Origin of the sequence: Neoakkermansia glycaniphila, assembly GCF_001683795.1 — a bacterium.
In the GTDB taxonomy this organism is placed as follows: Bacteria; Verrucomicrobiota; Verrucomicrobiia; order Verrucomicrobiales; family Akkermansiaceae; genus Akkermansia; species Akkermansia glycaniphila.
On sequence record NZ_LIGX01000014.1, the window covers coordinates 1 to 82,973 of the forward strand.

59 protein-coding genes, 2 tRNA genes and 1 pseudogene are annotated in these 82,973 nt (G+C 57.2%); 36 read left to right on the forward strand and 26 right to left on the reverse strand.

Going from position 1 to position 82,973, the window contains the following annotated elements:
* The first annotated feature begins 29 nt into the window (after nucleotides 1–29).
* Both AC781_RS03740 and AC781_RS03745 read left to right on the forward strand, forming a co-directional pair.
* On the forward strand, nucleotides 30–2,714 hold the full coding sequence (locus AC781_RS03740; protein ID WP_067773728.1) for a hypothetical protein: 2,685 nt from the start codon (nucleotides 30–32) through the stop codon (nucleotides 2,712–2,714).
* 474 nt (nucleotides 2,715–3,188) lie between these two features.
* The gene (locus AC781_RS03745) at nucleotides 3,189–4,139 is read left to right on the forward strand and encodes a hypothetical protein (protein ID WP_067773731.1); all 951 of its coding nucleotides are present in this window, start codon (nucleotides 3,189–3,191) and stop codon (nucleotides 4,137–4,139) included.
* A gap of 439 nt (nucleotides 4,140–4,578) precedes the next feature.
* On the opposite strand, the gene AC781_RS14185 is transcribed toward AC781_RS03745, so the two are convergent.
* On the reverse strand, nucleotides 4,579–4,815 hold the full coding sequence (locus AC781_RS14185; RefSeq protein WP_172801743.1) for a hypothetical protein: 237 nt from the start codon (nucleotides 4,813–4,815) through the stop codon (nucleotides 4,579–4,581).
* Between the two features lie 146 nt (nucleotides 4,816–4,961).
* Here AC781_RS14185 and AC781_RS03750 point away from each other — a divergent pair, with 146 nt between their 5' ends.
* The 4 genes from AC781_RS03750 to AC781_RS03765 all read left to right on the forward strand — a co-directional run bounded on the left by AC781_RS03750 (nucleotide 4,962) and on the right by AC781_RS03765 (nucleotide 9,698).
* On the forward strand, nucleotides 4,962–5,669 hold the full coding sequence (locus tag AC781_RS03750; RefSeq protein ID WP_067773734.1) for a hypothetical protein: 708 nt from the start codon (nucleotides 4,962–4,964) through the stop codon (nucleotides 5,667–5,669).
* A 191-nt stretch (nucleotides 5,670–5,860) separates the two neighbouring features.
* Entirely contained in the window at nucleotides 5,861–7,153 is a 1,293-nt protein-coding gene (locus AC781_RS03755; RefSeq protein WP_067773737.1) for an APC family permease, read from the forward strand.
* 45 nt (nucleotides 7,154–7,198) lie between these two features.
* Complete coding sequence (gene lipA / locus AC781_RS03760; protein WP_067773740.1) at nucleotides 7,199–8,137, forward strand: lipoyl synthase; 939 nt, start codon at nucleotides 7,199–7,201, stop codon at nucleotides 8,135–8,137.
* Nucleotides 8,138–8,240: 103 nt separating this feature from the next.
* Entirely contained in the window at nucleotides 8,241–9,698 is a 1,458-nt protein-coding gene (locus AC781_RS03765) for a cytochrome c peroxidase (RefSeq protein ID WP_067773743.1), read from the forward strand.
* Between the two features lie 159 nt (nucleotides 9,699–9,857).
* On the opposite strand, the gene AC781_RS03770 is transcribed toward AC781_RS03765, so the two are convergent.
* Nucleotides 9,858–10,130 carry a type B 50S ribosomal protein L31 gene (locus AC781_RS03770; protein ID WP_067773746.1) on the reverse strand — a complete coding sequence of 91 codons (273 nt, stop codon included), beginning with the start codon at nucleotides 10,128–10,130 and terminating at the stop codon, nucleotides 9,858–9,860.
* An 824-nt stretch (nucleotides 10,131–10,954) separates the two neighbouring features.
* On the opposite strand from AC781_RS03770, the pseudogene AC781_RS13250 reads away from it, so the two are divergent.
* Nucleotides 10,955–11,679 (forward strand): annotated as a pseudogene (locus tag AC781_RS13250) (IS5 family transposase).
* Nucleotides 11,680–11,799: 120 nt separating this feature from the next.
* Nucleotides 11,800–13,113, forward strand: coding sequence for a glycosyltransferase family 61 protein (locus AC781_RS13255; protein ID WP_141675735.1), 1,314 nt, complete (start codon nucleotides 11,800–11,802; stop codon nucleotides 13,111–13,113).
* A gap of 1 nt (nucleotide 13,114) precedes the next feature.
* Here the strand turns inward: AC781_RS13255 and menA are convergent, their stop codons facing one another.
* From menA to AC781_RS03805, 4 genes are all read right to left on the reverse strand, one after another.
* Nucleotides 13,115–14,005 (reverse strand): 1,4-dihydroxy-2-naphthoate octaprenyltransferase, encoded by an 891-nt coding sequence (gene menA / locus AC781_RS03790; protein ID WP_067773751.1) that lies wholly within the window; start codon nucleotides 14,003–14,005, stop codon nucleotides 13,115–13,117.
* Nucleotides 14,002–14,322: a DUF3820 family protein gene (locus tag AC781_RS03795; protein ID WP_067773755.1), complete on the reverse strand. Its 321-nt coding sequence runs from the start codon at nucleotides 14,320–14,322 to the stop codon at nucleotides 14,002–14,004. Before AC781_RS03795 ends, menA begins: the two co-directional genes overlap by 4 nt.
* A gap of 75 nt (nucleotides 14,323–14,397) precedes the next feature.
* Nucleotides 14,398–15,792 carry a YncE family protein gene (locus tag AC781_RS03800; RefSeq protein ID WP_067773758.1) on the reverse strand — a complete coding sequence of 465 codons (1,395 nt, stop codon included), beginning with the start codon at nucleotides 15,790–15,792 and terminating at the stop codon, nucleotides 14,398–14,400.
* A gap of 6 nt (nucleotides 15,793–15,798) precedes the next feature.
* Nucleotides 15,799–16,548: a DUF305 domain-containing protein gene (locus tag AC781_RS03805; protein WP_083076529.1), complete on the reverse strand. Its 750-nt coding sequence runs from the start codon at nucleotides 16,546–16,548 to the stop codon at nucleotides 15,799–15,801.
* Nucleotides 16,549–16,894: 346 nt separating this feature from the next.
* Between AC781_RS03805 and AC781_RS03815 the strand changes: the two genes are divergently transcribed.
* The 8 genes from AC781_RS03815 (at nucleotide 16,895) to AC781_RS03850 (ending at nucleotide 27,307) form a co-directional block, all read left to right on the forward strand.
* Complete coding sequence (locus AC781_RS03815) at nucleotides 16,895–17,941, forward strand: glycosyltransferase (protein ID WP_083076543.1); 1,047 nt, start codon at nucleotides 16,895–16,897, stop codon at nucleotides 17,939–17,941.
* Nucleotides 17,942–17,949: 8 nt separating this feature from the next.
* The gene (locus tag AC781_RS03820; protein WP_067773773.1) at nucleotides 17,950–21,069 is read left to right on the forward strand and encodes a methyltransferase domain-containing protein; all 3,120 of its coding nucleotides are present in this window, start codon (nucleotides 17,950–17,952) and stop codon (nucleotides 21,067–21,069) included.
* A 127-nt stretch (nucleotides 21,070–21,196) separates the two neighbouring features.
* Nucleotides 21,197–22,387 carry a transglutaminase-like domain-containing protein gene (locus AC781_RS03825; RefSeq protein WP_083076532.1) on the forward strand — a complete coding sequence of 397 codons (1,191 nt, stop codon included), beginning with the start codon at nucleotides 21,197–21,199 and terminating at the stop codon, nucleotides 22,385–22,387.
* Complete coding sequence (locus AC781_RS03830) at nucleotides 22,384–23,274, forward strand: diacylglycerol/lipid kinase family protein (protein WP_067773779.1); 891 nt, start codon at nucleotides 22,384–22,386, stop codon at nucleotides 23,272–23,274. Before AC781_RS03825 ends, AC781_RS03830 begins: the two co-directional genes overlap by 4 nt.
* 97 nt (nucleotides 23,275–23,371) lie before the next feature.
* Entirely contained in the window at nucleotides 23,372–24,019 is a 648-nt protein-coding gene (coaBC, locus tag AC781_RS03835; RefSeq protein ID WP_067773782.1) for a bifunctional phosphopantothenoylcysteine decarboxylase/phosphopantothenate--cysteine ligase CoaBC, read from the forward strand.
* Complete coding sequence (locus AC781_RS03840; RefSeq protein WP_067773785.1) at nucleotides 24,016–24,951, forward strand: aspartyl protease family protein; 936 nt, start codon at nucleotides 24,016–24,018, stop codon at nucleotides 24,949–24,951. The genes coaBC and AC781_RS03840 overlap by 4 nt, the downstream gene beginning before the upstream one ends.
* On the forward strand, nucleotides 24,948–26,063 hold the full coding sequence (gene rsgA, locus AC781_RS03845; protein WP_067773788.1) for a ribosome small subunit-dependent GTPase A: 1,116 nt from the start codon (nucleotides 24,948–24,950) through the stop codon (nucleotides 26,061–26,063). The genes AC781_RS03840 and rsgA overlap by 4 nt, the downstream gene beginning before the upstream one ends.
* Nucleotides 26,063–27,307 (forward strand): RsmB/NOP family class I SAM-dependent RNA methyltransferase, encoded by a 1,245-nt coding sequence (locus tag AC781_RS03850; RefSeq protein ID WP_067773791.1) that lies wholly within the window; start codon nucleotides 26,063–26,065, stop codon nucleotides 27,305–27,307. The genes rsgA and AC781_RS03850 overlap by 1 nt, the downstream gene beginning before the upstream one ends.
* A 31-nt stretch (nucleotides 27,308–27,338) precedes the next feature.
* On the opposite strand, the gene AC781_RS03855 is transcribed toward AC781_RS03850, so the two are convergent.
* The 3 genes from AC781_RS03855 to AC781_RS13645 form a co-directional block, all read right to left on the reverse strand.
* Nucleotides 27,339–28,058, reverse strand: coding sequence for a SanA/YdcF family protein (locus tag AC781_RS03855; RefSeq protein ID WP_197677909.1), 720 nt, complete (start codon nucleotides 28,056–28,058; stop codon nucleotides 27,339–27,341).
* 13 nt (nucleotides 28,059–28,071) lie between these two features.
* Entirely contained in the window at nucleotides 28,072–28,941 is an 870-nt protein-coding gene (locus AC781_RS03860) for a D-hexose-6-phosphate mutarotase (protein ID WP_067773797.1), read from the reverse strand.
* Between the two features lie 293 nt (nucleotides 28,942–29,234).
* A complete protein-coding gene (locus AC781_RS13645) occupies nucleotides 29,235–29,792 on the reverse strand; it encodes a phage connector family protein (RefSeq protein ID WP_141675736.1) in 558 nt (185 codons plus the stop codon).
* A 227-nt stretch (nucleotides 29,793–30,019) separates the two neighbouring features.
* Between AC781_RS13645 and AC781_RS03870 the strand changes: the two genes are divergently transcribed.
* Nucleotides 30,020–30,096: transfer RNA gene (locus AC781_RS03870), tRNA-Met, on the forward strand.
* A gap of 158 nt (nucleotides 30,097–30,254) precedes the next feature.
* On the opposite strand, the gene AC781_RS03875 is transcribed toward AC781_RS03870, so the two are convergent.
* From AC781_RS03875 to AC781_RS03885, 3 genes are all read right to left on the reverse strand, one after another.
* On the reverse strand, nucleotides 30,255–30,596 hold the full coding sequence (locus AC781_RS03875; protein WP_067773804.1) for a hypothetical protein: 342 nt from the start codon (nucleotides 30,594–30,596) through the stop codon (nucleotides 30,255–30,257).
* 241 nt (nucleotides 30,597–30,837) lie between these two features.
* Nucleotides 30,838–42,651, reverse strand: a complete 11,814-nt coding sequence (locus AC781_RS03880) for an autotransporter-associated beta strand repeat-containing protein (protein WP_071133247.1) — start codon at nucleotides 42,649–42,651, stop codon at nucleotides 30,838–30,840.
* 300 nt (nucleotides 42,652–42,951) lie between these two features.
* A tRNA-Pro gene (locus AC781_RS03885) sits at nucleotides 42,952–43,028 on the reverse strand.
* Between the two features lie 88 nt (nucleotides 43,029–43,116).
* On the opposite strand from AC781_RS03885, the gene argC reads away from it, so the two are divergent.
* The 8 genes from argC (at nucleotide 43,117) to AC781_RS03925 (ending at nucleotide 51,395) form a co-directional block, all read left to right on the forward strand.
* Nucleotides 43,117–44,160 carry an N-acetyl-gamma-glutamyl-phosphate reductase gene (argC, locus tag AC781_RS03890; RefSeq protein WP_067773810.1) on the forward strand — a complete coding sequence of 348 codons (1,044 nt, stop codon included), beginning with the start codon at nucleotides 43,117–43,119 and terminating at the stop codon, nucleotides 44,158–44,160.
* A 23-nt stretch (nucleotides 44,161–44,183) separates the two neighbouring features.
* A complete protein-coding gene (locus AC781_RS03895; RefSeq protein ID WP_067773813.1) occupies nucleotides 44,184–45,608 on the forward strand; it encodes a sigma-54-dependent transcriptional regulator in 1,425 nt (474 codons plus the stop codon).
* Entirely contained in the window at nucleotides 45,605–47,425 is a 1,821-nt protein-coding gene (locus AC781_RS03900; protein ID WP_067773816.1) for a hypothetical protein, read from the forward strand. Before AC781_RS03895 ends, AC781_RS03900 begins: the two co-directional genes overlap by 4 nt.
* Before the next feature lie 5 nt (nucleotides 47,426–47,430).
* Entirely contained in the window at nucleotides 47,431–47,721 is a 291-nt protein-coding gene (gene xseB / locus AC781_RS03905; RefSeq protein WP_067773819.1) for an exodeoxyribonuclease VII small subunit, read from the forward strand.
* A complete protein-coding gene (gene dxs / locus AC781_RS03910) occupies nucleotides 47,699–49,591 on the forward strand; it encodes a 1-deoxy-D-xylulose-5-phosphate synthase (RefSeq protein WP_245741056.1) in 1,893 nt (630 codons plus the stop codon). The genes xseB and dxs overlap by 23 nt, the downstream gene beginning before the upstream one ends.
* Complete coding sequence (locus AC781_RS03915; RefSeq protein WP_067773822.1) at nucleotides 49,588–50,352, forward strand: tetratricopeptide repeat protein; 765 nt, start codon at nucleotides 49,588–49,590, stop codon at nucleotides 50,350–50,352. Before dxs ends, AC781_RS03915 begins: the two co-directional genes overlap by 4 nt.
* A 14-nt stretch (nucleotides 50,353–50,366) precedes the next feature.
* Entirely contained in the window at nucleotides 50,367–50,903 is a 537-nt protein-coding gene (gene recO / locus AC781_RS03920; protein WP_067773825.1) for a DNA repair protein RecO, read from the forward strand.
* A 255-nt stretch (nucleotides 50,904–51,158) separates the two neighbouring features.
* The gene (locus AC781_RS03925) at nucleotides 51,159–51,395 is read left to right on the forward strand and encodes a hypothetical protein (protein WP_067773828.1); all 237 of its coding nucleotides are present in this window, start codon (nucleotides 51,159–51,161) and stop codon (nucleotides 51,393–51,395) included.
* 320 nt (nucleotides 51,396–51,715) lie between these two features.
* On the opposite strand, the gene rplQ is transcribed toward AC781_RS03925, so the two are convergent.
* From rplQ to AC781_RS03955, 7 genes are all read right to left on the reverse strand, one after another.
* On the reverse strand, nucleotides 51,716–52,120 hold the full coding sequence (gene rplQ / locus AC781_RS03930; protein ID WP_067773831.1) for a 50S ribosomal protein L17: 405 nt from the start codon (nucleotides 52,118–52,120) through the stop codon (nucleotides 51,716–51,718).
* Nucleotides 52,121–52,156: 36 nt separating this feature from the next.
* The gene (locus AC781_RS03935) at nucleotides 52,157–53,284 is read right to left on the reverse strand and encodes a DNA-directed RNA polymerase subunit alpha (protein WP_067773834.1); all 1,128 of its coding nucleotides are present in this window, start codon (nucleotides 53,282–53,284) and stop codon (nucleotides 52,157–52,159) included.
* A 237-nt stretch (nucleotides 53,285–53,521) separates the two neighbouring features.
* Nucleotides 53,522–55,420: a sulfatase-like hydrolase/transferase gene (locus AC781_RS03940; RefSeq protein WP_245741108.1), complete on the reverse strand. Its 1,899-nt coding sequence runs from the start codon at nucleotides 55,418–55,420 to the stop codon at nucleotides 53,522–53,524.
* Entirely contained in the window at nucleotides 55,413–55,559 is a 147-nt protein-coding gene (locus AC781_RS14190) for a hypothetical protein (RefSeq protein ID WP_218107250.1), read from the reverse strand. The genes AC781_RS03940 and AC781_RS14190 overlap by 8 nt, the downstream gene beginning before the upstream one ends.
* 76 nt (nucleotides 55,560–55,635) lie before the next feature.
* Complete coding sequence (locus AC781_RS03945) at nucleotides 55,636–57,840, reverse strand: carboxy terminal-processing peptidase (RefSeq protein ID WP_215712936.1); 2,205 nt, start codon at nucleotides 57,838–57,840, stop codon at nucleotides 55,636–55,638.
* A gap of 172 nt (nucleotides 57,841–58,012) precedes the next feature.
* Nucleotides 58,013–61,570 carry an ATP-binding cassette domain-containing protein gene (locus AC781_RS03950; RefSeq protein ID WP_067773842.1) on the reverse strand — a complete coding sequence of 1,186 codons (3,558 nt, stop codon included), beginning with the start codon at nucleotides 61,568–61,570 and terminating at the stop codon, nucleotides 58,013–58,015.
* Nucleotides 61,567–61,914, reverse strand: coding sequence for a YkgJ family cysteine cluster protein (locus tag AC781_RS03955; protein WP_067773845.1), 348 nt, complete (start codon nucleotides 61,912–61,914; stop codon nucleotides 61,567–61,569). The genes AC781_RS03950 and AC781_RS03955 overlap by 4 nt, the downstream gene beginning before the upstream one ends.
* A 205-nt stretch (nucleotides 61,915–62,119) precedes the next feature.
* On the opposite strand from AC781_RS03955, the gene AC781_RS03960 reads away from it, so the two are divergent.
* From AC781_RS03960 to AC781_RS14355, 4 genes are all read left to right on the forward strand, one after another.
* Nucleotides 62,120–63,778, forward strand: a complete 1,659-nt coding sequence (locus AC781_RS03960) for a SpoIIE family protein phosphatase (RefSeq protein WP_067773848.1) — start codon at nucleotides 62,120–62,122, stop codon at nucleotides 63,776–63,778.
* Between the two features lie 118 nt (nucleotides 63,779–63,896).
* Nucleotides 63,897–65,180, forward strand: a complete 1,284-nt coding sequence (locus AC781_RS03965; RefSeq protein ID WP_067773851.1) for an argininosuccinate synthase — start codon at nucleotides 63,897–63,899, stop codon at nucleotides 65,178–65,180.
* 58 nt (nucleotides 65,181–65,238) lie between these two features.
* Nucleotides 65,239–66,420 carry a glycosyltransferase family 4 protein gene (locus AC781_RS03970; RefSeq protein WP_067773854.1) on the forward strand — a complete coding sequence of 394 codons (1,182 nt, stop codon included), beginning with the start codon at nucleotides 65,239–65,241 and terminating at the stop codon, nucleotides 66,418–66,420.
* Nucleotides 66,417–67,019, forward strand: a complete 603-nt coding sequence (locus AC781_RS14355; RefSeq protein ID WP_067773857.1) for an acyltransferase — start codon at nucleotides 66,417–66,419, stop codon at nucleotides 67,017–67,019. The genes AC781_RS03970 and AC781_RS14355 overlap by 4 nt, the downstream gene beginning before the upstream one ends.
* Here the strand turns inward: AC781_RS14355 and AC781_RS03980 are convergent.
* Nucleotides 67,014–69,152: an acyltransferase family protein gene (locus AC781_RS03980; RefSeq protein ID WP_067773860.1), complete on the reverse strand. Its 2,139-nt coding sequence runs from the start codon at nucleotides 69,150–69,152 to the stop codon at nucleotides 67,014–67,016. The two genes, AC781_RS14355 and AC781_RS03980, sit on opposite strands and share 6 nt — an antisense overlap.
* A gap of 60 nt (nucleotides 69,153–69,212) precedes the next feature.
* Nucleotides 69,213–70,919: a 4-alpha-glucanotransferase gene (locus AC781_RS03985; RefSeq protein WP_218107251.1), complete on the reverse strand. Its 1,707-nt coding sequence runs from the start codon at nucleotides 70,917–70,919 to the stop codon at nucleotides 69,213–69,215.
* A gap of 188 nt (nucleotides 70,920–71,107) precedes the next feature.
* Between AC781_RS03985 and AC781_RS03990 the strand changes: the two genes are divergently transcribed.
* Together AC781_RS03990 and AC781_RS03995 are read left to right on the forward strand one after the other, a co-directional pair.
* Nucleotides 71,108–71,809, forward strand: a complete 702-nt coding sequence (locus AC781_RS03990) for a response regulator transcription factor (protein WP_067773866.1) — start codon at nucleotides 71,108–71,110, stop codon at nucleotides 71,807–71,809.
* A 2-nt stretch (nucleotides 71,810–71,811) separates the two neighbouring features.
* Nucleotides 71,812–73,428: a sensor histidine kinase gene (locus AC781_RS03995; protein WP_067773870.1), complete on the forward strand. Its 1,617-nt coding sequence runs from the start codon at nucleotides 71,812–71,814 to the stop codon at nucleotides 73,426–73,428.
* A gap of 18 nt (nucleotides 73,429–73,446) precedes the next feature.
* Here the strand turns inward: AC781_RS03995 and AC781_RS04000 are convergent, their stop codons facing one another.
* From AC781_RS04000 to AC781_RS04020, 5 genes are all read right to left on the reverse strand, one after another.
* Nucleotides 73,447–74,400 carry an ABC transporter permease gene (locus AC781_RS04000; protein ID WP_172801841.1) on the reverse strand — a complete coding sequence of 318 codons (954 nt, stop codon included), beginning with the start codon at nucleotides 74,398–74,400 and terminating at the stop codon, nucleotides 73,447–73,449.
* Between the two features lie 10 nt (nucleotides 74,401–74,410).
* On the reverse strand, nucleotides 74,411–75,334 hold the full coding sequence (locus AC781_RS04005) for an ABC transporter permease (protein ID WP_067773876.1): 924 nt from the start codon (nucleotides 75,332–75,334) through the stop codon (nucleotides 74,411–74,413).
* Nucleotides 75,327–77,000, reverse strand: a complete 1,674-nt coding sequence (locus tag AC781_RS04010; RefSeq protein WP_172801746.1) for a peptide ABC transporter substrate-binding protein — start codon at nucleotides 76,998–77,000, stop codon at nucleotides 75,327–75,329. The genes AC781_RS04005 and AC781_RS04010 overlap by 8 nt, the downstream gene beginning before the upstream one ends.
* 173 nt (nucleotides 77,001–77,173) lie before the next feature.
* Nucleotides 77,174–78,142, reverse strand: a complete 969-nt coding sequence (locus tag AC781_RS04015) for a hypothetical protein (RefSeq protein ID WP_141675737.1) — start codon at nucleotides 78,140–78,142, stop codon at nucleotides 77,174–77,176.
* Between the two features lie 20 nt (nucleotides 78,143–78,162).
* Nucleotides 78,163–79,089, reverse strand: coding sequence for a GYF domain-containing protein (locus AC781_RS04020; protein WP_067773885.1), 927 nt, complete (start codon nucleotides 79,087–79,089; stop codon nucleotides 78,163–78,165).
* Between the two features lie 187 nt (nucleotides 79,090–79,276).
* Between AC781_RS04020 and AC781_RS04025 the strand changes: the two genes are divergently transcribed.
* The 5 genes from AC781_RS04025 to AC781_RS04045 all read left to right on the forward strand — a co-directional run.
* Nucleotides 79,277–79,687, forward strand: coding sequence for an AIR carboxylase family protein (locus AC781_RS04025; protein WP_067773887.1), 411 nt, complete (start codon nucleotides 79,277–79,279; stop codon nucleotides 79,685–79,687).
* Between the two features lie 22 nt (nucleotides 79,688–79,709).
* Nucleotides 79,710–80,234, forward strand: a complete 525-nt coding sequence (pyrR, locus tag AC781_RS04030; protein WP_067773890.1) for a bifunctional pyr operon transcriptional regulator/uracil phosphoribosyltransferase PyrR — start codon at nucleotides 79,710–79,712, stop codon at nucleotides 80,232–80,234.
* Nucleotides 80,235–80,249: 15 nt separating this feature from the next.
* Nucleotides 80,250–81,185 carry an aspartate carbamoyltransferase catalytic subunit gene (locus tag AC781_RS04035; protein ID WP_067773893.1) on the forward strand — a complete coding sequence of 312 codons (936 nt, stop codon included), beginning with the start codon at nucleotides 80,250–80,252 and terminating at the stop codon, nucleotides 81,183–81,185.
* A complete protein-coding gene (locus AC781_RS04040; RefSeq protein ID WP_067773897.1) occupies nucleotides 81,175–82,437 on the forward strand; it encodes a dihydroorotase in 1,263 nt (420 codons plus the stop codon). Before AC781_RS04035 ends, AC781_RS04040 begins: the two co-directional genes overlap by 11 nt.
* A partial coding sequence (locus AC781_RS04045; RefSeq protein WP_176712491.1) for an ELM1/GtrOC1 family putative glycosyltransferase occupies nucleotides 82,434–82,973 on the forward strand: 540 nt, incomplete at its 3' end. The genes AC781_RS04040 and AC781_RS04045, both read left to right, overlap by 4 nt.

The window sequence follows — 82,973 nt, forward strand, 5'->3', positions numbered from 1 at the left end:
AAACAACAAGCCGCCCGCCGCACACAACCATGAAACCCGCACTCCGCCCCCTCACCGCCACACTCCTGACCTCCCTCGCGGCAGCCCTTCCGCTGCAGGCGCAAAGCCCTCCGCCCGCGCATCCGGACACATGGCCGCCGCACTTCGTCTCCCTCACCCCCGACCTCCTCTATGAAGTCGAACCCTCCGACTACCTCGCCGACCCCGCCACGCTCGACGGAGCCCAGCTCTTCTACGCCCCCGTACAGGGAGACGACCCCGTCGCCACCCTGCAGGGCGCGGCCGTCCTCCTCGTCCGCCCCTACAACATCGTCGAACGGCAGGAGGCGCCCTTGCGCGAGTGGGAATGCGTCTGGGGAACCCTCGACCACTTGTACCACAACGCAGTGCCGCAATTCTGGCGGCGTCCCTCCACCGCCTTCTACTCCTGCACCCACCCCACCCTGCCGCCGGAAAAGGCAGGAGACCGCCCCAAAGTCCAAATCGACTTCACCCAGTGGTGGAGCAGCATGCCCGTATGGGTACAGCGCACATGCACCGGCTTCACAGGTGAAAAAACCCTCACCCTGTCTCCAGAACAAAAAATCCGGGAAACCCACGCACACATCAAAACCCTCCTGGAGTCTCATCCTGACGACACGACACTCAAAAACCTCGCTGCGCAGCGCACCAACCTGCTCATCTACTCCTACCTTCTCGACAAATGGGCTCCGGATGCCTACCCCGCCCAGCGCTCGCCCATCATGAAGGAAATGAAGGCAGGCGCCACCCGGGACTTCCGGAACCTCACCGAAAACGACCTATGGAACGCCATGCTCAACCACTACCTCGCAGGGTGCGGCCCGGAACCCGGCACACTCTCCGACACCGTCCGCAGCACATGGGTCAGTCAGGAATGGGCGGCTCATGCCAACCTCGAACGCACCGCCCCCCTCCTCTTCTGGTGGCTGGCGGACTGGAGCCTCTTCCAACAGCGGCAGGAACAGTTCACGCAACTGACCGGCCAAATCGCATGGGAACAGGAATTCGCCAAAACCCTCAACGAAACCGCAGGCCAATACGACGGCCTCCTCTACCTGAAAGATGCGGAGAGAATAGTCAAAGACTTCCCGAAAACCTATATCGTCCCGCAGGAAATCCGGAACATGAAAGTCCCCCTCAGCATCGACACGCCGGGAGCAACCGGAACCGTCGAATTCTCATCGACGGCATTCTACCGGGCAATCCTGAAAGATGCCGGCGTCATAACCGACCCTCCACGCCCTGAGCCTCCCACCCCTCCGGAAGTCCACCTCGTCCCCTTCGTCGCCAAAGTACACCAGAAAGGCACGGAAGAAACGGATCAAACCACGGCTCTGGCCAAAGCCGTCATCCTCTCGGATGGCCTCGCCACCCGGCAGGACGGAGACTTCGTCATCCTCGCCATCGCATGCGACTGGAAAGACAAATCCTCCGCCTCCGATGGCATCACCGTCACCAAAACCTACCAGTCCAACTCCACCCTGGAGCAAGACCTCCAGCAGCGCGTCGACCGTGCCGAATACAGCCGCATCGCCCGCAGCAACTACACCTTCCGCACCGACCCGCAAACGCAGGAAGCTTCCTACGCATGGCAGGGACCCGACTCCGGCGTGCGGCTGGAAGCAGCTGCCCTGCAATCCCCCGCCGCCTTCCGCGCGGGAGCCTCCGGCCTCAAGTATCGCCTCCTCGTCGCCGTCCGGGAAGACATCGACGGACAATGGACCCTCATGGCCGAACCGGAACCCATGAACCCCATCACCTCCGATGAAGGAACCTACTACGCCTACACCAGGGAAAACCTCGCGCAAACCGTCAGGCAGACCGGCTGCCGCTCGCTGACGAAATCCATCACCTTCGCCTCCCCGGAAAAACCGGGCCGCTACTTCCTTTACGAAGTGGACGTACAGCAGGATTACTCCTTGACACCGTGCATCCGCTACGGGAACATGAAGCACCTCTGGGTCTTGCGCAAGGGAGCCTACCGCAAATACATCGACCATACGGACATGACGGAAATCTACACCATCTTCGGAGACTCCACATGGCCGAAAAGCGGAGTCATCGCCGATATGGCGACTCCCTACAACAATGCCGTACTCGTATGGAGGGATGCCTTGGATGTATTGACAACGCAGGTTGTCGGAACCACAGTCAGGCACCGCATGAAATTGACTGGTTATCATATAGATAATGGAAACGTCAACGCTCGAGACATCATGGCATGCCTGACTTTCGGGCAATGGTTTTTCACATCGTTCAAACCGGATGCAAAAGTTGTAGACGAAAAGGATAAAAATATGATCAAATGGATCGGAAATTATATCGAATGGGGACAGCCCAACAGAATCTACTTATCAAAATTGATCGCCGATATGAGCGCCAATCATGATGCTGATGTGATCTGTGCCGAAGCCGCCTACTGTTTGGCATCCCTTCCACGCATTTGCGGATATAGCAATATCATTACATGCCGGGCGCATCGCCCTGACCCAAAATCGAATATCAATGATCATGAATACAACATGCTAGGAAATAGAATTTATGATGCAACCCCTCATCGACGAGACGACCCAAACAAACCAGAATTAAAACAACGCACATATGATAGCCCAACGGCAAATCATTCGGGCAGAGAAACAGAACCAGATCCACCAACGAACCGTTCAACTACACTCAAATTTCTTATCCATTAAAAATCCATGAAAATGCCATTTCTTACTGTTAGTTGTATCATTTTTACAACAATCTTTTCATCATTTGCCGATCAAGCATCCAAATCGGAAAAACAAGATCAGCTTATTTATAAGGATATTATCTGGAATCCAGAATATCATAACATAGCGCCACCTCTACAAGATACGTCCCTTCCGAATTCTTTTCTTCTGGATGATCTGGCATGGGTTCGAGGAAAGGTAGATCCTGCATATACATGGCACTCGCAAACTTACAACATTTATAATAAAAACGGTGAATTCTTATACTCCATTTCTGTCTACAGACACCACGATACAGACTATCTGAAAGCATACATGATAAAAAATTATATGGACGGCGGCGGAAATCCAAGTATTGCACAGACTCGACGCACTCATATGCAAGCAGCCACCTACAGCAATAATCAAGATGGTCTCGTACTCAGTGGATTTATGCCTGGAGAATTTGAAATAATGCCTCAGTTCCAAAAATATCCTAAAAAGAAATCTCTGCTCCTCTACATCCATGACGGTTATGGCATCGAGAACTACACGGCCTATGACCGCACCACTCCCGCGACACCGGAAGAAGAACTGGCCTTGTTCAAACGTTTCATCGCCGTATGCAAGGGCGAAATTCCCGTGCAACATGATGATGCCGAAATCGAACGTCGACAGAAACTTTATTCCCAACTGAGTGAAAACCGATGGCACGAACTGGAAAAAAATACGACGGAATACGCCCAAAAAGAATGGAATCGCATCGCTCATGAAGAACCGCGCCAATTCACACGCATCTTCTGGGACAACGCCAACTACGGCAGGGGCATCGAAAGAATCCTCAAACTCGAAGACATCCCCGAACGCAACACCATACCCAACGTCAACACGGGCGTCGGCTGCGAACCCTTCCTCGCAGAACTCATCCAAAAAGGTTTCCAGCTCACCGCACGCAAAGGCGGCAACTACCTGATGACCGCCACACTCAAGGACAAGAAAACATCCATCCGCTACTGCATCTACCACGCTTTCAACCCCGTCGACACGCGGCAAACACTCTTCGCCTGGAACATGTACGCCGACGAACGAGGAACGCCCCGCATCGTCGAGAACCCCGGCGACTTCACCATGCAGGCAGCCATCGACAACATGAACGTCCGCCCCGGATGGGTCGGAGACTTCGACATCTGCACCAAACCCCGCTTCAACTGGGAAGGAGCCCTTGTAGAAGGCAGCGAAAAATCAGCCGTCTACTTCATGCGGGGCAACACGGCAGCCTACTTCATCGCCGACAACCCGTCCTACGATGTCCGCCCCCTCGCCCGCATGCTCGACGAAAAACTGAAAAAGGGACTCGAAAAAACATCCAGCGCACAAGAAAAAATACCCGTCAAGGCAGACGAATGCGGCATCACTCCTCCTTGACACCGTGCTCGTCGAGGAAGATACCTTAAAAGTTTTGACTTCCCGTTTTATGGGAGATGTAGCTAGAGCAAGGACTAGTATGTTAAAAAAGGAATTCCATATCAATTCGATACAAATTTATATAAAAAAGAAATTAATATTCCTTATATTCATATTAAATAACTCTAAATGAATCTACATATGCTCAATTACATTAATGCCTTTGTCTTCACATTATTCTTTTTACCTGCAGTTGGTATATCTTCACAACCAAATATATACGACACTAAATACTTATATAAAAATCAAGATAGTATTACATCAGTCAACGAAGAAGAACATTATGTAAATTACAATTCAGTTATAATAAATGATTTATGCATAGATAGAGTTGAAAAAAATGGTAAATATACTCATGTATTCCGAATACTGAATTCTCAAGGATGGCAGATATGCCAATTCAATCTGCAATATCACCCATCACACGATACATTGAAAATAAAAACAATTGATAAACTACGCAATAATCGTAGCGGCATTCAGGAAGAAGGGTGGTTTGAATCTTTAGAAATTCAAACAAACCACAATCAAACGATCGGTTATGGTTCACCCATTGCGTTCCAATCTTCACAATCAGGTCAATATATAAAACCGTCGCACAATGCTTTGGCGTTTGCCATTCTGAACAATTATTCATTCATTATCTATCTTGATGAATCCGATCTACCGCCCACTGACATGCTGCATATATTACATCAATGGATTGATACACAGGAAGGACGAATTCCTGCAAATATTGATCTTAGAGAAGCAGATAGACGAAAAACCCTGCATACACAACTCATGGATCAGATCATACGTACCCAAGCACGAAATACTCCGCTCCACACACTTAAAACATGGGGAGAACTCAGCAAACAGGAACCGCACCAATTCACACGCATCTTCTGGGACAACGCCAACTATGGTTCAGGTATCGAGCAACTGTTGAAACTGGAACCATTGCCTTACATCAACACCATCCCCAACGTCAACACAGGCGTCGGCTGTGAACCCTTCCTCGCCGAACTCATCCAAAAAGGTTTCCAGCTCACCACTCGCAAAGGCGGCAACTATCAGATGACCGCCACACTCAAGGACAAGAAAACATCCATCCGATACTGCATCTACCACGCTTTCAACCCCGTCGACACGCGGCAAACACTCTTCGCCTGGAACATGTACGCCGACGAACGAGGAACGCCCCGCATCGTCGAGAAACCCGGCGACTTCACCATGCAGGCAGCCATCGACAACATGAACGTCCGCCCCGGATGGGTCGGAGACTTCGACCTCTGCACCAAGCCCCGCTTCAACTGGGAAGGAGCCCTCGTGGAAGGCAGCGAGAAATCGGCGGTGTATTTCATGAGAGGCAACACGGCAGCCTACTTCATTGCGGACAATCCGTCCTACGACGTCCGCCCCCTCGCCCGCATGCTCGACGAGCAGTTGAAGAAGGGGATGACACGTTCTACCCGCCCCTCCAAAACGACTGAAGGAAACCATGACTGACGACCTCAACCCATACAGAACGGTTCGACATCCTCCTGCATTTCGCATCAAAAGGCAACTTCCCGAAAAACCGTTGATGCGGGTTGCCTGCATCGCCTTTCTGCAGCCAACAGGCCGAACAGTTATGGTTCCGGACGCCGAAGCCGCATTAAAAGCTTGCCCAAAACCCTGTTAGAGAGCAAGAAAAAGCCATGGATTCCCCGAGGCCTGTCAAAAACATGCGGATATGGAGCGTTGCCGCGCTGGGCATCGGCTCCATGGTAGGAGCCGGTATTTTTTCCCTCATGGGACAGGCGGCCATCGAAGCCGGCAACGCCGTTTACATATCCTTCCTCATCGGCGGGATCATCGCCTTCCTCTCAGGACTCACCTATGCGCACCTCGGCGTTCGCTACCCATCCTCCGGCGGCATCATCGACTACTTCAACACCGCCTTCGGCATCGGCACCCTCTCGGGCGGGCTCTCACTCGTCTACTGCGCCACCCTCGTCATCACCATTGCCATGGTCGCGCAGGCCTTCGGCGCATACGGCGCATCCCTCTGTGCCATCCTCGGCATGCCCGGCATTCCTCCCGCCATCCTTTCCTCCCTCGCCATCGTCGTCCTCGGAGTCCTCAACATGCTCAACGCAGGACTTGTCGGCAGGGCGGAAGTCACCCTCGTCTGCATCAAGCTCGGCATCCTCGTCATCCTCATCATGGCGGGCATACCTTCCATCCATTCCTCGCACTTCTCCGCCGGCATCGGAGACACGCCCCTGCTCGGCCTCTTCGGAAGCGTCGGCCTCACCTTCTTCGCCTACTCCGGCTACGGAATGATGGCCAATGCCTCGGCCAACCTCATCAATGCCAAAAAAGAACTGCCCCGCGCCATCTTCCTCGCCATCGGCATCGTCATGGCCCTGTACGTCGTCCTCTCCATCGTCATCATGCACCAAGTCAGCCCGCAGGAACTGGCCGAGCACGCCGACACAGCCGTCGCACAAGCGGCAGCCCCCATCCTCGGCAAGGCCGGATACATCGCCGTATCCTTCGCCGCACTCATCGCCACCAGCTCCGCCATCAACGCCACCTTCTTCAGCACCATCCGCATCGCCCAGGGGTTGGCAGCCCAGAAGGAACTCGGCAAACTCTTCACCATCCGCGCCTGGAAAAACGGCTCGTGGGGCTACGTTCTCAGCATCGTCCTCATCCTCCTCATCGCCTACATCTTCAACCTCGGAGAAACGGCCAAAATCGCAGGCGCCACCTTCCTCATCAGCTATCTGGCCGTCTACATCGCCCACTGGAAACTCAGGAAAAACACGCATGCCCACCCGCTGTGGATCATCCTCGGATTCTTCTCCATGCTCGCCATGTTCATCGGCTACCTCGTCAGCCTGTATGTCGAAACACCTCTGCTCGTCGCCATCCTGATCGGCATCATGGCCCTGTGCTTCCTGTTCGAATGGTTCCTCCAATGGAGATTCCGCCGCTCCGGGTGAATTTGATTGACCAACAGGCGATGAACAGGCAGACTAGCCCGCGTTATGGGATGCAAGCAACAAGACGACGGCAACGAACCCCGTGAAGCCAAACCCTCGTGGCTGAAAGTCCGCCTCCCTCACGGGCGCGAATTCTGGGATGTCAAACACATGGTCGAGGGCAAAAAGCTCTACACCGTCTGCGAAGAAGCCCACTGCCCCAACCGGTACGAATGCTGGAGCCACGGCACCGCCACCTTCATGGCCTGTGGAGACGTCTGCACCCGTGCCTGCGGATTCTGCGCCGTCAAAACCGCCAAGCCCCTGCCCCTCGACCCCGAAGAGCCCCAGCGCATCGCCGAAGCGGTCGCCCACATGAAGCTCACGCATGCCGTCATCACCATGGTCACCCGGGACGACCAGCCGGACGGCGCGGCAGGCCACATCGCCTCCGTCATCCGAGCCATCCGCAAAACCAGCCCGTCCACCATCATTGAAGTACTCACTTCCGACTTCAACGGCAAGGAAGACTCCCTGCGCTCCGTCATGGAAGCCATTCCGCACATCTTCAACCACAACCTCGAAACCGTCGAACGACTCTCCCCGCTCGTCCGCTTCCGCGCCCAGTACCGCCGCTCCCTTCAGGTCCTGCAAAATGCGCTGGACCTCGCTCAAGGCAAAGTCGCCACCAAAAGCGGCCTGATGCTCGGACTCGGCGAAACGAAAGAAGAAATCCTGCAGTCCATGGATGACCTGCGCGCCCACGGCGTCACCGTCCTCACCATCGGCCAGTATCTTCGCCCCACCCGGAAGCACCTCCCCGTCATCGACTACATCCGCCCCGAGCAGTTCGACGAATACCGCGACATCGCCCTCTCCAAAGGCTTCCGCCACGTCGCCTCCGCACCGCTTATCCGCAGCTCCTACCATGCGGCCAACTTCCGCCCGGAGGAAGACGTACTCGACGCCATCAACGAAGAACTCGCCAAACGCGGAGAGGCATAACCACCGCCCGCCTCCGGAACCGGTACCTTCTATACATTTTATTCTTGAAAAGTTCTAAAAAACTGTTACCGTAACAGCGGATTCCAGCACGAACCTCCATACCATGCAACCGATCAAAAACCTCTTCTTCGCTACCGCCATCGCGGGCACCGTCATCATCGTCGCGGGAGGAATCTCCACCCTCGCCCTGATGAAAATCGGCAATTCCGACAACATCGACATCCCCACGGGAAAACTGCTGGCGCGCAACGTCACCAACCTGCTGGAGACCAAATGTGCCGCCTGCCACGGAGACAACCCCGAATTCAACCCCTTGCTGAACGCCCTCTCCGGCGGCCTCATGCAGCGCGACGTCGAACAGGGGCAGCGCGACTTCCGCCTGAGCGAACTCTACGGCGACACCAATCCCGATGCACGCCGCATGCAGGGCATCGCCACCCTCAAGCTCGATAAAGTCCTGCGAGCCAACTCCATGCCCCCCGTCGCCTACACGGCCATGCACTGGGGCAGCACCCTCAACGCCTACGATAGGAAACTCCTCTCCTCCTACTTCGACCTTCCCTTCATCAACGACCTGCGCTTCATGCCCATTGAGCCTGTCGACATGAGCAAGCTCAATCCCGACCGCGTCCTGCTCGGGCAAAAACTCTTCAACAGCGGCGCCCTCTCCACGGACGGCACCATCTCCTGCGCCTCCTGCCACGACCTCACCAAGGGCGGCACGGACAACAAGCAATACTCCGAAGGCGTCCGGAAACAGCTCGGCGGCGTCAATGCTCCCTCCGTCTACAACTCCTCCCACAACTTCATTCAGTTTTGGGACGGCCGCGCAAAAGACCTCAAGGCACAGGCGGGAGGCCCGCCCCTCAACCCCGTCGAAATGGGCTTCGAGAACAAACCCGAAAGCTGGAACACCATCGTCGCGAACATCAAGCAGGATCCCGAACTCGTCGCACTCTTCGCCAAAGCCTACCCGAAGGCCGGCATCAATGCAGACACCATCACCGATGCAATCGCCACTTACGAACACACCCTCGTCACCCCCGACAGCGACTTCGACCTCTACCTGAAAGGCGATAAAAACGCCCTCACGGCCGAACAGAAAAAAGGCATGCACCTCTTCATCGAATACGGTTGCGCCACCTGCCATGCCGGAGCCGGACTCGGCGGCCAGAGTTACGAATACATCAGCAAACATGCCGACTTCTTCAACGGCAAGACCCTGGCGCAAAACGCCCCCATGGGCCGCCACGACGCCACCAAGAAGAACATCGACCAGCTTTGCTTCAAGGTGCCGAACCTCCGCAACGTCGAACTCACCCATCCGTACCTGCACGACGGCTCGGCTAAAACTCTTGACGAAGCAGTCGTTAAAATGTTGCAGACGCAATCCGGCATCCCGCACCCGACCCGCAGCGATGTCTCCGCCATCGTCTCCTTCCTGAAAGCGCAGACGGGCAAACTCAACGGCATCCCCGTCAACAAACTGACGAAAGAACAGGCTCTGGCACCCGCAGTCACGGTCGCCGCACCGGCCCCCGTTCAGCAGAACATCCAGTAACCGGTCAGGCTAACACCTCATTTCCCCTTCACGGGCAAGCTCCTATCGGGCTTGCCCGTTTTCCTTGGCACATACACACGTTTCCGGCTCAACCGGGACACAAAAAACACCCTGCCTTCATCAGGCAGGGTGCGGAAAATCGAGAGAACAAACTCCGAATTACTTGCCGAGCTTCGGCTTCGACGTACGGCGAACGGCGCCGAAACGCTTCTGGAACTTGTCGATACGGCCTTCCGTGTCCACGAACTGGTTCTTGCCCGTGAAGAACGGGTGGGAATCGGAAGTAATACCGCAGGAAATCACATAGTGTTCCACACCGTCGATCACTTCAGTCTTGGCAGACGTAGCAGTGGAACGGGTAATGAAACGGCGGCCGGTGGTAATGTCGAGGAAAACGACCGGATTGTACTTGGGATGGATATCTTTCTTCATAGCTCTAACCTGCGTTACCGACGCAGTGCGGCGCAAATTGTACGCCATCCCTCAGCAAAGTCAAGCGGAGAAACGCATCGCATGATAAAAACAAAGAATTAATACAACTGTATCTGGAATTTTCTAAAATAAGAAAGCAAAAAGTGATAGATGTTGGAATGACGATCATTGATCTGAATGCACATTCTTTTCAATGTAGACCAAAATTGTTTATTTTAAACGCCTTGCATTTTATCACACTAATCTTGCCAATCCCTCAGAAGTTTTCAATGACATTGATATATACATCGCGCCTTGCAAATTCGTTACGCCCATGTTCAACGGTTTCATGGTGCAGATATCCGTTCTTTTTCAACGGAATGTAAGATCAAAACCATCCGTGTAAATCGTTGAAAAGCATGTGGCGACAGGATAAATAACAACCATAATCGTTTATCATCAAATCATTTAATTACTCTTGTATATACATTTTCGCGCATTCGATCATAGATACCAAAGACAATGGTTTTCCCTTTGCCTCGTCGCCTACGCACTCCACGAACCCTTCTTGCTCCGAAATAGCTTTTCATCGCATTCGAATATACTCTTATGGCAATGAACCGCCTGTTCACAAATCATAAAGAGGAGAAGCCTACCTGCTGTAAGCATTTTACTCAAAGAGTTTGTACTGATACCAATCAATAAAACAATTTTCGAAGCTTCCACATCTATCAAAAAGCAGCTAGGCTCAGGACTCATTAATTGACAAACGGCCCCAAAAAGGTGATAAAGTGGGCATACCTCGAGCAAAAAGGACAGACCTTTATTATTTGACACGAAGCCAGATGGAACGTATTCAACCATCTTTTCCCCTTTCCCATGGGGTTAGCCGGGTTGATGACAGAAAGGTAGTCAGTGGAATCATTTATGTCATCAAAAACGGGCTTCAATGGAAAGATGCCCCTCGGGAATACGGTCCGTATAAAACACTCTACAACCGCTTCATCCGATGGAGCCGCCTGGGTGTTTCAATAAAATCTTCAGGGAGTTATCCCGGCAAAACGGCCCTGCGGACAAGTTGATGATTGACGCCACCCACCTCAAGGCACACAGAACAGCTGCAAGACTGCTTAAAAAGGGGCTCTATCCCGGTGTATAGGAAGAACAAAGGGTGGACTCAACACGAAACTGCATGCCGTTTGTAACCAACACGGCAAACACGTAGCCATTGGCATTGACTGCCAGTCAAGTGAGTGACTACAAGGGGGCGTCCCTGCTGTTGAACGATCTTCCTCAAAGTCCGTTTCTGCTGGCCGATCGCGGCTATGATGCCGACTGGTTTCGGCTGTCATTGATTGCCAGAGGAATGACTCCGTGCATTCCTTCCGGAAGAAACCGTACAATCACTGTTTCCTATGACAAGGAGCTTTACAAACAAAGACACAAGGAGGAAATCATGTTTGGGAGATGAAAGGATTGGCGGCGTATTGCGATGAGATATGACCGATGTGCCCATGCCTTCTTTTCAGCTATCTGCCTTGCTTGCTCGGTGATCTTTTATCTTAATTAATGAGTCCTGATCCTAATAACGTCTCGAAATTGACGCGCTGAAATGAGCGAATGAAATATGTACATGTTTTTTCATTCATAAATAGTAGCCCATATTTTATATGCACACTCTAAAGTTGTATTGAACCAAAACCATAGCCTATCAGAAAACACTTTCATCAATCCTTCCCAACTCCAAAACGCCTGCCATCAAGCATGTTCAACCAGTAATCAACAATTGCTTTACCTTCTTCTCCTCTCCCTTGACAAAGAAGTCGCAGATTTCTATACTACGGACATTCACACTATTTCTACAATGCCTTTCAATCATCGTCAATATATCAAACAAACACTAATTCCGCGCCTTTTCAAATGTTGTGGAGGCAAAGATCTTTGGGTTGAAGACGATTTACAAAAATACGGTATTGAAGTATTTTCTATACACGCCAAAGAAACCGTCTCCATACCGAGCACACAGGATTTAAATACACCAGACAAACAGATACTCGAAGGTTTTGAGGCCAATTTCGATCCTGCTTTTGTCTTGAAATTAGACTATGCTACTCACAAGGATTGTGTAAGAAAATTCGGAACGATTGTCCTGCCCCGAGGCAAAGCTCTACATACGGGAATCAATAACCATGTAGCACGTTTGGGAGCTCTCATACCCAAAAAACCATGGAATATACGCAGAGAAGATTTAATTGTAGCTCCATGGCCTCATACATTCATGAGCTATGGCGACTGGTGCATGTGTGTCATGCCGCGCGTTTGCCGTGCCCTCTCCATCCTTACACCTCAAGAAAAATCCATGACATGTGTCGCATTGCCGTATTCTTGCGGAAACTGGTCACGGGAATACATGGAACTCCTCGGCATTTCCAGAGACAGACAAATCGATACCTTGACGGAAAATTTCGGACTCAGTAAAAATGGCACAGCTGTCACAGTCAACGCTCATTCGGCATTCTGGCTTGGCCCGAGTGACATAAATCGCATGCGCCATGCATTAATCGGCAAGAGGCCCGGGCCCGCCATGGGAAAACGCGCTCTATTCATCAGCCGCAAAGGCAGCCGCCGTTTAAACGACGAACACAAACTGTATGAACGCATTCGCCCATATGGTATCGAATTTATTGACGATATTCCACGCAGCGTTCAAGAACAACTCCAACTATTTCGGGAAGCCTCCTTGATCATTGGTCCCCATGGAGCAGGATTAGCCAATGCGCTCTGGAGCACCATGTCGCCACATATCCTTGAAATACAAAGCAGCGCATGGTTCTTCCCCAGTTTTCGCATCATGAGTGCTGCGAATCAGTCTCATTACAATGTCCTCATCGACAGAAGCTATGGCGAAAAATTGCGTGTTGAAGAAAACAACAATACGGGCAATCTGACAGTCAATCCGGAAAGATTTGAAAACGCAGTCTTGCAAGTACTCGGTCAACACTGATTCAGGAACACGCCAGCGTCGCCACAAAGGCTACCAAATGCAGAGCCGCCAAGGCAAGCACCCCGTTCATCCGCTTATCGGCGGGCGTGCGGAGAATCTTCAGCATCAGCACCCCGGCCAGCAGAATCAGCGGCAGCCAATACCATGACAACTGAATCCCGCCCAAAGCCTTGCTCACATGCGGCATCGTCACATACGTCGCCACGATAAACGAACAGGCCAGACGCCGGGACTTCGCATCGCCCAGCCGCACAGCCAAAGTCCTCTTGCCGGATGAAGCATCTTCGGCCCTGTCACGGATATTGTTCACACTCACCATCACGGCGGAAAGCAGTCCGCATTGCACCCCCACCATCCCGGCAGCCGCATACAACATCGCATCTCCGCTCGACCAACCCACCTGCACAAACACTGTACCCATCACCGCTACCAGCCCGAAAAACAGCACCACGAACACCTCGGCCAGCCCCTTGTACGCCAGCGGCCAAGGCCCCCCCGTATAACCGTAGGCAAAAAACAGGGAAGGAATACCGATTGCCAGCATCGGCCAGCCGCGCAACTCGATCAAAGGCCATGCCGCTACGCAGGCGCCCAGCAAAAAAAGCGCACCGACCACCTGCACCGTCCGGGCGGACAACTGCCCCGACGCCGTCATGCGCTTCGGCCCCTGCCGCTTCGCCGTATCGGCCGACTTGCGAAAATCGATCGCATCGTTGAAAAAATTGCAGGCAATCTGAATACACAGCGCACTCGCAAGCGTCAGCGCCGCCAAACGCATATCCCAAAAGCCACGCATCTTCCAAACGATCATACAACCGGCCCACACCGGAACGATCCCGGCAGGAAGAGTCTTCGGACGAGCGGCAAGCAAAAAAGAAACAAACGTATTCATGATTCAGGAAAATCGTAACTGCGGCGGCGGCCCCTCGAAGAAGTCCGCCCGCCCCGTGCCGCGCGGAACGGCTGGAACAAATGGTCCATGCCATTGGAACGAAGCTCCCAGCACTGCTCCATCAACTGCCCCAGCTTCCCCTTGGGGAAACCGCGCTGCTGGAACCAGCCGAGATACTCCTCGGGCAAATCCATGATCGGGCAGCCCTTCGGCGGATACTTCGCCGGGCCATACATGCCGAACGGCATATGCATCCCGGCGATCTCCGCCAGCAAAGCGCGCAACTGTTCAGCATCGGGCAAGCTCCCTTCATTCATGCCCGAATCTTACCACACCTCCGACCACTCTGCAAGCGAGACAAAACCATGTAGACGATAAACAAGGCTATTGTTTCATTGGACACTTTCACCCACCATCACGATTTGCCCAGTAGTATCATCACGAAGAACCACACATTCGTAGTCCACGCCGCCAGCGTTTTGCAATAATGCATCGGACTGTGCAGCATATTTTCCGTTAGACTCGGTTTGAAATGCATTGATTTCATAATCCGCTTGCAACTTGGAAAGGCTTTTGGAGAAAGCAAGCGTATAAGACGTGTCCGGTTTCAGTTTCAGAAAAAGCTGCTCGATTAATTTCGTACGCCCAATTTGGCGAACCGACAACTGACCGAACGCAGCATCTTCGGCATTTATTGGCTTCAACACAATAACTTGCGCTGTTAATGGATCACGCGGGTTGGACAAATTGTTCGAATCTCGTGGACTATTCACAGCATTTTGCGCATAAACCAAGGCTTGAGGGCTTTGTCCGATTTTGATTGATGCCGACACCGTCATATTCTCCAAATTAATCACCTGAACCATATCACTATATTCCAGTCCGACATAGAGACGTCTACCATCTGGAGACGGCCACAAACCGTGCGGCAACACATCAACCGGAATAGTGGCAATTTGTTTGTAATCATCAGCAACATCAAAAAATTTTACGCAATTTTCACCGCCTACCGTCACTGCCAGCAACAATCTTTCGCCCGTCTGAGCAAAAGAGACATGATTGGTAATGGCTCCCGTTGAAAACACCTTGATCACTTCATTTCTTGAAGTATCAATAACGGTGACTTTACCAACATCTTTGTGAGTTAATGCAACCAATTTACCATCAGGACTGGTGTAAATATTGGGCGAAAATGGACTAATAACCGGAATTTTTTTGATAACTCGGTAAGTAGTTTTGTCCACCACATCTACCTCGGGGGTAAAGCTCGAGCAGACATAGGCATATTTGCCATCTTGTGAAAACGCAATCATACCGGGTCCATCAGCCACCGGAACTCTTGTGGTTTCTGTTAATGTGTCCATATTAATCACACTCAAATACGCTTCACCGCGAACCGTCACCCAGATTTCTTTGCCGTCCGGTGTAAAGGTCGGTTCGTGCGGGGCTCGTCCTACATAAACCGTTTTCAACACTTTGTTGTCCAACGTCGATATGAAAGTGACCGAATTGGAACCAATGGAAACAACCGCAAGAATCTTGCGACCTTCGTCATAACGCAGGCCATGCACCAAAGAGGCCCCTTTGTAAAGAGGGGAAAGAACATTCGGATAGGGTTTGCCTAGAATAATTTCACCCAACAGAACATTGGTAGCTGGGGCAATCACGGAAACCGTATTGGAAACTTGATTGCCGGTATAAACCCGATCAAGCGCATACTGTTCGGATGCTTTTACATCACAAAAAACCGTTAATACAAATACAATCAAAAAAAGTATTTTATTCATAGTCTGTTACTTTCCTTTATTTAGCTTGAGAAACATCTGCATCTGTTCAATTTCCACTTGTTGTTCAGCGATGATTTGAGCAGCAACATTGGCAATTCTTGGATCTTTACCGTATTTGAGCAGCACCATGGCCATATCAACCGCTGCTTGGTGATGCGGCAACATAATCGCTGCAAAAGCATGATCGACAGAATCGTATTGCACATTATCCCCAGGTGTGACGTCCATCATATCAGTCATAGTTTGAGTCATGGCAGCTCCATAACCAACGGGTATCTGCATTTTTTCACAATGGGCGAGTAAAAACAGCATTTTTTCGATTTCAATTTGCTGTTCAGCAACAATGCTTTTCGCCAGCTGAATCATCTCAAAATTTTTACCGTTCGCGATTTCATACTGAGCCATATCAATCGCACCTTGATGATGAGCAACCATCTGGCTCAAAAAATCCGCTTCTACCGAAACATTTGACCGAGCTTGATCCATCGCAACCATCATGGAATCCATCATAGAGAGTAACGCATTACCTCCATATTTACCATGTACATTGGCATCATGATCTCTGTCTTTGTTTTTGTTTTTGTCTTCTGCTGCGGAACAACCGTCATGTTCAATATCTCCTGTTTTATTTTTTGATAAAATCGAGACTGGAACAGCAGCTTTAAAAGCGAAATGACACGCCTGTATTTTTCCATCCGTCGAAACCGCAACACAAAGAGAAGTAAGACAAAATCCAAAAAATAATGCTTTCATCATTCAATTTTAATAGGTTTGATTATTAATTCGACAAACATCGACAATAGATAATTGTTGTTCCAGATATACTATTGACATGAATCTCCCAAGCTCATGTCGCACCCGCTATCATTCTTTTAAGAATGATATCACCAATGATAGTAAATGCAAATATAAAAAGATGTAAAAAGTTAAAATACAACATATTTAATCGCTTCTATACCTTCCGAAACAGAATCCGGCAATGGCAGGAAATGAAAAACATGAACCTTGTTTCGCGCCGCAACCCATGGAAGATAGAAGCCACGCATCCCTCGCGGCACAAGCCGTCCCGGATACATGCGCACCCGCAACCCTCATCACAGCCATGCCATCATCGCTCAAAAAACTCTACGTCCACGGATTCCCCGGATTCTACGGTGGAGCCGGAACGGAACTCCACCATCAGATCATCCTCTGGCTCCACATGGGAATGGAAGTCCATCTCATCCCCTCCCGCAGCCTCCCTCCCGACGACCCCATGCACCGGGAAATGCTCGCCCGGGGAGTCCGCATCCATGCACCTAATGACTGGAGCAGCATTTCTCCGGGTGACCCCGTCTTCGGATTCTGCAATGCCGCCTTCCTCCAAAGCCTCCCTCACATCAAAACACAAACGAACAGAACCGTCTTCGTCAACTGCATGACCTGGCTCTTCCCTCGCGAAAAGGAAGCCATGCTCAACAACGAAATCGCCATGTTCCTCTACCAGAATGAAGATGTACGCCAACAAAACATGCCCATTCTGCGGGGGCTCAACCCGGACAGCAAGGCCGTCTTCCACACCTTCACCCCCTACTTCCACCACGACAACTTCCCCTACATCGAAGAACGCCCCGACGACATATTCGGCTGCGGCCGCATCTCCCGCCAGAACCCCGACAAATTCTCCCGCCTCACCCTGCACATCTACGAATACTTCGTCTCCCCCCGGCCGAAACGAGCCATCTTCCTCGGTTTCGACGAACGCAGCGAACAGAAAATCGGCAAACCATTTCCATGGATACGAACCGTCCGAGACCACCGTTCTCTCAGCCAGCAGGATTTCTACAGGCACAGCCGCATCATCCTGCAGCCCACAGACACGCATGAAAACTGGCCGCGCGTCGGCTTCGAAGCCATGTCCAGCGGCAGCGTACTCATCGTCAATGACCGAGGAGGCTGGCAACGGCTTATCGAGCACGGCAAAACGGGGTGGCTCTGCAAAACACCGCAGGACTTCATCTACTACGCCAGCAAAATGGCCTACGAACCCAACCTGCGCGACGACATGGCCGCCGCAGCCAGAGAACGCGGCCTCCTGCTCGGAGGAATGGACGCATCCATTGCCAGCTGGTCCGAAACCTTCGAAAAAATACAACAACTTCCCGAATAAAAACACACATGAACTCCATCCCAAACCCCGCATCCGCCTCTCACGTTAGCGGCTCCGCCATTTCCTCCACGGAAACCATCCAACAGCCCCGCATCCTCGTCGGCATCTGCACGTGTGCAGCACACGCCGAACGCAGAGACGCCGTACGCGACACATGGCTCCGCCACATTCCGGACGGCATCCGTTGCCTATTCTTTATGGGCAACACCCCGGATGCCAGCGCGCCCGAACCGGACACCGTCGCCCTCCCCGTCAACGACAGCTACAAACACCTGCCTCAAAAAACATTCGCCTTCCTGTGCCATGCACTGGAAAACGAAGAATTCGACTGGCTCTTCAAATGCGATGACGACACATACGTCGCCCTCGACCGGCTGCCCTCCATCATCCGTCCCGACTGCGACCTCATCGGCGACCACCTGCTCCGAAAGCGCAATGCACCCAGCGGCGGAGCCGGATACATGCTCTCCCGCCAAATGGTCGAAAAAATCGTCAAGGAAGGAACCATTCCTCCGACCGGAGCCGAAGATATCATCATCGGGCAACAGGCCATAAAGCTCGGAGCCCGACCCCATGCCACCGAACGCCTGTACCTCAGCAACAAACGCTACCCTCTTCCAGACAATGACATGGTCACCGCCCACTGGTGCGGACCGGAACGCCTGAAAGCCATCGATGCCTTCTACCGTACTTCGCCCTCGGCATCCTTCCATGGCCGCCATTCCCACTGGAACGACACCCTGCACTTCTATCCGGGGGGATACTATCGCCGCACGGCTGCAGGATGCAGCGGCACCTACCGCCTCGAAAACGGCATGCACCTCGCGCTCCACTGGTTCGACTGGCCCGAAGAAAACCTTGCCTGCCTCAATGGCACCTACACCGGAAACAAAATCGTCCTCACCCCTCTCTCCGGCACACTTCATGCAAACGAACCCGCTTGCGATGCCTCCGCCATCGAAAAACCACTCTACATCCAGCTCGGTTGCGGCATCAATCGCCTGCCGGGTTGGATGAATCTGGACATGCCCGTTTTCGACATCACCAAGCCATTGCCCTGGAACGATCAAAGCATCGATGCCCTCTTCCTGGAACACGTCATCGAACACATTCCCTCAAACCAGGCCTACGCCTTCATGAAAGAAGCATGGCGCACCCTCAAACCCGGAGGCATCCTCCGGCTCGCCTTCCCGGATCTGCTCCGAATCGCGCGCGAATCAACACCGCAATACATCCGCTTCCTGCAATCCCACGGATGGGGGGACGGCTCGCCCGGCAGCGCGCTGGCATCCATCGTCACCAAACACGGACACAAAGCCATCTGGACGAAAGACACCATGCTCGCCATCCTGCACTCCATCGGCTTCGAAGCCTGTGAACAAAGACTCGGAGAATCATCCCACCCCCACATGCGCGGCATCGAACAGCGCAACCGCCAGCTCGGCCCCGACTTCAACCGCATCGAAACCACCTGCATCGAAGCAGTCAAACCCAACCTTGACCGCAAAACGATGAAATGCGTCTTCCTGATCGCTCCGAATGAAAACATGGAAGGACAAACCGAACTCGAACATCTCGGCTATGAAATCTCCCACTACCCCGTCTCTCCGGAACAGAACCTCACCGACACACGGGAAGATGAATTCACCTCTTTTCTTGGCAGGGCGCCCGCCACATGCGAACGTCGACACGTACGCTCCTTACGCCAATCATTCGCCAACATGCTCCTTGACCCCTCATGGGATGACGACGACCTCATCATCTTCGGAGAAAGCGACTCCACCCCTCTCATTGATGCCTTCACGCTCTCGAAAATCGTCAGTCAGGAACTGGAAAACCATCCCGAAACCGATATCATCCGGCTCTTCCACCGCCTCCAGACGAATCCTGTTTCCATACCTCCGAACATCGAACAACCCACCTTCGAACCGTACCGCACCGGAGAGAAAACACTGCACAACTCCTACGTCTGGGGTACCCATGCCCTCATTGTGCCTGCCCGCTCACGCCGTAAAGTCGCCGAACTCTTCATCTCCTGCCGCCTGCCCATCGACACCACATTGGAAATGGCCCAGTCGAACAACGAGTTGAACATACGGGTTGCAAAACACGACTACTTCTACCAGAAAAAACGCACGGCAAAGCAAACACCCCGGATACCCCGGCAACACAGAATCGCCGTCTGCCTCACCTCCTACAAACGTTATGAGGACCTGCAACGGCAAATCTACGCCATCATGGCCCAAAGCTATGAAAATCATCATCTCTTCGTCGCCGTCAAAGGCATCAGCGAATGGGCCTACATCAACACCATCCTGCCGAACTTCCGCCACTGGATCGAAGAAGGCCGCATCACCATGCGCCATTACCCCAATAAAAACCAGCTCTCCAACTTCATCGACACCATCAGGGACATCGACATCTCGGAATACGACCTCTTTGCCAAAATCGACGACGACGACTTCTATAGCAGGGATTACCTTAAAACGGTCAACGACTATCACAACACCATCCCCGCAGGCAACAGCAGCTATTATGCTTCGCTCAGCCCCATCCGTTATGAGGAAAAAGGCCATGTCTGTTTCAGAATCGTCAACTACACGGTCTTCGGAGCCTCCATGGTACTCGGAAAAAAAGTCATGCAAAACCTGCTGCAATGCGAGGCTGCGCCCGAACAGGAAATCCCGAAAATACTGGCCCGCAACCCGCATGTGAAACGGACGAAATTCGGCTTTGCTGAAGACCATCTGTACCACATTTTGATGGAAGAAGCCGGATGCAACAACCGTGCCGAATACGTCCGGCAACACTGCCCGCATCCTCACATCATCGTCCAGAAAAGCAACAAATCCGTCATGAGAGGCGGCCTGCTCGACCAGCAATTCATCGTGCGCAACCGCTCCGTATCCACAGATCCGGCCAACCACGAACACATCCTCGAACTGCACCACCCCGAATGGCACGACCTCCTGCAAATCACCGGAAACCGGGCAACCCGCATCACGCGTGACGACCATGCCAACGTCCTCTCCTTCACATCCGACAGCATCACCGTCCATTGGGACAAATGGGGAGAAGAAACCTACATCAAACAACCCAGCGGCTTCTATCTCTACCGCAAGCACTGACGGACCACATGGCCATCCGAAGCCCATCGTTCCATCCTCTTTGCACACGGCATCCATCACCTGATGGATGCCGTCCTTTTACACCTTGGAACATACCTGAAAAACACTTGCTTTTCCGCTCACCGTCATGCTACTCTGTCGTAGCAACGCGATGCATCCTCTCAGCCTCTGCATACTGATTCCGGCTCTCGGCGTACCAAGCCTCTCCGCACAGGCGGTCTCACCATCACTGGAAAACGAAGCCGTCGATTTCGTCTGGAACAACCGTCCCGCCATGGATAGGGATTCCGTCACCCGGGACTTCGTCCGCAAAGACGTACAGGCAGCCCTGCAAGCCCGCGGCTTCTATCCATGGGGCAAAACGGCGCCATGGGAAATCTACCGCAACAACGTCCTTCCCTACGCCTTCACGGATGAAACGCGCAGCGACTGGCGCACAGCGCTGGAAGCCAAATACCGCCCCATCGTCGCAGAGTGCAAAACCGCCCGCGAAGCCGTCCTCCGCATCGCGGCCAACATGACCAGGGACACAGGCGTCTTCTACTCCGCAGAACGCCGCAAGCCCAACATGTCGCCCTCGGAAGCACTGCAGGAACAGAAAGTCTCCTGTACCGGCCAAAGCACCCTGCTGGCCGCCGCCCTGCGCTCAGTCGGCATACCCTCCCGCCTTGTCGGCATCACCCTGTGGAGCCACATCATGGGCAACCACACATGGACCGAAGCATGGTTCGACGGCCAGTGGCACATGATCGAATTCAACGAAAAGGAATTCAACACGCCGTGGGTCATGGAAAACATCGGCATGCTCGACACCTCCTCCTTCGAGCACAAACTCATCGCCACTTCATGGGAAAAGAAAGACACCCTCTTCTTCCCGATGATATGGAAAGCCCGTTACGCTCCAGCCCTCGGAGGACTCCACTTCCCGGAAGGCTCCCGATTCGTCCCCGGAGTCGACGTCTCCGAACGCTACGTCAAACTGGCGCGCGACTGGTACGAAAAAGCCGGCCTCTCGAAAGAACAGCAGCGCCTCTTCATCGACTCCCGCATCGCACCCTCGCCCATGGCGAAACGGGCGCCGCTCTACGTCATCCTCACTCGCGAAAACGGAGAAATCCTCGAAGAAGGCTATACGCCGGACAACGAAGCGGACATGCGCGCCTTCCTCCGCTTCTCCCTGCCACGCATCGGCAAATACAAACTCATCGTCAAGGAAAAGAAAGACGCCGACCCCATCGCCACCCTCGACGTCCAGCCTACGGACACCGCCGTCCAGCTCATCTACATCTCTCCTGAAATGCTTCGCCAGCAATCATGAAACCCATCCCGCTCCTCGTGAATGCCGCTGCGCGCATCTCCAAAAAGGGAGCCTTCCATGCGTGGCTGGACAACAACCACAAAGCCTTCCAAATCATCCGGCCCGGCAGCCCCGAAGAAATGAGCGACTACTGCTCCCGCCTCGCCCGAGAAGGCACCCCGCTCATCGCCGTTGCCGGGGGAGACGGCACACTCGCCCGCGCAGCGCAGGGACTGGCCGGCACGGCAACGGAACTCGCCGTCATGCCCTCCGGCACCATGAACGTCTTCGCCCGTGAAATCGGCATCGGCTCCCACAACTTCGACGCCGCCCTTGCCGCCATCCGGCAGGGAGAAACCCGGGAAATCGACATCTTCGAAATCAACGGCACGCCCTTCATCCAAATGGCAGGCTTCGGCCCCGATGCCCGAGCCGTCCAGCTCACCACCCCGCACACCAAACGCAAATGGGGCCCTCTCGCCTACGGCTTCTCCGGCCTCAAAGCCTGCATGGAACACCACCCGGAACTCACCCTTCGCCTGCCGGACGGCAGCGCCTGCCGCGGCCATGCCATCCTCCTCGGCAACGGCTCCCTGTACGGAGGATCCATGAAACTCTTCCGCCACGCCACCAACAGCGACGGCATCCTTGACGCCATCGTCTTCCACAGCGACAGCGCCAGCATGGTCTACCAGATCGTCAAATCCCTCCTCTTCCGGGGACTGCACCCGGACAGGCACTGTGCGGAATACACCTACCTCCGTATCGAATCCGCCTCCATCGAATCCGCCGCTCCCGTACCCTACGAAATGGACGGCGACTACTCCGGCACCCACGAAAGCGGCCAGAGCACCCGCATCACCCGCGCACCGGGCAGCCTCAAAGTACGCGTCCTCAACAGACTGTAAGCCTCTGCCCGCCACCCGCATCATCCCGGCGACCAGACCGGACGCTCGCAAATAGAACTTTCCAAGCCCCTCCCTTCCTGCTATCATACCGCGCGTTATGAGAATCCTCGTCACAGCGGGTCCCACCCGGGAACCCATCGACCCCGTGCGTTACATCACGAACCGCTCCTCCGGTCGCATGGGCTATGCCCTTGCCGGAGCCGCCGCGCACGAAGGCCACCATGTGATACTCGTCTCCGGCCCCACCTCGCTGGATGTCCCGCCCGGCGTTGACTTCATCCCCGTCGAAACGGCTCAGGAAATGTACGACACCGTCCGCTCCCTCTGCGACCGAACGGACATAGCCATCCTCTGTGCGGCAGTCGCAGACTACCGCCCCATTGCCGTAGCCGACCAGAAAATCAAAAAAACTGGTGACAAACTCACCCTCGAACTCGAAAAAACGCCCGACATCCTCGGCTCCATGCGCAGCGACTTCGGCTACACCGGCATCCTCGTCGGCTTCGCCGCCGAAACGCAAAACATCGAACAATACGCGCACGACAAACTCATCCGCAAACAATGCGACCTCATCGTCGCCAACGACGTCTCCCGCAAAGACATCGGATTCGACAGCTCGCAAAACGAAGTCCTCCTCATCACGGCCGACGGCGCAGAACCCCTTCCCAAGGACACCAAGGAACACATTGCCATGGAAATCATCAGCCGCGCCAGCGGCATCATCCCACATCAACCAGCCAAATGATCCGCACCATCCTCACCACCGCAGCCTGCGTCGCCTGCGCGGGAATCCCCACCTTCGCCGCCGAAGAAAAACCCTACACGGCCACGGAAACCGCAGCCACCGTCCTCGTGGACAAAACGGCCGTCATCGAAGACCATCTGCCCATCGAAATCAACCGCTCCACGAACCAATTCATCACCACGGCCAAAATCGACGGCATTGAAGGGCGCTACATCATCGACACGGGAGCGACCCACACCACCCTCGCTTCCGAATACGTAGCCGAAAAAATGCCGCAGGCCGAACTGGTGCCCGTCCAGATACAGGGATCGACCAACGTCAAAAACGGGCAGAAAATCATGTTCGGCAGCATCGACCTCGGCCCCATGCACTTCCAGCACTTCCCCCTCTTCGTCACCAGCCTCAAACCGGTCAACACGATGATGGAAAAACCCATTGCCGGAATCCTCGGCACGACGACCTTCCTGCAAAACCCGCTACCGTTCATCTTCTCTGCGAAAAACGCTAAAGTCTGCTGGAGCAAAAAATACCCCGCTTTCCCCTGCGCCATGCGGGGAAGCTTCGACGACAACATGCGCTTCATCTCCATGGCCAAAGCCGGAGGCAAAGACATCCCCCTGCTGCTCGACACCGGATCCTCCATCACCATCGTCCCGCACGGCACATGGGAACCCGACGCCGAACAGGCAACACACATGAAATCGGCGGACATCAACTCCGCATCCACAGACAAAATGCAACGCGGCAAACCCATGGACCTCGACCTTGGCGGCGGCCTCGTACTCAAAAACATCCGCCCATGGATAGCAGCCCCCGGAGCCCCGGGACAAATCGGCATGGACATCCTCCAGCACTTCGACTTCTGTATCGCACGCAAAAACGGCAACTTCACGATAACTGCCCGGATGCACGAGCCCGAAAACCGGCAATGACCGTCACCCTCGACAACCTCGGCTGGGACAGCCGCTTCGAAGAAGCCTTCCGGCAACTGGCGCAGCCCGGCTGGTACCCGGCCCGCATTATCCGCGAAACGAAAATCAACTACACCGTCATCGGCCAAGGCACGGGAGATCATGACGTCGTACTCAGCGGCAAAGTCTGGAACGATGCCGACTCGGATGCCGACCTGCCCGCCGTAGGCGACTGGGTCGCCGTCGACCCCGGACAGGAAGGGGACATCCCCGTCATCCGCGCGCGCCTGCCGCGCAAAACCTGCTTCTCCCGCAAAGCTCCCGGCAAAAGCACCGCCGAACAAGTCATCGGAGCCAACATCGACATCGTCGTCATCGTCACCGATGCCGGAGAAGACTTCAACCCGCGCCGCATCGAACGCTACCTCACCCTCGTCCGTAAAAGCGGAGCGGACCCCATCGTCCTCATCAACAAAGCGGACCAAACGCCGAAAGGCATCCTGCAGGAAGCCGTCGACAGCCTCCGGTCACTGGCTCCGAACCTCCCCGTCCACCCCATATCCGCACGCAAACGCAAAGGCTACCCGGACATCCTCGCCCTCGTCCCCTCCGGCCTCACCATCACCATCGTCGGCTCCTCCGGCGTCGGTAAATCCACCTTGGTCAACTCCCTCCTCGGTGAAGAATGGCTCGACACCGGAGACGTCAACGCCGTCACCGGCAAAGGCCGCCACACCACCGTCGCCCGCGAACTCGTCATCCTGCCGGACGGCGGCTGCCTCATCGACAACCCCGGCATGCGCGAAATCCAGATGTGGACCGATGCCGAAACCCTCCGCGCCAACTTCGCCGACTTGTCGGAACTCGCCGCACAGTGCAAATTCGCCGACTGCAGCCACGGCAAAGACGCCGGATGCGCCATCCGCGCCGCCGTCGGAAACGGCACACTCTCCCAGGAACGCTACGAACACTACATGCGCCTCGACGAAGAAATCGAAGAACTCGTCCGCCGCAGTGAAAAACGCCAAATGACCCTCGAACGCGTCAACAAACGCAAAACGCGCGAAAAAATCCGCAACTACGAAGACCGCCGCGACCAGCGGCGCGACCGCCACCCCAACCGCCCCTGCTAATGAAAAACGCACCGCGAACCGGCGCCCGTCAAATCGCCGCCGAATGCCTCTCCCGATGGTCGACCGGCCACGCCTTCGCCGAAACCCTCGTCGCACGGCACACCGCCGACGCCGGACTCGGCCCCTCCGACCGAGCACTCGTCCAGGCCATCGTTTACGGCACACTCCGCAACAAAACATGGCTCGAACACATCATCCGCACCCTGCGCCCCTCTCCGCTCGACACCCCGCTCCACATCCTCACCCTCGTCGGCCTCAGCCAAATCTTCATCCTCGGGCAGGCGGACCACATCGCCGTCAGCGAAACCGTCAAACTCGTCCCGCAACGCGTCCGCGGCGTCGTCAACGGCATCCTGCGCAACGCTGCGCGCCGCAAACAGGAACTCATCCGCGAGAGGGACACACTCCCGCTCCCCGTCCGCTACTCCATACCCGAATGGCTTGTCCGCAGATGGCAAGCCACTTACGGCAAACCCGAAACCGCCGCCATGCTCGCCTGGAACAACCGCCCACCTGTTCTGCATGCCCGCGGCAACGCCCTGCGCCCGCTCGACACCGTACCGGACACCCTCGTACCCCTCGAAGGCATCCCCGGCTGGTACACCCTCACCGGAGCCATCCCGCGCGCTGCCGTTGAAAACGGCAGCCTCTACATCGCCGACCCCTCCACCCGCTACTGCATCGGCCTCCTCGCACCGCAGCCCGGCGAACGCATCCTCGACGCCTGCGCCGCACCCGGCGGGAAATCCGCCGCCATCCTCTCTGCTACCGGCGGCAAGGCCATCCTCACCTCCACCGACATGCACGAACACCGCCTCCCCAAACTCCTCGAAAACCTCAGGAAACAGGGAGCCGACCACATCGACATCCGTGCGCATGACTGGACGCAGCCCTGCCCTCCGGAATGGCAACAGGCATACGACGCCGTCATCCTCGACGTACCTTGCTCCAACACGGGCGTCATCCGCAAACGCATCGACGTCCCGTGGAGACTCACCCCGGAAGAAATCACCCGCCTCTCTGACCTCCAGCACACCATCCTCACCTGTGCCGCAAAAGCCGTCAAACCCGGAGGCCGCATCGTCTACTCCACCTGCTCCATCGACCCGGAAGAAAACCGCGCCGTCATCGACCGCTACCTCTCCGAACATCCGGACTGCACCCTCGTACAGGACCACCTCGCCCTGCCCCACCGGGAACAGGCGGACGGCGCCTATGCCGCCCTCCTGCACAAAAGGAACTGAACCGGCCGTGAGGCACACCTCAGGCGCAAACTCACTCCGGCAGCTGCTCCCGCTTCCCCATATACTTCGGGGAACGGTTCAGCACCCATAAATCAAGCATCATCGCCACGCGGGCGGCACGCTCCCGCATCCACGAAGCCCGCCTGTAATAATCGCCCACCGCATTCCTGGCATTGAAAGCGTAGGCATCCATCCCCAGATACCCGGCAATCGCAAGAGCCCGCTCATTGTGGAACTCCTGCGACACGAAAATCACACGGTTCACGCCGAAAATATCCCGCGCACGCACCACCGAATCCAGCGTCCGCAACCCGGCGAAATCACACACGATACGCTCCTCCGGCACCCCCTTGGCCACCAGCGCCGCCTTCATCGCCTCCGGCTCGTTATAATCGTGCGAACTATTATCTCCCGACACAATCATCGCCGACACCTTCCCGGACCTCCAAAGCCTGGCAGCCGCATCCATCCGCTGCAGGAAATACAGATTATTCCGCTCCCCCAGCTTCGGGGCGCAACCCAGCACTACTGCCACGGCATCGCCGGGCAGCTCCTCCGTCGACCAGAACGCCCGATCCTTCGACTGCGCATACGTATACCACTCCGACACAGCGAAAACCGCTACCGACAGCATCACGCAACCCGCCAGCCCGGCCAGCATCCACCTCATCGGTCTCCATCGCCAGCAGCGGCGAACAAACCTCCACCCGGCCGAACATCCGGCCACCACATGCAGCATTACCCTCTTCATCGCCATCCTCCTCTCAACAACCGATGCCCGACACCGCCACACGGCAAATCATCGTATGCACCGCACCCGGAGCCAAAACAACCTCCTCCTGAGGAGCCGTCACCGTCTCCACGCACAGGAAACCGCTCTCGAACCCCGCCCCCACATCCGCCATACCGGCGGCCAACTCGGCACCGGGATTCCACACCACAAGAGAATTGGAACCGCTGCGCGTCAGGCACAGCACACGCTGCCACTCCAGATCGGCCACATGCACCACCGTCTTCGTCGGATAATAAATACGGTCGATATGCCCCGCAGGATGCAGGGGCGACTCGCGGTGAGGCACCGCATCCGCAGCAAACTCCGTAAACGGACAATCCTTCAGCCCCGTCACCACCGTACGCGCATAATTGCTCACGGAAAAATAACTGTGGAACGCGGCGGAAAATGGCAACGGCATCGTCCCGTTCTCCGTCACCAACCTCATCTCCAAAGACTGCCCCAGCTCCAGCCGCAACCTGGAGGAAGGATCTTCAGGCCGGGAGGCAGGCAGAGCCAGCTCCAGCACCGCCGTCCCGTCCGCGAGCACCTCGGAGGACACCAGCGACCACAGTGACACCCGCGCCACGCCATGCGAAGGCCTGCCGCCATCCGTCGGATCCTTACCGAACCACGGCCAGCACAAAGGCACACCGCCCCGGATCGCCTTCCCGGCCACAAACTCGGCGTTCGGACTCATCCACAGCACCGGAAACTGCCCCTTGGGAGTCCAATCGAGCAACTGGGCTCCGTACAAAGACAACCGGGCGGAACACTGGGAAGTCTCTATCTCGACAAAAGGAAAATCCTGGCCATAAGGGTACGAATACTTGAACATCTGCGGGTGAAAAGCTGGTTTCATCCAGTCTAAAGAAAGAACTGCGGTGCGTCAAGCAAGATGAACAGCCGCGGCCCGAGAAAAAAGCCCCCCGCTCCGACGCCTCCCGCACAGGCTGCTCACAATATATCCACAAGTTATTCACATCGTAAAAACATTGAAAAAACAGCAGGATACGACATTTGTTCACAGAGTTGTTCACAAAAAAATCATGAGGAACGATACAGGAGACTCAAACTGCCATTCCATCTTATTCAGACCTTGTTCACAGATTATTCACATCGTTAAAAAGAATATAAACAATTGACAACAAAACATCAAAACAAACCGTCAAAAAAGTTATTCACACTTTTCACTCCATGTGAAACCCGCAAATGCTCCGTTGCATGCCGGAAATTCATCAACAACATCTCGCGCACCTCCCTCTCCGCCCCCAATGGCCGCGACATCGCATACGCCAGCTTCAAAATCAACGCCCGCTTGAACCGCGCATCGCACCGCCGCAAATCCCTGCAATCACATACATACGAACACAGCAAAGGAGAACGGCGGGCAAACACCAGCCTCCCTCGGCACACCCACCAGTCCGCCCGTACGCGCAGCACCTTCAGGCAATCGTCAGGCAATGCATGCGCACGGGCCGGTACAGGGTGGCATCCCCACTCTTCCGGCTCGGACGACTCCAGAACCGCCCGCCTCACGGCAAAAGGCCACGGCACCTCGCACAACACCTCCTTCCTCACGGTCTCGTAAAACATGCAGCAGCACCGCTCCTCTCGCGACCCGTTTGGGTTCATGGAGGAGGCAGGCGGACAGGCAAGCAGCTTCAAAGCCGCATTGCACAACGACAAAATGGAATCAGATTCGCTCTTCATGGCAAAAAACCGGACGCATGCCGGACACCGAATCCTGCCACAAACCCCACAATGCTTCACCTGTAAAACACACTCCGTGCAACCTGCCCGCACCCGACCGGCACCTTGCAGCCACCCTCCGAACCGCCAATTATCCACTTTCGCAAAGAAAAGACAAAAAAATGATTGACAAAAAATGAAAACGGAGTAAACTCTCCTCGCCCTCTGCAAGGAGAAAGCGATTCAATCGCGGGGTGGAGCAGCCAGGTAGCTCGTCAGGCTCATAACCTGAAGGTCGCAGGTTCAAATCCTGTCCCCGTAACCATTTGAAAGCCCTGCAAGTTTTGAACTTGCAGGGCTTTTTCGTATTCACGAAATGGCAACAGCCGAAAATCCCTCCAGAGGCGGCAAGAGAAGGCACAGCGACATCTCCTTCACATCACACTCGAAAACACGCAGCTGCCAAAACAGAGCAAGCCGCCATCAGGCATCGGCAATGCGGATAGCCATAATACATGCCGAATCATCGTCCTTGGCCGGTTCCCGATAGGTCACAGCTACCTTCTTCCCCACCAGAAGCCCGTCCTTGAGATCCTTGACGGTATCGTCCCCGATGCCGAACCAGAGCATCTCGCCGTCGGGCATCACGAGACTCAGTGAATGCATGGCCGTCCCGTCGCCGACAACACCGTACACCGTATGCACGGCTCCCGGCTGCCGGGGTGTTTCCCGAACAGAAGCCTGTGCCTGCTCCTCCGCACGACCGGCTGGCAGAACAACCAGAGATACACACAACATGGCAATAGCAGAAATAATCCGTTTCATAAAAAATGCGTGATAAATTGTGATGCGGCCAACAGCCGATCCGGCGGCATCATGCGTACCATGCCCCCTTTAACCGGAACCGTTACTTGCCGACCAAGACTTTCCTTTTGAATAAAACAACATTTCCCCGGAAAACGCAACATCAAAACAAGCCACCGCAGACAAGCCATGAGCCGCAATGCAAACACGCCGACGGAATGATGTTTCCGCCGGCGTGGACAAATCAACATCCGGTTCGCTCCTAGAAATCGTAGCGGTAACCGGCATTCGCGCTCACCGAACTCGCGCCGCTGCGCAAATCCGCGTTCACATCCAGATAAATATTGCTCTGGAGGCTCACGGGCACATTGATGCCGCCGCCGACCTGAATTGCCGTCGAACCGATCGACGCGCCCCGCACGGCCTGCACCGCCCCCCTGTTGCCAAGGAAGGCCACATCGGCGGAACTGCGCCTGTCGCCCATATCCTGAGCCAGATTGAGGCGGAACTCGGCAATCGCATTGCGGCCGAACACATTCTGGCCGATATGCCCCATCCAGCGGGCGCCGAGAGCCAGCGTCGCCGTCGTCATATCCTGCGACCCCACATTCAGCCCGGCATTACCCGCACCGGATTCCTCGAAACCGTCGATCTTCGTGTGAACGAACGACGCATTGAACAGCGGCTGCAGCAGACTTGTCCGCTCCTCATCGAGGAAAATATCGTACGTCAGTTCGTACATGGCTCCAAGGCTCGTACCGTTCGTATCGCCCTTGCCCTCGTAACCGTCCTGTCCGAAGCGGACATTGCGGGTTGTCGAGAAATCGCTCCGGCCGCCCGTCACGATGAAGGCATGTCCCCAATCCCGCTGCTGCGTGCGGGCAAAAAGATTCAGGTAATACATCGTCACATCACCGGTCAGGCTATCTGCGCCCTGCGCCGTCAGATCTCCATACCCGGCCGTAAAGGCCATCCCGGCACTCCACGCCGGAGTCAGGTCGAGATGCATGCCGACCGTGCCGCCCCATGAACTCAGCTTGTAGCCGCTTTCATCTCCGCTCTGGTCGAGCCGCTGGTTGGCCCCGTTCATCTGCATCCACATGTGTAGATACGGCATATCCTCATGCTGCACGCCGGGATCTACGCCCATCTGCGTTACGCGATTGCGCACCCACAGAAGCTGGTCCCGCATCGCCATGTGCTGCGACATCGCCAGTGAAGTCACCGTACTTCCCGCCACGGCCGCAGCCAGGCGAGCCGCCTCCTGCGGATTGTAGGATAAGGACGTATTGTCCAGCATCATATCCATGTAGTTCATCACCCGGCCCAGCGTGGAATCCGCGTCGTTCGCCTGCGGATTCAGAGAAGCCAGAGCCGCATCGAGCAAGGCTCCGCCTGCGCGGCTCGTGGAAGAACCGATGCCTCCGTAGTACTTCTCATTGCCGTAGAAACCTTCTTCGCTGGCATACGTCGTCAGAACCAGTTCATTGCCCCGTGTGAAGACCACCGATTTCTCCGCCGAATAATACTTGCGGAACAGATTGCCGTACTCGAGCTGCAAGCCGCCTTCCAGAGAAGCCCTGTCCACAAGCACCATCGTCGTCGGCACGGCTCCGTCACGGATGTATTCCTGCCCGGCTGCCGCACTCAGCACCACCTTTGCCCCGTTCTGCATCGCCAGGGTCGCCCCGTCCGCCACATGCAGGAAGGGGTTGGGAAGCCCGGCCATCGTATTGAGAGTCAGCGCCAGCGTACCCCCGGCCGCCACGGTGCCGCCACTCAGCAGCGTCACCCGGTTATTGGAATTGAGGGAACCATCCAGCCCGATGCCGATCCGCCCGCCCTGCGCGACATTCAGAGAAGCGTACGTCGTCCCTGCAGACACGGATTTGAGAATCATCTCACCGCCGTTCATCGCACGGAGGCCGACCTGCGAACCTCCGGTGCCCGTCAACGTCTGGGAACCGCCGAGACCGACAATCTCGCCGTTGAAGGCTCCCATATCCGCCGTCGAGGAAGATTGTCCCGAACCGGAAATCGCCAGCGTACCGTTACCGGATACCTTGCCGCTTCCGGACAGTCCCGTCAACGTCACCGCACCGTTCCCGATCGTCAGCATGGCATCGCGCGATTCCATATTCAAAGCCATGGCTTCGAGCCTTCCGCCCTGCGCGACCTTCAGATTGCCCGACAAGTATACGGTACCCCGGTTGTTGCCGGAAATTCCGCCCTCTTCAATGGAAAGAGAACTGTAGCGGTCCAGATCGATGCGACCTTCCACCGTCAACGTACCCGTACCCTTCTTCACGATATCCGTATTGGCGGCGAGGATGCTGCCGGCAAAACGCGAATCCGGATTGCCATTGCCCCAAAGCCTGCTCGCACTGTTCACCAGCGTCACCGAGGCGGCCGCCGTATTCGAAGTGCCGTTCAACGACAGCACGGCGCGAGCATTCGAACCGGACAGGCGCTTGATTTCCAGCGTTTCACCCGCATTCGGCGCACCGAGATTGACGGACAGGCTACCGCCGCCCAGATCGACCCCGGCAAAACGTTGCAGCGCATCGTAACTGTTGATCGCGCCGTTGGAAGACTTGTACACGTCGAACCATGAAAGCACCACTGCGCCGTTCCGGATCTCCTTCACATACATTTCCAGAGAATCGAGATCGAGCGCCACGCCGTTCCTGTCCGCCAGCAACAGGGAACCGGTATCAAGCGTACCGTTCGTCACATGCAGCATGTCTGCAATCTGCCCGGCCTTGCCGCCGATATCTCCCTGATACAGGTTCTGCAACGCCGCATACACGCCGTCATCGGCCAGCAGAACCAGCGGCGCACCGTTAGCCACGGCCACCGTCCCCTGCCCGTTGCGGAACTCAATCAGATTCGAACCGCCGCGAGAATCGAGATTCTCTACATTCAGCGTCAATTGGTAATGGTTTTCCGCCAAAACCAGGCGGGAACCTGCCGCCAGATCGGACACCGCATGCCCGTTTCCAACCATCAGATCGGTCACTCGTGCAGCATCGACGCCGCCCAGCGACAAACCGGAAGCCGAGGCATCGGCCCTCAACGCTCCGTCATACCGCCAGGCATTCGCCAGCGCACCGCCGGACATCGTCACGCCGTTGGAAACGACATGGCCGCCCATATCCAGCAGACCGCCCGTCATGGAAATCGTACGATCGCCGAACGCATCGTCAGCCCCCGCATGCACGGAACCCGATTGCAGAACCAGCACGCCTCCCGCCCCCGTACCCAGAGCATTGGCCACGGAAGCATTCAAGACAGAACCGTTCACGACGATCCGGTTTCCCGTGCCGAGAGCATCCTGCGACACGGCATTCACCGTACCGCCGTCCAGCTGCACGGAACCGTGGTAATTCGTATTTACGATACCCATCGTCAACGTACCGCTGCCCGTCTTGGACAACGTACTCTGTTCCGCCCCGGCCTGAAGACTGCCTGCCCCCGTAAACGTATAATCCGTACCGCCTTCAAACGTCATATTGCCGACGAACATATCGGCCGTCGAGACATCGACCGCCACAGGGCCCGCCGTCCCGTCCAACTGCCCGAACAGCACATTATCGTGGTTCATGAAATCAGTCTGTGAGCCGTTCATATCCCACTGGGACATGCCCGCTCCGATTCCCCACGAACCTCCCGCCGCCTGTGCCCAGCGCAGATTGCCGGCCTCGCCGTCGAACCCGAGCACAAAAGCGCCCGCCGCATCATCCCATGCCAGATTGGTCTGGAAGCGCGTATTCTCCAGCGCAATACCCCGAATGGACACGAGATCGTTGACATCAGCCCCGGCCGGAATCGAAATCCCTTGAGCCGAAACCAGCACATACGTCCGCTCATTGGAACCCTTGTAGGAATTCCAGACTTGCCCCGACGTCGTGAAATCGAACGTCACCGGACCACCCGTAAACGACAGCACGCCGTCCGCCACATATCCGTAAGGAGCATTGTCCAGAGGATTGATGGAAAATCCGATCGTACCTCCGGCAAGCTCCGTATTACCGCCCAGCCGCCCGGCCGTACCACGGGCATTCGACAGCGTCACGCCATCGGTCAAATGCAGATCCTGCACGGTTCCGCCGTCGAGAGAGACACGCGTGCCCGAGGCAAGGGCATGGCCGTTCAAATCGAAGGTTCCGCCTGTCGCCGCCTGAAGCGTCCCGGCAAAATTCCGCAACACATCGGAAGACATCAGGCTTGCCGTCCCACCGGACACGGAAATCACCCCCGTAGCAACCGGGTTCGCCCCCCTGTCGGAGGAAATCGTATTGCCATCCAGAGACACATTGCCCTGCAGAGCCAGCGTCGCGCCGTTGGCAAGAGACAGGGAAGAACTGCCGAACAGCGCACCGCCCAGCATCTCCACACGGCCGCCGTTGGCCACGCTCACATCGGCAGAACCGAGCGAACTGCCTGCATTCACCTTCAACAACCCTCCGTTCGCAACATCCACCCCGGCCGAACCGAGATTTCCGGCAACGGCGGCGCTGCGTCCGGCTCCCGCACTTCCGATTTGAAGCGTACCGCCATCGGAAACATGTGTTTCAGCCTGATAACCCGCCGATGCCGCACCATTGGCAAGCGTCAGCACACCGTGATTGCCGATCGTCGTCTTCACCTCATGCAAAATGGTCAACCCGCCTGCATCCGCACCCGTCAACACACTCGAACCAAAAATCGACAACTCGCCGAGACCTCCCATACCCGAGAAGGAAGATGAACCTGACAGCGACAGAACGGAAGCATCGCGAATCATCGACTGTCCGCCCGTCAGCGTCGAAGCCGATGCCAGCGTCAACCGTCCGGTCACATCCAGCGAAGCTGCTGACAACGAACCGCCCGAAACCGTAAATTCCTTTCCGGTTGCCGTCGAACCTTCATAGGTCAGCACGCCCGAAAGCGCCAGCCCGTCGCCCTGTTGCGGCGATGCCAGAATCAGCGTATTATTCGCCGCATCCGCTTCCACACGGCCGAGCAGCAGACTGCCGCCGGAAACCGCCGAACCGAGGGATGCCCCGCCCTGCCTCACAAGATCGGCAGGCGTACCCGTCGTCCGGCTCGTCAGCGCTTCACCGTCCTTCCAGACGATACGCCCGGCAGCAGCATCATACCAGCCCGCCTTCCCGGCAGAAGAGAACACCTCGCACACCCAGCCGTAATCTCCGGCCACAGTCGCACCCAGCGACGGCACATCCGCCGCCGATTCGACCAGCACGCGCGTCGTACTCCTCGCCTCACGGCCAAGCACACCGAGATTCCACACATCGCTTCCGGCTGCCGGAAGATTCAACTGCAGCGTCACCGAACCGTCGCCCTTCACAGTGGTAGAGGCAAGACCCTGCCCGGCATGGGAAATCACAGTACCCGACGACAAATCGACCGCTTTCCCGGCCAAAGCCGCCGTCGACCCGAGATCAAGCGTACCGCCTTCCAGCGACACCCGGCCCGAACCGAGCGATCCGGAAACCGTATTGCCTCCATCCTCGGCATAAGTCGCCAGCGTACCGCCTTTCACCAGCGTATCGCCATAGGCATTCGAGGCATGCAGCAGCTTCAGCGTGCCGTTCGACACCTCGACTGTTCCTGTACCGGACACCTGCCCAAGCACATCCGCCGAAGAAGCCGCCGACCAGAGCAGCCGTGACGAAACACCGGACAAGACAATAGCATCATCCCCGGTCCGGGTCGAAAACGCGTGCGTTCCTGCGGCGGCATTGGCCGTCAGCGTCGCTCCGGCGCCTACGGCAAAACTCCCGCCGAACGCACTATTGTCCGCTCCCAGCACAAGCGTCTTGCCTGCACCGACACCGACCACACCACTGCCTTCCAGCGCGCGGGAATAGGTATAACCGCCTTCATTCCCCGCCATATCGAATACGAACGTACCTTGCGCACCCACCACGAATTTGGAAGCTCCAAAACTCTGGCCGGACACGATCACCGTGCCGCCGTTCACCGTCAACACGCCCGATTCGCCATATCCGGCGGTAAACTGCAGCGTGCCAGCCCCCTCCTTCGTCACCGTATTCGTCGCCGTACCGGCGGAAAGATTGCCGGACATCACGAGATCGACTCCGCTCACCGTCGTCCCCTTGGCGACCGTCATTGTCGTCCCGGTCTGGTTCAGCACAAGATTGGCCTCCATCGTCGCCGTCTGCACCGATGCCTGCGACTCGATGGACGCAAACGGCGCGCTGCCGTCGCGCATGAACAGGAAAGCACCGTTATTCGTCGTCGCCAGCGTACCGCCATGGAACACCAGCGCAAGACTACGCGCACTCTGCTCGCTGTTCAACTCGAACACGCCCTTCTCCTCCATCACGATCCGGCTCAGCAGAGTACCTGCCGTCCAGCCCACAACGGACTTCGCATCGCTCGTCACGACGGCCTTGCCGTTCTTCACAATCAAATCCCCGTTGACAATACCCTGCACCGTGCCGACAGCAGACGTCACGCCGAAAACGGCCGTACCGCCATCCGCATCGTCGGAACCGATCGTCAGGCTTCCTGCCAAATGATTGCGTCCGGCAAAAGACAAAGTGCCCGAACCGAGCTTGACAATCCCGTTGCCGGAACCGGCAATCGCCTGCCCCTCCGCCACCGACACGTTATTTACCCCTGTATCGAGCGTCACGACCTTGCCGTTCAACGCATCCTGCACAATCGACAAACGACCCCAGATATTATCGGAAGCCCCATTCAACCATTGAAGCGTCGTACCTCCGGTCGCCGTAATGGCGCCTGTGCCGAGACCTCCGGCGGCAAAAGCGATCTTTCCTTGCTGCAGGGCGATCGCACCCGACCAGCCGGAATTATTCGTTCCAAGCGTCAACGTGGAATTCCCGGTCTTCGTCAGATTGCCGGAACCGCCGATCTCACCCGTACCGCCGAATGCATAATCGCGATCCCCTTCCACGCGGATACTGCCCGGCGACACCTTGCCGACAAGGGCAAGATCATGCGCGCCCGCTGCGCCGAACACCACATGGTCGCCCGTATAGAAACGGTCGGTTGCCGTGGCCGTATTCCAGACTGCATCGCCCATGCCTGCCCTCCAGATACCGGCATCGTCCGGACCTGCCCATGTCAGTGAAGCGGCATCCGTCTGAGCGGTACCCGCCACCGTCAGCTTCAGGGAGCCGCCGTCCCATGCAAGAACGCCCGTCTGCCCCCGGCCCAGAACGGCCCCGTCGAAATCAAGGGTCGCCGTATGGGAAGCTGCCGTCGCGTTGGCATTCGTCACCAGCGTATACGAACCTGCTGCGGCAAACCCCGTCACATTGGCGAACTTCACCAGCACCGTACCGGAACCCGTGATCGAACCCCCACCCATATTGATGGAATCCTGCGTCGCACCGATATCCATCAGCACATTCAGATTGGATCCTGCTGCCACAGACAGGGAATTCAGCGACAAAGCCAGCGCGGCATTGTTCATCCCGAGCTCCAGCGTCGAATTCCCGGTCACGGCAAGCGCTCTTCCCGCCAGTGCATTGGCGTTTCCTGCCCTCAGCACGCCTTCCTTCAACTCCGTGCCGCCCGTAAACGTATTGTTGCCGGTCAGAATCAGGCGTCCCGCACCGGATTTGGCAAACTTGCCCGCACCGCCGATCACGGAACCATAGGTCAAATCGCCGGAAGGAGCAAATTCGAACGTCCCGGCATTGATCGTCACATTGCTCTTCGTCGCGGCCGACCAGTTCTGCATCACGAAACGCCCGGTTCCCGTCTTCGTAATCGTTGCCGCGTTATTGGATTGGGAACTGCGATCAATAGCCGTCAGCGTCTTGCCGTCGGCCACCTCAATCGTACTGGCATACCCTCCGGCAGTCAAATCCTTCACCACGGCATCCGAGAAAACGCGAAGAGCATTATTCGCAGCCCCCATGAACATCTTCCCGTCAATCACGATCTTGCCGCTATTGGCCGCATTGGCGCTTCCCAGATTCAACGTCACGCCCGAAACCGTCAACTCTCCGGTCACACGCAACGTACGGGTCGCCGCCGAATCGGCCATAATGGTACCGTTGGCTCCGGTCGTCACGCGGTTGATTCCCGGCGAACCGCCATCCTTCCCTTCACCCACCAGCATCGTCCCGCCCAAAACCACGGTCGCATTCAGCGAACCCGCGCCCTTCAACGTTGAGGAAACCCCGGCAGCAATACCGACCGCTCCCGTCGACGCCGACTGGCCTTGCAACTCCAGCGAGGAATTGTTATTCAACGTAATCCCGCCTGCACCCGTCAGCGAAATGGAATCCAGCGAAAGAGTCGCTCCGCCGTTCACCACGATAGCCCCGGCCTGCGATGCCGTACCGGCCAAAACCAGCCTGCCGCCGCCCAAAGTAAAACCACCCGTACCGGACACACCGCCCGAAAGAATGGAATCCGTCGTTGCAACGACCGTATTCCCGGCACTTGTACCGTTGAACACCCAATCGTTCGCATACGAACCGCCTCCAACCGTAGCCAGTTCAAGCCTGCCGGACTTCATCTCGACCGCTCCCGTACCGAGAGCCTCGTTACTCTTCAAAATCACCGTACCGCCGTCAATCGTAGTACCGCCGGAATACGTATTCGCCGTCTCGATCGTCAACGAACCGGAACCCGTCTTCACCAGCGCAGCCGTACCGCCGATCGACCCGGAACCCGCCAGCACCAAAGCGCCGCTATTCCCGGAAACGCTGATCTCGCCGGGGCGCACCAGACCTTCGATCGTCACCGTACCGGACACATCGGCGAAAAACACCGAATCGCTCTGCCTGAACGCAGCTGCCGCGCCCGAACCGTCCTTCCACACCTTATTGGCCTCATCGTTCTCCTTCCAAATCCCGTCGGGCCTGCCGTTCCAGTTCAAATCCTGCACATCGCCCGTCACCGTCAGCACCAGTTTGCCGTCCGTCTTGTAAGTATCCGTATTCCACGAAGCATGCTGCCACTCCGGCAGCACGAGAGACGAAACATCGAAAGACGCCACCCTGCTCAAATCCCCCGCAATCAGCGTATACTCGCCGGCTCCGACCCTCAATTCATACAAATTGAACAACAGGCGCACAGCCGCATCAGAACTCATCTCATCAACCGTCAAAGAACTGAAGGCGGATGTGGCGACATTCTTGCCGAGATCGAACATCAGTGACGAATCGGAACCAAGCGCCAGCGAACCCATCCGCACATGGCCGCCGGACGACTCCGCCGCACCAAGGCCAAGATCGGCCTTCACTCCCGTACCGGATGCGATCAGGGAACCCTTGCCATCCGCCTGCATCAGGCGCAGCGCATACGTACCCGCACCGGACAACTCGAGCGTACCGCCTCCGGAAAACACCGCACCGTTCAACACATTCGCCCCGGCAGCAAGCCTGGCTCCAGTCGCCACAGAAACGCGGCCGACCGACGAAGACGCAACATTCCCCAGACGCACATCGGCACCGCCATTCACCGTCAACGCATCGAAATTCGACAGCTTATTGGCAAAAGTCCCCTTCACATTGCTGAACGTCAGATTCCGGCTCCCGCGAACCTCGCCGCCGCCTTCGGAACCTCCATTCAACACCGCCCCTGCTCCGAAACTCGAAAGCGTGGACTCCGTGAAATTCCGCACCGTAATATTCGTATCGCCGAACACGACACCCGCACCGCGGCTTCCTCCGAACAAGGAACCGTTGACAGCCAAAGCGGAAGAAGCTGCATTCGAACCGTCGACCGTCAAATGCGTACTGCTCGCATTCGAAGCAGTCCCCACATTACCCCCCGCATGCAACCCCGTACCGTTCCCGGCGGAACCGCCATACACATTCCCGTTCAGAGTACCGCCGGAAATCAGCACATGCGTCCCCGTATTCGCATTCGTCGCCACATCGCCGTTATACCCTCCCGCAGCAATCCCGTTGTGGAACGTACCGCCGGAAATCTCGATAAACGTACTCCCCGTCACATTCCGGTTCGAGGCGCCGTTATTCATGCCTCCCGCAATAATGAAACCCGACGTCCCCGTACTCCCGGCAGTACCGAACGACCCGTTCGAAAACACCATCGTCGAAGAACCGTTGATATTCGAATTCCACGTACCGACAATACAGCCGTAATAGCCGAGAGCCGCAACCTGGCCGCCCGCCATCGACAACGCGCTGCTGGAAAACTCCAGATACATATTGCCGTTGAACGTCGAAATCGCATTCATGCCGAACACGGTTCCCGAATAGGCGGAATCGTTGTTATTGACGATCCTGCCCCCCTCGCCGACCTTGAAATACACATTCCCCGTCCCGTGGGACGAACATGCCACATTGAAGAAATTATTGGAATTCGCCGCAGCCTTCCACGTCCCCGCCAGCTCGATATACGCGCTCGAAGCCGTCGTCGACGTAATGAACGACGCCGTCGCAGAAGAAGCCCCGTTCAGCACCTCGCCCGTCACCCTCGCATTCACGGTCGTCCCCAAATTATTGATATCCGTCCGCACATCGGCAAGGGAAGACTTCGCAATCACCGTCGCCCCCGTCGGCCAGTCAACCACCCACGATGTCGAAGGCACCGTCGACGAATCGAGACTGCTATTCGACAAACGCTCCGTCCCCTTGGCATCCTTATCCGCCGCGGCAAGCCCCTTATAATCTGCGGCAAACGCCCCGCTATTGCTCCATGAAAGATCCGTCACCCCGACCAGAACGCCGCCGCCCTGCAAGGCTCCTGCCTGCAAACCGGCAAACCCGGCTCCGGTAGAAGACAAAGCTTCACCGATCAGCACGCCGTTGCGCCACACATAATACCCGGAAGACACCGATGAACCGTCCGTCGCGGTTCCCGTATGGTACACCACGCGAAAATCCACCACCTCATCCGTATTGGAACCGACATACAGAATCGTCGCCCCCCAGGAAATGCGATCCTCGGTAATATTCAGCAAACCGTTCGCCGTACCGTTCCCCACCTGCAGACTGAAAAGATTGTTCGCCGAAGCATTCGAAAACATCTGGAGGCTCAACTCGCAAGTAAACCCTTTCGCCATATCGAAACCGGCATCCGACCACGACTGCTGGAAAAACGACCTACCCGTACTCCGCACGAGAAACGCGTTCTGACCTTCCATCGCCGACCATGCCGTCCCCTGCACGGAGGGAGGCGCCGCATGCCCCATCGATGTAAAACGCGAATCCGATACAGCCACTCTGGCCAGCCCCGCACTACGCTGGCCGACGCCGAGAGCACGGGCGATATTGCCAGCCATAATCAGCTCACCCTGACGATTCGGGTGCAAATTGTCCCCGGTAAACGAAGCCGCAGCCAAAGGAGCGTCTCCCGCCCCCCGCAGGCCGAGATCCGTCTGAACGAACACATACCCCAACTCCGCCGCCTTCCTCTTCAACTCCTCGTTCACCTCGCGCACCCGCATATTGTACACGGACGGATTCCAGCTATTATACCCGACTCCCTCCTGCGGCAGCAGCGCGCCCACATAAACCTCCACATTCGGATTGGCAGCCCTGTACTGCTCCGCACACTTCAGAATACGGGCCACCATCGTCGCCGTATCCGGAGCGGTCGTATTATTCATGTGCAGAATATCGTTCGTTCCCGCCAGAATAAACACCTTCTCGGGATTGTACGTCGTTCCCGTATAGGGAGTCGGCGTTCCGAACTGCGTCGTACTCTGCCCCGTCCAATTGGCAATCGAAGAATGGATCGCGCCACCATGAGTGCCCGCTCCACTGTCTCCCGTCAAATCGGAAGCCCACCAGCCGCTGTGGCCTTCATTCGTCTTGTTGAAAGTCATCCCGGCGTAGGAAAGCGCCGCCGACCCCTCGGCCCCATTCGTCTGATGGGAGCCCACAGGATTGTAGGCAACACCGTTATCGACGAAATTCTTGAACACCTGAAACCGGTAGCCGTTCCCGATACCCCCGCCGGCAGCCTGCGTAATGGAATCCCCGCAAAACGCGATCGAACCGGGAGTCACCGCAGGAACTGCGGCAAAAACTGAGGAAACAGAAGCGAAGCAAGCCAACAATGCACTCCGAAGGGAGAGAGGAAGATGCAGTTTCATAAAAAGTAATCAATAGACAGCATCCTTCCTATACTCAATTCCTCCTCGTTTGGCAATAACAAAAAACAGGATTTCGGCAATTAAATCAAAATACCGTCACACCGCCATATGATTAATAACAAAAAAATACCAAAAAACCCTTAAATAAAAAGATGAACATATCACATCATCCTCGGCATAGAACCAGCTCGCGCCAACCGCAACAACTAAGGGAAGAATGGCAAAATAGCCCTTCCAACACACTACCTATGCAAAAACCCTCGGAAATCGTTTGGATTTCCGAGGGTTTTAATGGGGAAATGGTCGGGCTAGCGGGATTCGAACCCACGACCCCCTGCACCCCATGCAGGTGCGCTACCAGACTGCGCTACAGCCCGAATTGGGACGCCAATTGGCGTGGGCGGAATATACACGCTCGTTTTGCTCTTGTCAATAGATTTTTTTCATGGCAAGATAATTTTCGTTATGAAGCAAGTCAAGGTAGCAGTCATCGGCGCCAGTGGATACACCGGCCAGGAACTCTTGCGCATTCTCTTGCGCCATCAGGGTGTGGAACTTGTATGCGCCACCTCCCGCCAGTATGCGGGACAAATGCTGGAAGACGTCTTCCCCCGCTTCCGCCACGTACCCGGAGCCGACCTGCGCTTCACGGATTCCGACGTACCCGCCGTCGCCGCAACGGGGGCCGAAGTCGCATTCCTCGCCCTCCCGCACGGCGTCGCCGCCGCCTATGCCCGCGGCCTTGTGGATGCAGGAGTCAAAGTCATCGACCTCAGCGCGGACTTCCGCATCAGCGACCCCGCCGTCTATGAAGAATTCTACGACAAACCCCATCCCGACCTCGACCTGCTCAAGGAAGCCGTGTACGGCATGCCGGAATGGCACGGCGAAGAAATCCGCAAAGCCCGCCTCATCGCCTCCCCCGGCTGCTATCCCACCAGCATCCTCCTACCGCTCATCCCTCTGCTGAAAGCCGGACTGCTCGAAACGGAAGGCATCGTCGTCTGCTCGTCGAGCGGCGTCAGCGGCGCCGGACGCAAAGCCGACATCTCCCTCCTCTTCTGTGAATGCAATGAAAGCGTGCGTGCCTACGGCGTACCGAAACACCGCCACCTGAGCGAAATCGAACAGGAACTCGGTGCCGCCGCCGGAGAAAAAATCGTCATCTCCTTCACACCGCACCTCGTCCCCGTCAACACAGGCATCTGCACCACCACCAGCGCAAAACTGAAACCCGGAGCCGACCCGGCCCAAATCGGGAAAACACTCGAAGGAGCCTACAAGAATGCTCCGTTCGTCCGCCTGCTGGGAGCCAATAAATGCGCCGACACGAAAAACGTCACCCGCACCAACTTTGTGGACATCGGCTGGGCCTACGACCCGCGCACGGGCCGCATCGTCCTCATGAGCGCCGAAGACAACGTCATCAAAGGAGCCGGCGGCCAGGGAGTCCACGCCTTCAACGTCCTCTGCGGCTTCGACCCCACCGAAGGCCTCTGGATCATCTGAATCCGCCTTCCGCCCCCGACCTCATGGTGCAGCCGCTCCTGCTCATCGTCGATGACGAAAAACCCACGCGCGATGCCCTCCGCATGGCGCTGGAGGATCACTATGAGGTTTACACGGCTGCCAACCTCGCTCAGGCGCAGGCCATCCTCTCCTCCGAACCCATCGACCTCGTCCTCACCGACCTGCGCCTCGGTGGAGACAGCGGCATGGACATCCTCCAATACGGCAAAACCCTCGACGACCCGCCCAACTGCATCGTCATGACGGCCTACGGCTCCGTCGACACTGCCGTGGAAGCCATGAAACAGGGTGCGTTCAGCTTCGTCACCAAACCCCTGAACCTCGACGAAGTCGACCTCCTGCTTCAGCGAGCGAACCGCACACGCACCCTCGAAGAGGAAAACCGCGACCTGCAAACGCGGCTCGCACCATCCGCCGGATTGGAAAAAATCCTCGGCGACACCCCGGAAATGCAAACCCTCTTCACCCGCATCCGGCAAGTCGCCCCCACGCGCACCACCGTCCTCATCGAAGGGGAAAGCGGCACGGGCAAAGAACTCGTCGCCCATGCCATCCACGCCCTCTCCGGCAGGCCGAAAAACAAATTCGTCGCCGTCAACTGCGCCGCCCTCTCCCCCCAGCTTCTGGAAAGCGAACTGTTCGGCCATGAAAAAGGCTCCTTCACCGGAGCCGGGCAACGCCGCATCGGACGATTCGAACAGGCCGACGGCGGCACCATCTTCCTTGATGAAATCGGGGAAATCGACGCCTCAACGCAAGTCAAACTCCTGCGCACCCTCTCCGAACGCACCATCGAACGCGTCGGCTCCAACGAACCGATCAAAATCGACGTACGGGTCATCGCCGCGACGAACAAAAACCTCGCTGCCATGGTACGGGAAGGCACCTTCCGGGAAGACCTGTACTTCCGCCTCAACATCGTACAGATCGACATGCCGCCCCTCCGCAACAGGAAGGACGACATCGTCCTGCTGGCCCACGCCTTCCTGAAGGAATTCTGCCGGGAAAACGGCAAAAGCGACAAAATCCTTACCAAGCCGGCCCTCCGCCTCCTCCGCAACTATTCCTGGCCCGGCAACGTACGCCAGCTCCGCACCGCCATCGAACACGGCGTCGTCATGTCGTCCGGCAGGGAAATCGGCCCGGACGACCTCCCTTCCTTCCTCTCCGCCTCCAGTTCCGACGCCGAAAAAACCGTTTCCGCAAAAAACATCGGAACGGATGCCGAACCGCTAGCAATTAGGCTTGAAAAACACCCCAATCTTAATTTACAATGGGTCGAGCGGCAAACCATCCGCAAAGCTCTCGAAATAGCGGAATGCAACCGCTCGGAAGCCGCCCGGCTGCTCGGCATCAGCCGCCGCACACTCCATCGCAAGCTTGCGGAATATCCGGAGCTCGCCACCGATTTTCCATCCAGCACATGAAAGCACACCGTCCGTCCAATACCGCCATCCGAGTCGTCATCTTCGCCTTGCTCATATTCCTGTCGATGATGCAGCTCCTCTTCACCTTCCAGGGGCTGGAACACCGCGACGCCATGGACCAGGCGCAAATCTCCCGCGAAGTGGCTCGGGGCAACGGATTCACCACGCAATTCATCCGCCCCATCGACCTCCAGACATCAAGCGAAGTGCAAGGCAAATCCCTCAATGCGCTGGCGCTGAAAGACACCTACCAGCCTCCCCTCAACATACTGATTGATGCGATCGCCCTCAAATGCACGGGCATGGACAGCTACGACAACTCCCGCATACCGGACAACAGCAACATCTACGGCCCCGACCGCATCATTGCCGGGCTCTCCACCGTCTTCTTCATCGTAGCCATGGGCCTTGCCTTCTACCTCCTCAGAAGGCTCTTCGACGAAGGCATAGCCAGCGTCGTCACCGTCCTGATGATCCTCAGCAACCTCTTCCTGCAATTCGCCGCCAGCGGACTGCCGCAGATGCTCATGCTCTCCCTCTTCCTGCTCGCCATGAACTCCCTGCTCACAGCCGTCAAGGCACAGGAGGAGCATATCGTACCCAAAGTCTGGATACACATCGGCATCGCCTCCGCCCTCCTCGTCCTGATGGTCCTCTCCTGCTGGCTCTCCGTATGGGTCTTCCTCGGATTCCTGATCTTCGTCGCCATCCACTTTCGCCCCGCCGGCGCATTCGCCCTGCCCGGCGTCGGCCTGCTCCTGCTCGTCACGGGCTACTTCCTGCTGCGCAACAACGGCGCTACGGGAAGCTGGTTCGGCACCTCCGTCTACAGCATCTACAACGGCATCATGGGAGAGGAAGACACCATCATGCGCGCCGTCTCACAAGGCACCGTACCGCTGGACACGAAAGGCCTCCTCATCATGCTCTTCGGCAGCTCCCTCTCTCAGGTGGACAACCTGTACCAGAACCTCGGCTCCATCGTCATCACCCCCTTCTTCTTCATCGCCCTCTTCCACACCTACAAAAACACCCTGCTCAACCACCTGAAATGGGCGCTCCTCGCCATGTGGCTCATGGCCACCGTCGGCATGGCTCTCTACGGCATCAAGGACTCCTTCTCCTCCTCCCAGCTCCAGCTCCTCTTCACGCCATTCTTCGCTGCGTACGGCCTCTCCTTCATCTACATCATGATCGCCCGCCTGAAACTGGAAAAAAGCGACCACTTCACCAAAGGCTTCATCATCTTCATCATCATTGCCGTCTCCGCCGGCCCGTACATCCTGCGCTTCGGCCCTGAACTGAGCCGCGCTCTCACCTTCATGAGCGACACGAAAGGCAAAGGCGTGCCCAAATGGCCCTACTTCCCCGCAGGCATGAACGGCACCCTGCACGACATGACGAAAAAAGACCAGGTCATCATGACCGACCAGCCTTGGGCCGTCGCCTGGTATGCCGACCGTCCCGCCCTGTGGATGCCCAAGAAAGTTGCCGAATTCGACGCGCTGGAAAACATCCTGCGCACCAGCAACAGCAAAGTGCAGGGCATCCTGATCACCCCCTCGTCGCACGACACCCTCGGCATGCGCCGCATCGCCCTGACCTACGGCGACTTCGCCCCCCTCGTCATGGACGGCAACCTCCTCCGCCAAACCACGAAAGTAGCTCCGTTCTCGGCGGCATGCGACCAGCTCGCGCCAATCTCAAGCCGCTTCCGCCTCGACTTGACCGATAAAAAATACAACAGCATCCTGTACGGTGTCGACATGATCTACTACGCAGAAGACTTCAACGCCCAGCAAACCATACATCCGTAACCTCAATGGCTGCCCGAACCGCAAAAAAACAGGACACCGCCGCACCGAGCTTCGAACAGGCGATAACACGCCTGCAGGAAATCCTCACCCTCCTAGACAATACCGACACGGAACTGGAACAGGCCATCGCCCTCTCGGAAGAAAGCAGCAAACTGATCAGATACTGCCGGGGCATCCTTGCAAACGCCGAACTCCGCATCAAAACGCTCGAAAACAACACCGGAGACCTCGCCTCTCCCAACCTCGACGCATCGCCAGAACAACACGAAACCGATGATGAATTCTCCCTGCAATGAATTGCCCCCCCTGCTCCGGGAAATCCATTCCCCGGCAGACGTCAAGGCATTGCCCTCTGACAAGCTCCCCGAGCTGGCTCAGGAAATCCGCTCCGTGCTGGTCGACACCCTCTCGAAAACAGGCGGCCACCTCGCCCCGAACCTTGGCGTCGTCGAACTGAGCATCGCGCTCCACTCCGTCTTCGACTCCCCGAAAGACAAAATCCTCTTCGACGTCTCGCACCAGTCCTACGTCCATAAAATGCTGACCGGCCGTGCGGACAAACTCCACACCATCCGCCAGTTCGAAGGCATCTCGGGCTTCATGAAACGCTCCGAATCCCCGCACGACGCCTTCGGCGCGGGCCATGCCGGAACCGCCCTCTCCGCCGCGCTGGGCATGGCCGCCGCTCGAGACCTCGACGGTGAAAACTACCATGTCGTCGCCGTCGCGGGAGACGGAGCCTTCACCTGCGGCACCACGCTCGAAGCCCTCAACAACGTCGCCCAGACCAGCAGACGCTTCATCACCATCCTCAACGACAACGAATGGTCCATCGACAAAAACGTCGGTGCGCTCGCCAAATACTTCGCCTCCCTCCAGGCCACGGAAACCTTCACATGGCTCCGCGACAAAACGGAAGGCTTCATCGAAAAACTGGCTGGCAGCGAAGTACGCTACCAGGCCCGCAAACTCGCCTCCACTGCACGGGGCATGATCTCGCCCGCCAGCCTCTTCGGCCAGTTCGGGCTCTCCTACTACGGCCCCGTGGACGGCCACGACATCCCGAAGCTCATCAAACTGCTGCGTATCATCAAACGCCGCAACGAACCCACCCTCCTGCACATCATCACGGAAAAGGGCCGCGGCTACCAGCCCGCCATCGACAACCCCAGCAAATTCCACGGTGTCGGCTGCTACAGCATCTCGGACGGATCCACGCAGAAAAACGCCACGCCCACCTACTCCGAAATCTTTGCCCGCACCCTCACGGAAATGGCTGGAGACGACCCCAAAGTCACCGCCATCACCGCCGCCATGCCCACGGGCACCATGCTCAGCCTCTTCCGGGAAAAATACCCGAAACGCTTCTTCGACGTCGGCATTGCGGAAGAACACGCCGCCATCTTCGCGGCAGGCATGGCCTCGGAAGGCTACAAACCCTACCTCGCCGTCTACTCCACCTTCATGCAGCGCTGTATCGACATGATCCAGCACGACATCGCCCTGCAGGACCTTCCCGTGCGCCTCTGCATGGACCGCGCCGGCCTCTCCCCGGACGATGGCCCCACCCATCACGGACTCTTCGACATTGCCATGATGCGGGCCATCCCGAAACTCGTCATCATGCAACCCCGCGACGAAGCCGAATTCTACAACATGCTCCACACCATGAACGCGTACAACGACGGCCCCACGGCCATCCGGTACCCACGCGGCACGGGCACGGGAGCAGCCATCCCCGCCCAGGCGGAACTCCTGCCCATCGGTCGCGCGGAAACCCTTCAGGACGGGACGGACATCGCCCTCTTCGCCCTCGGCAGCATGAACGGCCTCGCGGAACAGGCTGCGCGCCTCCTCGAAGCTCAAGGCTACAGCGTCGCCCTCATCAACGCCCGATTCGCCAAACCCGTCGACAAAAACAGCCTGCTCCGGTATGCACGCCGCTGCAAGATCCTCTGCACGCTCGAAGACCATGTCGTCTCCGGCGGCTTCGGATCAGCCGTCCTCGAAGCCCTGCACGACGAACCGGACACCTGCCCCGTCGAACTCATCGGCTGGCCCGACACCTTCATCGAACACGGCACCGCCGACCTCCTGCACCATAAATACGGCCTGACGCCGGAAGCCGTCGCCGACCGGATACAACAACGCCTCCATCCGTCATGAAACCCACCTTCCTCATCCTTCCCCTGCTCTCCTTCACCGGTGCCGCCCTTGCTCAGGGCAAACCCGCCGCAGCGGAACTGCCGCCAGCCCAAACGGAAGACAAAACCGTACCCGACGACATGCCCCAATGGATGGTAGGCTTCACGAACCTTCCCGAAAAGGAACGCATCAAATACCTTACCCTGTTCCAGCAGGCCAAAGACGACTTTTTCGCCAGAAACTGGTTCTCCTGCCTTGAAAAACTGGACAATGCGGAACAAATCTACAAAGGCAATCCCCACATCCACACCCTCCGTGGCTCCTGCTACATGGAAATAGGCTCCTACGACACGGCCCTCGCGGAATACAACAAAGTGGAGGCCATCCAGCCGGACGACCTCACCAACAAGGCCAACATCGCCACATTGGCCATGCTTCAGGGCAAATATGAAACCAGCATCAAACTCTTCCGTGAAATACTCGATGCACTCCCCGGCGACAGCAACCCGGAACTGCTCAACGTCCTGAAATTCAAAATATACGCCAGCCTCGTCAAAATGGGGAAGGATCAGGAAGCCGCCAAATATGCCGCCGAAGCAGACATCCTCGAAGACTCGCCGCGGTTCTACTTCATGGAAGCAGTCCGCTACCTGCAGGATAAAAACATGAGCAAAGGCATCCAATCCATCCGCACTGCCGAAAAAATCTTCGGCTCCACCCCCATCTTCCAAACCTACCTTCGCATCGTGGAACAAATGAAGTTCCTTCCGACGGGAATCTAATTCCACCCGCACTCATGCCGCAGGATACGGGAATCATCCTGAAAACCTACCCTCTCGGCGAAACGGGATTGATCGTCGTCTGGAGCACGGCAGACCACGGAATCATCCGCACGGCAGCCCGAACCGCCCTCAAGCCCGGCGGCGACTTTTTCGGGCGTCTCGACCTCTTCTTCGAAGCGGAACTCCTGTGGGAAACGTCCAAAACGGGAGACCTCGACCACCTCAAAAGCGTCTCCCTGCTCAATCCCCGGCTCGCCCTGCGCCACTCCTTTCCGAAACTGAGACTGGCAGGCTACATGACCAAGCTCCTGCTCGCTACGGTCGAACCCCGCACGCCTATCCCCGAAATCCACCTCATGCTGCACCGGGCGCTGGCCTATCTGGAAACACGTACGGCCACCAGGCACATCATGCAGCACTTTGAAAAAAGACTCGCGGAAGAGCATGGCATGTACCGCCAGGGCATGCCCGCCATCGCCATCCTGCGCAGCCATTACCCACATGTGCCCGCCGACCGCGACGCACTGTACGACACCCTCCCCCCGGCCTGACGGGACTCCTCCTGCACTCCGTCAGACAAGGCAGCTCGCGCGGCAACCGCACACCAGGCATGACGTCTCATCCTAATTTAGTTAGATTTTCATTAAAAGACTGAACATCAGAACGATATAAACAATATTTTACAACAATTCCAAAAATATAAAAAACAGCATTGAACAACTCGGCTGGCTCGCGTGTTTAACCTTCATCAACATCATCACCCAGACGTTGTACCTTACTAATCAAAACCCAACCCATAATCTGAAATGTATACCAAAAACATCACACGTTTCACATATGCGACAACAGACTTCCAAGGCTGGCGCGTCTCCGTCCAACGCCACGGGAATCTGATCACCAAGTACTTCTCAGACCTGAAACACGGCTCCGAAGAAGCAGCTTTCGACAAAGCCAAGGAATACTTGGACAAGGTACTCAGCATCCTGAACGATAATGTACTGACCCTGCCGGAACGCGTCGAACGCGCCCGCATGATCTCCTGAGTCTTCCATGATCCAGCCAGCGGGAACGGCCCATTTTCGTTGACTGGATCATCGAATAGACACTCAACACCCCCAGCCCTTTGAAAATCCTGGCGGACTCCGCCGCAACACGCGGGATCGCACTCCGGCAATCCCGCTTCCGGCAACAGCCGGATACATTCATGACACGCCATGCCGGATTGATGGGTACCCCGGCCCCGTTCAATCGGCAACTTGGCCATATCCGGCACATAGCCTGAAATCCGGGCTGTCCGCAAGACACAAAAAACCCGCCGCTCCTTTCGGGAACGGCGGGTTTTTTCAATGAAAAGCAACAGGGCTTAGGCAGTCGCTTCCGTCGTGGCGGGAGCTTCAGGAGCCTTGATCTGCGGCATATCGATGATTTCGATGATCGCCATGGGAGCCGAGTCCGTCAGGCGCTGTCCGAGCTTCACGATACGGCAGTAACCGCCTTGGCGGTCAGCACAGAGGCCGGCAATTTCGTCGAACAGGCGCTTCACGCACTTGTCCTGATGGATGGTACCCGTCACAAGGCGGCGGGCATGAATATCACCGCGCTTGGCAAGCGTGATCAGCTTTTCGACATAGGGGCGAAGAGCCTTGGCCTTGGCAAGGGTCGTCGTAATGCGACCGTATGTGACCAGGCTGCAAGCCTGGTTGGCAAGAAGAGCCTTGCGGTGGGAAGCCTTGCGCTGAAGCTTGGATTTTTTTACTCCGTGTCTCATGGTATTCTATTCTGTTTGATGTATATATTGTTGAAATTAAACCTCGTCGTCGTCGTAGGCTTCGATATTGTGGGAAATCAGGGCGTGAATGTCCGCAGCGCGCACATCGTCGGATTCCGCACGCATCTTCGGAGCCGGGGCCGGTCCGGAAAGAAGCTTCGGATCGAACTGCATGCCGAGGGAAAGGCCATGCTGCACGAGCTTGTCCTTGATTTCGTTGAGGGACTTCTTGCCGAAATTGCGGTACTTGAGCATTTCGCTTTCCGTCTTCATGGCGAGCTGGCCGACCGTCGTGATGTTGGCGTTGTTGAGACAGTTCGCGGCGCGGACGGAAAGTTCGATTTCGTTCACGCTCATGTTGAGGAGTTTACGCAGCTGTGCGGTATTGCCGTCCTGGGAATCCGAAGAAGCCTGTTCGAACGTCACCTGGCGTTCATCGCTTTCGACGAACACATCGAGATGGTGGCGAAGGATGGCAGAAGCCTGAAGCATTGCGTCGTTCGGAGAAATGCGACCGTCTGTCCACACTTCCATGATCAGCTTGTCGTATTCTGTCATCTGGCCGACACGGGCGTTTTCGACGCCGTACTTCACACGGACAACTGGGGAGAAAATGGAGTCGATCGGGATCACTCCGATCGGGCGATCCTTCACCTTGTTTTCTTCACTGGTGTGGAAACCGCGGCCCACGTTGACTTCGAAATCGCAGTCGAGAATCGTGTTCTGGTCGAGCGTGCAGATCACCTGATCCTTATTGACCACTTCATACATCGTATCTTCCTGAATGTCTCCGGCAGTCACAACGCCCTGCTTCGTAACACGAAGGGACAGGGTGCGGGGCTCCTTGCCATGGTGGACGAACTTGACCTTCTTGAGGTTCAGGACGATTTCCGTCACATCTTCCACCACGCCCGGAAGGGAGGTGAACTCGTGCTGCGCACCGGCGATGCGGACGGAGGTAATGGCAGCGCCTTCAAGGGAGCTGAGGAGGACGCGGCGCAGGGAATTGCCCAGCGTATGACCGAAACCCGTTTCGATCGGTTCTGCGACGAACGTGACATGGTTCGGGTTGGCGGGATCTTCGATGCGTTCAAGACGGCTAGGGATCTCGAAGCGGGCCAATTGAATGGCGTCCTTGGTGTCTTTCTTTTCTGTTTCCGACATGGTATGTGAGTGACCGGGTTCCCCTTCGAGCGAGCTCTCATTTCCAAAGAAATCCGAAGGACCGACGGCCGGGTTTTAATGACTCGCGCGGCAGCGACTATACACGGCGCAAAAGAAAAATCCAACTCTTTTTGCAAAATGACGCGAAATTTCTCTCCAGCGCCCCATTCATGGGGATTTTCAAGAGAAATTTCGCTTCATTTTTCACCCGGTTTTCATCCGGTGCACACCTGCCTCTCACCCCTCTTTGTTCAGAGGCACCAACTCCTCGCCGCCCGGATCGCGGTACAAATGGAACCCGGTCCCCTTCGTACAGGAAACGGTCACCCGGTGATAACCGGCCTGCAGAAGAATACCGCGCTTGCCGCTCTTCCGGGCATCGCCTTCCGTCGTACCTTCCGCCATGGACGAAGTCGCTTCCGACTTGCCGTCATAATTGAAATCGGCGTCGACCAACTGCATATCCCACAACCGTACGAAGCCCCGGGCATCCTTGCCGTCGAGACGGAGGCGGAACTTATATTCGCCATCCTCCGGAATATGAATATAAAACACATGGTTTTCCCCGCGAGCATCGACCGACAGCTCATCCTTTCCGGGAACAGCGACGGAAGGCACCGGCACACTGTCATAGGGGCGTTCCGCGCAACGCCCCCGGGTCGGATGGCAGTAATCGTAAATCCGGCGCATGCGGAGCACCTGCTCGTGCATTTGCCGCTGCATTTTGCTGCCTTCGGCCGTATCGGCCAGATTGCGGCGTTCACCCGGATCCTTCAGTGTATCATAAATCTCGAAAGCATCCTCGTGGCTCTGAATATTCGAGCGAACGCCCTTGTATTTACCCAAGTAGATACACTGCATCTCACCCCGTTCTGCACGGCGACGCTGCGGGGCGAAATCCGCATATCCAGGAGTTTTCAGCCTGGATGCGGACTTTTTGGCGCAATATTCGATATAGACCGGGCTTGCAGCCTGCTTCCCCTTCCCGGTGAGAGTCGGCAGCAGAGATACTCCATCGCAGCGCCAGGGCGCGCTTCGCCCCGCCATATTCGAAAATGTAGCCATCCAGTCCTGGAACTGGCACGGCAAATCGCTGCTTTTGCCAGAAGGAATCCTGCCGGGCCAGCGCACGATCGTCGGCACGCGGCAGCCGCCTTCCCAAATATCCTGCTTAACGCCGTCGAACGGACCGTAATTCCGAAAGAACTGCGGATTCTGACCTCCTTCGTCATGCGGACCGTTGTCGGATGTAAACACGATGACCGTATTCCTGTCGATGCCGAGATCCTTCAGCAATTGAACCAAATCGCCGATGCCATCATCCACACGCGCCACCATCGTGGCATACCGTTTTTCCGCCATCGGCCAGTCCTTCTTGGCGTAACGGGGATAAATCCATGAATTGATCTTACCCTGCGCCGTATTGATCAAACGATGCGGTTCGCCGAGCCACTGCATGCCGCCCCGAAGGCCGCCACCTGCAGGATAAGGCCCTGTCGGAATTTCCAGTTCCGAATGGGGAGCGATATAGGTCAAGGCCAGAAAAAAGGGCTTTGCAGGATCCTGCCGATGCGTGTCGACTATCCATTTCTTGGCGCGCGCCGTCAGCAAATCCGTCGAATAGGCCTTGTCGCACTGGCCTGTAATCAGAGTTTCTCCATCCCAAATACCGTTAACCTTCGATTTGACCTGCGGAGCAGCCTTATCCTCCTTGGGATAATGCTTGTGCCCCGTCACATGATCCAGATATCCGAAATAGTAATCGAACCCCCTCTTTGTCGGATAGGCGGAAGAAGTCGCAGGAGATCCCTGCATCTCTTGCCCTCCGGCAAGCCCCCACTTGCCGATCATCGCCGTCGCATATCCTGCTTCCTTCAAAACAGTAGCCAGCGTATGATTATTCTCGAGCGGCATATCGAACGAACGGTCCCTGATGACCTTGGCATGCCCCTGATGGACTCCGGAAAACAGGGAAGCCCGTGCGGGGGCGCATACGGGACAGGATGTATAATGGCGCTTCAGAAGCATCCCCTCATTCGCCAGCTTGTCAAGATTGGGATTCTGCATGGCAGGAAGTCCCTTCTTCAAACGGTCGTTCTGGTAGATGCCCAGATCGCCCCAGCCCATGTCATCCACCAGTACCAAAATGATATTCGGTTTTTGCGATTCGGCGGCGAAACAGCAACAGGCAATTGACAAAAAACACCACAACAAACAGCAAAAATCTCGTATCTTCATCTTTATTAATACGTGAAAAACAATACACTTCTTTCATCTCCTCATCAAAAAAAAAATGACAACCCCGGTTTTCCGATGAAAACCGGGGTTGATTCAATAAACGGGAGAGGCCCTCAAACCTTTTTCAAGTCGATCATATCGTTGACGATATTCAGCGACTCCCTCAATTCGGGATCAAGGCCCGAAGGATAATCGGGAGCCTCGTCGAGGTCGCTTGTCGGATCTTCCGACATGATCATGAAATCGTTCTTATCCTTTTCGATGGAAGCCTTCTGCAAACCGTCCTTCTTCACGTCTTCCAGATTGAGGCGGAAAATCGCCATCGTTTCCTCATCGTCCTTGGCCATGTCGGCATAGCGGACTTTGCGTTCCGTATCGATACTCTTCTTGCGGGCAAGGAGTTCGTCGTTTTCCTTCACACGCTCGGCCTTGTTCAGGGAAACGGAGTTCTTCAGCGTACGTTCGCGGAAGCGGGCGATATCCTCCTTCATGTACTGCATATCCTTATCCTTGGACACGCGGCTTTCGCTCCGTGCCTTCAGCACGGGAAGCATCTTGTCCACATCCTTGGACTTCGTATAGTGGGGAGCCTTGGGAATTTCATCGTACGGCATGGCGTAATCGAGCACGCCTTCACCGACTTCAAAAGCAGCGGAAGCCGTCGGCAGCACGATATCGCTGGCTACGCCTTTCAGCTGCGTGGAGCCGCCTGCGATACGGTAGAACTTCTGCACCGTCACCTTCAGCATCCCCGCACGTTCGCGGGAAGCGAAATACGGCAAATAATCGCCCACGGAGAGCGGCACCTGCACCGTACCCTTGCCGAAACTCGTCGTATCACCCACGATCACGGCACGGCCGTAATCGGCCAGAGCCGCCGCAAAAATCTCGGAGGCGGACGCACTCAGCTTGTTGCACAGCACGACGACCGGTCCCGTGAAAATAGGCTTGCCGCTCACGGTCTTGCAATCGACATTGCCCCGGAAATCCTTGATCTGCACCACGGGACCGGCTCCGGTAAAGAACCCGACCATCTTGCGGACTTCTTCCAGAGACCCGCCGCCGTTGTTGCGAAGATCGACCACGAGGCCTTCAACATTCTCCTTGCTCATGCGCTGGAGAATCTTTTTCACGTCCGCCGCACACTTCACATCGCCTTCCTTGAGGTCGGAATAGAAAGCGGGCAGAGTCAGAATGCCGAGGCGCGTCACCTTGCCGTCCTTGCCTTTCAGATCGATAATCTTGCCGGAAGCCATCTCATCCTTCATCTCCACCTTCTGGCGCACGATCGTCACGATCTTCACGTGGCCGGGATTATCGGCAGGCTCCACCTTCAGGCGCACGGGCACACCCACCTTGCCCCGCACAAGGTCAACTACCTTGTCGATCCCCATATAGAGAATATCGGTCATCTCCCCGCTGTTGGTCGAGTCGACAGCCACGATGCGGTCATCCAGCTTCAACTCTCCGGACTTCTCGGCAGGGCCACCCTTCACGATCCCGGCAATCTTCGTCGAACCGTCGTCTTCTGCTGTCAGCAAAGCGCCGATACCCACCATGGATGTCGTCATGGCCGCCATGAATTTTTCCTCTTCGCGAGCGCTCATGTAATCCGTATGCGGATCGTACACGTGGGACACAGCACCCAGTAGAGACGAAGCCATATCCTCCATATCCGCTTCTCCGACGGTACGCTGCAAACGCTCATAGCGGGCGTGAAGCTTATCCTTGGGGGATTTTTCCTTCAGGGAAGGATCGGGCTTGCCCTGTTCCTTGGCCAGTTTGGCAATACTTTCGCGGCGAAGCGTTTCCGAAAGAAGCTGGTCTGCAATCAGATTTCTCCAGAGCGCATCAAGCTCCTGCTCGTCCTTGGCCCAGTCGACCGTCTTGCGGGAGCGGGCAATCTTCTCGTCTCCCGTGAACGTCATATCGTTCTGGTCAATCAACTGGCGGGCACGCGAAATACGCTTCAGCGCACGGCTGCTGTATGCATCATACAACTCCTGGGCCAACCTGCTCGTCTCATTGCCGAGAAGATAATCGTCGATCTCCGTCCCATACTTCTTCATCAGCGCATCCACATCCTTCTTGGTAAAATAAATGCGCGCCGGGTCCACCTCCTTGAGGTAGCTCAGCAGAAACTTCTGCGACATTTCATCATTGAACTCGGCATGGGAGAAATGGGCATTCTGCAGCATCAGAGAAAACTGCTTGCCGATCTGATCGAAATCCGGGGCAGCCTGCACCGTACAGGAAGCAAAGGCCGCAACCGACATGGCGGACAATACCAGCTTGCGAGTCCAATTAAACATCGTCATCTTCATATACAAAATCTTGTCTTGAATTGGGGTAAACGCACCTCATGCCGCAAAGCCGGACGCGTCGTTCTGAACAAGTCTACGCATTTGAAAGGGGAAGTCTATCTCAATCTATGCCTTTTCCTGAAAAGAAATGTCAGTAAGCCCCATGAATGCGGCATGCCTCTCCGCCTCACCGGGAACGGCCCGACACCATGACACGAATGCGCCACCCGGCCAGAAGCAGGGGAATCAGCCCCATGATCGCCAGATAAAAACCGTCCCTCTGCAGCGTGGACACAGTCCCGTGATCCGCACTGTAGCCCGGATCATCCGGATTCAACCCGTCTCCCATGAATGCCACGGGCTGGCGCTCCGCCAGGAAAATGCCCGGCCGCTCATGCTCGTTGCGGCTCTGCCGCTGCGCCTCGGCCAGTTCGAAAATACCGAGAATACGGTCATTCACATAATAATCGGCCATGGGAATCGACCCTTCCTTCGGCTGCTCGAACTCTTCAAGCAAAGCATCGAACGCCTTCTGGCCCGTACCGCCCAGAGCCTCACGGCGAATCGCGCGGATACGCAACTTCGCTTCCTTCTCATCAACAGCTTCCATGGAAGACATCGCCGCCAGCGCGCGGAGCAGACGGCGCAGTTCCGTATTCTCCGCCGTGGAAAGCACACCGGGCTTCTTCTTCAGCTCCTCCACGCGCGCATGCACCTTGCGCCGCTCGACCTCCCACGGATTGCCCGTCGCCTGCGTCACCACAAGCATCTCGTAGGCATAGCGCAGAGGACACAACTCCGCCACCAGAGGCACGCGTCCCGGCTTCAATCGGCCGTTCTCATCCGCACGATGGGCCGACCACGGCAGGAACTGGTTCATCTCATTGAACGGAATCATCGCCCCCGCCAGCAGAATCTGCGGCACAAGCAGCAGCGGCACGATATTCAAAGCCGTGCGTTCCGTACGCACAAAGGCGGAAACCATCAGCGACAAGGCAATGCCGACAAAAGACGTAAGCACCATCACCAGCCAGTACTGCTCGAACATATCGCTGATGCCCAGCACGGTATTGCCTACCAAAAGATACAGCGCGCACTGAAAGGCGGAAATCCCCGTCAGCACGAGCACCTTCGCCCCCAGATACCCCGTAATGAAAGGCCGGTAATTGCTCTCGCGCTTCAGTACGGGGCGATCCTTCAGAATCTCGCTGGCGGAATCCGTCAACCCGAAAAACATCGCCACCACGATTGACAGGAACAAATAGGGAGGAATATGCAGCGCGGACTTGAAAATATATTCCGGAGTCGACGAGGCACGCAACGTCGTCGCAATCAGCAGAGCCAGCACCGGCCCTTCGAGAATCATCGTATACAGCCCCATGCGGCTCCGCACGCGCCCGAGGAACGTACGAATCATCCAAATGCGGGAAAGCCGCCAAAGCTCCTTCGCCGTACGCGGCTGCACCTCAGCCAGCTCCCGCCCCTTCTGCTTCACGGACGAAGCCGGAGGCGGCATCTCGCGCCCGTTGATCAGCTTGCGGTACACATAGCCCTCATACCGCTCCTGCCAGAAGCGGGGACTCTGCCGGCGGCGCATATCAAGCCACTTCAACGGCGCTTCCAGCACCTCGAACACATAATCGGCCCCACCGGAACGCTGAGTCTCCGGTGAAACGGCAATCCCCATCTCCTGCGCCGCACGGCGGAAATACTCCATCATCCCCGCAGGATCACCCCAGTACGCCATCTGCCCGCCATGATCGAGCACCAGCACCTTATCGAACCGCTGCAGCAGCCCCGGACTCGGGCGGTGCAGCGTCACAATCACCACCTTATCACGAGTCATCGTCTCCAGCGTATCGATCACCCGCTCCGCATCGCCCGATGCCAGACCGCTGATCGGCTCATCCACGAGGAACACATCGGCAGCCCCCGTCAAATCGAGGCCGAGATTCAGCCGCGTACGCTCACCGTCCGAAATAATACGCTCACCCGCACGGCCCACGCGGCGCGATGCCAGATGGCCGAGGCCGATATAATTCAGAATCGCCTGCACGCGGCGGCGGCGGTCAAGGCGGCTCAAGCGCGGACGCCTGATAATCGAAGCCTGGTAAATATGCTCCTCCACCGTCATCGCCTCATCGAGAATATCCTCCCGGGGAATATAGGCGATATACCTACGCAATTTATCCGTCTGCCGCGAAAGCAACTCGTCATTATAGCGGATGCGTCCGCGCGTCGGCGGCAAATGCCCGGCAAGCAGGGCGAGCAGCGTACTCTTGCCGGAACCGCTCGGCCCCAGAATACAAGTCATCTCACCGCGCGAAGCCGTAAAATCGATATTATCCACCACGCGCCCGGCACGGGAAAAATCCTTCGTCAGCCCCTCCACCGCCAGCGTACTGATCGTATTCGACTCCTCGTCCAGCACACCGAGGGAAAAATGGCATCGCAACGACTGGTACGGGCTGAGGCGGATCAAATCTCCGTCCTTCAAAAGCATCTCCGCACGCACCGGAAGATCGCGAACCGTCATATTCGCCGACGACTCGATCACATGCAGCATCCCCGTATTCGTCCCCTTCGAAAACACCACCTCGAACAGCACACCGGGAGACAGGCCGGGAGTCAACAGCAAATCCCCATGCTGCACGCGGTGAGGAAGATTCGTCACCCGGATCTTCCTCGTACCGGGATCCAGCAAAAAGCTATTGCCCGTATCGCGTGTCGCATTGCGGATCTCTGCCATCACGAAAGGACCTTCACCCTTCAGGGTAAAAGGATCGAAATACGAAATACGCACCGGCTCGCCCTGATGCACCGGCACCGTACCCACCCTGCACTCCGCATCGTGCCTCAGCACCTCCAGCTCGCAATCGAGTCCCAGCTTCATCCGCACATCGCTGCCGCGCGAACGGAAACGCGAAACCTGCAAACTCCCCTGCTCCAGATGCAGATAATACACCACGCGCACCCCGGAACGCTTCGCCTGCAAATAAAACTCGAACTGCCCGTAGCCCACCGGCCCCGAAGGAAGCACCACGAACTGCCCCGTGGAAAGCGGCACCATCCTGCCGCGAAACAGCGTACGCCCGCGCACCATGAACGGCACATCGCCGTCATTGATCACCAGCATCAGCTTCAGGCACCGCAGCACGCGGAACCGCACACCGTCGTCCACCGGAGGCAAGGCCACCTCGGCCTGCCCGCGCAGAGACGAAAAACTCACACTCTCCACCGGAGGCTCCGCCCGCGCATCGGGCGAATCAAGCAGCCGCTCCAGCAGCGGCGCCATCCCCGGCAACATCAGGCCGAACGTCACCTCCTCGAACAACTCCTTCTCCGACATCCGGTCGCCCGCCGTACGAATCAGCGCCAGCACCTCCAGCGCCAGAGAAACCCTCTCCGCATCCGACCGCCCGGCCGCAGCCACCCCCAAAGCATCCTCCAGACTGTACTGCGACTGCAGCGACCTCTCGAACCGCCGCGCCAGCCAGCTATGCTCCACATCCGGGAAATTGTACCGCAGAATATCCAGAGCCGCATCCGCATCCCCCGCGCTGATATAAAGCTGCCTCGCCAGAATCGAAGCAAACAGATCCACCACCGTCGCCGCGTGCGCCCGGTCGGACTCCTCCTGCCTCCTCCACCATGCCGGAGAACCGCCCAGCAGCCTCCAAACGGCTGACTGCCATGCCAGAATCCTGCGGCGCAACCTCGGAATGAAAGATGGAATCTCGCTCATGCTTCCGCCCCTCCTCCTTCAACACCGCACTTCCCCGCTCCCGGGCAAAGCTCCTCCCAGCCGGGGAAATTCCACTGCCGGGGGAATGCCGAACACTGCGCAGGCTTCACCGCCTGAATACGGCACCCGCCCTCCTCCAGCATCATACAGGCCCCATCCTCGCCCTCCCTGATCGAAAGCCCCTGCCGGTTCGCCCGCAGGCGGCAGCACTCGTTCACGAACGCCTCTGTCTCCATCCCGAGAAAAGCGGCGATCGCCTCCACCTCCGCATCTTCGATACACACATCACCCTCCCAGCGGCAACAGGCGCCGCAACGTTGGCAGAAATGAACGACAGGAAGCATCGGCGGAATCATACCCCAGACACCCCGCCATATCAACGCTAAACCTCCGCAACGAAAGGACGAAACACCCGCTCCGGCACCGGCTGCAACCGCCGCGGCCGCACACACGCACCGGGCATCCGCCCGAATCGCCCTAAAAAAGCGGAACGAATGAAATTGAGCCTTGAAAAAAACCGTGAGATCATGTTCAATAAAAGCGTTAAGTATGGACTCCGAAGGTTATAGAAAAACAGCGCCCGACGTATTCAACTGGGATACCGTACAACTGGCGCTCAAAGCAGCCGAAGAAGGCGTCTACTGCTGGGAAATCGACAAGGAAGTCATCCACTACACCGACCGCTGCCTCACCATGATGGGACTCCATCACCACGAAGTGGCGCCCAACATCTTCACCAACCCGGAGCAAACCATCCACCCGGAAGATCTCTCCTTCTTCCGACACGAACTCCAGCGCTACCTCAACGGGCACACCCACCTGCCCATGCGCATCGAAATCCGCCTCCTCAGCCAAACCTCCCGCGCATGGCGATGGATACGCGTCAACGGCCTTGCCGACCGCGACGAACACCACCGGCCCACCCGCCTCGTCGGAGTCTGGGTCGACATCTCCCGCCGCAAAACATCCGACCAGCGCGCACAGGAAGAACGCGACCTCTTCCGCACCCTCATCGAACACATCCCCGACAACATCTACTTCAAAAACCGCGAATCCCGCTTCGTCATGGCGAACTCCGCCACCGCCCGCAAACTCGGAGTCTCCACCCCCTCCGACCTCATCGGCATGAAAGACGAACACTTCTTCGGCAAGGAAATGTCCGACATCTCCCGCCGTGAAGAACTCGAAATCATGGAAACGGGCCGCCCCTTCTCCTCCCGCATCCACCATGAAGTCTGGAAAGACAAGGAGGAAACCTGGAGCCAGATCACCAAATTCCCGTGGTACGACCGTGAAGGCCACCTCAAAGGCATCGTCGGCATCTCCTCGGACGTCACCAAACTCGTCCAGGCCGAACAAAAAGCCCAAATGGCCGCCGACATCCTCGACCGCCGCAACCAGGCCCTCGAAAAAGAAGTCGACCTCGCACGCGAAATCCAGCTCTCCCTCCTCCCCTACTCCATCCCCTCCCGCGCCTGGCAAACTCCGGACACCCCGTCCCGCCTGCGCAGCGCGAACTTCCACCACATCTTCGCCCCCTCCGAAGGCGTTGCGGGCGACTGCTTCGAAGTCTTCTCCGTCGGCGACACAGGCGTCGGCGCCATGATCTGCGACGTCATGGGCCACGGCATCCGCGCCGCCCTCATCGCCTCCATGCTCCGCGGCCTCATGGAACAACTCTCCGGCCTCGGCAGCGACCCCGCGCAATTCCTCGCCTCGCTCAACCGCCAGCTCACCCGCATCCTCGTCCGGGCCAACGTCACCATGTTCGCCTCCGCCATGTATGCCTACATGGACCTCAGCACAGGCACACTCACCCTCTCCTCCGCCGGACACCCGGCCCCCATCCTCCTCTCGCCCGAAGGCAAGGCGACCATGCCCGCCCTGCCCCGCTCCATGGCTCTCGGCCTCCTCGAAACCACCCTCTACCACAACACCGAACTCCACCTCGAATCAGGCAGCAAACTCATGCTCTACACCGACGGCCTCACCGAAGCCGCCAACAAGGAAGGAGACGAACTCGGAGCCGGACGCGTCATGGACGAACTGGAACAGCTCGCCCCGCAGGACATCAAAACCATGATCCTCGGCGCCCTCAAATGCGCCGGACACTTCACCGGATGCTCCCAGCTCTCGGACGACATCTGCCTCCTCGGCATGGAATACCGGGACGACCCCATCCCGGAAGAAACTCCAGCCGAAGCCTGAACCGGGCATCCCCTCCGGGCATTCAAACCGGAAAACGCACTTAAGCCGCACTTTGGACTTCACTTGCAGGCCATTTTGCTGCATTCTCATGCCCGGTTAAACCCATCCAAAAGGATCTATGAAAATTGTCGTCGCTTACTCCGGTGGCCTTGACACTTCCGTACTGTTGAAGTGGCTCAAGGAAAAGTACAATGCAGAAATCATCGCCTACTGCGCAGACGTAGGCCAGGCCGACGAACTCGACGGCCTCGAAGCCAAAGCCCTCGCCACCGGCGCCTCCAAATGCTACATCGGCGACCTCAAGGAAACCTTCGCCCGCGACTACATCTACCCGATGTTCCAGGCCAATGCCCTCTATGAAGGCCGCTACCTCCTCGGCACCTCCATCGCCCGCCCCTGCATCACCAAAGACATGATCGACATCGCCATCAAGGAAGGCGCCGATGCCATCGCCCACGGTGCCACCGGCAAAGGCAATGACCAAGTGCGCTTTGAACTCGCAGCCAACGCACTCGCCCCGCAGCTCAAAGTCATCGCCCCGTGGCGCGACGACGAATTCCGCAAACAATTCCCGGGCCGCAGCGAAATGATCGCCTATGCCGAATCCCACGGCATCCCCATCCGCCAGTCCATGAAAAAACCCTACTCCATGGACCGCAACCTCCTGCACATCTCCTTCGAAGCCGGCATGCTCGAAGACATTTGGTACGACGCCACCACGGAAAAAGACCGTGCCATGTACGTCCTCTCCGTCTCTCCGGAAGAAGCTCCCGACACACCCCAGTACGTCCAGCTCCTCTTTGAAAAGGGCAACGTCATCGGCCTCGCCACCGAAGGGATCGAAGACATCATGAAAGAAACGGGCGTCACCGCCGAAGGCACCCGCGGAGAATACACCCTCCTCTCCCCCTATGGCGTCATGATGGTCCTCAACACCCTCGGCGGCAAACACGGCATCGGTCGCATCGACATCGTTGAAAACCGCTTCGTCGGCATGAAAAGCCGCGGCGTCTACGAAACCCCCGGCGGCACCATCCTCCTCGCCGCCCACCGCGACCTCGAAACGCTCACCGTCGACCGCGAAGCCCAGAAAGTGCGCGACAGCCTCATCCCCGAATACGCAGCCATGGTCTACAACGGCTTCTGGTTCGCTCCCGAACGCGAAGCCATCCAGGCCCTCGTCACCAAAACGCAGGAAACAGTCAACGGAGAAGTCCGCCTCAAACTCTACAAGGGCAACGTCATGCAGGCCGGACGCCGCTCCCCGAACTCCCTGTACAGCGAAGAAATCGCCACCATGGAAGGCGGCTACGAAGAACTCTACAACCAGAACGACGCCACCGGCTTCATCGCCCTCAACGGCCTCCGTCTGAAGCAGTTCAGCCGCGTCAACAACAAGTAAAACCTATTCCTCAAGCCCGTTCTGCGACCACGTGGAGCGGGCTTTTTCTCTCTCTCTTATGTCTACCTCGAACGTACCGTCCGTCTTTTACCACCCCGGAGTCTTCTCCATGGGCAAATACACCGGCATCTCGCGCTACATCTGCTCCCTGCTGGACGAATTCGAGCGCATGGGCATACGCTTCGGCTTGCCGCTCCGCCATACGGACAACGGCTACCTTCCCAAAACAACCTTCTTCCCCCGCACCTCGGGAGAAACCCCGCAAGCCCCGATCTCCGCACGGCTCCTGCACGCCATCGGACGCCGCACCTCCAAAAAAGACGCCTTCGACAAACACCTGATGAGGGAAACCGCCCGCAAGGCCTTCCGCCGCGGCAACTACAACCTCATCCACCCTACCCACACCAACGAACTCAGCCTCCTGGACTACGCGGGCAACACGCCGATGGTCATCACCATCCACGACATGATCCATGAAATCCTGCCTGAAGCCTTCCCGGCAAACGACCCCACGGCAGCCCGCAAAAAACTCTTCGCCGACCGGGCCGGACGCATCATCGCCATCTCGGAAAAAACCAAACAGGACATCATTGACATCCTGCATATCTCGCCGGACAAAATCGACGTCGTCCACCACGGCAACTCCCTCACACTGCCCGACCAGCCCGAACTCATCCCCTGCGACCGCCCCGACCGCTACCTGCTCTTCGTCGGACACCGCACCGCCTACAAAAACTTCGACCGCATGCTCGCGGGCCTGGCCCCTATCCTCCGCAACGACCGCACCCTCCACCTCCTCTGTATCGGAGGCACACCGTGGACACAGCAGGAACAGGAACGCATCCGCACGCTGGACATCGCCTTGCAAATACACCAGCAATATGCCGACGACACCCGGCTCGCCCTCCTCTACCACCACGCGCTGGCCTTCATCTTCCCTTCCTACTACGAAGGCTTCGGCCTCCCCATCCTTGAAGCCTTCGCCTGCGGTGCGCCCGTCCTCTGCGCCCGTGCCAGTTGCTTCCCCGAAATAGGCGGTGATGCCAGCCTCTACTTCGACCCCCACGATGAAAACTCCATCGGTGAAACCGTCCTCTCCACCATCCGCGACCAGGACAAACGGCAGGAAATGATCTCGCAGGGAACAGACCGACTTTCCCTCTTCACATGGGAAAAAGCGGCCCGCAACACGCTCGACAGCTACCGCCTCGCGCTTCAACAAGCATCGCACACGGCATGAACCCCGTCAAAAAAACCATCTTCCGCATCCTTGCCTCCCTCTCGCGGGCATGGTGCCGCATACACGGGGCTCAAATCGCCCCCACCGCCCTCATCACCGGATTTCCCCACATCAAAGTACGCCGGGGAGCCACCCTCATCCTTGAAGAAGGAACCACCGTTCACTCCCTGCGCGGCATGAACCCCGTCCTCACCACGCGAGCCACTCTGGCCGCCAATGCGGACGGAGCCGAACTCATCCTGAAAAAAGGCGCAGGCATCAGCGGCGCCTGCATCGTCTGCACATCCCGCATCGTCATCGGGGAAAACTCCATCATCGGGGCAGACGCCCTCATCCTCGACAACGACGCCCACCTGCCGGACACCCGTCCGGGCTGGATCTCCACCCTCACCCAAAAAAAACACGGCCGCCCCATCACCATCGGCGCCAACTGCTTCATCGGCGCGCGTGCCATCATCCTCAAAGGAGTCACCATCGGCGACGGAGCCGTTATTGCAGCAGGAACCGTCGTCACGCGCGACGTCCCCCCGGCACACCTCGCCTGCGGCAACCCTGCCCAATGCACTCCGCTCCCCGAGCGCATGCGGCAATCGTCATAAACCCGTACCGCCGGACACGCCTCTCTTCTTCACCTTCTCTTCCCGAAGGTACGGAAGCAGATAATTCCCGATCACCCGTGCAGCGTCATCATCCAGATGATCGTCATCCGTATACCACGACGCCCCCGTTTTCGGATTCACGATCGGAAACACATCCCCTTGCCGCAGCACCTCCTCAACACGCAAAACCTTAGCCAGCCCTTCCTCCTCCAAACGCCTGAACGCCTCACGCGCATATGCCGTCTCCTTCAAATAACGCTCGCGGGGAACGGCCAGCCTTGCAGCCCAATCGTTCCCCGAAGAACCGACAATCAACGAACGGGCATACAGCTCCGTCGGATACAACTCATCGGGCGCAATCTGTGCATCGCGAATCACCGGAGTCTGAGACAACACATAACACTGCGCCCCGGATTGGCCCAGCACCCGAGTCAGGCGCGACAGGAACGAATACACATTCGCATCGTCTGCATGCAAGTTCCTCGAAATCATCACCACACGAATACCCGACAACTTCACATACTCCACCAACTGCTTCAGGAAACGGCCCTGAGGATCCTGCAAATCGTCCTGAAAATCATGCGTCACATGCGCATTCTGAACCACGAGCACGCCCGAAAGACCGTTCTGCTTGCAAACAGCATCCAAACCATGTTCAAAATGCCCCGTATGGCTATCTCCAATCATCAAAAACGAAGGAGAATACCTGGTATCGCCGATATAATACAACTCCGTCAGCGGAGCCTGTGAATACAGCCGGAACGCCGGATTCTCGCGGTTCGCGCCCCAACGGCCCAAACCGCCCACCGTACCGACCGTCTGCTGCAACTGCTTCTCGAACACGCTCTGCTCGCGATGCTTCCAACCGTCTAATCGCTGTTGCCACATCCCGGCATGGAACTTCCAGCGCGCGGTAAAAGCGTCGGATGCGAACCGCCCGTTAGGCGCACTCGCATTGGCCTGAGGATGCACCACATCGCGCCAGCCATCACTGGCCAGCGTCGCCACGCACAAAACCGTCGTCAAACACATCCCCGTACCGGCCAGCAGAAAATAACGCGACGGCTTCCAATCGGACACGCGGAAAGGCAACTCCAAAAACTTCCACGACAAACACGCCATCAAACAGGAAACGGCAAACATACCCATATATTCCCACCAGAACAACGGACTGGGAGACAAAACATCGGCAAACCGCACATACTTCCAGAAAACGATCACGGGCCAGTGCCAGAGATACAGCGAATAGGAAATTTTGCCGACAAAAACGAACGGAGAAGAACGCAACATCCCTCCGACACACCCCACACCCCCATACCTCAGCACCAGCAAAGCCCCGGCCACGGAAGGCAGAGCAGCCAAACCGGGAAAAGCCGTAGTCGGCGTATAAAACAAATAGGGATAAACAATCAGCATCAACCCGGCCAGTGCAGGCCAATCATGCCATCTCCGCAACTGATCCCGAGACATCGCAGGCACAAACGCCAGCAACCCTCCCGCCATCAACTCCCAGCTCCTGTATTGCAGCAGATAAAACGCCGATTTTGCATCACCCTGCTCCATCGCCGCCCAAGCCAGATACAGGGATGCGAACGTCAATAAAAACAGCACGGGCACCATCAGCGGCCTGATATACTTGTACAGCGCCCATATCAGAATGGGCACAAACACATAAAACTGCTCCTCCACACTCAGGGACCATAAATTCAACAACGGATTACTATGGCATCGGGAGGCGAAATAGCCGCCTTCATTCCAGAAATAGAAATTGCTCAGAAAAAAACAGGAACTCTGCGCAGCTCCGGCCCAATACATCAGCAAACTGGCCGAAAACAGGCATAATCCTATCAGGAAAACGCCCAGAATCAGACCGAAATAAGCGGGAAAAATACGCTTGATGCGCTTCTTGTAGAAATCCTGCACCGTAAACGTTCCGGAACGCACGCTCGACAGAATGCCACGAGTAATCAAATACCCGGAAATCACGAAAAACACATCCACCCCGGTATAGCCGCCGGAACAAATCGCCGGAGACAAATGGTACAGAAGCACAGGAATCACGGCCAGCGCCCGCAACCCGTCAATATGGGGAAAATAGGTAGAGTGGATATAGGAGGGAGCAGGACTGTTCATTGCATGGAGATGCAATGAAATATACAAAAACACGTGTTAAGTCAAGCCCTACTCAGCATATCATACCCGCCCGTTCTTCTCCGCAAGGCCTGCCAGCCATCTGCTCTGCTCCATCCCAGCCGCCTCTTCCGCCGTAAAACCCATCCGGGGCCGCCAGTTGATGCCTCCCACCGTACCCGGAACATTCAGGCGGCGACCGTCATCGAACAGCTCCGTCCACATCATCGCCACATAGCGCGAACGGCACGCCAGCAAGGCATCGAACATCGCATTCTTGATCTGCGGATTCCAGGCGGCCAGCACCGTCTCCTCGTTCATGCCGCAAAACTCGGCGAAACACATCAGAACGCGCCTTCCGTCCTCGTACCCCGCCTTCAAGGCATCCATCTCCTCCTTGCCGGGGACGGGCTGCGCCGCTTCCGCACCGCGAAAGGCTTTCACCTTCTCCCAACACTCATTCCATGTATCCACAATCGGCGGAAAATCGTGCGTCGCATACACCGCAAACGAACAGGGATGATACGCATCACCCATCACAATATGCCCGTCTTCCCGAATCTCCCAGTGGGGAATCTTGAACCCGGCAATCCGGAGCAACTGCAAATCGGGCCGCACGTAATCCGGCACACAGCCCAGATCCTCCCCTATCACCACCGCCGAAGGATCGGCCTCCAGCAGCACGCGCAGCAACCTGTCGCCCTGCGCCAGATTCAACTTCCGATCCTCCTCCGTCCAGTCCGGTCTCGGCTGGAAACCGGGTCGCCGTCCGCCGCAACGCGCTGCCGCTTCATCCGGCGTCAGAGAAAGATACACGGGATTCTCCTCCGGAATCCACGGGAAAGCATAAATACGGTAAAACCCCAGAATATGATCCACGCGGTACATCCTGAAAATACGCGTCGTCATCCGGATGCGCCGCTTCCACCAGGCAAAACCGTCCTCCGCCATCTCCTCCCAGCGGTACAGGGGAATCCCCCAGTTCTGCCCCCACTTCGCCGTAAACGGATCATCCGCAAAATCCCCCTCGGCAGGAGCACCGCCCGACCACGAAACATCGAAATTCCGGCGCTCGAAAAACACATCCGCACTGGCCATCGCCACCCCGATCGGAATATCGCCCATCAAAGCCACACCCCGGCTATCCGCATACCGCCGCACATCATCCCACTGCATGAAAGCCAGCCACTGCAGCCACTTCTCATACAGCATGGCATCGCCATACTCCTCCGACATCAACCGCACACGATCGGGATCCTGCTCCGGCCACTTCCACCACTCGCAGGAACCGAACAGGCGAGACATCACGCGGAAACACGCGAAATCGTCCAGCCAAGCATCCTGCAACAGCACCCAATCCTGAAAATCCCTGCGTCTGCCTTCGAAAGCCTCTCCATCCCGGAAAACATCCCACGCACGCTTCAGCATCACCGCCTTCCATGCCCGCACGCGAGCATAATCCACCAGCGCCGGATCGCTCGCCGGATGCAGAGCATCCATCCCGATCTCCGAAGGCTGCGCCAGCTCCGGCAACCCCGGAACCCACTCCGGCTCCAAAGCTAGATACATCGGCTCCAAAGCCACGGAACTGACGGCTGAATACGGAGACGGAGCCTCCCCCTCACCCAGAGCATTCACAGGCAAAAGCTGCAAAAAACCGACACCGTGATCGGCGGCCCAATCGATCCATTCCTTCAATGCCGCCAAATCCCCAATACCGTGATCATTCTTCCGGCGAAGGGAAAACAGAGGCAACAACACACCAGTCATGCGCGCATTCTTCATCAGGCAACAGTCTATGAACGGGAAGCTCCCTGCTTCCGGTTCCCTTCACTCTATAGGAGACCGGCACGCAAGGCAAGAACAAACAGCTCGATGAAAACACGCGAACGAACCTGTTACACTCTTGTTGCAGAACTCTTGCTTGAAAAGCGGCCCATCCGTGCTATCCTGAATGCATGAATAACCGCTGCATCCTCATCGCGGAAGACGACGCATCCATCCGTCAGGCTCTGGCCGACGCCCTCACCGGAACCGGCTACACCGTCCATGAAGCGGGCGACGGCCGCAAGGCCCTCGAAATCCTCTTCACCCAGCATATTGACCTCGCCCTGCTCGACGTCAACATGCCCGAGGCGGACGGCTTCAAAGTACTGGCCATCATGGAAAAAGAATGCCCGGGCATCCCCGCCATCATGCTCACCGCCCGAGGCGAAGAAACCGACCGCATCAAAGGACTGCAACTCGGCGCGGACGATTATGTCGTCAAACCCTTCAGCATCCTCGAACTCATGGCCCGCATCACGGCCGTCCTCCGCCGCTCGCCCGAACGCCCCAAAATGCCAGCCATCCCCTCCTTCCCCGGCGGAACGATCGACCCTTCCGCCCGAACCGTCATCTTCGACGACGGACGCACCGTCGCCCTCTCGGAAAAGGAATTCGACCTCCTCGTCTACTTCCTCCGCCACCCGAACCGCATCATCGCACAAGAAGAACTCCTCATCCGCGTCTGGGGAAAATCAGCCAAACCCTCGCAAACCCGCACCATCCCCGTCACCCTAGCCCGCCTCCGCGAAAAACTCGGCAGCGACTCCGCCCTCACCCGGGGCTTTGAAAACATGCGCGGCATCGGATACAGCTGGACACCTCCCGTCATTTAGGCATGAAACTGCGCCTCCCCTGGATCATCGCCATCATCGTCACCCTCGTCCTCGGGGGCATGGCGTGGCTCGCGTATGAAGCGAAAACACTGGAAAAACGCTTTGCCAGCCTCGACAGGAAAGCGCAAACAGAACGCCTGCTCCAAATATCCCTCGAAACCGTCAACACCGAACTCGGCCGCCTCCTTCAACCGGAAATCGACCGCCCCTTCTACGAATACCATGAAACCTACGCACCCGGCCTCCCTGAAGAAAAACGGCTGAACAACACCCGCACCTCCCATCCGCTGGCACCATCCCCACTCCAAACGCAAACTCCCGGCTGGATCAAGGGATACTTCATGATCACCCCGGACAGAAAACTGAACACCCCCGCACAGGACAAGCAAATCCTCTCATGGATCAAGGAAACGCCCGGCCTCCTTTCCAACATGTACAACAAGGCGGAAAACCCCTCCGCCCCTGTCGTCATCCCCGGTGAAACGCCGCCTCGCCCCACAAACAGCATCGGCACTATCTCCATCACCGAACAATTCGAAACTGACCCCTACATCCCCGTCGTAGCCTCCCTGCCCCATGGGAGCTTCTTCGCATGGTGGTACAAAAACAACCTCATCTTCATGCGCGGCATCCGCACCACCCACGGATACTACACGCAAGGCTTCATCGTCGAAAAACAAACCCTCGAAAAACTCCTCCTCCCTCTGGTGGACAAACACCTCCCCAAACCCGCCCTCAACGCAGAACACACCCTCGGCGCAGGCAACATCAACCGCCTCCCGATCACCCTAGCACCGGGTCCGGAAATCATCCTACCCGACATGACAGCGCGCACCCGCGCCCTCAACAGCGCCATCCTCTCCATCTACCTCATCCCCGGCATCGCTGCCGTCCTCGTCATCGGCCTCCTCATCTTCTATAGCCGCCTCGTTCGCCGGAGAGACGACTTCGTCTCCACCATCACCCACGAACTACGCACCCCCCTCACCTCCATCACCCTCTACGCCGAAATGCTTGAGCACAACATGGTGCCCGACTCCAAAAAACACGAATACTACACCTCCCTCTACAAAGAAAGCACCCGCCTCTCACGCCTCGTGGAAAACGTCCTCGCCTTCTCCAAGCTCACGCGCGGCAAACTGCGCGGCAGGCAGGACTGCGACACCGGGGAAAACATCTTCAACCAGGTCGTCGACAAAATCCGCCCGCGCCTTGAAGAAGCAGGCTTCACCGTCAGCCTCGCCATCGCCCCGCAGGCACGCATCCTCCCCATCCGTACCGACATCATCTCCCTCGAACAAATCCTCGGCAACCTCGCCGACAACGCCATCAAATACGGCAAAGGCAACGAAAAACCCGCCATCCAGATCACCGTCCAGCTCCTCCCTCGCCGTGTCCTCATCCGCTTCCGGGACAACGGCCCCGGCATCGCCTTCGAAACCCGCCGCACCCTCTTCACCGCCTTCAGCCGCTCCGCCAAAGCCAACGCAGGCAAACAGCCCGGCATCGGCCTCGGACTCACCCTCTCGCGCGACATCGCCAAATCCATCGGCGGAGACCTCAGCCTCGAAAGCTCCAGCCTCACCGGCGCCTGCTTCATCCTCACCATCCCGGCCTGACCCCTCGCCGGCCTCCCCTTAATCCTTCGACGCCCGCGGATCGATCGCATCCCGCAGCCCGTCGCCGAGGAAATTCAGCGCCAGAAGCGTCAGCGAGAAAAACAGCGCCGGAAACAACAGCAGCTCCGGACTCACCTCCATCCGATCCGCACCCTCCTTAATCAGCGTACCCCATGAAGAATTCGGAGCCTTCACCCCAAGACCGAGGAACGAAAGCACCGACTCCAGCAGCATAATGCCCGGCACGGCCAGCGTCGTATACACCACCACCGTACCGAACAAATTCGGCGCGATATGGGAAAAAAGAATCCTCAAATGCCCAAGCCCCAGCGACCGCGCCGCCACAACATAATCCTGTCCCTTGATCTCCATCGTCTGCGTCCGCACAATACGGGCCAAAGTCAGCCACCCCAGCGCACCGATCGCCACGAAAAGCGGCACCAGACTCGTCATTGGAGCCACATCCTCCCTCGCCCAGCCCGTCGCCCCCACCAGCCAATCCGTCAACTCGCGCGAAGGCTCCTCGATACTCAACGAAAACACAATCACCAGCACGATAAACGGCAGGGCGAACAACACATCCACCGCCCGCATCATCACACTATCCGTCCGCCCTCCCGCGTATCCCGAAACCAGCCCGAACGTCAACCCGATCACCAGCGAAACAGCTGTCGCCACCAGCCCCACCAGCAGAGAAATACGGCCGCCGTACAACACGCGGGCAAGCAAATCGCGCCCCAGCTGATCCGTCCCGAACGGATGCTCCCACGACGGCCCAGCCGTAATATTCGTCAAATCCATCCGATTCGGAGCCTCCACCCACGGAGTCGCAGGCAGCACATAACACGCCGCCACCATTGCCAGCAGGAAAAACAGCGACACCATTGCCGCCCTATTGCGGCACAGCCGAAGCCGGGCATCCTTCCAAAGAGAATTGCCAGCCAGAGCCTTATTGCCGGAGAAACCATTCATGGTAGCCATATCAGGAAGCGGCGCGCAGCCGCGGATTCATCAAAAGTTGCACGAAATCGACCGCAATATTCACCCCCACAATCAGCACCCCGTAGCACAGCACCAGCCCCTGAATCAGGAAATAATCGCGCCCCGTCGTCGCATTCACGAAATGCAGCCCCATACCCGGCACCTGAAAACACGTCTCTACCACAAACGAACCCGTAATCAACGCCGCAAACGCAGGCCCCAAATACGAAACCGCAGGCAGCAAACCGCCCCGCAACGCATGGCACACCAGCAGCCGCACAGGCCCCGCACCCTTCGCCCTCGCCGTACGCACGAAATCCTGGGAAAGCACCTCCAGCATCCCCCCGCGCGTCAACCGCGCCAAATATGCAGCATTGATCAGCCCCAAAGTCAACGCCGGAAGAACCACGCATCCCCAATCATCCCACCCCGCCACACTCAGCCCCGGCACATGCATCCCCAACCACACACCCACCAGCGGAGCAATCACGAACGCCGGAATACAAATACCCAGCATCGCCAGAAACATCATCGCCGCATCCGGCCACCTATTCTTGCGGAAAGCCGCCACCATCCCCGCCGGAATACCCACAACCACCGCAACCGCCATCCCTACCACACCCAGCAGCAGCGACACCGGAAACGCCTGCGCAATCAAATCCGACACCTGCACCCCCTCCTTCACCAGCGAAGGGCCGAAATCCCCACGGAACAAAACACCCTCCCAATAATGCAAATACTGCACCCACGACGGCTGATCCAGCCCGTACGCACTCTGCAACTGCGCCAGCACATGCTCCGGCAGCTTCTTCTCGCCGAGGAAAGGATGCCCCGGCAACAGGCGGATCAGGAAAAACGTAATCGTCTCCAGCACGAAAATCACCACCACGCCCTGCCCCAGCCTCTTCAGCAGCATCTTAATCATCCCTCTTGCCCTCCTTCTCCACATACACCGCATCATACGGATGCGCATCCAGCAGCAGCCCGTGCCACCCCTTCACCTCCGGCCTCTTCAAATACGTACGGTACGCCCAGTACAAAGGCACTACCGGAGCCTCCTTCAGCATCGTCTCCTCCGCCTCGCGCAAAGCCGCCAGCCGCTCCTCCACCTTCCCGGAAGAATGGGCCCGGCGCACCGCCGCATCGAACCTCCCGTTTGACCACCCCGTCGCATTATTCCCGCTGCCTCCGCTCCACATCTCCACAAAAGTCGCCGGATCCAGATAATCCCCCGACCATGACGACGACGAAATATCGTACTGCAACTTCTGCTGCGCATCCTTATACGCCGTCCACTCGCACGAACGGATCTCCACATGAATTCCGAGATTCTCCAGCCACATCGCCTGAATCGCCTCCGCCATCACCTTCTGCACCTCACGCGAAGTCGTCATAATCTCCAGCGTCGGGAAACCCTTCCCGCCCGGAAACCCGGCCTCGGCCAGCAAACGGCGCGCCGTCTGCACCCGCTCCGCCTGCGTCGCCCCCGCATCCTTGAACATATCCGGAGTCTCATACCCCGCCCCCGGAGGCGTAAACCCCGTCGCCGGAGTCCCCGCATCGCGCACCACCTTATCCACCAAGGCATCCCGATCCACCCCGAGAGCCAGCGCCATCCGCACCCGCACATCGTCCAGCGGCTTGCGCGTCGTATTCAACCGATAAAAAAACGAACAATAATACGCATCCCGGCAAAACGCATCGGGAGCCTTCCCCTTCGCATACGCCAGCATCTCCGGCGGCACATTATTCGTCACATGCAACTTCCCGTCGAAAAACATCCGCGTCTCCGTAAACGCATTCACCACCGGAAGAAAACGCACCGCATTCAGCGCCACCGCTCCGGCTCTCCAATACTGCGGATTCCGGCGCACCTCCACAAAATCATTGAACCGATACTCCGCCAACACAAACGCACCGTTCCCCACCCACTTCCCGGGCTTCGTCCACTCGCTGCTCCGGTCAAGCATACCCCCGTTCGCCTCCACCGCATGCGCAGGCACCGGGAACCACGTATAATGCAGCAGAAGCAGCGGCAAATGCGGCGTCGGCTCGCGCAGCGTCAGCCTCAGCGTCCGCTCACCCACAGCCTCCACACCCACCCCGGCCTTCTCCCACAAATCGCCCTCGCCGCCCAACTCCTTCCTCAGCCAATCCTTATTATACGCCTCCGCATTCTTCAGCGGAAACAGCATATCAGCATACTTCCCTCCAAAAAGGGGATGCAGCAAACGATGATAGGCATACACGAAATCATGCGCCGTCACAGGCCTCCCATCACTCCATCGGGCATCCTCCCGCAAACGGAACGTCCACACATCCTTCGCCTCATTCGCCTCCCACGACTCCGCCACGCCGGGATGCACCTTGTCATCCTCCATCGCATCGCCGCGCACCAGCCCCTCCAGCAGCGTACCGATAATATGCCAGTCCGCCACCGCCGTCGCCTTATGCGGATCGAAACTCTGAGGCTCGAACCCGTTCCCCACCAGCAACACCCCCTCCTCATCCGCCTTCTCCACCGAAGAACGCGTATCGCACCCTGCCAACAGCAGAGCCACGGCACACAACAACGGCAACAAACACTTCACGCGGCGCATTCTAGCAGAAAACACCGCCCCCTGTCAGCCAGAAATGCGTCACACCGCCAGAAAACGGAACATGACCATCCTCCTCCGTATCCTCACCATGCTCTGCATGAAACACACCCCGGCCAAACATTTTCACAACATCGCGTGATTCATCACATCCATCGGAGCCCCGTTCACACATGCGGTTCGCATGACGAATCCCGGACATCCTGTTTTTTCTCCCCATCTTTTCGTATTCTGAAAGCGATATTGGTCACGTAAGATTCTCCTGCATAATTCGACACGGTACGAACGGCAACACCTTTATCAGGAGCCGTGAAAACAAGCAAATATTGATCCTTGTACTCGTCATCGCGACCCAAAGAGTCCTCGGACATCACCAGCGCGGCAGCATGAGGCGAAATCTGACGATAAACAAGTTCCAGCATGAATGTACTGCTTCTTCTGTACGGACATTGGACAACAGCGACGGATTCCCCCAAATGAATATCGGAACACTCTCTCTTCATCTGTTTCCTCCACCACCAGTACCCCGATCGATCCTTGCCTTGGGACGAATAAAACAGCGAATCCCATCCGATTGCCCCCGAATCGTCAAACTCAATTGTCACATTCTTCAACTCTTTCGGAGCCAAAGGAACGACCTCTTCTTGTACATTGCTTTCGCAACCTGTCGATACCTTCACGCCAGCCACAAGCTTCGCATTCCATATAAAATTCTCACGGTGACTCACCAAACGCGGCGTAAAATGATAAAGAACACCCTTACCCTTCTCCGTCCAGACAATTTGCATGACATCCTTGTATCCATCACCAAGAATCTGTTCCTCCACCTCTTCCACATTGGGCATAACCCGGGTCACTGGATTCACCGCTTCACGGAAGGCTACAATCGTCACATTCCCACCCACCTCCTTGACAAACAAGCCGGGATCGTCCCGGCGCAACACAACCGTCGAAGGCACCTCACCTTCCCTCGCCGAACTCCACGTATGGTCGTCCTGCGACACCACCGCATCCTTGAAATCCAGAGTGAGAGCCCCACCGCTCCAGCCTGGCGGAGACACGTCCGCAATAGAATGCTCTTCATTACTCCCACAGGCAGTAACCAGCAGAAACGGCACATAATACAATATTTTCATATTCGTCATCAGGCTGATAATCAATCCCGATCTTCTTTTAAATCATTAGAAATCTCTCGCAATTTATCTAACGATTTTTGCATTTCCGCGTCACTTACCTTCCGATCCCTTGCACGCTGCACATCATCAAGAACCTTTCCTGCATCTTTCTGCCCCCCCTCCTGCGCTTTCCTAGCCCATTGTTCAGCCAAATCCAAATTTTCGGATACACCGGACATACCTATAACATAGCATTCGGCCAAATTAAGCATGGCTTCTGAATTCCCTGCGTCTGCGGCTTTCGTCGCCCATTTGATAAATTCCTCGTTATTCTCATCAGCACCCCAACCGATACGGTAATCAACAGCGACATCATACATGGCCTCACTATCCCCCAATTGGGCAGCACGCAAAACATACTCATGGGCTTTTTCCCAATCAAGTTTGACGCCAAACCCCTTCTGATGAAACCACGCCATACATTTCAAACCCCGAACATAATTTTGCTCGGCGGCTTTCTTATACCACATGACAGATTTCGGATATGATTGATCCACATCTTCGCCATCCTTATATAACGCACCCAAGTCACACTGAGCCTCTGGATCGCCTTTCATCGCCTTCTTGTACAACTCCCTCGCCTTTTCCGATTTCAATTCGACAGGAATCCCGTTTTTAGCTATTCCGGCCTTTCCCGACGCCGTACCAGCAGGATGCAGGGCATAACCGATACCGCAGCCAATCAGCAAAGCAACTATCCCCGTCACGACAACTTTTCTGTCCATCCACTCCTTCCATTTCTTTTCAGGTGGAAAGACTGATGCAAGCGTTCGCCACTCCTCCGCCCCCTCTTCGCAAACCATATCCTCGGCGGCAATCGCGCCATCGCTCAACAACTTCTTCAAAGCGTCCGTCGAAAAAGGCCCCTGTGCATCCTCGCCCTGTTTGGCATAGTAGTAGTTTTTCATCTATGGCAAAAATACCCATATTCTACCAAACCGTCAAGCATTGATTGATAGAAACCTGATGAATACACAAATTATTTCCCCTTTCAGCCCCTCGTCTGAACGAAGATCATCCGAAACCCCGCGTTTTCATCCATACCCCTTATTTCGCCTTGATGATACTCCCCCTCTGTGGCAGAATACACGCCGCATGAAAGTGATCACCATCTACGGCAGCCAGAGCGACCTTCCCTTCATGGAACCCGCACGCGAATACTTCGCCGCGAACAACGTTGAACATGAAGAAGTCGTCTACTCGGCTCACCGCAACCTTCCGGAACTCGTCAAATACCTCGAAGACCTCGAAGCCAGCGATGAAAAAGCCGTCATCCTCGCCGTTGCAGGCCTCTCCGCAGCCCTCCCCGGCGTCGTCGTCATGAGCTGCTCCCTGCCCGTCATCGGCGTCCCGGTACCCGGCGGCCCCCTGAACGGCATCGATGCCCTGCTCGCCATCACGCAAGTACCCGGCGGAGTACCCTGCACCAGCGTCGGCCTTCACAAGAAGACCCCCGTCAATGCAGCCATGGCAGCCCACCGCATCCTCAAGCTGGCCGAAAAGTAACACCTTCACCTTCCCGCACCTCATGAATACGGATGCTCCCATCATTCTCGACCAGGCGGGAATCGACCAGTCACTCGACGCAATGGCCCGTGCCATTGCGTCGAGCCGCGCAGGCGAACCCCTCGCCCTCGTCGGCCTCCTCAGCAAGGGCGACATCATCGCCTACCGCCTTGCCGACCGCCTTCGCACCCTCGGCCTCGAAGTCCTCTGCGGAGACATCGACATTTCCCTCTACCGCGACGACATCTACACACTTGAGGCACGCCCCTCCCTCCGCTCCTCGAACCTCCCCTTCTCCACGGATGGCATGCGCCTCGTCCTCGTCGACGACGTCCTCTACACAGGCCGCACCGTCCGCGCCGCCCTCAACGCCATCTTCGACTACGGCCGCCCCGCGCGCGTCGAACTCGCCTGCCTCATCGACCGCGGAGGTCGCGAAGTACCCATCCAGCCCGACTACGTCGGCCACACCCTTTCCGAACCGGAACAGAAAATCAAGGTTCACCTCTGCGAATCCGAAGGATTCGACGCCGTCACCATCGGATAACACACACACCACGCCATGAAGCCACGCAAGGATCTTCTCACCATCGGCTCCCTGAGCGACGAGGACATACGCACCATCCTCGACTCCGCCACAGCCATGAAGGAACTCTTCACCAAAAGCGTCAAAAAGGTACCGGCCCTCAAGGGAAAATCCGTTTTGACGCTTTTTTATGAGCCCAGCACCCGCACCCACTCCTCCTTCGAAGTGGCAGCCAACCGCCTCTCGGCGGACGTCACCAGCTTCACCGTCTCCACCTCCTCCGTCGTCAAGGGAGAAAGCGTCCACGACACCATCGACACCCTCCAGGCCATGAAGATGGACTACATCATCGTGCGCCACAAAAACAGCGGCATCCCTGCCGTCATCGCCCGCCACACCAAAGCCTCCGTCATCAACGCCGGAGACGGCGCGCACGCCCACCCCTCCCAGGCCTTCCTCGACGCCTTCACCATCCGTGAAAAATACGGCGACATCTCCGGCAAACGCATCGTCATCATCGGAGACATCCTCCACTCCCGCGTCGCCCGCTCCACCTCACTCATCCTCAAACGGCTCGGAGCCGAAGTCGCCTACCTCGGCCCCGGCTCCCTCGTCCCGCAGGAACGCCACACCGGCATCCCCCGCTTCACGAACTTCGATGACGCCTTCGCGTGGAAACCCGACGTCATCTACCTCCTGCGCGTCCAGAACGAACGCATGGACTCACCCTTCTTCCCCAACGCCAAAGAATACCACCGCATCTACGGAGTCACCGAAGAACGCCTCAAACGCATCGACGACCTCGACCTCTCCATCATGCACCCCGGCCCCGTCAACCGGGGCGTCGAAATCTGCGACCTCGCCATGGACTACCGCAACTGCCTCATCAACCAGCAGGTCGAAAACGGCATCGCCGCCCGCATGTCCATCCTCTACCATCTGACACCTCAGACCCAAAGCCATGAAGCCTGAAATCATCCTCTTCATCTCGCAGGCCACCGACATCGCCTCAGGCCGGGAAATCGACCTCTGCATCGCGGACGGCACCGTCATCGCCTGCGGCAGCGCAGGCACCCTCACCGCCCCGGAAGGAGCCAGAACCATCGATGCCACGGGTCTGTACATCCTCCCCGGCCTCTTCGACCTGCACACCCACATCTCCATCACCGGCAAGGAAACCGGGTACTGCGTCGCCGCAGCTGCGGCAGCAGCCCGCCAGGGCGGCATCACCGGCTTCCAGTGCATGCCCAACACCTCCGCCGTCCTCGACAACGGAGCGCAAATCACCAGCCTCATGGACATCGCCGCAGCACAACCCGGCATCTCCATCGTCCCCGCCGGGTGCATCTCGCAAAACTGCGAAGGCGAACAGCAGGCCCCCTACGACACCCTGCGCTGCAAAGGAGTCAAATTCATCACCGATGCCGACCACATCCCGCACAACCTCCTCATGCTCTACCGAGCCATGAAATACGCCTGCGAACTCGGCCTCACCTTCGCCCTCCGCGGCGACCTCCCGCAGCTCACGGAAAAAACCTACGCCCATCCCAGCGTCACCTCCTACCGCCTCGGCCTCCACGGCACACCCTCCTGCGCCGAAGAAATCGGCATCGAAACCATCATCCGCCTCGCCGGAGATGCCGGAGCCGCCATCCACGTCCAAACCGTCAGCACCGCCGGAGGCACGGAAATCATCCGCCGAGCCAAAAACGAAGGCCAGCGCATCACCGCCGAAGCTGCCCTCCACCACCTCATCTACACGCACGAGAACATCGGCGACTACGACACCAACTTCAAAACCCTCCCCCCCCTCCGCGACCGCTCGGACTGCGAAGCCCTCATCGCCGCCATCAACGACGGCACCATCGACTGCATCGTCAGCGACCACACCCCCCGCATCCCCTTCGCCAAAAAACAGGACTTCTGCTCCGCGCCGCACGGCATGATCGCCCTCGACACCTACCTCCCGGCCCTCTACACCAGCCTCGTCCGCCCCGGCCACATCGGCTGGCAAAAACTCCTGCAGGCCTGCGCCGTCCGCCCCCGCCAGCTCCTCGGCCTCGACGTACCGGAACTCCGCGAAGGCTCCGCCGCCGACTTCATCCTCTTCGATCCCGAAGGCACCACCGAAGTCACCCCGGCCATGCTGCAGGCTCGCACCGAAAACACCCCCCTCCTCGGCACAACCCTTCACGGGCGCGTCATCAACATCACTGAAGCATGACCATCTGGATCGTCAGCGACGGCAAACGAGGCCACCTCAACCAGACACAAGGCCTGGCTCGGGAACTCATCGAGGAAGCCCGACAGAGACAACCGGACGGCAACCACGAATACTTCGTCGTCAGCGTCGAAGGCAAATCGCGGACCGCACGCCTCTTCTACCTCGGCAAGGAACTCGACCTGCCCACGCCCGACCTCATCCTCGGAGCGGGCCACGGCACACACATCCCGCTCCTGCACATGGCCCGGCACTACAAAGCCCTCGGCATCGTCTGCATGAAACCCAGCCTCCCGGCCACCATGTTCGACCTCTGCCTCATCCCCCGCCACGACCTCATCGGCAAACAGCAAACCGGCAGCAGCATCCTCCCCACCGTCGGCGCCCTCCACGGCATCAAACCCAGCCCCGAAACGCCGAAAAAACACACCCTCATCCTCATCGGCGGCCCCAGCAAAGAATTCGACTGGGACGAAGACACCCTCATCAACCAGCTGGCGGACATCACCCGGCACAACGACATCCCCCTCGTCCTCACC

What these genes read in the sequence shown, in the direction of transcription:
- AC781_RS03880 (WP_071133247.1), bottom strand. Translation starts at nt 42,651, where the DNA reads ATGAAACTGCATCTTCCTCTCTCCCTTCGGAGTGCATTGTTGGCTTGC.
- AC781_RS03955 (WP_067773845.1), bottom strand. Translation starts at nt 61,914, where the DNA reads ATGCTTCCTGTCGTTCATTTCTGCCAACGTTGCGGCGCCTGTTGCCGC.
- AC781_RS04015 (WP_141675737.1), bottom strand. Translation starts at nt 78,142, where the DNA reads ATGAAAATATTGTATTATGTGCCGTTTCTGCTGGTTACTGCCTGTGGG.
- rplQ (WP_067773831.1), bottom strand. Translation starts at nt 52,120, where the DNA reads ATGAGACACGGAGTAAAAAAATCCAAGCTTCAGCGCAAGGCTTCCCAC.
- AC781_RS14355 (WP_067773857.1), top strand. Translation starts at nt 66,417, where the DNA reads ATGAACCCCGTCAAAAAAACCATCTTCCGCATCCTTGCCTCCCTCTCG.
- AC781_RS03900 (WP_067773816.1), top strand. Translation starts at nt 45,605, where the DNA reads ATGAAAGCACACCGTCCGTCCAATACCGCCATCCGAGTCGTCATCTTC.
- AC781_RS03820 (WP_067773773.1), top strand. Translation starts at nt 17,950, where the DNA reads ATGAACTCCATCCCAAACCCCGCATCCGCCTCTCACGTTAGCGGCTCC.
- recO (WP_067773825.1), top strand. Translation starts at nt 50,367, where the DNA reads ATGCCGCAGGATACGGGAATCATCCTGAAAACCTACCCTCTCGGCGAA.
- AC781_RS03770 (WP_067773746.1), bottom strand. Translation starts at nt 10,130, where the DNA reads ATGAAGAAAGATATCCATCCCAAGTACAATCCGGTCGTTTTCCTCGAC.
- pyrR (WP_067773890.1), top strand. Translation starts at nt 79,710, where the DNA reads ATGAATACGGATGCTCCCATCATTCTCGACCAGGCGGGAATCGACCAG.
- AC781_RS03980 (WP_067773860.1), bottom strand. Translation starts at nt 69,152, where the DNA reads ATGAACAGTCCTGCTCCCTCCTATATCCACTCTACCTATTTTCCCCAT.
- AC781_RS04000 (WP_172801841.1), bottom strand. Translation starts at nt 74,400, where the DNA reads ATGAATGGTTTCTCCGGCAATAAGGCTCTGGCTGGCAATTCTCTTTGG.
- AC781_RS03945 (WP_215712936.1), bottom strand. Translation starts at nt 57,840, where the DNA reads ATGACGATGTTTAATTGGACTCGCAAGCTGGTATTGTCCGCCATGTCG.
- AC781_RS03990 (WP_067773866.1), top strand. Translation starts at nt 71,108, where the DNA reads ATGAATAACCGCTGCATCCTCATCGCGGAAGACGACGCATCCATCCGT.
- AC781_RS03840 (WP_067773785.1), top strand. Translation starts at nt 24,016, where the DNA reads ATGATCCGCACCATCCTCACCACCGCAGCCTGCGTCGCCTGCGCGGGA.
- AC781_RS03745 (WP_067773731.1), top strand. Translation starts at nt 3,189, where the DNA reads ATGCCTCAGTTCCAAAAATATCCTAAAAAGAAATCTCTGCTCCTCTAC.
- AC781_RS03850 (WP_067773791.1), top strand. Translation starts at nt 26,063, where the DNA reads ATGAAAAACGCACCGCGAACCGGCGCCCGTCAAATCGCCGCCGAATGC.
- dxs (WP_245741056.1), top strand. Translation starts at nt 47,699, where the DNA reads ATGATGAATTCTCCCTGCAATGAATTGCCCCCCCTGCTCCGGGAAATC.
- AC781_RS04020 (WP_067773885.1), bottom strand. Translation starts at nt 79,089, where the DNA reads ATGAAAAACTACTACTATGCCAAACAGGGCGAGGATGCACAGGGGCCT.
- AC781_RS03935 (WP_067773834.1), bottom strand. Translation starts at nt 53,284, where the DNA reads ATGTCGGAAACAGAAAAGAAAGACACCAAGGACGCCATTCAATTGGCC.
- AC781_RS04025 (WP_067773887.1), top strand. Translation starts at nt 79,277, where the DNA reads ATGAAAGTGATCACCATCTACGGCAGCCAGAGCGACCTTCCCTTCATG.
- AC781_RS03915 (WP_067773822.1), top strand. Translation starts at nt 49,588, where the DNA reads ATGAAACCCACCTTCCTCATCCTTCCCCTGCTCTCCTTCACCGGTGCC.
- AC781_RS03950 (WP_067773842.1), bottom strand. Translation starts at nt 61,570, where the DNA reads ATGAGCGAGATTCCATCTTTCATTCCGAGGTTGCGCCGCAGGATTCTG.
- menA (WP_067773751.1), bottom strand. Translation starts at nt 14,005, where the DNA reads ATGAATACGTTTGTTTCTTTTTTGCTTGCCGCTCGTCCGAAGACTCTT.
- AC781_RS03895 (WP_067773813.1), top strand. Translation starts at nt 44,184, where the DNA reads ATGGTGCAGCCGCTCCTGCTCATCGTCGATGACGAAAAACCCACGCGC.
- AC781_RS03815 (WP_083076543.1), top strand. Translation starts at nt 16,895, where the DNA reads ATGCCATCATCGCTCAAAAAACTCTACGTCCACGGATTCCCCGGATTC.
- AC781_RS04005 (WP_067773876.1), bottom strand. Translation starts at nt 75,334, where the DNA reads ATGATTAAGATGCTGCTGAAGAGGCTGGGGCAGGGCGTGGTGGTGATT.
- AC781_RS03855 (WP_197677909.1), bottom strand. Translation starts at nt 28,058, where the DNA reads ATGAAGAGGGTAATGCTGCATGTGGTGGCCGGATGTTCGGCCGGGTGG.
- AC781_RS03825 (WP_083076532.1), top strand. Translation starts at nt 21,197, where the DNA reads ATGCTACTCTGTCGTAGCAACGCGATGCATCCTCTCAGCCTCTGCATA.
- AC781_RS03860 (WP_067773797.1), bottom strand. Translation starts at nt 28,941, where the DNA reads ATGAAACCAGCTTTTCACCCGCAGATGTTCAAGTATTCGTACCCTTAT.
- xseB (WP_067773819.1), top strand. Translation starts at nt 47,431, where the DNA reads ATGGCTGCCCGAACCGCAAAAAAACAGGACACCGCCGCACCGAGCTTC.
- AC781_RS04035 (WP_067773893.1), top strand. Translation starts at nt 80,250, where the DNA reads ATGAAGCCACGCAAGGATCTTCTCACCATCGGCTCCCTGAGCGACGAG.
- AC781_RS03805 (WP_083076529.1), bottom strand. Translation starts at nt 16,548, where the DNA reads ATGATGAAAGCATTATTTTTTGGATTTTGTCTTACTTCTCTTTGTGTT.
- AC781_RS03875 (WP_067773804.1), bottom strand. Translation starts at nt 30,596, where the DNA reads ATGAAACGGATTATTTCTGCTATTGCCATGTTGTGTGTATCTCTGGTT.
- AC781_RS03960 (WP_067773848.1), top strand. Translation starts at nt 62,120, where the DNA reads ATGGACTCCGAAGGTTATAGAAAAACAGCGCCCGACGTATTCAACTGG.
- AC781_RS03830 (WP_067773779.1), top strand. Translation starts at nt 22,384, where the DNA reads ATGAAACCCATCCCGCTCCTCGTGAATGCCGCTGCGCGCATCTCCAAA.
- lipA (WP_067773740.1), top strand. Translation starts at nt 7,199, where the DNA reads ATGGGATGCAAGCAACAAGACGACGGCAACGAACCCCGTGAAGCCAAA.
- AC781_RS03995 (WP_067773870.1), top strand. Translation starts at nt 71,812, where the DNA reads ATGAAACTGCGCCTCCCCTGGATCATCGCCATCATCGTCACCCTCGTC.
- AC781_RS03740 (WP_067773728.1), top strand. Translation starts at nt 30, where the DNA reads ATGAAACCCGCACTCCGCCCCCTCACCGCCACACTCCTGACCTCCCTC.
- AC781_RS03750 (WP_067773734.1), top strand. Translation starts at nt 4,962, where the DNA reads ATGGATCAGATCATACGTACCCAAGCACGAAATACTCCGCTCCACACA.
- AC781_RS03925 (WP_067773828.1), top strand. Translation starts at nt 51,159, where the DNA reads ATGTATACCAAAAACATCACACGTTTCACATATGCGACAACAGACTTC.
- AC781_RS14185 (WP_172801743.1), bottom strand. Translation starts at nt 4,815, where the DNA reads ATGAATAATTGTTCAGAATGGCAAACGCCAAAGCATTGTGCGACGGTT.
- AC781_RS13645 (WP_141675736.1), bottom strand. Translation starts at nt 29,792, where the DNA reads ATGAAGAGCGAATCTGATTCCATTTTGTCGTTGTGCAATGCGGCTTTG.
- rsgA (WP_067773788.1), top strand. Translation starts at nt 24,948, where the DNA reads ATGACCGTCACCCTCGACAACCTCGGCTGGGACAGCCGCTTCGAAGAA.
- AC781_RS03765 (WP_067773743.1), top strand. Translation starts at nt 8,241, where the DNA reads ATGCAACCGATCAAAAACCTCTTCTTCGCTACCGCCATCGCGGGCACC.
- AC781_RS03985 (WP_218107251.1), bottom strand. Translation starts at nt 70,919, where the DNA reads ATGACTGGTGTGTTGTTGCCTCTGTTTTCCCTTCGCCGGAAGAATGAT.
- coaBC (WP_067773782.1), top strand. Translation starts at nt 23,372, where the DNA reads ATGAGAATCCTCGTCACAGCGGGTCCCACCCGGGAACCCATCGACCCC.
- AC781_RS03965 (WP_067773851.1), top strand. Translation starts at nt 63,897, where the DNA reads ATGAAAATTGTCGTCGCTTACTCCGGTGGCCTTGACACTTCCGTACTG.
- AC781_RS03800 (WP_067773758.1), bottom strand. Translation starts at nt 15,792, where the DNA reads ATGAATAAAATACTTTTTTTGATTGTATTTGTATTAACGGTTTTTTGT.
- AC781_RS04040 (WP_067773897.1), top strand. Translation starts at nt 81,175, where the DNA reads ATGAAGCCTGAAATCATCCTCTTCATCTCGCAGGCCACCGACATCGCC.
- AC781_RS03795 (WP_067773755.1), bottom strand. Translation starts at nt 14,322, where the DNA reads ATGAATGAAGGGAGCTTGCCCGATGCTGAACAGTTGCGCGCTTTGCTG.
- argC (WP_067773810.1), top strand. Translation starts at nt 43,117, where the DNA reads ATGAAGCAAGTCAAGGTAGCAGTCATCGGCGCCAGTGGATACACCGGC.
- AC781_RS03755 (WP_067773737.1), top strand. Translation starts at nt 5,861, where the DNA reads ATGGATTCCCCGAGGCCTGTCAAAAACATGCGGATATGGAGCGTTGCC.
- AC781_RS14190 (WP_218107250.1), bottom strand. Translation starts at nt 55,559, where the DNA reads ATGAAAGAAGTGTATTGTTTTTCACGTATTAATAAAGATGAAGATACG.
- AC781_RS03970 (WP_067773854.1), top strand. Translation starts at nt 65,239, where the DNA reads ATGTCTACCTCGAACGTACCGTCCGTCTTTTACCACCCCGGAGTCTTC.